The following is a 115343-nucleotide window of genomic DNA, read 5'->3' on the forward strand; positions in this document are numbered from 1 at the left end:
AGTTAATGTAATGACAGGTGTTTACACCGGTCGTTCTCCAAAAGACAAATTCTTCGTAAAAGATGATACAACAAAAGACACTATTTGGTGGACATCAGACGAATACAAAAACGATAACAAGCCTGTTACTCCTGAAGCTTGGAAAACTATCAAAAAATTGGCAACAGATGAATTAAGTGGTAAACGTCTATTTGTTGTTGATGCATTCTGTGGTGCAAATGAAAGTTCACGCTTAAAATTACGTTTTGTAATGGAAGTTGCTTGGCAGGCTCACTTTGTAACCAATATGTTCATTCGTCCAACTAAAGAAGAGTTAGCAAACTTCGGTGAACCTGATTTTGTTATTATGAACGCATCTAAAGCGAAAGTAGAAAACTACAAAGAATTAGGTTTAAATTCTGAAACTGCAGTTGTATTCAACTTGACTGAAAAAGTACAAGTTATTTTGAATACTTGGTATGGTGGTGAAATGAAGAAAGGTATGTTCTCTTATATGAACTACTTGCTTCCATTAAGAGGAATGGCGTCAATGCACTGTTCCGCAAACACCAGCAAAGATGGTAAAGAAACAGCTATCTTCTTCGGTTTATCAGGAACAGGTAAAACTACATTATCAACTGATCCGAACCGCTTATTAATCGGTGATGATGAACACGGTTGGGATGATGATGGTATCTTTAACTTTGAAGGTGGTTGCTATGCTAAAGTTATTAACCTTTCTAAAGAAAATGAGCCTGATATTTATAATGCAATCCGTCGCGATGCATTGTTAGAAAACGTCACTGTTGATGCAAACGGTAAAATTGATTTCGCAGATAAGAGCGTAACAGAAAATACTCGTGTTTCTTATCCAATTTATCATATTGAAAATATTGTTAAACCAGTTTCAAAAGCTGGCCCGGCAAATAAAGTAATCTTTTTGTCAGCTGATGCATTCGGTGTATTGCCGCCGGTATCTATCTTAACTCCTGAACAAACTAAATACTACTTCTTGTCAGGCTTTACTGCAAAATTAGCTGGTACAGAACGTGGTGTTACAGAACCAACCCCTACATTCTCTGCTTGTTTCGGTGCTGCATTCTTAAGTTTACACCCAACTAAATATGCAGAAGAGTTAGTGAAGAAAATGGAAGCTAATGGTGCGAAAGCATACTTGGTTAATACAGGTTGGAACGGTTCTGGTAAACGTATCTCTATTAAAGATACTCGTGGTATTATTAATGCAATTCTTGATGGTTCTATTGATAAAGCGCCAACAAAAACAATCCCAGTGTTCAACTTTGAAGTTCCAACTGAATTACCTGGTGTAAACCCTGCAATCTTGGATCCTCGTGATACTTATGCAGAAAAAGGTGAATGGGAAAAACGTGCTGATGATTTAGCAGATCGTTTCACTAAGAACTTTGTGAAATATACTGGTAATGAAGCAGGTAAAGCACTTGTTGCAGCTGGTCCAAAAAAATAATTTAATTAAATGATGAAATAAGGAAAACACCTTGCCATAATGGTAAGGTGTTTTTTTATGAAAGTATTTTAGTACAGGAGGAGATCAAATGCGCCGAGTTAGAAGAAGTTCACTTAAAAATTTCAAAACATTAAGAATTCGTCGCTTGATGTTATTAAAGCGAATTCAAAAACGTAAACAATATATTCAAGCTCGTCATAGAATTCGTTTCTTGAAGGAACAAGAGTAATTTTATACTGTTTTTAGTTTAGTCTTAACTGGAGCGATAAAGCCATTGATAGCCAATACTAATAATGCGCTCCAGATAAGTCCATAACTAATATAGGCTTCTGCCGGCATTACGGTTCCTAAGATTGTTATCGAAAGAATAAATAAAAGTGAAGGCTCAATATAACTCAATAAGCCGAATAACTTCATTGGCAAAATAGCACTGGAACGAATATTAAATGTCATAGATAAGGCACTTACAGCACCTAATAATGGCAGTAATAACCAATAACGAGGTTCAGAATATATTAATTGCCAAATATCTTGTTGAGGCAATAAGTAGAGCAATGCGAAAGGTGCGATAAAGGTTAAATCAAAAGTAAGACCGAGCAACGCAGGAATATTAAGAATTCTTCTTGAGAGATAATAAGGAGGATAAAGCAAAACTACCCATAATGTTGTCCAAGAAAAGGCGTGAGTATGGTAAAGCTGATTTAAAATTCCGCAGACAGCAAGTATTAAGGCAAGTAGTTGCAATTTCGTCAGTTGTTCTTTCCAAATTAATTTTCCGAAAAAAACCATCATTAATGGAAATAAGAAGTAACCCATTGCAACATTTAATCCTTCCCCGTTAATCGGAGCCCACATAAATAAGCATAGCTGGCTTGCCAAAATAGCAGTACCTATTAACATAATTACCCAGTTTTTGAATGAGGAACCAAGTTTTTGCAAAATAAATGGTAAGATTTCTTTCCGATTTGAACTTAAAAGTGTTAATAACCAGAAGCCGAAAAAAGTAACAACAATACGCAAGGCAAAGATAGAGACACCGGAAAGTGGCTGCATTGCATAGCTGAATAAAAACAAGGAGCTAAATAGGATTTGAGATAAAATGCAAAGCATAATTCCGATAATTAATGGGTTCATTAACATCTCCTTAGTGATTAGTTGTTATACGACAACTGTTCTCAAATTTAGCAATTTATCAAGCAAATTTAAAGATGAAAGAGTTGGAAAGACTGATACGATTTGTATGTGTTATTATCAATTCTTCTTTAAATCAAACTAAAAATCTTAATATAACAAAAAGGATTACCTCAAAGAGATAATCCTTTTTCATCAAAAACTCTACTGAAATTATTGGTTGCTTTGAACGTAATCGATAGCAGATTGAACCGTAGTAATTTTTTCAGCTTCTTCATCAGGAATTTCGATATCAAATTCTTCTTCTAAAGCCATTACTAATTCAACAGTATCTAAAGAATCAGCACCTAAATCTTCAACAAAAGATGCTTCTGGTTTCACTTCTTCTTCTTTAACGCCTAATTGTTCAACAATAATTTTTTTTACGCGTTCTTCAATACTCATTTGTTAATTCCCTATTTATTTGTTCTGCAAAAGGAGAAATTGTATGCATAATAAATTAAGTTGCAACTGCTAAATTAAAGGTCTAACTTTACCTCTAACAAGAAGGTCAAAATCTGTATGCATACATTGACCAAAGTTACATACTCAATGGCAATTCTAACATTAAGCGAACTTGATTGCTATGCTTTTTGTTTAACCTAATATATCGTATTGCCGGAATATGTTTTGCTGTTACAAAAGTATAACAGCAGGTTAATTCATATACATACCACCGTTTACATGTAATGTTTCGCCGGTAATATAACTCGCATCATCAGAAGCTAAGAAAGCAACTGCTTTAGCAATATCCTTCGGATCACCTAAACGACCTGCTGGCACTTGTGCTAATGTTATAGCTTTTTGTTCTTCAGTAAGCGCATCTGTCATATCGGTGGCAATAAAACCTGGTGCTACGACATTCACTGTAATGCCACGAGAGGCAACTTCTTTTGCCAATGCTTTAGAAAAACCGATAATGCCGGCTTTAGCCGCACAATAATTGGCTTGTCCCGGGTTCCCCATTGAAGCAACAACAGAACCGATACTAATAATGCGTCCGAAGCGTTTTTTCATCATACTGCGTAAAACAGCTTTTGAAAGATGGAAAACGGAACTTAAATTAGTTTGCAAAATAATATCCCAATCTTCTTCTTTCATTCGCATCATTAGATTATCACGGGTAATGCCAGCATTATTGACGAGAACATCTATCTCGCCGAACTGTTGCTTAACTTGATCTAATAATGCGTTGATAGATTCTAAAGAGGTAACATTTAATACCAATCCTTTCCCATTCTTGCCTAAATAGTCGGAAATAGCGTCAGCACCTTTTTCACTGGTTGCGGTACCAATAACGGTAAACCCTTTGCTGACTAACTCTTCAGCTATTGCTTTCCCGATTCCTCGGCTAGCGCCTGTTACTAAAGCGATTTTCTGCATAATTTCTCCTTTCATTTTTTATGCATTTTTTAAGTTTTCCACTTCGGTAAGGGAAGTAGTATCATTGACGGCATAGGATTGAATATTGGCACTAATACGTTTATTTAATCCAGTAAGAACTTTATTTGGTCCGATTTCAAATGCAATTTCAATACCTTGCTGATCCATTTTTTCTACGGTTTCAGTCCAACGTACAGGATTATAAAGTTGGCGTACCAATGCGTGACGAATTGCACTAGGATCATTTTCTGCTTTTACATCAACATTATTAATCACGGCAATTTGAGGCTGCTTAAATGAGATAGATTCCAATGCTACAGCTAATTGATCTGCTGCTGGCTTCATTAATGCACAGTGTGAAGGTACACTTACCGCTAACGGTAATGCTCGTTTAGCTCCAGTTTCTTTGCATAAAGTTGCTGCACGTTCAACAGCAGCTTTATTGCCTGCAATCACTACTTGTCCCGGAGAATTAAAATTCACAGCGGAAACTACTTCTCCCTCAGCGGCTTGTTGGCAAGCAGAAATAATTTTTTCATTATCTAAACCGATAATGGCATACATTGCTCCAGTTCCTTCAGGCACAGCTTGTTGCATCAATTTACCGCGTAATTGCACTAATTTGATCGCATCTTGAAAATCAATCACTCCAGCGCAAACTAAAGCAGAATATTCTCCTAAACTGTGTCCTGCCATTACTGTGGGTTGTAAATCCGGATATTGTTGTTGCCATACACGGAAAATAGCGACTGAGGCAGCTAATAGTGCCGGCTGAGTCTGCCACGTTTTATTCAGTTCTTCAGCTGGGCCTTGCTGTACTAATTCCCAAAGATCGTAATCTAACACCTCTGAAGCTTGTTTAAATGTTTCTTCCACTACCGGATATTGTGTAGCCAATTCGGCTAACATTCCTACAGATTGAGAACCCTGTCCAGGGAAAACCATTGCAAATTTTTTCATTTAATAACCTTTTTGTAATTATAAAAACTTAATAACGGACTAATGCAGAACCCCAAGTCCAGCCACCACCGAATGCTTCTAATAATAATAGTTGTCCTCGCTTGATACGACCATCGCGAATCGCTTCGTCTAGTGCTGTTGGCACAGTTGCGGCACTAGTATTAGCATAGCGATCAAGCGTTATCACAACTTGAGACATATCCATATCTAATTTTTTTGCGGTAGCGCTAATAATGCGTAAATTGGCTTGATGAGGAACCAACCAATCAATATCTTTCTTATCAAGATGATGAGAACTTAGTGTTTCTTCAACTACATTGGATAGTTGGCTTACTGCTAATTTGAATGTGGCATTACCTTGCATAGAGATATAACCGGATTTTTCATCGTGATGTTGAGTTTGTGATAAGGTTAACATTCCATCCATATCAGAGGAAGCGTGTAGATGGGTTGAGATAACGCCTTCATTTTCACTTGCTTCCAAAATAACGGCACCAGCACCATCCCCAAACAGGACGACAGTGCTGCGATCAGTTTCATCGAGATGACGAGAATTTAAATCTGCACCGATAACTAAAGCTTTTTTTACCTGATTATTACGCATAAACTGATCTGCTATGCTTAATGAGTAAATAAAACCAGTGCAAGCTGCCGCAACATCGAAAGCAATAGCATCTTTAATGCCGAGAATACCTTGGATCTGGCAAGCCGCACTTGGGTATGAGTGTGAGTTTGTAGTTGTTCCTACTACGATCAGATCAATCTCTTGTGGATCAATATTTGCTGTTTGTAATGCCTGCTTTGCTGCATTTGCCCCCATAGTAGCAACGGTTTCGTCTTCTGCTGCAATACGGCGTTCTTTGATACCGGAACGAGTTGTGATCCATTCATCAGAAGTGTCAACCATTTTTTCTAAATCAGCATTTGTTCTAATTTTTTGCGGAAGGTAACTACCTGTCGCTAATATTCTGCTATACATAGTTATCTCATTTTATTGTTTGAAAAGTGGCATAATCATAATGTGTTACACCAATATATTTTTAATCAAAAACCGGTTCACAATTTACAAGAAAATTGAGTGAATTAGCAATAAACAGGCTTCGTGATCTTGATAATATAATTACTTTACACATTCAATATCAGTATAAGTTAATACGCTATTGCTGCGATTTTTGCCCCAACGAAACCTTGCTTGATAATGATGCTGTTTATCTGCTATCCTCGATGTTCCTGCACTTAAACTATCTGATTAAAATCGTTGGAAATATTATCGCACTTTTATAGATAATCAAAAGTTTTGTTAACGTTTAATGTAATTCGTTGAGTATTTTTTCCGGAATATTTTTGTTTACTTGGGTAATAGCGTGTTTAATTGCTGTAGCAAAAGCATTACTGTTTGAACTTCCGTGACTTTTTACAATAACAGACTGTAAGCCTAATAATGACGCACCGCTATGTTTATCTGGGTTGAAAGATTGTAATTGCTGATATTTTTCTTTCAGCATATGGCGAAGAATCTGTTTAAACCAACTTGCACACCATATTGGATGAGTGGATTGATTCTGTTTCAATAGCTGAATAATATTTTTAGCCGTACCTTCCAGTGTTTTCAAGGCAATGTTACCGTTAAACCCATCTGATACGATCACATCAGCATAGTGGTTAAGCAGCTGATCACCCTCAATAAAACCGATGTAATTAATGTTAATGTCTTTCTCAAGCAAAGTAGCTGCTTCACGAATTGCAGGCAAGCCTTTGATTGCCTCAATGCCTATATTTAGCAATGAAACGCGTGGATAAACCAGATCCAACATATTTTCTGCAAAAATTGCCCCCATTCTGGCAAATTGATATAGCTGTTCGGCATTGGTTTCAATATTGGCACCCAAATCCAACATCACACTATGACGACCGTTCATTGTTGGCAACAATGAAACCAAAGCCGGACGTTGGATTCCCGGAATAGGTTGAATCAAAATCTTTGATAACCCCATTAATGCACCGGTATTACCGGCACTAACGCAAGCAGCAGCACTATTTTTTTGCACGGCTTCGATTGCCAACCGCAGTGAAGTGCCTTTGCTATAGCGTAATGCTTGAGTAATGGAGGTGTCTGAAAAAATTTGACGATCGCAATGATGAACAATAATACGTTGTGAAAGCGATTTATCAATTTGAGGAAGATATTGTTGGATGGCGTTATGATCACCAAAAAACAAAAAACGAAGCGTTGGATGTTTTTCCAACACTTGAATTGCGGCTGGGACAGTGATACGGGGACCAAAGTCCCCGCCCATCATATCTAACGCAATGGTTAGACTCAATGTATTACCTTTAGACGAAAATTATTTGATTTTACGACCACGGTAATAACCATCAGCAGTAACGTGATGGCGTAAATGAGTCGCACCAGTTTCTTTATCGATAGAAACCGCAGCAGTAGTTAACGCATCGTGAGAACGACGCATATCACGTCTTGAACGAGATTTTTTATTCTGTTGAACAGCCATTGGCTATACTCCTAACTATTTTTGCTTCTTTAAACTAGCTAACACAGCGAACGGGTTCGGTTTCTTTGCCAACTCTTCAGGCAATTCACCAAAAACCTGTTCGTCCTCGGACACTTCACAGTGTTCTGGTTCATGCATTGGAACCAACGGAAGTGAAAGGAGAAGTTCATCCTCAATCACTGCCAATAAATCTATTTCCCCAAAATCGTTTAGTTCGATTGGTTCATAAATTTCAGGTAACACATCAGCCTGATCCAAATTAGACACTGGACTGTAACTAAAAGTGCAAGATAAATGATAAGGAAACGGTTGTCCGCAGCGTTGACATATCAACATTACATCAACCTCCGCTTTGCCCTGCATTACAACTAATTTTTGCGGATCAATTGTAAAGCTTAACTCCGCCTCAACATCACTCAGCACTTGATTAACCGCTTCCGCCAAACGCACGAGCTGATTACGAGAATAATAACCCTCATAATTCAAACGTCTTTGTGCAGATTTAACCGGATCAACGGTTAAGGGTAGTTTTACCTTTTTCATAGGGTGCAAATATTAACGTTAGATACAACAATAGTCAAAGGAAATACAGATTTTTTCTTAGTTTTTGTGATTAAAAGCTATATATTCAAGTTGAAAAAATAAACATCTTTGCTTGAAAATTGCAGAATAGACCCAAATTGTTATAATCCGTTATTTACCGAATAACGGAGTTATATTTATTTTCTATTTAAGAGGGAAACAAATTGAACAAGACGATCAGCTACTTTGATAAATTAAAAGTCGCCTTTCATTATTTATTGCCGCAGTTGGCGATAACACGTGCTGCCGGCTGGTTAGCAGAAAAACAATGGGGAGCGGTGACACATACGATAATTCGTCTTTTTGTTAAAAAATATCGTATTAATATGGATGAAGCGCAGTTTTCCGATGCTAAAGATTATGCTTCATTTAATCAATTTTTTATTCGCCCGCTAAAAGAAGGTGCAAGACCGATCAATCAAGATCCGAAAGCGTTATGTTTGCCGGCGGACGGAAGAGTGAGCCAACTTGGCAAGATCGAGCAGGATCGTCTTATTCAAGCGAAAGGGCACTATTTTAGCTTAACCGATCTATTGGCAGGTGATGACAAAATGAGTGAATTGTTCAAAAATGGACAATTTATCACCACCTATCTTTCACCACGAGATTATCACCGCGTGCATATGCCGTGTACAGGCACATTACGCCAAATGATTTATGTGCCGGGTGAGCTTTATTCTGTGAATCCATTTTTAGCGGAACATATTCCGCATCTGTTTTCACGCAATGAACGCGTTATTTGCCTTTTTGATACTGAATTCGGTCCGATGGTGCAAATTTTAGTCGGTGCAACCATTACCGCAAGTATCAGCACGGTTTGGGCAGGTGTTATCAATCCACCGCGTCCGGGAGAGATTAAATCTTGGTCTTATCCGGAAAAAGGGGAAAGCGGCGCCGTTACTTTGGAAAAAGGCGCAGAGATGGGGGCATTTCGCTTGGGATCAACTGTTATTAATTTGTTCGCGCCGGATCAAGTAGAATTAGCGCAATATTTACATCAAGATACTGCCGTAAAAGTCGGTGAGTTGCTTGCACGAAAAGTAGAATAATCATTTACCACAACAATAAAGGAAACATTATGTCGAAACAATTTTTTGATCAAGTCAGTTTAGAAAGCGTAGAGGCAAAAGGCAGCTACGGTATCGGTTTGCAAATCGGACAACAATTAATTTCAAGTCAGTTAGATATTGATGAAGTTGCTGTAGCGAAAGGGATTTTTGATGCATTAAATCAAAATGAAGCAGCATTAGATCAACAACAAATCACCTCTGCATTGCAAGAACTTCATCAACGTGTTGAAGAAAAACAAAAAGTGTTATTCAAAGAAATTGAAGAAGCAGGTAAAACATTCCTCGCTGAAAATCGCCAACATCCGGATGTTGTTGAAACAGAAAGCGGTTTGCAATATCAAATTTTAACCAAAGGTGAAGGTAAAATTCCGGCAAAAACTGATAAAGTGCGTGTTCATTATACAGGTTCATTAATTGATGGCACAGTTTTCGATAGCTCAGTACAACGTGGACAACCGGCAGAATTCCCGGTAAACGGTGTTATCGCAGGCTGGATCGAAGCATTAAGTATGATGCCTGTCGGTTCAAAATGGCGTTTGGTTATTCCTCACCACCTTGCTTACGGCGAACGTGGTGCAGGTGCTTCAATTCCACCATTTAGTACCTTGGTGTTTGAAGTTGAGTTATTGGATGTGCTTTAATTAATTTAGCTCTATCAAAAAAGCTACACTTGAGGGTGTAGCTTTTCTATTCTATTAATCTATTTCGTTATTCATATTTTATTCCAACACCTTCCCCTTCAATTCAGGAATCAGGAATAACGTGGCGAGCATATCGATAAAATAGATTAATGCTAAGAAAGCGATAGCGAATTTAAATGAGTAGGCGGCAACCAAGGCACCGACTACCACCGGACCGAAGCCGCCGACGGCACGCCCCAAGTTGAAAAGTACGTTTTGTGCAGTTGCACGTGCTTTGGTTGGATAAGCTTCAGACATCAATGCGCCGTATCCGCCCATCATTCCGTTCACGAACATTCCTAAAAATGCACCGACGATTAACATTAATTCCGGTGTGGTGAGTTGGGAATAAAGTACAACGCTGATAATGGCACCAAGCTGGAATAATAGAAAGCTTGGCTTGCGTCCGATACGATCTGCTAATTGTCCGAATAACCAAATGCCGAACATCATTCCAAGAATGGTAGCGGCTGTCCATAAGCCGGATTTTGTTAAACTAAAACCGAGTTGTTTGGAAAGGTAATTTGGCAACCAGATCATAATGCCGTAATAGCCGAAATTCTGAACGGAAGTCAGTACAACCACGCCTAAACTTACCTTAGTGGTCGCTTTGTCTTTAATTAATTGCTTGAATGATGTGAATAAAGAGGTTTGTGTTTGTGAGTTTTGTTTTTGTACAAAAATTTCCGGTTCGTGCAGGTGTGAACGTAAATACCACGCCACAAAAGCAGGGATGATGCCGACTAAAAACATTCCGCGCCAACCGATATGCGGCAGCAATGCCGGCGTTAATAAAGCTGCTGCCAATACGCCGATTTGCCAACCTAATGCAACATAGGCGGAAGCTCTGGCACGATGACGAGCCGGCCACGCTTCTGCTGCCAATGCCATCCCGATACCGAACTCACCACCTAAACCAATGCCGGGAATAGTACGATAAATCAATAAATCCCAATAACCTTGTGCAAAGGCACATAGACCGGTAAAAACTGCAAATAACACGATTGTCCACGTTAAAACTCGAATACGTCCATAGCGGTCACTCAATGCACCGAAAATAATACCACCAGCGACAGCGCCAATAAGTGTCCAAGTGACTAATGAACCGGCTTGTGCTGGAGTGAGAAGTAGATCGGAGGAAATAGCGGTGAGCATAAAGCCCAAAATAAGAAGATCAAAACCGTCCATAGCATAACCGACGGCAGAACCAAGCAAGGCTTTCCAGCCATAGGCATCAACTTTTTGTATCATAAATCGTCCTTTTGTTGCTCACTGGCAACATCATTAAAACTAGAATAATAGCTTCCTGCCTCACAGGGCAAAAATTGCCTAATTTTAGGATTATTTGAGGTGCGATTCAATGGTTAGTGCTAAATAATATAGTGAAAAATAGAGTACGATGTTTTTAGAAACATCGTACTTTTTTAATTAGGCTTTAATGCGGTTACTTAAACCGACATAAATGCAGAAGATAAATCCGATGATCACCACATACGGTGTAAATTGGCTGACACCGGCACCGGAAGCCGCAAGGGAGAAATTGTGAGCAGCTGCAGCACCGAGTAACATTCCGAGAATGAACAGAGCTGAATCATTATCACCTTCGCCGATATGTACCAACTGTTTACCCGGGCAACCGCCGCCTAAGGATAAACAGAGACCACATAATGCCATTGCAAGGAAATTCCAAATAACATCATTATGTGCAATTGGTTGTTTATCAAAACCAAGATGGAATTGCCCCAGAATTACATTGGTAATAACCGTGAAGAGAATAAGCGCCAAAACGCCGTTTAATAAATGACTGTCGCGGAACAGAATAAAATTGCGGAATGCGCCGACAGAACAGAAACGGGATTTTTGCATTACGATGCCGATAATGACACCGCCACCAAGTGATAACCAAAGATTGGCGTGTTGGGCGGCTGGACCTTTTTCAGAGAAGAAAATAGGAAGATTCTTGCCAAATTTAAATTCAGTGATTAAGAAAATAAACAAGGCGACAACAAATAGGATTGGAATAATAGCAGAAGATTTGCTTTGTTCGCTAACTTTGCCTAAAGAGAATCCTCGATTAGCAAAGAAAATCCCACCAACAATACCTGCAATAAGTCCGGCAATGCCGGCAACTGCGGTTAAATCGCCGCCGCCTAAACGTAGAAATGCTCGCCACGGACAGCCTAGGAAAATCAATGCACCAAGCATAGCGAAAAAACCGAGCAAAATTCGAGTGATTGGTGCGGAGCTAGCTCGAGGTTTGAACTCTTTGGCAAAAAATGCACTGATTAGCGCACCGAAAACCAAGCCGATAAGTTCCGGACGGATATATTGAAGAGGAGCGGAACGATGAAGCCCTAAAGCACCGGATGTATCTCGTAAGAAACAAGCAGCGCAGAACCCCATATTGCCGGGATTGCCTTCATAGGTTAGAAGTGGAGCAATGATACCAAGTGCAGCACCTGCAACCACAGGCCAAGTGAAAATTTTCATAATTAGACCCTTGTGATATCAGAAAAATGGACGTTATTTTGGGGAGGACAAAACAGTTGTCGAGATCAAAATAACTAAAATTAAATTTTAATTGTCTTAACTAAGGTTAAAGACGCAAGAATTATAAGGGAATTAGGTAATGGGTAAAGCGTGGGAATTAAAAAATTTGAAGTGCGTCAAAGAAAATTTAACTAGGAGAAACATAACCTTATCCTTTCGGACAAGGTTATGCTCCAGATGATTATTTTTTCCAATTTTTCAAGGCATCAGCAAAGGCGTTGCCCATTGTTGAAACAGATGGTGAATGACGGCGTTTTGCAGTTGATTGGGTTATACTGCTTTTATGCGTTGTATGAGAACGGTTTGTTTGCTCATCTAAACGCATTGTCAAAGCAATACGTTTGCGATCTACGTCAATCTCCAATACTTTAACTTTAACAATATCGCCAGTTTTTACTACATTATGCGGATCTTCAACGAATTTATCACTTAAAGAAGAAATATGCACTAAGCCGTCTTGATGGACGCCAATATCTACGAATGCCCCAAAATTGGTAACATTGGTAACAGTTCCTTCCAAAATCATTCCCGGTTTAAGATCGCTGATTTGCTCAACACCTTCCAAGAAAGTCGCAGTTTTGAACTCGCCACGAGGATCACGTCCCGGCTTTTCCAATTCTTTTAAAATATCGGTTACAGTTGGTAAACCAAAGCGCTCATCAGTGAATTGTGTCGCACTTAATTGATGTAATACAGAGGAGTTACCCATTAATTCTCCTAAAGATGAATTTGTTGCTTGTAAAATTTTCTCAACGATAGGGTAGGCTTCTGGATGAACGCTAGAAGCATCAAGCGGATTATTCCCATCGATAATGCGCATAAATCCAGCACATTGCTCAAAGGCTTTCGGCCCTAGACGAGGCACTTTCTTTAATTGTTCTCGATTGGAAAAACGTCCGTTTTCATCACGATAATTAATAATATTTTGTGCTAATGTTTTGCTCATTCCCGCAACTCGTGCTAGTAGTGGGGAAGAAGCAGTATTGAGATCAACACCAACAGCATTCACACAATCCTCTACAACAGCATCAAGTTTACGGGCCAATTGTGTTTGATTAACATCGTGTTGATATTGACCGACACCAATCGCTTTTGGTTCAATTTTTACTAATTCAGCTAACGGATCTTGTAAACGGCGAGCGATTGAAACTGCTCCGCGTAAAGAGACATCAAGTTGAGGAAATTCTTGTGCAGCGAATTCAGAGGCGGAATAGACAGAAGCACCGGCTTCACTGACAATCACTTTTTGTGCTTTCCAATCTGGTTTTGCTTTTAATAATGTTTCAACAAAACGTTCTGTTTCTCGAGAAGCAGTTCCATTACCGATAGCAATCAATTCAACATTATATTTTTTACCAAGCTGATAAAGCGATGCTGCTGCTTGGCTCTCTTGTCCTGTATGTGGATAAATCGCAGAGGTATCTAACAATTTCCCGGTATTATCAATTACAGCCACTTTTACACCGGTTCGTAAACCGGGATCCAACCCCATTGTAGTTTTCGCACCTGCGGGAGCAGCCATTAATAGAGCGGATAAGTTCTTTGCAAAAACATTAATTGCTTCTTCTTCAGCACGCTCACGTAGAGCAGACATTAATTCAGTTTCCAAATGAAGTGCAACTTTAATTTTCCACGTCCAAGCAATAACCTGTTGTCGCCAACTATCAGCAGGCTGTCCGTTAAACTGAACATTTAAATGGGTACGAATAATGTCTTCGCAGTAACTATAATTACTCTCTTCCTGCATCGGATCAGCATTCAACGATAAAGTTAGAATGCCTTCGTTGCGACCACGCAACATAGCCAATGCACGATGAGAAGGCACATTTTTCAATAATTCACGATGATCAAAATAATCTTGGAATTTCTCACCTTCTTTTTCTTTTCCAGTAATAACTGTTGATACCAACTCTGCATTATTACTGAGATAATGACGTACTTTTGCTAACAGTTGTGCATCCTCTGCAAAACGTTCCATTAAAATATATCTAGCCCCGTCCAAAGCTGATTTCACATCAGTAATGCCTTTAGTGTCATCAATGTATTTTTCCGCCTCGTTTTCAGGATGATATTGTGGTTCATTCCATAATAATTCTGCCAAGGGTTCAAGCCCTGCTTCAATTGCAATTTGCCCACGAGTGCGGCGTTTAGGTTTATAAGGAAGATAAAGATCTTCTAATTCAGTTTTACTTTGCGTCTGTTCGATAGCTTGGCGTAAGTCATCAGTTAATTTCCCCTGTTCTTCAATAGATTTAAGAATAGTTTGACGACGGTCGTCCAGCTCACGTAAATAAGTTAAACGGCTTTCAAAATGGCGTAATTGGGTGTCATCCAAGCCACCGGTTACCTCTTTACGATAACGCGCAATAAAAGGAATGGTGTTGCCCTCATCCAATAAATTGATGGCGGCAAGAATTTGTCTGCTTTGAACATTCAGCTCATCCGCAATAATTTGGCTAATAGTTTGGTTTAACATCACTTTTTCATTCTTTAGTAAAAAATCACCGCCCAATTATAGGCGGTGATGGTTGGAAATGGGAAGAGGATAAGCATATTTATGTTTCAATTCATAGAAGAATACATAACGTATTGCTCTATGAATTATTTTGGTTTGGAAGGGGTTATACCTCTCCCATATTAAATACATTCTCCTTGCAGCAAAAGTTGATGATTTAATTATTAAAAATATTTTGATTAACTTTGCATTTATCCTATATTTAAACTCGACAGCGATCGCATCACCAAATCCACATCTTTATTTTCCAGCTCGTGAATAATGTGCAGATAGGTTTTTTGTGTGGTAGTGATGCTGGCGTGTCCTAGCCGTCTTGCCACACTGGCGATAGAAACGCCGGCAAAAAGTAGTAGTGAAGCGTGGGTGTGGCGTAATCCGTGTACCGTAATAATCGGAATCGCTGCTTTTTTACAATAACGTGCAATAAGATCATTAATTGTAGAGTTATAAACTTTTTCGTAGTTAGGCAGAAAAATCGGAATATTTTCCGGACAATGGCGAATTAATTGTGCAAATTGAATGATGGTTTGCCAATCCAACTGAACCTTGCGAATGGAAGAGCGATTTTTAGTGGGTAAAAATCCACCTTCATTTTTATAATCCCAAGTTTTATTTATTGTCAGTGTTTGCCGTGCAAAATCAAAATCTTTTGGCGTAACCGCAAGAGCCTCAGAAAAACGTAATCCAGTTTTAGCAATTAACAAAATAAGCCAATCAAAACTGAGTTTTTCATTTAAATTAAGCTGATGGATCAGGGTTTGTAGTTCGTATTGGCTTAAATATTTAGGCTTTTTCTCACGCGGGATTTTACCTTTAATAATCGCCTTACGGGTAGGATCCCGAATAATTAGCCCCTCATCTACAGCATCTAAAATAGCCCCTTTGATTTGATGGTGAAAATCCATCACGGTTTGGCGTTCGTGGTTGTTGGCGTAGTCATTGAGCAGTTGTTGATAGCTAATGCGGTTGAGATCGCACAGCCGTAATTTGGGAGCGAGGCGAATCAACCAAGTGTGGCTCATTTGGTATTTAGCGAGTGTTACGGGGCGGATCGCACCTTCTTTATAAATACTGATCCAACGTTTGAAATAGCGGTGAAAAAGTTCTTGATTAGTTAATTGCATAATGATGTCCTCTCTATTATTGGGTTAAAAGTTATACAACACAATTTAAGAACGCTCTGTTGATGAGTTACATTTTGCAAGAATTTTGTATTATTTTTATTATATTTTTCTAATAACTTACGCTTATGAAGAGTAATCAGCCGATCTAGCTGTCTGAAAAGCGCGCCGATTTTTTGTTGTTCGGGGAGGGAGGGATGAATAATAGGAATTTCTTCAATTTCACCTTTATTGATTTTTTTAGGAAATGCAACGTGTAGCGTTCTTTTCCAAAGTTCTTTTTGAATTAGTTCACTTTCTATTAATGGCTTTAGATATTCAGATAAAACTAATTTAGACTTTAGTAAAGCTAGACTTACATAATAAGCAAGTCTTTGATTTGTATTGACTATATTAATTGTTCCTATATCACCTATTCTTGTCATTAAAACATCACCGCGAGTAGGATATGTTTTAAACTCTCTCTTAAAGTCATCTTCTGATATAAACTTATCAGAAATCATAGTTTCAATATTTTCAACACTTAAAAACATTATCCCTGACTTTTTATAATTAGGTGTTTGGTGTGTTCCATCATAAATTTCCGCCACCGCCCCCAGCTTGCACTTTTTTTAGCATAACAGACTTAATTCAAAAAAATTTCCAACTGCTGGTGTATCTTAACGTATTCAACCAATCGTAAATGATCGAAGTGGTCTTCAGCTTCATATGTTACGAAGATGCTAGCTAGCAACACGCTGGTATTTGCAAATATCAAGACAACTTTGTGGGTGAGTAGGATATAGTGATTTCAGTAAGTGAGTCTGGGCAACTTTGACACGATTCATAGAAAATAAAAGTCCGATCTTTGATCGGACTCAGACCGCTATCTTGCGGATAGCGGTTAAAAGGAGGGATTTATGTATTATTGTTTAGCTTCCATTTTTCCATCAACAAAGTTGATTTCAATAGTCTTATCTGGCAATAGTTCACCTGATAAGATTTGTTGGGCAAGTGGATTTTCTACAAGATTTTGGATTGTCCGTTTTAATGGTCTTGCGCCATATATTGGGTCATAACCAACTTGACCTAAGTAATCTAGTGCCTGTTCACTAAAATGTAATAAATAACCACGTTCTTTCATACGGTTGATTAAACGTTGCAACTGAATTGATGCAATCGCACGAATATTTTCTTTAGCAAGTGGGTGGAATACCACAGTTTCATCAATACGATTAATAAATTCTGGGCGGAAGTGTTGTCCAACCACAGACATTACCAATTCTTTCATTTCGCCATAACTAAGATCACCAGCCTGAGATTGAATTAAATCTGAACCCAAGTTGGAAGTCATAATTACCACAGTGTTGCGAAAATCAACTGTACGACCTTGACCATCAGTTAAACGTCCGTCATCAAGTACCTGCAATAAAATATTGAAGACATCACGGTGTGCTTTTTCCACTTCATCAAGTAAAACGACAGAATATGGACGACGACGAACCGCTTCGGTTAAGTAACCGCCTTCTTCGTAACCAACATATCCTGGAGGTGCACCGACCAAACGAGAAACGGAATGTTTTTCCATAAATTCCGACATATCAATTCTCACCATTGCATCTTCACTGTCGAATAGGAAATTTGCCAATGTTTTACACAATTCGGTTTTACCAACACCGGTAGGCCCTAAGAATAGGAATGAACCAATTGGACGATTTGGATCGGATAATCCAGCACGACTACGACGAATAGCGTTTGCTACTGCCTCAACTGCTTCGTTCTGTCCAATAACGCGTTTATGTAACTCATCTTCCATTCTCAATAATTTTTCTTTTTCACCTTCCATCATTTTAGCAACAGGAATACCGGTCGCACGAGAAAGCACTTCAGCGATTTCTTCATCGGTAACACGATAACGCAATAGACTCATTTCTTTGCCTTCTGCATTTTCAGCCTGTTCTAATTGTTTTTCCAACGCTGGAATGGTGCTGTATTTCAATTCAGACATTTTCGCAATATCACCAGCACGGTATGCCTGTTCCATTTTGGTTTTGGCATTATCTAATTCAGCTTTGATATGTTGTGCGCCGGAAAGTGCAGCTTTTTCGCTCTTCCAAACTTCTTCAAGTTCAGAATACTCTTTCTCTTTTTCTGCCAACTCTTTTTCTAACATTTCGAGGCGTTTACGACTGGCATCGTCTTCTTCTTTTTGTAACGCTTGTTGTTCAAGTTTTAATTGAATAATACGGCGTTCCAATTTATCTAATGGTTGCGGTTTTGAATCGATTTCCATACGAATGCTTGAAGCCGCTTCATCAATTAAGTCAATCGCTTTATCCGGAAGCTGACGATCCGAGATATAACGATGAGAAAGTGTTGCAGCCGCTACAATCGCCGGGTCAGTAATTTGTACGTGGTGGTGAATTTCATAACGTTCTTTCAAACCACGCAAAATTGCAATAGTATCTTCCACGCTTGGTTCATCGACTAATACTTTTTGGAAACGGCGTTCTAATGCTGCATCTTTTTCAATATATTGACGATATTCATCCAATGTTGTTGCACCGACACAGTGTAATTCACCACGTGCTAATGATGGTTTTAACAAGTTGCCAGCATCCATTGCGCCGTCTGTTTTACCAGCACCGACCATAGTGTGAATTTCATCAATAAATAGGATAATTCGACCTTCTTCTTTTGCGATTTCATTTAGTACTGCTTTTAAGCGTTCCTCAAATTCACCACGATATTTTGCACCAGCAATTAATGCTCCCATATCCAAAGAGAGTACACGTTTATGTCGTAATCCTTCAGGTACTTCCCCATTAACGATACGTTGTGCCAATCCTTCAACGATAGCAGTCTTACCAACCCCTGGTTCACCGATTAACACCGGATTGTTTTTGGTACGACGTTGCAACACTTGGATGGTACGGCGGATTTCATCATCACGACCGATAACCGGATCCAATTTACCACTTTCCGCTCTTGCAGTTAAATCAATAGTATATTTTTGTAATGCCTGACGGGTTTCTTCCGCACCAGCATCGTTTACATTCTCTCCACCACGCATTTTATCAATACTCTTTAATAAATTTTGTCGGGTTAAACCACTTTTCTTTAATATATCACTTAGTTTGTCGGAGCTTTCCAAAGCTGCTAATACAAAAAGTTCGGATGAGATAAATTTATCATTGCGTTGCTGTGCAAATTTATCGCATAGATTCAGCATTCTGCTCAATGCAGGAGAAACTTGTACATCACCACCGTTACCAGAAACTTGTGGTAAACGCTCAATCTCTTGGCTAATTGCTTGGCGTAATTGAGCAGCATTAACGCCGGAAGCAGTAAGCAACGGCGCAACGGAACCACCCTCTTGATTCAATAATGCGCTCATTAAATGCACCGGCTCAATATATTGCTGATCTTTGCCTAACACTAAAGATTGTGCTTCAGCCAATGCTTGTTGGAATTTGGTTGTTAATTTTTCAAAATTCATATAATCCTCCTAGACGACGTTTCGTCATTCACGGGTGATAAAATGGGTACGTTTTAAATTGTTTCAAGAGGAAAATAAAAAAATATATGCAAAAAATTGAATATAAAAGAAAGCACATTATTATTGTTGAAAAAGATAGGGGATAGATTAATATCATTCACTTTTTAACAAGAATGAAAAGGTGATAATGGAACAGCAACAAAAACAACAACTTCGACACCTTAATCTTCAAGTAAACCGTAAATTAACACAATGTTTGTTATTGGCTGAAAGCCACTTTAATTGTAGCTTTGTGCGACCGAATATTAGTTATAAATTGCGTGGCGTAAAAGCAGGCGTGGCTTATTTACAGCAGTGGGAAATCCGTTTAAATCCGATTTTATTATTGGAAAATGGCCAACGTTTTATTGAGCAAGTTGTGCCACACGAATTGGCGCATTTATTGGTTTATCAACAATTTGGAAGAGTGAAACCGCACGGTAGGGAGTGGCAGGATGTGATGCAAAATGTGTTTGGTGTACCAGCAGAAACCAGACATCAATTTGAGATAAAAAGTGTTCAGGGGCAAACTTTTCCTTACCAATGTGCTTGTCAAACGCACCATTTGACGGCACGCCGTCATCAAAAAATTCAGCAGCAAGGCATACAATATTTTTGTAAAAAGTGCAAAAAGCAGTTACACTTCGTTACTCTTTCTTAACTGTTATTATTGGTTGTCGTGGCAGTGGAAGAGAGAGCAACTGAAACATCAAATGGAGGCAAAAATGAAAAAATTATTGGTGGTAGCACTGGGTGCGTTAGCATTAGCTTCAACTGCACAAGCAGAGTGGTATGTACAAGGTAATTTGGGTTATTCCAAAATTAAAACATCCGGCTTAGAAGATGGGGAGCTTAATAAAAGTAAAGTGACTCCTAGCGTGGCAGTGGGCTATAAATTGGGGGATATCCGTTTAGCGGTGGATTATACTTACTATGGTAATGTCGATGATCATCGTAGACTTTACGATGAAGATGGATATACCGAGAGTAAGGATGAGTTAAAGATTCGCGGTGTCGGTGTTTCTGCATTATATGATATTGACTTGCAGTCTAATATCAAGCCTTATGTTGGGATTCGTTTATCTAGCAATAAAATTAAAATGAAATCGTCTGATACCGGAGTATATAAACGGAATGATGGCACAATTTTTAATGCATTAGAGAAAGAAAAAGATGTGACAGAAACCTCTACAAAATTCGGTTATGGTGCGTTAGTCGGCGCTTCTTATGATTTAATGCCGAATTTAGCATTGGATGTTGCGGCGGAATATAATATTCTTGGCAAATTTGATGATGTAAAAGTGAAACAATATGGTGTAAAAGCCGGTTTACGCTACACTTTCTAATCTGATTTTTTAATGTCTTTAAATGCGATCTTGATAGATCGCATTTTTTATACCTCCAAACCTTGAAAAATCGGTTTTTATACCTATTTTTTGCCATCGTAAGCAATTTTAATGAAAAGATATTTTTGTCTTTTTTGATTAATGAGGAAAAAAATATGAGTACTAATCAAGAAACGAGAGGTTTTCAATCAGAAGTAAAACAACTTCTGCAATTAATGATCCATTCACTTTATTCCAATAAAGAGATTTTTTTGCGTGAATTAATTTCTAATGCATCGGATGCGGCGGATAAATTACGTTTTAAAGCACTTTCCGCTCCAGAGCTTTATGAAGGTGATGGTGATCTAAAAGTGCGTATCAGCGTGGATGCTGATAAAGGTACGTTAACCATCAGTGATAACGGCATCGGAATGACGCGTGAACAAGCAATTGAACATTTGGGTACAATTGCTAAATCAGGTACAAAAGAGTTTTTATCCGCATTAGGGGCGGAACAAGCGAAAGACAGTCAATTAATTGGACAGTTCGGGGTTGGTTTTTATTCTGCATTTATTGTTGCTGATAAAGTAACCGTGAAAACACGTGCTGCTGGTGAAAGTGCAGACAAAGGTGTACTTTGGGAATCGGCTGGTGAAGGTGAGTTTACAATTGCCGATATTGAGAAGAAGGATCGGGGTACAGAGATTACCTTACATTTGCGTGAAGATGAAAAAGAGTTTTTGAATGAGTGGCGTTTACGCGAAATCATTGGAAAATATTCTGATCATATTGGTTTACCAGTAGAAATTTTAACAAAAGAATATGATGATGAAGGTAAAGAAACAGGTGTTAAATGGGAAAAAATCAATAAAGCCCAAGCACTTTGGACACGTTCAAAATCTGAAATCAGTGATGATGAATATAAAGAATTTTATAAACATTTAAGTCACGATTTTGCTGATCCGATGCTATGGGCACATAATAAAGTTGAGGGAAAACAAGAGTATACTAGTTTGCTTTATTTGCCGGCGAAAGCGCCTTGGGATCTCTTTAATCGTGAACAAAAACACGGCTTGAAACTGTATGTACAACGTGTCTTTATTATGGATGATGCGGAACAGTTTATGCCGAATTATTTGCGGTTTATCAAAGGGTTAATTGATTCCAATGATTTGCCGTTAAATGTATCGCGAGAAATTTTGCAAGATAATAAAGTAACCGCAGCATTGCGTAAAGCATTAACCAAGCGTGCGTTAGGAATGTTGGAAAAATTGGCGAAAGATGAGGATAAAAGCAAATATCAACAGTTTTGGCAAGAATTTGGTTTAGTCTTGAAAGAAGGTCCGGCAGAAGATCCGGCAAATAAAGAAGAGATTGCGAAGTTGTTGCGTTTTGCTTCAACACATAATGATAGCAGTGAACAGACAGTGTCGTTAACTGACTATGTTGCACGAATGAAAGAGGGGCAAAAAGCAATTTATTACATTACGGCTGACAGCTATACCGTAGCGAAAAACAGTCCACACTTGGAGATCTTTAATAAGAAAGGCATTGAAGTGTTGTTGCTTTCCGATCGCATTGATGAATGGATGTTAAGCTATTTAACTGAATTTGATGGTAAACCGCTACAAACCATTACTAAATCAGATTTAGATTTAGGTGATTTAGCAGATAAAGAAGAAAGTAAGCAAAAAGAAGAAGAACAAACTTTTGCTTCTTTTATTGAACGCGTGAAAAAATTGTTAGGAGATCGAGTAAAAGACGTACGTTTAACTCACCGTTTGAGCGAAACACCGGCGATTGTATCGACCGATAATGATCAAATGACAACACAAATGGCGAAATTATTTGCCGCTGCTGGGCAAAAAATGCCGGAAGTGAAATATACATTTGAGCTTAATCCGGAACATCATTTAGTGAAAAAAGTGGCAGATATTGCAGATGAGCAGCAATTTGCTGAGTGGATTGAGTTATTGTTGGATCAAGCTATGTTAGCGGAACGCGGTACGTTGGATAATCCAACCGCATTTATTAAACGTATTAATCATCTTTTAAGCTAAAGATGAGTCATTTATTACCACAAAATCCGGCATTTGCCGGATTTTTTCTTGCTCGGAATGTTGGATTTTGTTCATAGAATGATTCTTTTATCGAAAATCAATTAAGCCTTTTTCACAAAAAGAGAAAACCTGGTTTTTGCCAATAATTAAATGATCCAATACTCTGACATCAATCAGTTTGCACGCCTGTTGGATCTGTTCGGTAACAGCAATATCTTCTTTACTGGGCGTAGTAATGCCAGAAGGATGATTATGAGCCAAAATAATGGCAGCAGCATTATATTTTAAGGCTGATTTAATAATTTCTCGTGGATGTACTTGTGTACTGTTAATGGTTCCTTGGAATAAGGTTTCCTGTTCAATTAAATAATGTTGATTGTCTAGAAAAAGAACCATAAAAAGCTCCCTTTGTTGATTGGATAATTCTGTCTGCATATAAAGTTTGGCAAACTCGATATTATTGAACAGGGGTTGTTGTTTTATTTCTTGTGTCAGATAGCGTTTCGTCATTTCAATACAAGCTTGTAACTGAATGTATTGTGTTATACCTAGCCCTTTGACTTCACAGAAATTTTCTTTTGAAGCAGCTAATAATTCTCGTAGAGATCCGAAATGATGTAGGCTGTTTTCAGCCAATGTCATAACTGAACAGTTTTTAAAACCGGTGCGTAAAAAAATAGCTAATAATTCTTGATCGCTTAATTTATCGGCGCCTTGTTGTAAAAGTTTTTCACGTGGCATTAACCTTGTCATTGCTTGTATCTCATTTATTGCAAATAGTGTTATTTTAATCATTCGTATATTGATAATTGTGACAAGATTCCATTTTTACGATCAGGATCGGAAAATATAAAATTTTTTCAGTGAAAATAGGCGGTGCTTAATTTGGCAGGGTGACAAATATTCAGTAAAATGATGTATCTTTCATTTTGATGTTCTAAGGCGTTCAATTAATGAATTCATCTCTTCAACATAAACGAATTTTACTTGGCATTACCGGAGGTATTGCAGCATATAAAGCTATTGAGTTGATTCGTTTATTGCGTAAACAGGGGGCGGAAGTTCGTGTAGTATTGACCGATGCCGCTACTCATTTTGTTTCTCCACTGACATTACAAGCGATTTCTACTAATCCAGTGTCACATTCATTGTTTGATCCGCAAGCAGAATTAGCGATGGGGCATATTGAACTGGCAAAATGGGCAGATTATGTTGTGATTGCTCCAGCAACGGCGGATTTTATTGCTCGTTTTAATTTGGGGTTAGCAAATGATCTGTTAACAACGCTCTGTTTAGCGACCGCAGTACCAATTGCGATTGCACCTGCAATGAATCAACAGATGTATGCACAAGCAGTTCTTCAACAACATTTGCATAGTTTACGGCAGCGTGGTGTGTTGATTATTGGACCGGACAGTGGTGTGCAGGCGTGTGGCGATGTTGGTGCAGGCAGAATGTCTGAACCACAGGAAATTGTTGAGGTGTTGGCACAGCAGTTTTTCACTGAGCAACCGTTGCAAGGGATCAAAGTGGCGATTACCGCCGGCCCAACTCAAGAGCCGATTGATCCGGTGCGTTATATTTCCAATTATAGTTCTGGGAAAATGGGGTATGCGATTGCTGAAGCTTTTGCCAAACAAGGTGCGGAAGTGACATTAATCAGTGGGCCAGTGAATTTGGCTGCACCGAATGGCGTGAATGTAGTTTGGATAAAAACAGCGGTAGAAATGTGGCAGAAATCAATGCAGGCAGCAGTGTTGAATGATATTTTTATTGGTTGTGCAGCTGTTGCGGATTATCGTGTAGCTGAAATTGCTACGCAAAAAATTAAAAAATCGGGCGAAGAATTGACACTAAAATTGGTGAAAAATCCAGATATTATTGCTGATGTTGGTCATCTTAAACAGCAACGTCCATTTACGGTTGGTTTTGCCGCAGAAACGCAAGATGTTGAAAATTATGCAAAAGATAAATTGGTGCGTAAAAATTTAGATTTAATTTGTGCTAATGATGTTTCAATCGCTGGGCAAGGTTTTAGCAGTGATAATAATGCATTGCAACTTTTCTGGCGACAAGGTAGTTTATCGTTGTCGCTAGCCCATAAAAGCGAATTGGCACAACAGCTAGTACAACATATTATTCAACTTTATCAAGCAGAGAAGAAAAATAATGAAGAAAATTGATGTTAAGATTCTTGATAGCCGTTTGGGCAATGAATTTCCGTTACCGACTTATGCTACTGAAGGATCTGCTGGTCTTGATTTACGAGCTTTGGCTCAAGAAAAAATTGTGTTACAACCTGGTGAAACACAGTTAATTCCGACCGGATTGTCCATTTATATTGGAGATCCAAATTTAGCGGCGGTGATTTTACCTCGTTCCGGATTAGGACATAAGCACGGCATTGTATTGGGGAATTTGGTTGGGTTAATTGACTCAGATTACCAAGGGCCGTTAATGATCTCTGCGTGGAATCGGAGTCAACAACCTTTTACGATAGAAGTTGGAGATCGTATTGCACAGCTTGTGTTTGTGCCTGTTGTACAAGCTGAATTTAACATTGTGACTGATTTTGAGCAGACAGAAAGAGGCAGCGGTGGATTTGGTCATACAGGAAAATAAACCGAAGAAAAAGGTTGAAAAACGTTCTATAGAAGCACGTCGCCAGCAAGTATTAGCGATTGTGACGCATTTACTGCATTCAGATCAAGGAATGGAACGGATTACTACGGCAAAATTAGCAGAAGCGGTTGGTGTATCGGAAGCGGCGTTATATCGTTATTTTCCGAGCAAAACAAAAATTTTTGAAGCATTGATTGAACAGATTGAAACAGTACTGTTACAGAGAATTACACAATCAATGAAAATGCAGACGGATACTAAATTACGAGTACACGATATTTTGCAAATGGTGTTGACCTTTGCTCAGAAAAATCCGGGATTAACTCGGATTTTAACTGGGCATGCATTGATGTTTGAAGATAAATCGTTGCAAATGCGAGTGGCGACTTTTTTTGATCGTTTAGAATTGCAATTAGTTAATGTATTACAAATGCGAAAATTGCGTGAGGGCAGAGGTTTTAAAATGGATGAACGTGCTATTGCCGGTTATTTGGTATTATTATGTGAGGGGCAATTTATGCGTTATGTGCGTTCTAACTTTAGGCATTTGTCAAGTCAGGATTTTGAAACGCAGTGGAAGTTAGTTGAATCGATTTTTGATTAATTATGATTATTCCTTGGCAACAATTAAGTGAAACGGCACTGCATAATATTACGCAGAGTTTTATTTTACGTGAAGGTACGGATTATGGCGCAAGAGAGTTGACGCTAGCAGAAAAAGAAGCTCGTTTGCTAAAACAGATTAAGTCGGGGGAAGTGGTGATTGTTTGGTCTGAACTGCATCAAACGCTTGATTTGAAATTGAAACGGGAATTTTTAACACAGCATAAATGAAATATGCTATAACATTATAATTTTGTCATTTTAGTAATTTGTATAGGTGTTGGTGGCAGTATGGATATGAAAGAAGAAATAGAAGTACAACAAGAAGAAACAACAACGGATCCTACGTTGGAGTGGTTTTTATCACATTGTCATATTCATAAATATCCAGCGAAAAGCACCTTAATTAATGCTGGTGAAAAAGCTGAAACGCTCTATTATTTAATTAAAGGTTCTATTGCGGTTTCAGTAAAAGATGATGAAGGCAAAGAGATGATTTTGTCTTATTTGAGTCAAGGGGATTTTTTTGGTGAGCTTGGACTATTTGAAGATGTAAAAGTGCGTAGTGCGTGGGTTAAAGCGAAAACAACCTGCGAAGTGGCTGAAATTTCTTATAAAAAGTTTCGTCAACTGATTCAGGTTAATCCTGAAATTTTGATGTATTTGACCTCGCAATTAGCACGTCGTTTGCAAAACACTTCAAAGCAGGTGAGTAATTTGGCTTTTCTTGATGTTACTGGTCGTATCGCACAAACATTATTGCATTTAGCGAGAATGCCGGATGCAATGACACATCCGGAAGGGATGCAGATTAAAATTACTCGCCAGGAAATTGGGCAAATGGTTGGTTGTTCTCGTGAAACGGTAGGTAGAATTTTAAAAATGCTGGAAGACCAAGGCTTGATTTCTGCACATGGTAAAACTATTGTTGTTTATGGAACTAGATAAGTTTTATAAGGCGAAAGAAAATGAAAAAAGATGAAATTGGGCATAATTTTTTAGCTCGTTTAGGCAAAACGCGTTTACGTCCGGGTGGTAAAAAAGGGACAGATTGGCTAATTGCAAACGGTGATTTCAATAAAGATAAAAAAGTGTTGGAGGTCGCCTGCAATATGGGGACGACAGCAATAGGTATAGCTGAGCGGTTCGGTTGTCATATTGAAGGTGTGGATTTGGATGAGCAGGCGTTAGCAAAGGCACAGAAGAATATTAGTGAAGCAAAATTGGATGATTTAATTCACGTACAGCGTGCCAATGCAATGAAATTGCCGTTTGCAGATAATTCATTCGATATTGTAATTAATGAAGCAATGTTAACAATGTTGCCGTTAGAAGCAAAACGTAAAGCGGTAACGGAATATTTCCGAGTATTAAAACCGGGTGGTTTTTTATTAACTCACGATGTAATGTTGTTGGAACATAATGAAGAGCAAATTTTAGCAACTTTACGTGAGGTGATTAATATTAGTATCACACCATTAACCAAAGAAGGGTGGAAAGATTTGTTTAAACAGGTAGGTTTCAGTAATGTTGATACCTATTCTGGCGAGATGACATTGTTATCACCTAAAGGAATGCTCTATGACGAAGGTGTACTGGGAACATTAAAACTTGTGCGGAATGCGTTGCGTTCTGAAAATCGAGAAACTTTTAAGAAAATGTTCAGTTTTTTTAATGATCCACAAAACAAAATGCACTTTATTGCAGTTTGTAGTCAAAAATAACAAAGTAATGGGTAGATCAAAATCTCCCCATTTTTATGTAATTATTTTTTATTTAAGTTTAACACTTCAACCAGATTTTTACTTTTCATTCGCCATTGCACATTAATGCCCCAAAGCGTCATTCCATATATCCGTTCGGGAAGTTGTTTGCGTTGATATGCCGGACGTGGATCTTGTTGTAAAACCTCTTGGATTAATGGCAATAGATCGGGGTAAATGACACTAAATACAGTTAATTGCTGTTGAGCTAAAGAAGTAAATTCAACTTGTAATTGGGGAGTTGGCTTTTGTTGGGCAAAGCCAGAATCAGCATCAGGTTGGCTATCAGCATAGGCAATATAAGGCTTAATATCAAAAATCGGTGTGCCATTAACTAAATCAACACTGCCTAAATGTAATAAAATGTGTTGTGCGTGAATCTCAACTCGCTCCAATTTTACTTTGGATAAACCAAGCGAATTTGGGCGATGTGTTGATCGAGAAGCAAAAACACCAATGCGTTCATTACCACCTAAGCGAGGTGGACGTACAGTTGGTGACCATTTATCAGTGGTAATGCGATCAAATTGGAAAATCAACCATAAATGTGAAAATTGCTCAATGCCACGAACAGCTTCCGGCACATTATAAGGAGGAAGTAATTGCAAAATACCTTTACCGTGCGGTGCTAGTTCAGGTTGTCTTGGAACAGAAAATTTTTCACTATAGGGCGTATAAATAGTAGCAATTGGTTGTAAGGTAATACTCATATTTGTGTTATGCCAATAAATAAGTAGTTACAATTAAAGGAATTCAGGTAAAATTACCAACTTGTTTAAGAAATAAGAGATGATTATAAAATAAATTTAGAGAAATAATGGAATCAAATAAATGCAAAATGTGGTTTGAAACCGCAAGACCGAAAACGTTGCCATTGGCAATCGCTTCAATTGTTACTGGATCGGCATTGGCATATTACTATCATCAATTTGATGCTACTATTGCTTTATTGGCATTGATTACTGCAACTTTATTGCAGATTGTGTCCAATTTTGCCAATGATTATGGCGATCATATAAAAGGTTCAGATACCGTAGAACGAATTGGACCATTACGTGGAATTCAACAAGGAGCAATTACATTTTCCCAATTGCGGTTAGGATTAATTCTAGTCACATTTGCCAGTATGATTTCCGGTGTGGCATTGATTGCAGTAGCTTGCCAAACGTGGAATGATGTGTTGGCATTTATAGTGTTGGGTATTTTGGCGATTATTGCTTCCATTACTTATACCGTTGGTAAAAAACCTTATGGTTATATGGGATTAGGTGATGTATCTGTCTTCATCTTCTTTGGATTACTCGGTGTGTGCGGTACTTTTTATTTGCAATCACATCTTTTAAATTGGGCAATGATATTGCCGGCAATGATGTCTGGACTTTTAGCTGTTGCTGTTTTAAATATCAATAACTTACGAGATGTTGAGCAAGATAGAAAATCTGGGAAAAATACCCTAATTGTGAGAATCGGTGCTGTTGCGGGGCGTTATTATCATATTAGTCTGATTTTTTTGGCTGCATTGTTTGCATTGCTGTTTGCACTTTATCATTTTCAACACTGGTATAGTTTTATGTTTATTTTAGTGTTCCCACTATTAGCTAAACACGCTGTTTTTGTGATGAATCATCAAGATGCTCTGCAATTACGTCCAATGCTTGCACAAATGGCTAAATTAGCACTATTATTTAATATTATTTTTAGTTTAGGACTTTGTTTGGGATAATCCCGGTTCATTTTGAAAAAAGGAAAATGCGATGAGAATTGACACATCAGAACTTTGCGATATTTACTTGGATCAAGTTGATGTTGTAGACCCGATTTTTTCTAGCTTTGGAGGCGTTTCAGCTTTTTCAGGAAAAATTACAACCATTAAATGCTTTGAAAGTAATGGTTTAATCGCTGAGATGTTGGAAGAAGAGGGGCAGGGACGAGTGTTATTAATCGATGGTGGTGGTGCGGTACGTCGAGCGTTGATTGATGCTGAATTGGCTCAATTAGCCGCAGATAACGGCTGGGAAGGTATTATTGTTTATGGTGCAGTACGTCAAATTGACCAGTTGGAAAACATCAATATCGGTATTCAGGCATTGGCTCCTATTCCGGTTTCTGCAGATGAGCAGACGAGTGGTGAAGTGGATGTTCCTGTCAACTTTGGTGGTGTTTCTTTCTTACCGGAAGATTTCGTATATGCAGATTTAACCGGCATTATTCTTTCTCCGGAGCAATTAGATCTCTCTGAAGCAGAATAATCCAATTTCGATTTTTATTTTGTCAAAAAAGCCTTATCTATGATCTGCACCCCTAAAGTTGGACTTATTATCCAACAACATACAGAGGTGCAGATTTTTTATGACTAAATATAACCAAACATTTAAACAACAAGTGGTAGATTTCTACTTTCAACACGAGGAAAGCCTTTCTTTAACCTGTCGTACATTTACCGTGTCTAAACGCACATTAAGGCGTTGGATTGCCCAATATCAACATTCAGGTATAAATGGCTTAGCCGTGCTGCATACCAAACGAACCTATACTCCAGAGTTTAAATATCACGTCATACAAACGATTCAAAACAGAGACATGACAGCTGACCAAGCCTGTTTACAGTTTGGAATTGCTAATTCGGGTGCTATTAGCCAATGGTTGAAAAACTTTCAACAATGCGGTATAGAAGGATTACACCCAAAACCCAAAGGACGACCTGCGATGAAAAAAACACGCTATGCCAAAATGCCACCGCCACCGAAAACAGAAGAAGAACGCTTACGCTTAAGAATTCTAGAATTAGAAACGGAGAATGCCTACCTAAAAAAGTGTCAGCAATTAGACCGAGAAAAAATGAGGAAAAAGCCAACGCCGTCCAAGAATTAAGAGCAGACTATCCGTTAGACTTACTGTTACGGTATGCCGATTTAGCCAGAAGTACTTTCTTTTATCATTTACATGGTAAAGATAAGACTAGGGATAACAACGCTTCATTATGTGCCCAAATTCTTGCTATCAAACAACAGAATCCACATTATGGCTATCGCCGAGTCACCAAACAATTAGGCGAGGGGATCAACCATAAACGGGTACAACGATTAATCCAAGTGATGGGATTGCAGGTAAAAGGGAAAAGACAACGTAAATATTATTCTTATCGTGGGGAAGTGGGTAACATCGCCCCGAATCACTTACAACGAGACTTCCACGCCACCGTTCCGCACCAGAAATGGTTGACCGATATTACTGAGTTTAAGGTGAAGGGCGATAAACTCTATTTTTCCCCGATATTGGATTGCTATAACAATGAATTGATTGCTTATCAATGTAGTCGTCATCCAGATGGTAGATTAGTAAAACAGATGGTGTTACAAGCAATTGCTCGGTTAGCTGAGGGGGACTCCCCGATATTACATTCAGACCAAGGTATTCAGTATCAAATGGCAAGTTATCAACAGTTATTAGCTGAGCACAATATTGTGCAGAGTATGTCAAGGAAAGGCAATTGTTTAGATAATGCCGCGATGGAGAGTTTCTTTGGGCGGATGAAAGTGGAATGTTTTTATGGCAAAACTTTCGACAGCATTGAAGAACTTGAATCTGTTATCAAAGAATATGTTCGTTATTACAATGAGGAAAGAATACAATTAAAATTAAATGGACTGAGCCCTGTTCAATACAGAATTCAGTCCTTAAAATAACAGTCTAACTTTTCGGAGTCAGATCATTGGATAGGGCTTTTCTTTAGATTTTAGACTCAATGTAAGGAAAAACTATGCTCAACATAACGCATTTGGATCATTTGGTTTTAACCGTTAAAGATATTGATGTTTCAGTGGCGTTTTATCAAAAATTGGGAATGAAAAAGCAGATATTTTTAGGAGGAAGGGTAGCGTTACAATTTGGACAACAAAAATTAATTTACATCAATTAGGAAAAGAATTTGAGCCAAAGGCTAAGCACGTGCAAGCTGGAAGTGCGGATCTTTGTTTTATTGTATCTGAACCGTTAGAACAAGTGCTGAGTTATTTAAAAGAGCAGAATTTAAGCATCGAAGCTGGTATTGTGGAGCGTACAGGTGCGGTTGGAAAAATTCATTCTGTTTATTTGCGTGATCCTGATGGTAATTTAATTGAGTTGTCAAATTATCAAGAGAATATAGAGAAATAATGCCTACGGAAAGTAGGCATTTTGAGATTATTCGCTAACTTCTTTAATCTTCAATGGTGGATGTGTGATACGAGTTACTAGTAACTGGTCTATTTTATAGTGGTCAATATCGACAACTTCAAATTTAAATCCTTCAAATTCGACTGCATCCGCCGGACGAGGAATTTTTCTTAAACGATACATCATAAATCCAGCGATGGTTTCGTAATTTTCCCATTCAGGAAAATCAATATTAATGGATAAAGCGTGTTTTACATTCTCAATTGGCGTTGATCCTTCAATTAACCACGAGTTTTCATCACGTTTAATGATTTGTTGATCCTGCTCAATAGGAGCAACCCAGTCTCCCATTACCGTCATCATAATATCTGATAATGTAATAACTCCGACGACTAATGCATATTCGTTCATTACTACAGCAAATTTCTCTTTAGTTGCACGGAAACGGTCTAATAGTTCTGATAAAGTTAAGGTATCTGGAATGATCAAAACATTGCGAATAGTTGATTCATTAAGTTGGATCATTGATTGATTATTTAAAATTTTTACCAAAATATCTTTAGTATCGACATAACCAATGACTTGATCAATATTTTCGTTACAAACCAAAAATTTGGAATATGGATAATCAGCAATTTTTTGACGAATACTTTGTTCAGATTCTTTTAAGGTGAAATAGACCACATTTTCTCGAGTGGTCATACTGGACGGCACTGTACGCTCTTCCAACTCAAACACATTTTCAATGAAATGATGTTCCTGCTGTTGTAATACTCCTGCCTGTGCTCTTGCATCTACAACCGCAGAAATATCATCGAAAGTGATGTTATCTTCACGGTTAATATTCATTTTGAAAAGACGAAAAATAGTATTAGCAATAGAATTGATGATCCAAGTAAAAGGCTTACAGATCAGAATAAAAATATTGATTGGGTGAATCAATGTCACTGCAATTTTTTCTGGTGCAATCATTGCCATACGTTTAGGCATTAAATCGGCAAAGATGATAAAGAGAGAAGTTACCAATGAAAATGATAAGGTAAATCCGATTGTTTCCGCCCATTCTCCCTGATAAAACTCTTCAACTAAGCTGACAAAATAGGGGCGAAATGCAGACTCCCCTAAGATACCTCCTAAAATAGCAACCGCATTTAAACCAATTTGTGAGGCGGCAAAAAAATCAGCTGAATTTTCTTGTAAAAACAATACTTTATTTGCTCGTTCATCGCCACTTTCCGCAATAAGCTTTAATTTGATTTTGCGAGCACCGGCAATCGAAATTTCTGAAATGGAAAGAAAACTTGAAGCGGCAATTAAAGCAACAATAACAATAAGATTTTGAAAAATAGTCACAAAACACCTATCAACAGTTAAATATTTACTTACCAAAACCAAGCTATTGTACTAGAAAAAGATAGAGATCGGCTAATTTCATCAATTTTATTTATCAAAAGAATAAAGAATATCGTTAAGCAAAGTGGTTATTTTAAGCAGTAAAAGAAATACACCATATTGGGTAATTGTTTTTGCTATCAGTAAATCTTACCATTTCAGTCGGATATTACCTTTATGACCTCTGAGGAGAGATTTATGACAGCAGCGTCTCAACAAAATTATTTTTCTGATTCAGATGTGCAAAAATGGTGTACGGCAGATTATCACGAAGTGATTGCTTTTGTGGAAAACGGTTATCACCAACGTCATCGTCAACAGTTGCCGGAGTTAATTAAATTGGCGCAAACCGTTGAACAGGTTCACGCCGACAGTCCGAATTGCCCGGCAGGCAGTTCGTCTATTTTAGATAAAATTTATCAAGATCTTGATATGCATATGCGGAAAGAAGAGCAGATTCTGTTTCAAATGATTAAAGCTGGTCAATATGCAATGGCAAGAATGCCGATTCAAGTAATGTTGGCGGAACACGATGAAGCGGAAGAAGATGTGAGAACATTATTAACTTTAACGCGTAATTTAACGCTTCCTAAGGGAGCTTGTGGCACTTGGCAAGCGCTTTACAGCGGTATTGAGAAATTTATTGCCGATCTTCACGAGCATATTTATTTCGAAAATGAGATTTTCTTCCCAAGAGTATGTAGTGAAAAATAAAAAGAAACCTGTTTCTATAAAGAAACAGGTTTTTTATGATTTAGAGTAGATTTTTACGCCGTAATTCTTTAGTAATTCGGATTGCAGTTTCGGTTTCACAACCTGTGTACTCTGCAATTTCACGGTTTGTCCAATTATATTCAGGGAAGTTTTCATTAAGAAAACAGATGCTATCAATAATTCTATCTAAACTTTTTAGATAAGCACTTTTTGCTAGCCTACTCTCAGCATCTCTTAGTTCATTTGCCAGTATTTGAAATAGCATATGGACAGTATGGGGATTTTCTAAAAAAAAGTTATCTAAATCTTGAGGTGTAATCCTAATAATTTCAGATTTTTTTAAGATCCTTGCACTACAGTGATATGTACCATCGCCAAAGAGCGTTCTAAAACCGAAATAATCGCCTTGTTTATAAATTCTAACTAAGCTTTCTTTGCCGTTCTCTAGCATGTGATATAGACCAACTAACCCTTTTTCAACAAAATAAAATTCGTGTGATGAATCGCCTTGAAGATAAAGTACTGTGCCTTTTGGTACTGTATGTAAAGGGGTACATTGACAACACTTCAAGTCATAAGGAGATAATATTTGATTCATTGTGTGTTCTATGCCTATAGTCATTAATAACGAGTGATGCAGCGCCTTTTATACCAGCAGAATCAAGTAATTGACAGTGTTTTATTTGGATTTTCTCTAAAGATGTAGATAATGCATAACGAGTTAGATATATTTTTACTTTTTGTATGATTAAATCTGCTGATTTAGAAACGCCTCCAGCTAAAATCACAAGTTCTGGATCAACTGTATTTAACAATACACCCAATCCGTAAGCTAAATATTTGCAGAAGTTTTCTATTACTTCAATCGCAATTTCATCATTTTTATTGTAAAAATCAAATATATGGCTGACTTCTAAGTCAGATAAGTGATGATAGAATTGTTCACTCAACATTCCTACTTTCTTTTCAAGTATCAGTCTTTTAGTTTCTCTAAGAATTCCGGTGGCAGAGGCATAAGTTTCAAGACATCCGGTTAAACCACAACCACATTTTAATCCTTTTTCATTAACCACAATATGACCAAACTCACCGGCACAACCATTTACTCCAGATAAGATTTTTTGATCAATAATGATACCGGCGGACAACCCCGTACCAATAGATATGACAATAATATTATTAAAGCCCCGACCACTACCGAATAATAATTCTCCTAAAGCGATATTATTCACGTCTTTTTCGACTTTCACGAATTTTTGAGAAATATCTTCCATTAATTGTTTAGCGTTAAAGTTATCTCCCCAAGAGAAGTTTGAGGCGCGCGAGATAATTGCCTGATTTACGACTAAACCGGGAATGCCTAAACCTATACCGAGTAGCTGATCAGTAGAGATATTCAATGCATTTGCCATATCTTGTACTGTCTGCCAAATACGAGCAAATGTTTGTTGTGCACCTTGTATGGATAGTGTTTTGATAGAGCGTTCAATGAGGATATTACAATGATTATCCACAATACCGATTTTAGTATTAGTGCCTCCAATATCAATACCAACATAATATTCCATAAGATGATTCTGTTTCATAAAGTTTTTCTACTATGTGAGAAAGTTAATAATGATTTGAGTATAAAAAGCAATGGAGCCAAATAATTATGATAATTATCATAAACTTATTGTGAGATACTTCACAAATTTTTATAGGGTATTATATTGTGAATGGTTATATATTTATAACTTATCAATATGATGATGATCATAAAGTTATTGTGTAAAGCTCATTCATAATAAAGAAAAATTATTAGGATGGAATATGACTTTACCGATTATTATTACATTAGTCGTATGTGGATTTTTGTCTAATCTGATGTCTGCCTTATTTGGAATTGGCGGCGGCGTTTTGATGGTACCAGTGTTGCATACGATGTTCCCAGAGATGCCTTTGCAGATGGTTGCGGCGACTTCTTTAACGATTGTAATGGGAACTTCAGTGATCAATTTAATCTATTTTATTAAACAAAAAATTCAGATTGATAAAAAAAAGATGATTTTTTGGTCATTGGCTATGATTGTAGGGGTGCAGCTTGGCTTCTACCTTAGTTTTGATGTGTCAGATTTCGTCATTGTGACTATTTTTGTTGTAACTTTAGTGTTATTAGCACTTAAAACCCTGTTGGATATAAAAGGAGACAGAAAAAAACGTGAGCAAAGTAACGATACATTGCCAGGTATTTTAGCTTGCTTTTTAGGTGGGGGAATAGCAGGTATCACAGGTATTGGCGGTGGATCTATTATGTCGCCTTTGATTGCTCAATTGCCAAGTATCAATATTAGACAAATCGCAGTATATACAAATTATATGATGGTAATTGGAGGTATTGGTAATTTGTATGGCTATTTATCTAAATCGCCAGGTATTATTATCCCTCATTCATGGCAAGTTGGTTATGTGAATTTTAGTATTGTTGTAATTGTTGTGCTTAGCTCATTTGTAATGAGTTTCTTCTCTATGAAAATTCGAGGTAAATTGAAGCCTGAATTATCCCAAAAGTTATTAGGTTTAACTCTACTTCTTATCGCATCATATATGTTATTGTTACAACTCATTTAAATTTATTATGTTATTTGAGAGCTTTAATTTTATGTCGAAACAGAAAAAAATTTATTTCCATATGATGGCGAAACCCAGTAGTTTTCATTGCAATATTAAATGTGAATATTGCTTTTATTTACAAAAAGAACAGGTGTTTACGCGTCATATCAATTCAATGACGGAACAGACATTGGAAAATTACATTAAAAATTATATTGATTCATTTCCAGGTGAACGAATTGATTTTATGTGGCAAGGCGGTGAGCCAACTTTATTGGGATTAGATTTTTTTAGGAAAGTGGTTAGCCTACAATCAAAATTTGCTGGAACTAAACAAATTAGCAATAGTTTTCAAACTAACGGGATGGCTTTAAATCGGCAATGGTGCGAATTCTTTAAAGATAATAAATTTTTAATTGGGATCTCGGTTGATGGACTAGAGGAGGTGCATAATAAATATCGCATTTCTATCAATGGGCAACCTACTTTTGCTCGCGTAAAGCACGCTATTGAATTATTAAAAGCATATCAAGTTGATTTTAATACGTTAACTGTTGTAAATGATCGTAATTGGAATAAAGGAAAGGAAACCTATCAAGCATTAAAAGCATTGGGCTCGACTTTTATGCAATTTATTCCTATTGTGGAAGTTGCTAATTATTCAGCACAACGACAAGATTTTAATCCAGGTAAAAACTATCGAATGACACCATTTTCTGTTCCTGCAGAAGGATATGGGCAATTTTTATTGGATGTATTTAATGAATGGATCAAAGAGGATATAGGTCATATTTTTATTAATATGTTTGATGATTTATTAGGTCAATGGTTAGGATTTCCATCAAGAAGTTGTGTTCATCAGGAAACCTGTGGTAGAGCGATGATATTAGAGTCAAATGGTGATGTTTATAGTTGTGATCATTTTGTTTACCCCGCCTATAAAATAGGCAATGTGAATCATCAATCATTAACTCATATCGTTAATTCACCTAAACAGATAAGATTTGGTAACGCTAAATTGGAAACGTTAACAAAACAATGTCAGAAATGTGAGGTGCGGCATTTTTGTTATGGTGGATGTCCGAAACATCGTATTGTTTCTTTGAAAGGAGAACAATTTAAACAAAATTATTTATGTCCTTCATACCACTTCTTTTTCCGTCATAGTGCTCCAATAATGTCACGTATTCGGGATATTATTCGACAAGGTAGAAGTACAAGAGAGATAATGAGTATGTTATCTCGTTAACCGAAATAAAAAACAGAAAATTGTTACATAAATATATTACTTATAAAATTTACTTTTAGAATTTGTGATCTTTCTCACATATTAACTATGATTATTATCATAACTAATAAAAATAAAAACTTCTATTCTTGTATATGAATATGTATATTTTGGAAAGGATAGGAGGCAATATGTTATTAACAATATTGAGTTTTTTATTAGTGACAGGGGGAGTGGCACTTATTTCTTGGTTAAAAACTAGACACGATGATTTGTCAACCTCTAAAGGTTATTTCCTTGCTGGAAGGGGATTAAGTGGCTTTATCATTGGCTGTTCTATGATATTAACTTCATTATCTACAGAACAAATTATAGGTGTGAATGCCAATTCCTATATTGGTAATTTCTCAATTATAGCTTGGACAGTACCTACAGTAATTCCATTATGCTTTTTAGCAGTATATTTGTTACCGAAGTATATTAGAAACGGATATACTACTATTCCGGAGTTTTTTGAAAACCGTTTTGATAGACAGACACGTTTAATTATGTCTGGTCTTTTTTTAGTTTTCTATCTTTTTATTGTTATTCCAACAGCTCTTTATACTGGGGCTATTGCATTTAATAAAATATTTAATTTGGAAGCGGCTTTTAATATTAGTTATGGAGAATCTATTGTTTATACCATAATTGCTATTGGGGTTGTTGGAGCTGCATATGCGATATTTGGTGGATTAAAAGCTGTGGCAGTTTCAGACACAATTAATGCTATTATTCTTGTGATTGGTGCTATTTTGGTTCCTATTTTTGCCTTGATTTATTTAGGAAATGGTAGTTTTATGGAAGGGGTGCATATTATTGGCACCACTCATGTAGAGAAGTTTAATGCAATAGGCAGTGCGACAGATGCCGTACCTTGGCCGACAATTTTTACCGGTATTATGTTAGTTCACTTCTTTTATTGGACAACCAATCAAGCAATAGTACAAAGAGCATTAGGGGCTAAAGATTTAAAAGCAGGGCAGAAAGGAATATTAATTGCAGCCTTATTTTTATTACTGTTACCAATAATTTTAAATTTACCAGGACTGCTTAGTTTCCACATTATTGGTGAAGGTTTGAATCCAATTGATTTATCTTACCCGGAATTAGTCAACCGAGTATTGCCAACTGTATTACAAGGTTTCTTTGTTGCAGCATTATTCGGTGCTATTTTAAGTACATTTAATTCATTCTTAAATTCAGCAGCAACAATTTATTGTAAGGATTTATTACCTTCAATTAGCAAAAAAACATTTAGTGATTCAGAATTGATTACATATGCGAAAAAAGTTTCAGCATTTATGGCGATTATTACAATTATTATTGGTCCATTATTAATGTTTGGCACAGATGGTATTTTCTTAATTACTAAACGTTTTGCTGGTTTTGTGAATATTCCTATTGTTGCTTTATTTGCAGTAGGATTATTTAATAAAACTGTTTCAGGCTTGGCAGCAAGAATTGCGTTGCTTCTCCATGTTATTTTATATTTCTTAATCGTATGGGTATTTAATGTAAAAATTAATTTCGTCTATGTGATGGCTGCACTATTTGTCTTTGATGTTGCTGTGATGTTGTTTTTAGGTATATTCTTAAGAAGAAAAACACCTTATCAAGATAATTCTGAAAATAAAAGTAATGTTGACCTAAGTAATTGGGAATATGTCAATGTTACCGTGGCATCGCTCATTTTAGGATTGATAACACTTTATGCACTATTATCTCCTATTGGACTAGCTTCTATGAATGGTAAACCATTATGGATTATTGGAGGATATTTGATTCTTCAAGTTGTCTTATTTATGGTGGTAGGAAAGAATAAACAGAAGGCTAAATATGCGTAATATAATTTATATTTTATTAGATCAAGTAAGAAAGGATATGCTAGGTCCTTATGGGCATAGCATTGTTAAAACGCCTAATATAGATAAATTGGCGAAAGAGGGAATTTGTTTTGATAATGCTTTTACGCCTGCATCTGTATGTGGACCAGCAAGAACCTCTTTATTCACAGGATTAATGCCTTCTTCTCACGGCATTATTAGAAATGGTGAAAAAGGTGGTAGCGGTGAAGTGGATGTTAATCAACCTAATATTACTCATCTTGAAGGGTACAATAGTTATGTGGTTGGGAAATGGCATGTAGGCACAAAATCAGTACCTGCTGATTATGGTATTAAAGGGCATAATTTTGATGGTTATGGATACCCAGGTAGTCGAGTTTACAAAAATCTTGTTTTTGATCAGCCACCTACTCATTCTAATCGTTATCAATCATGGCTAATGGAAAAAGGATTTGATATTCCAGAAGTTAGTCGGGCCTATTTTGGTGATAATCCACATTTACGAGTTCAAGAATTATGTGGTTTATTATCGGGTTCTAAAGAACAAACTATTCCATATTTTCTGCTTGATGAAACAAAGCGTTATATTCAAGAGTCTTTGGATGAGGGAAAGCCATTCTTTACTTGGATAAATTTCTGGGGGCCTCACACGCCTTGCATTGTTCCTGAACCCTATTATTCTATGTATGATCCAAAAGATGTGATATTGGATAAAAGTTTTTTTAAGCCGCTAGAAGGGAAGCCTGGGCATTATAGAACTATTTCTAAAATGTGGGGAATGTGGGAAGCAAGTGAAGCACATTGGAAAGAGGTCATCACAAAATTCTGGGGTTATATTACATTGATTGATGATGCAATAGGCGAATTGTTTAAATTTTTAAAAGAAAAAGGATTATATGAAGAAAGCTTTATTGTAATAACGGCAGACCATGGTGATGCAATGGGACATCATCGAATGATTGAGAAAGGGGAGTTTATGTTTGATAGTACTTATAATATTCCTTTAATTATTAAAGACCCATTATCCGATCGAATTAATCAACGAGATGATAATTTAGTCTACCTGCATGATTTAACTTCGACGGTATATGATGTTGCCAATCAGCCTATACCTACCGAATTTGAAGGTGCCAGTTTATTACCAATAATAAGGCAACATAAAAATAATAATCGGAAAGGCTTATTAGCACAGTTAGCCGGACATTTTGTTTATTTTGAACAGCGAATGTGGCGGCGTAAAGATTATAAATTAGTTTTTAATGCCAGCGATGTTTGTGAACTATATGATATCGTCAGAGATCCTGAGGAAATGGAAAATCTCTTTTATGACAAGCGTTATACTTCAGTGAAGAAAGAGATGCTGGAAGAAATGTGGCTTGAGATGAAAAAAATCAACGATCCACTAGAAAATTGGGTTTATCGCATTATTCAGGAAATTTAAGCTCTCTTTTAGTTATAGTTAGAAAAAACTGCACCATCGTGTGCAGTTTTTTATTATGCAATAGAACTATTGGATTAAAACCATTGTCAAAGCGTGGCAGATTTATTTAGATTAGGGAATTTTTATTTTATGCAGAAAATAGCATTGTCAATGCGATCGTCCACCTTAATGGCTTTGGTTGCACTCTATTTTACACTGATCTTAAATTATGCATTTTATGCAAAAGTGCTTTCAATCCATCCTTTTACCGGTGCGGCAGGGGATTACTTCTTATTAACTGTACCTTTCTTTGTCTTTTTTGTGTTGAATGCGGTATTTCAAATTTTGGCACTACCATTATTGCATAAAGTGCTTATACCAGCGTTGTTGATCATCAGTGCAGCGATTGGTTATAGCGAAGTTTTTCTAGATGTCTATTTTACAACCGATATGTTGGAAAATGTTTTGCAGACCAACTTTGCCGAAAGTTCTCGAATGATGACATTGCCTTATATTGCTTGGATTATCGGCTTTGGCGTTGTGCCGGCATTATTATATTTATTGGTGAAGGTTGATTATCGTGTTTGGTATAAAGAAATTGCTTATCGCATTGGTTTAATTTTGCTTTCAGCAGTTGTGATTGTTGGTATTGCAAAAGTCTTCTATCAGGATTACGCAGGATTTGTGCGAAATAACAAGAGTGTGCCGGCATTAATTGTACCTTCTAATTTTATTAGTGCTGGTATTAATGAGATTAAACGAATTCGTGAAGCTAATATGCCGTATACACAATTAGGTTTGGATGCAGCACAGGAAAAACCGGATGACTATCGTCACTTTACAGTATTGGTTGTTGGTGAAACTACTCGAGCACAAAATTGGGGGTTAAATGGCTATCAACCACAAACTACACCATTGTTGGCGGCTCGAGGAAAACAGATAATTAATTTTAGAAATGTTTCCAGTTGTGGTACAGCGACCGCACTTTCAGTGCCTTGTATGTTTTCGGGTATGGGAAGAGATGGTTATGATGCAGTTAAGGCATCTCATCAAGATAATATTTTGGATGTGTTGCAGCGTGCTGGTGTAGAAGTGATCTGGTTAGATAATGACAGCGGTTGTAAGGGAGTATGTGAACGTGTTCTGAATAAAGATATTACGGCAACCAATGATCCTCAGTATTGTAAGGATGGTGAATGTTTGGACAATATTTTATTATCGTATATTGATGATGTAATTAAAAAAACGCATAAAGACACAGTGCTAGTTTTGCATACAATTGGTAGTCACGGACCAACTTATTATGAGCGTTATTCCGAACAGTACCGCCGTTTTACACCGACTTGCGATACTAATGAAATTCAGAAGTGTAGCAATGAACAATTAGTGAATACTTATAATAATGGCATTTTATATATTGATCAGTTTTTAGATAATGTAATTAAGAAAATGGAATCTCATCCAGAACTGGAAGCTGCTGTTTATTATTTATCAGATCACGGAGAATCATTAGGTGAAAATGGTGTTTATTTACACGGCACTCCTTATGCTATTGCACCAGAACAGCAAACCCGAATTCCAATGATAATGTGGTTCTCAGATCGCTTTAGACAGAATGAAAATATTGATTTCGATTGTTTAGAACGAAATGCTCAGCAACGATCTTATTCACACGATAATTTATACAGTACCTTATTTGGTTTAATGGATATGAACCCGAATACTTCGGTATATAAAAAGGAATTGGATATTATTACACAGTGTAAAAAACAGTAACTTCAATAGATGGATGTGAATAATAGAGTAAGAGAAAACAGAGGGCGATACAAAGCCCTCTGTTTATTTTTGCTGATTGAAAATGAGTTAATTTTCGCTAAGAAAACCACCACTTTGATGTTTCCATAATTTAGCGTAAAGTCCATTTTGAGCCAATAACTCACTGTGAGTTCCCTGTTCAACAATATGACCTTTATCCAACACAATGAGACGATCCATTGCTGCAATCGTGGAAAGACGGTGTGCAATAGCAATAACGGTTTTATTTTCCATCATTTTATCTAAACTTTCTTGAATGGCGGCTTCAACTTCGGAATCCAATGCGCTAGTAGCTTCATCCAATAATAAAATTGGTGCATCTTTTAACATTACACGAGCGATGGCAATGCGTTGACGTTGCCCTCCGGAAAGCTTAACACCTCGTTCACCAACGTGAGCGTCATAACCGTGGCGACCTTGTGCATCACTTAAAGTTGGAATAAACCCAGCTGCTTCGGCACGTTCCGCCGCTGAGATCATTTCTTCTTCACTGGCATCGGGTCTTCCATAGATAATATTTTCACGCACGGAACGGTGTAACAATGAGGTGTCTTGTGTTACTAAGCCGATCTGACTACGTAAACTTTCTTGGCGGACATTGCAAATATTCTGCCCATCAATAGTGATATTGCCTTGATCTGCTTCATAAAAACGTAATAACAAGTTTACGATAGTGGATTTACCAGCACCGGAACGACCAATTAAACCTACTTTTTCTCCCGGTTTAATGGTGAGATTAAAATCTGTTAGCAACGGTTTATCTGCTTCATAAGAGAAGTTAATGTGTTCAAATTTAATTTCTCCTTTATGTACGACTAGATCAGTTGCATTGATTTTATCAACTATCGTATGCGGTTTGGATAGTGTGTGCATACCGTCATTCACAGTACCGATGTTTTCAAAAAGACGAGCTGCTTCCCACATAATCCAACGAGAAAGATTGTTCACTCTCAATGCCATTGCGATAGCAGTAGCAATAGCACCGACCCCAGTGCTGCCTCTGCTCCATAGCCATAAACCTAAAAAACCAGTGCTGAGTGTTAATAGAATATTGGTTAAATAGGTGAGCGTTTCTAAAGAGGTTGCTAATCGCATTTGTGCGTGAACAGTTACCATAAATTCTTGCATTGAGCGTTTAGCATAACTAGCTTCTCGTAAACCGTGAGAAAAGAGTTTGACTGTAGTAATATTGGCGTAAGCATCAGTTATACGACCGGTCATTAAAGAACGGGCATCGGCTTGACGTTCTGCTGTGTATGCCAATTTTGGGATAAAAATTTTCAGAATTATGATAAACAGTACTAACCATATAATAAATGGTAGTACAAACCAACCGTCCAATGCGATTAGTACTGCACCGGAAGTAATGAAATAGACGATAACATAGGTCATCACATCAGAAATCGTCAAAACCGTATCTCGTACAGCCAGTGCTGTTTGCATTACTTTTGCTGAAACACGTCCAGCAAATTCATCCTGATAAAAACCTAAACTTTGTCCTAGCATTAAACGGTGAAAATTCCAACGTAACCGCATTGGAAAAACGCCTTGTAAAGTTTGCAGATGGATATTGGCGGCAATGAATGACCAAAGAATACTGAACAGCATTAAAGCCGCCATTGCGATTAATTGCCACTGTTTTTGGTGCCATAATTGTTGTGGTGAATATTGTGATAACCAATCCACTAATACCCCCATAAACTGAAATAAAATGGCTTCCATTGCACCGATACCGATGACCATAATGGTGAGTAATAAAATCCAACCGCGCATTCCTTCGGTACAGGACCAAATAAATTTAATTAATCCGTGTTTCGGTACTTCAGGCATTTCATCCGGATAAGGATTAAGCCGATGTTCAAACCAGCTATAAATACGATTTAATAACATAGTACGTTAATGATCCTCTTGTTTTTCTTGTCGTTTTATTTGATCCCAAATTAAATCCATTTCTGCTAAAGATACTTGTTCCAGTTGGCGACCAGAGTCAAGAATACGTTGTTCAACTTGACGGAAACGGCGTTCAAATTTCAAATTTGCTTTGCGTAAAGCCTCTTCTGGATTAAGTTTTAAATGTCTAGCAACATTGACGGTAGCAAAGAGTAGATCACCTATCTCCTCTTCTATTTCCTGAGGATTTTGAGGTTGTTTTAAGATCTCATCTCTAACTTCCTGTAACTCTTCTTCAACTTTTTGTATTGTTGGTTCCAATTCTGACCAATCAAAACCTACTTTTGCACAACGCTTTTGCAATTTAGCAGCACGAAGTAAAGAAGGGAGTGCTATCGGCACATTATCCAAAATGGAATATTGTGCTTTTTTATAACGTTCCTGCTGTTTGATATTCTCCCAATTTTTCAGTACTTCCTCGCTATTATCTGCTTTTATTTCACCGAAAACGTGTGGATGACGCCGGATAATTTTATCGGTAATGCCGTCAATCACATCATTGAGCGTAAATGTTCCCTCTTCTTGAGCTAATTGGCTTAAAAATACGACTTGCATCAATAAATCGCCAAGTTCTTCTTTTAATTCTTTTCGATCATCTTGATTAATGGCTTCGACAACCTCATATGCTTCTTCAAGGATATGAGGTGGCATTGTTTGATAGGTTTGTTCTAGATCCCAAGGGCAACCTCCGTTCGGATCGCGTAATTTAGCGATAATCTTGGCAAATTTTTCTAATTTTGTTGTCATTTAATACTCCATTTTAGAATTAATTTGTATTGAATTTTTAATAGCGTGATCAACCGCAAATTTTTCACTTAATTTTAATGTTAGTATAACATCATAGCTTATTCGATTAGCTGATTATAAATGGAGGAATCATTATGTATAAGCACGTTCTTGTCGCAGTAGACCTTTCTGAAGAAAGTAATGTTTTACTAGCTAAAGCTGTTCAAGTAGCTAAAAACAATGGAGCTAAACTTTCTATTATTCACGTAGATGTTAATTTTTCCGACCTCTATACCGGGTTAATCGATGTAAATATGTCTTCTATGCAAGATCGTATTTCCGATGAGACTCACGATGCCCTTGTTGAATTGGCAAAACAAGCAGGTTATCCGGTTACCGAAACATTATGTGGTAATGGCGATCTTGGTACAGTGTTGGCTGATGCCGTAAGCAAATATGATGTTGATATTCTTATTGTCGGACATCACCAGGATTTCTGGAGTAAATTAATGTCCTCAACTCGTCAAGTAATGAACAATATCAATGTTGATATGTTGGTTGTTCCTTTGAAAGATGACGAATAGTGAATTATAGCTTGAAAAAACCTCTGCGTCTGTTGATTGCAGAGGTTTTTTATCTTTTTGATAGTTAATAGTGTGGTGGTGGTGTTTCTTCTGTCTGAGTTGCGATATTGGATGGTTGCACATCTTTTAGTTTTTGTGCGAGATAACGAAGCTGTAATTGCATTTTATCGATGATGAATTGTTGTTCAATCAATGCTTGGTTAAGTTGTTCAATAGTGTTTTCTTGAAAAGCGACTTTTGTTTCTAGTTCATCCATTCTTTCTATTAAATCATCAAATTGGTTCATTAATTGCCTCTTGAGTAACCTACTTTGTATTGTTGAATTGAATAGTTATGCCAAATTCTGAATAAAGTATAGGGAAAATTAATAATTTCGTTTAAATTTTAAATATATATTGTATATTTTCTTAAATCATTTTAATCTATTCAATAAAATTTTTATGGAAGTAAAAATCTATTATTTTCTTATGGAGAACAAATAATTATGCGATCTATTCAAAAACTTGCTTTTCTTTCTGGTTTTGTGTTGTTAGCAATAAGTAGCCATAGTTTTGCAGAAGATTCTCAATTAAAAGATAAAAAGTTTATTGAACAATCTTCTTATGCTATAGGCGTATTTTTAGGTAAAAATATTCAACAATCTTTAGATGGGCAAAAATCTTTGATTGAATATGATAATAATAAAATTTTGGATGGTGTACGCGATACATTAATGGGAAAAACAACGCTTTCAGATGAAGTTCTACAAAAGCAGTTACAGGAATTGGATGCGCAATTAACAAAAGCTACTCAGGTAGAGCTTGAAAAAGTTGCAAAAGAGAATGAAGAAAAGGGCAAAGTTTATCGCGAAAAATATGCGAAAGAAAATGGAGCAAAACAAACTAAAAGCGGGATTCTTTATCGTATAGAAAAAATGGGTGAAGGTGTTTCACCAACGGAAAATGATACCGTGAAAGTGAATTATCGTGGAAAATTGATTGATGGTACTGAATTTGATAGTTCATATAAACGTAACCAACCAATTGAGTTCCAGTTGGGACAGCTTATTCCAGGTTGGGTTGAAGGAATTGGTTTAATCAAAAAAGGCGGTAAAATTCAATTGGTATTGCCACCGAATTTAGCTTATGGTGATCAGCAAACCGGTCAGATTCCACCAAATTCAACATTGATTTTTGATATTGAATTATTAGATGTGAAATCAAATAGTAAGTAATTTTAGTGATTAAAAACAAAGTAAATAAGAAACGGACAGTAATGTCCGTTCTTAGTTTAAGAATCAGCGATCAGAAGTATTAATGTACAGAATGGAAGGCAATAGCAATGAATTTAGATGATGATATTTTTTTACAGGAACAACAACCATTTAGTAAAGAAGATCATAATATTATTCAATCTTATATTCCTGTAGTGGAAGGCATTGCGGCATTAATCGGCGGACATTGTGAGATAGTGCTTCATTCTTTAGAGAATTTGAAACATTCTGCCATTTGTATCGCTAATGGACACAATACTAATCGTAAAGTTGGTTCTCCGTTAACTGATTTGGCACTGCGATCATTACATCAAATGAAAACGGATAGTGTCTCTAAACCTTATTTTACGCGAGCTAAAACTAATGGTTTGATGAAATCAATTAGTATTGCTATTCGAAACCCTCAGCAACGTATTATCGGTTTATTGTGTATTAATATTAATTTGAGCGTACCGGTAGCGGAATTTGTACAAGGATTTATGCCGACACACGAACAGGAAGAAAGTTCTTCGGAAGTTAATTTTGCTTCATCAGTGGAAGAGTTAGTAGCGCAAACGGTTGAACAGACAATTGAAGATGTTACTAATGATCGTAATGTGTCGAACAATAATAAAAATAAACAGATCGTTCATTCATTATTTGAGAAAGGAATTTTTGATATAAAAGACGCTATTAATCAGGTGGCGGAAAGGTTAGAAATTTCTCGCCATACAGTTTATTTATACATTCGTCAGATTAAGCAGGATGAATTAAAATAATGCGTTATCTACTCTCTGTTACACAACCAGTTTATGGTTCACAAGCAAGTTATCTTGCCTATCAGTTTGCACAAGCATTACTTAATGCCGGACATATTATTGATCAGGTTTTTTTTTCTCAATCGGGAGTAACAAATGGTAATTTGTTTGTTTACCCAGCTAATGACGAAATAAATTTAGTCAAGCAGTGGCAACAGTTATCGAAAAAACATCAATTTGCATTAAATCTATGTATCGCCGCATCACAACGTCGAGGTATTGTTGATGAAGCCTGTTCGTCAGATGGAACACAAAATAATTTGGCAGAAGGGTTTGTTCTTACCGGATTGGGGGAATTCAGCCAAGCAGTTTTAACCGTTGATCGAGTTATTACTTTTTAAAAAAATTAACATATGAAAGTTGCATTTATTTTTACCCATCCTCCTTATGGAAGCAGTAAAGTAAGAGAAGGTCTTGATGCTCTATTGGCAATGTCTGCTTATTGTGATGAAAAAGAAATCGGAGTGTTTTTTTGGCGTGATGGCATATTATCTTTATTAAAACAGCAACAAGCGGATGCTATTTTACAAAAAGACACGGCAGCAATGAGTAAATTATTAATGTTATATGAAATTGAACAATGCTTTGTCTGTGAAGAAGATTTGCAACATTATCAATGTTCAAAAGAAGCGTTATCTTTACCTGTTGTCGTATTAGATAATGAAAATTTTTTTAAACGACTGTATCAAGCAGAAAAAATTTTAACATTTTAAGGAATGCTATGCTTTATACCTTTGCCAATCGCGAATATGATATTCAATGGTTACAGCAAATTTTCCAACAATTAACCCCATGTGATGTGATTTTATTATGGCAGGATGGCGTATTGTTACCATTGAAGTATCCAATATTATTTAATCAATTAACACAGTATTTCTTATTGGAAAATGATGTAATGGCGCGAGGTATTTCCTCTGTTTTGAGTAAAATAGCTACAAATGCAAAATGTATCGATTTATCTCAAACTGTGCAGATCACTGAGGATTATTACCCTCAAATTAATCTCTAAATTCTAATTGTACAAAATCTTGACATAGTTATCGTTAAAGAATAGAATTCATCGTCCATTCTTCTATGGAATGGGGTTAATTTAACATTCAATAGTGAATAATTTTATTTAAACTGGAGCTTTTTAATGGCAACTATCAACCAATTAGTACGCAAACCGCGTGTGAAAAAGGTTGTAAAAAGCAACGTTCCTGCATTAGAGGCTTGCCCGCAGAAACGTGGCGTGTGTACTCGTGTGTACACAACTACACCTAAAAAACCGAATTCAGCATTACGTAAAGTATGCCGTATTCGTTTAACTAATGGTTATGAAGTAACTTCCTACATTGGTGGTGAAGGTCATAACTTACAAGAACACTCCGTTGTATTAATTCGTGGCGGTCGTGTTAAAGACTTACCAGGTGTGCGTTACCACACCGTACGCGGCGCATTAGACTGTGCAGGCGTAAAAGATCGTAAACAAGGTCGTTCTAAATACGGCGTGAAACGCCCTAAAGCTTAATGGTTCTCCGTTAAGTAAGGCCAAACGTTTAATTTAGAACATAGATAGCATACAAGACTCCAGAAATAGAGTTTTGGATAACCTGAAGATTTAATATACGGAGAAAAAACCATGCCACGTCGTCGTGTGATTGGTCAACGCAAGATTCTTCCAGATCCAAAGTTCGGATCAGAATTACTTGCAAAATTTATTAATGTTTTAATGGTAGATGGTAAAAAATCTATCGCTGAAAAAATTGTTTATACTGCTCTAGATACATTAGCACAAAGAACTGGTAAAGAACATTTAGAAGCGTTTGAAGCAGCATTGGAAAATGTTCGTCCTACTGTAGAGGTTAAATCTCGCCGTGTTGGTGGTTCTACTTATCAGGTACCAGTAGAAGTTCGTCCGGTTCGTCGTAATGCATTAGGTATGCGTTGGATTGTAGAAGCAGCTCGTAAACGTGGAGACAAATCTATGGCATTACGTCTTGCTAACGAGTTGTCAGATGCAGTTGAAAATAAAGGCGCTGCAGTGAAGAAACGTGAAGACGTTCATCGAATGGCAGAAGCCAATAAAGCATTTGCACATTACCGTTGGTAATTTCATTTATTATGCGGCAAGCCTTGTTAAGGCTTGCTGGTTTAACTTTTTTTAAGCCTAGCGAGAGGAAATAATCGTGGCACGTACTACTCCTATTGAGCGCTATCGTAATATCGGTATTAGTGCTCACATCGACGCAGGTAAAACAACTACCACAGAACGTATTCTTTTCTATACCGGTGTAAGTCATAAGATCGGTGAGGTGCACGATGGTGCGGCTACCATGGACTGGATGGAGCAAGAACAAGAACGTGGTATTACAATTACTTCTGCGGCAACAACTTGCTTCTGGCAAGGTATGTCAAAACAATTCCCACAACACCGTATCAATATTATCGATACTCCGGGACACGTCGACTTTACTATCGAAGTAGAACGTTCAATGCGTGTTCTTGACGGTGCGGTAATGGTTTACTGTGCGGTAGGTGGTGTTCAACCTCAATCAGAAACCGTATGGCGTCAAGCAAATAAGTACGGCGTTCCTCGTATTGCGTTCGTAAATAAAATGGACCGTACAGGTGCAAACTTCTTACGTGTTGTTGAACAAATCAAAACCCGTTTAGGTGGAACTGCTGTGCCAATCCAATTACCAATTGGTGCGGAAGATAACTTTAAAGGTGTTATTGACCTTCTTAAAATGAAAGCGATCAACTGGAATGAAGCTGATCAGGGTATGACTTTCACCTATGAAGATATTCCAGCTGATTTAAAAGACTTAGCGGATGAATGGCACCAAAACTTGATTGAATCAGCAGCAGAAGCTTCTGAAGAATTAATGGAAAAATACCTTGGCGGTGAAGAACTAACTGAAGAAGAAGTTAGAGCAGCATTACGTCAACGTGTATTAGCGAATGAAATCATTCTTATCACTTGCGGTTCTGCATTTAAGAACAAAGGTGTACAAGCAATGTTGGATGCTGTTATTGATTATTTACCAGCTCCTACTGATGTACCAGCAATTAAAGGTATTAATCTTGATGATACCGAAGGTGAGCGTCATGCGAGTGATGATGAACCATTCTCAGCACTAGCATTTAAGATTGCAACAGATCCATTTGTAGGTAACTTAACATTCTTCCGTGTTTACTCAGGTGTAGTAAATTCAGGCGATACTGTGATGAACTCAGTAAAACAAAAGCGTGAACGTTTTGGTCGTATTGTTCAAATGCACGCTAATAAACGTGAAGAAATCAAAGAAGTCCGTGCAGGTGATATTGCAGCCGCAATTGGTCTGAAGGAAGTTACAACTGGTGATACATTATGTGATCCAGATAATCCGATTATCCTTGAACGTATGGAATTCCCAGAGCCAGTTATTTCTGTTGCAGTAGAACCAAAAACTAAAGCTGACCAAGAGAAAATGGGCTTGGCATTAGGTCGTTTAGCACAAGAAGACCCATCATTCCGTGTTCATACAGATGAAGAATCGGGTCAAACTATTATTTCCGGTATGGGTGAATTACACTTGGATATTATTGTTGACCGTATGCGTCGTGAATTCAAAGTGGAAGCAAATATCGGTAAACCACAAGTTGCTTATCGTGAAACCATTCGTACTCGTGTCAACGATGTTGAAGGTAAACACGCAAAACAATCTGGTGGTCGCGGTCAATATGGTCATGTTGTTATCGACTTGTATCCATTGGATCCAGAAGGGCCAGGATACGAATTTGTTAACGAAATCAAAGGTGGTGTTATTCCTGGTGAATATATTCCAGCTGTTGATAAAGGTATTCAGGAACAACTTAAAGCTGGTCCGTTAGCAGGATATCCAGTAGTTGATATCGGTGTTCGCTTACATTTCGGTTCTTACCATGATGTGGACTCATCAGAATTGGCATTTAAATTAGCAGCATCAATTGCGTTTAAAGCAGCGTTTGCTAAAGCAAATCCAGTATTACTTGAGCCAATTATGAAAGTAGAAGTAGAAACTCCTGCGGAATATGTAGGGGATGTTATTGGTGACTTAAGCCGTCGCCGTGCTCTTGTAAATGGTCAAGAAAGTAATGAATTTGTTACTAAGATTAATGCAGAAGTACCATTATCAGAAATGTTTGGTTATGCAACAGATCTTCGTTCACAAACTCAAGGTCGTGCTTCTTACTCAATGGAACCATTGAAATATGCTGAAGCACCAGCTAGCGTAGCAACTGCAGTAATTGAAGCTCGCAAAGCAAAATAATTGTAACAACTGCAACCCATTAATGGGTTGCAGATTTTAATTAAAAAAGGAAATTATCGTGTCTAAAGAAAAATTTGAACGTACAAAACCGCACGTAAACGTGGGTACAATCGGCCACGTTGACCATGGTAAAACAACTTTAACCGCAGCCATCACAACCGTATTAGCAAAACACTACGGTGGTGCAGCTCGTGCATTTGACCAAATAGATAATGCGCCAGAAGAAAAAGCGCGTGGTATCACCATCAACACCTCACACGTTGAATACGATACTCCAACTCGTCACTATGCACACGTTGACTGTCCGGGACACGCCGACTATGTAAAAAATATGATTACCGGTGCGGCGCAAATGGACGGAGCGATTCTAGTAGTAGCAGCGACAGACGGTCCAATGCCACAAACTCGTGAACACATCTTATTAGGACGCCAAGTAGGTGTACCATACATCATCGTATTCTTAAACAAATGCGATATGGTAGATGACGAAGAGTTATTAGAATTAGTAGAAATGGAAGTTCGTGAACTTCTATCACAATATGATTTCCCAGGTGATGATACTCCAATCGTACGTGGTTCAGCATTAAAAGCCTTAGAAGGTGATGCCGCGTGGGAAGAAAAAATTCTTGAATTAGCAAACTACTTGGATACATACATTCCTGAACCGGAACGTGCAGTAGACCAACCGTTCTTGTTACCAATTGAAGACGTATTCTCAATTTCAGGTCGTGGTACTGTAGTAACAGGACGTGTAGAACGCGGTGTTATTCGTACAGGTGAAGAAGTAGAAATCGTAGGTATCAAAGAAACTACGAAAACGACTGTAACTGGTGTAGAAATGTTCCGTAAATTACTTGACGAAGGTCGTGCAGGTGAAAACATCGGTGCATTATTACGTGGTACAAAACGTGAAGAAATCGAACGTGGTCAAGTATTAGCAAAACCGGGTTCAATCACTCCACACACAGATTTTGAATCAGAAGTTTACGTATTATCAAAAGAAGAAGGTGGACGTCACACACCATTCTTCAAAGGTTATCGTCCACAGTTCTATTTCCGTACAACTGACGTAACTGGAACAATCGAGTTACCGGAAGGCGTAGAAATGGTAATGCCAGGAGATAACGTGAAGATGACAGTAAGCTTAATCCACCCGATTGCGATGGATCAAGGTTTACGTTTTGCGATCCGTGAAGGTGGCCGTACAGTAGGTGCCGGCGTGGTAGCGAAAATCATCAAATAATTAGATTTGACAATAGAGAGTAATTTGAAACCCGTCTTCTAGGCGGGTTTTTTTATTAAGAAAATTAAGGATATAACGCCATATTATATTGGTTTATTTTGTTTTAGAATTGCATACTATTTAGGTTATATTACTTATTAAGATAACAATTTTTATCAATTATAAAGTTAAATTAATAGAATTACTGATGAAATTAAATCAACAACAGCAACAGGCCGTAACAACTATTGACACTCCTTGTCTTGTTCTTGCTGGGGCAGGTTCAGGGAAAACACGAGTTATCATTAATAAAATTGCTTATTTGATAGAACATTGTAACTATTCCCCCACTAAAATTGCTGCGGTTACTTTTACTAATAAGGCAGCACGAGAAATGAAAGAGCGTGTGGCGCATTCTATTGGTATGAAAAAGAGTAAAGGATTAACGGTTTGTACGTTTCATACATTAGGCTTTGATTTTGTCAAAAAAGAACATCAGGCTTTATCTTTTAAGTCAAGCATTACTTTATTTGATGAACACGATCAGTTGGCACTACTAAAAGAGTTGACCAAAATTTCCTTGCAAGCGGATAAAGACAAATTAAATCAATTAGTTAATTATATTTCTTTATGTAAAAATAATTTGATCTTGCCGAATGAGGCGATGAAATTAGCTAAAAATGAAGTTGAACATCTATTTGCATCATATTATCAGCAATATATGGCGCAAATTCAGGCTTTGAATGCAGTAGATTTTGATGATTTGATTATGTTACCAACGTTGGTGTTGCGTACTAATGATACGATTAGAGAAAAATGGCAAGAAAAGATTCAATATTTATTAGTTGATGAGTATCAGGATACTAATACTAGCCAGTATGAATTGATCAAATTGCTTGTTGGTAAAGCGGCAAAATTTACAGTGGTTGGTGATGATGATCAATCTATTTATTCTTGGAGAGGTGCTAATCCGGAAAATATTGTTCGTTTGAGGGACGATTTTCCGACATTGTCAGTGATTAAATTAGAACAAAATTATCGTTCTACACAACGTATTTTACATTGTGCCAATATATTAATTGATAATAATGATCATATTTTTTCTAAGCGATTGTTTTCTAATTTAGGAACTGGGAATTTATTGCAAGTTATTGAAGCGCAAAATGAAGAACACGAGGCAGAACGTGTTGTGGCGGAGTTGATGTCTCACCGGTTTTTAAATAAAACAGCTTATCGAGATTATGCAATTTTATATAGAGGGAATCATCAATCACGTTTGTTAGAAAAAACCTTAATGCAAAATAGAATTCCTTATAAAATTTCAGGAGGGACATCTTTTTTCTCGCGTGTTGAAATTAAGGATATTATGGCGTATTTGCGACTGTTGGTAAATCAAGATGATGATGCGGCCTTTATTCGTATTATCAATACGCCAAGACGAGAAATTGGATCAGCAACCTTAGAAAAATTAGGACTGTTAGCAAAAGAGAAACATTGTTCGTTATTTGAAGCAATTTTTGATTTTGAGTTATTGCAACGAGTAACAGCAAAAGCTTATACAGCATTGCAAGATTTTGCGGAATGGGTGGTCAAGGCTTCAGATGAAGTAGTGAGAGGAGAGGCGCAAGAAGCAATTAAAGCAATGTTCTCCCATATTCAATATGAAAATTATCTTTATGAACAGGCTTCAAATCCCAAAGTTGCAGAGATACAAACTAAAAATGTAGCAACTTTATTGCAATGGGTTGATAGTATGCTGCAAGGAGATGAATTTAACGAGCCACTAACTTTATCACAGGCAGTATTACGTTTAACCCTACGTGATATGATGGAGCGTAGCGAGAATGAGGAAGAAGGGGATCAAGTACAATTGATGACATTACACGCTTCTAAAGGTTTAGAGTTTCCTTATGTCTATTTAATTGGAATGGAAGAAGGGATCTTACCTCATCAAAATTCAATTGATGATGATAATATTGAAGAAGAACGTCGTCTCGCTTATGTTGGAATTACTCGAGCACAAAAAGAGTTAACCTTTTCTTGTTGTAAAAGACGCAAACAGATGGGAGAGCTAGTAAAAATGGAGCCTAGCCGATTTTTATTAGAGTTACCACAAGATTATTTGCAATGGGAAAGAGATAAAGCACCATTAACAGAAGTTGAGAAAAAACAAAAGCAACAGGCAGGTTTTGCACGATTGAAAGCTTTGTTAGAGGATTAAATATAGGTATTGAGTTGGTTATAAATTAGATATTTTGATGATAATCTACGCAACCAATCCTAAAATAGAGCTCATTTGAAAAAAAGCGTTGACTTATTTTTTAAAATCCATATTATAGCGACTCAACCGAATGAGGTGAGATGGCCGAGAGGCTGAAGGCGCACCCCTGCTAAGGGTGTATAGGGGAAACTCTATCGAGGGTTCGAATCCCTCTCTCACCGCCATTTATTCGACGCATCCGTAGCTCAGCTGGATAGAGTACTCGGCTACGAACCGAGCGGTCAGAGGTTCGAATCCTCTCGGATGCGCCATTTACTCGCTACTCTAGAGTAATTAAAGAATGAGTGTTATAATCGGCAAATCAAAAATTATCTGCGCACCCGTAGCTCAGCTGGATAGAGTACTCGGCTACGAACCGAGCGGTCAAAGGTTCGAATCCTTTCGGGTGCGCCATTTCATTTCTTAATTTCAAATGTTTCATATCATTTCTAATTGAAAAATTTTTCTTCATAGCAGTTTCTTTTAATTCAAAAATGCCTTTATCCAAAGAACTATTTATTTTTAATTTTTTATTGACATTAATTCCTATTTACAATAAGTTATCCAAAAATATGCAATTTATTCTCATTTATATTTTAAGGGGTAATTTATGTTCCAATTGAAAAAATTAGTGCTTGCTACATTGATTTCATCAACCGTTTTATTTTCTCAAGCAGCTGTTGCAGCGCCAGTGGATTTATCACAAGAAACTAAGCAATATCAGACATTTGTCATAGAACAAATTGATGAATTGGTTAAAGGTACAGAGCAATTTGTAGCTGCTTTAAAAACAGGTAAGGTTGAAGAGGCGAAAAAACTGTATCCATTAGTCAGAATGTATTACGAGCGTTCAGAACCTATCGCTGAAAGTTTTGGTGATTTAGATCCACGCATTGATGCACGTGAAGCAGATTTGGAAGAAAATCAAATTTGGAGTGGTTTCCATAAAATTGAAAAGATTTTATGGACAGAAAATACCACTAAAGGAACAGAACAAATTGCCGATCAATTATTAAATGATGTCAAAGAGTTGCGTGCTAAAGTGCCGACTGTAGAAGTTACCGGCGATTTAATGGTTCAAGGCGCAGTTGATTTATTAAATGAGGTCTCTACCAGCAAGATTACTGGCGAAGAAGAAATTTTCTCACATACCGATCTTTATGATTTTAAAGCTAATGTTGAAGGTGCAGAAAAAATTTATCAAATTTTGAGAGCAAAATTAGCTCAGAAGGATGAAAAGTTGGTAAAAGAGTTGGATAAACAGTTTGCGAATGTAAATGCCTTATTAGATAAATACAGAGTTGGTGAAAATGGCTATAAAGCCTATACCGAGTTGTCTAAACAGGATACGCGTGAATTAGCTGAAGCTGTGAATAAACTTGGCGAACCGCTTGCACATATGGGTGTCATTCTTGATGAAAGTAATTAATTTTAACTAATTTTTTCTTAACCACTGCGTTAATCTGCAGTGGTTTTTCCTTTTTGAAGGGGGAGCAAATGAAAAGCAATGATTTAACAGTACAACGACCAACAAATAATCTACGCCGTCAATTTTTAAAAAGATCAGGTTTAATGCTTGGTGGCAGTTTAATCGGTTCGGGATTAAGTATGAGTGTAGCGGCAGATGATAATCATTCTGTCGCTGAAAAACACTGTCTTTCTGATATTACTTACCCATTTTATGGAGAACACCAACAAGGAATCATTACACCACAACAGACTTATGTCTATTTTTTGGTGTTGGATTTAGCAACCGAAAGTCTTGATGAAGTAAGAGAAGTATTCAAAACTTGGACAACCTATGCAGCACGTCTAACGCAAGGCAAAAATGTAAAAGAATATGCTAAAAATCATTTTGTACCGCCGGCGGATACCGGAGAAGCGGATGATCTTTCTGCGTATGGTTTGACGCTTACTTTCGGAGTTTCACCATCATTTTTGCAGAAGTTAGGCTTGCAGGATAAAGCGCCGAAAGCGTTGAAAGATCTGCCGTTATTTCCACGCGATCAGCTGAAAGAGGAGTTTAGTGGCGGTGATATTTGTATTCAATCTTGTGCCAATGATGCACAAGTGGCTTTTCACGCTGTGCGTCAATTAGTCAGAGTGGCTCGCTCTAATGTAACGATGAAATGGAGTCAAGCAGGTTTTATTTCGGCGGATAAACCAACCGATACCCCTCGTAACTTGTTTGGTTTTAAAGATGGTACGGCTAATGCTAATACCGTTAAAGATCTCAATGGGCAAGTGTGGATAGATCAGCCTGACTGGTTGAAAGGGGGGAGTTATTTGATTGTGCGTAAGATTGTGATGCATTTAGAGACTTGGGATAGAACCAGTTATAAAGAACAAGAACGTACTTTTGGTCGTCACCGTATTTCAGGTGCGCCGATTGGCGAAAAAGAGGAATTTGCACCATTGGATCTGGATAAACTTAATCATCACGGTAAACCAATGATTCCGGACGATTCACATTCTGCATTGGCTCATAAAACCGGAAAACAGATGTTACGTCGAGCTTATTCTTATTCAGATGGCATTAATCCTCGTACCGGACAGTTTGACAGTGGTCTGCTTTTTATTTGCTATCAAAAAGATCCGGAACAGTTCATTACTATCCAAAATGCATTAGGTAATGTTGATCGTTTGAATGAATATATTACACATATCGGTAGTGGGCTATTTGCTTGTTTTGGTGGCGTGAAAGAAGGTGAATTTATTGGGCAAGCACTGTTAGGAGCTTAAATAAAATGAAAATAAGAGGAGTCATAAAATATCTGTGGCTGTTTTTTAGTTTAATTTTTTTCTGCTCTCTACCGGCAACAGCTGAACAAAAGATAAATCTTAGCCCGTTATTTATCCAACTTTCTGATGCAATGAGTGCAGTGAAAGAAAATAATACATTGCAAGCAAAGCAAGATTTAAATGCGATTCAAGAGCAATTTATTGCGATTGAACAACATAACTCTTCAGCAGGCAAAAATGTATTGTTGAGTCTGTCTGATGCATTGAATAACACCGATATTGAGCATTTAAATCAGCTTTCAGTCGCCTTATTAGCATTTGATAAAGAGCAACATCCTTTAGATATTGCTCAACAAAAGCAACGCTTTAAAAAACGGATTGTGCCAGCATTTGAACATTGGCAACAAGTGGTGACAGAAAATAAATTGTCGCCGGATATTGAACAGTTAAAGCAACAGTATCGCCTATTTAATGGTATTTGGACTAAAAATGAGCGTTTAGTGCGTGATGTTGATATGGTGTATTACGGCAAAATTGAAACGGCGTTGGCGCTATTACGTGTGGCGATAGAAACCGAACCGTTGGATTATCAACGGATTGAAAGTAATACTGCAAAAATTGCGACTCAATTTGATGATTTTGTCAGTGGCAAAAAAGCGGAAGCAGTTATCACCAACTATCAATTAAATGATGGTATTAATCTGTTGCGAGAGGGATTACAAGCCTTTGAACAGCAAGATAATGCAACGGCGCAGGGAAAATTAACCACCTTTATTGAGATTTGGCCGAGTATTGAAGGGGAGGTCAGCACCAGAAATGGTTCGTTATATAGTAAGGTGGAGAGCCAAGTGCCGGTGATTTTGGCTAAAGGCAGTGAAGCTAAATATCAAACGGAGTTAAAGCAGATTATTACGCAACTGGCTGAAATTAATCCTTCTGCTGGTTACAGTGCTATAGATGCAATGCTGATTTTATTACGTGAAGGTTTGGAAGCACTATTGGTGGTAATGGCATTAGTAAGTGCGTTACGTGTTGCCAATCGTCCTCAAGGTTATAAATGGGTTTGGAGTGGTGTGATAAGCGGTTTAGTGCTTAGCCTAGTGGCGGCTTTTGCCTTACACCGACTATTCCCAAGTGCCAGCTCGGGAACAAACCGAGAAATTATTGAAGGGGCAGTCGGTATTGTTGCTGTTTTGATGATTTTAACTATCGGTGCGTGGCTACATAGCAAATCATCGTTAAATGCGTGGCAGGCATATATTAAAAAACATATGAACAAAGCACTGACGACAGGCAGTTTTATCTCGTTATTTGCATTGAGTTTTCTGTCAGTATTCAGAGAAGGTGCGGAAACCATTTTGTTCTATGTCGGTATTTTGCCGAATATCAGCACAGAATCTTTTGCCTTTGGAGTTGGTATGGCGGTGATTTTATTGGCGATATTGGCGGTGGTGATTTTAAAAAGTTCAGTTAAATTGCCTGTGCCGACAATGTTCAAGATTTTAACTTGGGTATTGTATATTTTAGGTTTCAAGATTCTGGGTGTCAGCGTTCATGCGTTACAACTTACAGCGGTTTTACCGATAACGATTATTGATATTTTACCAAATATTGAATGGCTAGGATTTTATGCCACATCACAAACTATCATTGCACAATTAGTTTATATCGCATTGATTTTATTGTTGCAAAGATGGTTAAAACGACAGAATGTTTGATCCGTTTTTAAATAATGTCAGGGGAAGATTGTAATGATTTTCCCCTTTTCTTTTTTAGAATCATTGAGTTTCAGCTACAATGCGAATTAAAAAATTGTGGGATAAGTGGGATAAGAAAATGTTTACCGTCTATTACGCCAATCAGCTTGAAAATCAAAAACATCTGTTAGTTCGATTATTGGAAGTGCAACCATTACAGGATCCATTTGCCGAAAATGTGATTTTGGTGCAAAGCCCTGGAATGGCGCAATGGTTACAACTTCAGTTAGCAGAACATTTTTCTATCGCAGCTAATTTTGCTTTTCCAATGCCGTCATCATTTATTTGGAAATTGTATAAACAGAATATTGCAGAGATCAATGAACAAAACCCATTTAATAAATCGGCTATGGTTTGGCGTTTGATGCGTATTATTCCGTCATTATTACATTTACCGGCGTTTTCGCGTTTGAATGATTATTTAGGTGGTACACCTGAGCAAAATAAATTGTTTCATTTAGCAGAAAAAATTGCTGATCTTTTTGACCAATATTTGGTTTATCGCCCGGAGTGGATTAATCAATGGCAAACAGCAGATTGGAAACAGATGACGACAAGTTTTGTTCAACAATTATCGCCTCGCTTTAAGCCTATTGCGGATAATATTATGAATGATATTGGTTGGCAGGTGCTGTTATGGCAGGCATTGGTGGCGGATATTCAACAGCATTATCCTGAACAGCAGATATGGCATCGAGCCAATCTATATCAAACTTTTTTGGAGCAATTACAGCAAGGATATTGTCCGAAAAATTTGCCAACACGTATTATTGTGTTTGGTATTTCAGCAATGCCACCAATGTTTTTGTCCATTTTGTCTGCATTGAGTCAACATATTGATGTCCATCTCTTTTTTAATAGCCCAAGTCGTTATTATTGGGGGGATTTGATTGATCACCGTTATCTAGAAAAATTAAGGCAAAAAATTCAATTAGATAGCAAAGAAATTCAAACACCTTATGACGAAACTTTAGCCGTAGGAAATCCATTATTAGCATCGTGGGGTAAATTAGGACGGGATTTTCTTTATCAATTAACTCAGCTGGAACTAAATGATATTGAGGTGTATAACGCACCTGAAGGTGGACAACTGTTGCAACAGCTACAACGACAAATTCTAGATTTAACGTCAACAGAATCTACCAAATTGCAGTATCAAGAGGGCGATAATTCAATAACACTGCACGTATGCCATAGCCCAATGCGTGAAGTGGAAGTGCTACGTGATAATCTGCTGGCAATGTTTGAGCAAGATCCGACATTGACACCAAAAGATATTGTGGTGATGGTGGCGGACATTGATCGCTATACACCTTATATTCAGGCGGTTTTTTCGCAATATCAAGAAGAGGATAAACGTTATATCCCGTTTTCTATTTCGGATAGAAAGGTGACGGAAAGTGATGTGTTGATAGCAACTTTCTTACAACTGTTTACACTAAAAGAATCGCGTTTTTCCAGCGATATTGTGCTCTCGATATTAGATGTGCCGGCAATTCGTCAACGTTTTGAGATAGATTTGAATGAATTGCAGACTATTCGAGATTGGGTAGTGCAATCCGGCATTCGTTTTGGTTTGGACAAGTATGATCAGGAGCTGGTACCGAATTATAATGCTTGGCAAAATGGTATTGAGAGAATATTATTGGGTTATGCGTTTAAGAGTGAATCCGGTATTTGGCAAGATGCTATCGGCTTTGATTATAGTGAGGGATTACAAGGAAAATTAGCTGGGAAGTTGGCTCATTTCTTTCAAGCTTTACAACAGTGGCAACAAAAAGTAAGCAATAATTTAATGGCAGAGGAGTGGAGAACAGAGATTCTTCAATTAATAGATACTTTATTTGACACTACTGAACAGCCAATGGTTATTGCATTGTTGAAGCAAACTGTTCATCAAGTGATTGATATTATTAATGAAACAGATTATCCACAGACTATTGAAGCGGAAATTATTGGTGAATTATTACAACAAAAACTCAATGAACAGGATAACAGTCTGCATTTCCTTTTAGGCAAACTGAATTTTTGTACTTTATTACCAATGCGAGCTATTCCGTTTAAGGTGATTTGCTTGTTAGGAATGAATGATGTTGATTTTCCACGACAATTGCCAAGCAACAGCTTTGATCTTATGCAGTATCAAACACAAAAAGGGGATCGTTCACGGCGAGAAGATGATTGTTATCTCTTTTTGGAAGCGCTATTGTCAGCACGGCAAAAACTCTATATCAGTTATGTTGGTTACTCAATTGTGGATAATACAGAATATGAACCCTCTGTGTTAGTTAATCAGTTATGGGATTATATTGCTGATCATTTATCACATTCGGATGATCTGGCTAACTTACGATTTAGCTATCCAATGACGGTATTCAGTGAGAATAATTTTTTAGCACCTCACTTTTCCTATGCGCAAGAATGGCTACCAATAGCACGATCACAGCAGCAAAGACAGCATCAAATGATAGAGTTTGATCAGATGTTATTACAAAAAGAGAACAGTAGTCATCAAATCACAATTGAGATCGATGAATTGCAACAATTTGTTATTGCGCCAATTAAATATTTTTTTGAACAACGCTTGGGGGTTTATCTAAATGAAAATGAACAAGAGCGAGTTGAAAGTGAAGTGTTTGAATTGACACCACTTATGCAATATCAATTGAAACAACGTCTATTCCAAAACGAACCAAAAAATGGAACATTAGAATTTGAAAAAGCAAAACGAGAGGGAATATTACCACGAGCAGAATTTGCTTTTTTGCAACAAGCGGAATTAGAAGAAAGCTGTCGTCTATTGTGGCAGGAAACGGAACAGTATCGCCAACAACCAGCAGATTCTGTAATGGTAGATTTAACGTTTGAGCTTGATGAGCAAGAGGTTAGATTGCAAGGTCAGATTGACAATAATTACCAGCAGCAGTATGTCGATTGGCGCATTGGTAAAATTCGTGATCAGGATGTTCTCAAATTATGGCTGAATCACCTTATTTTATCAGCGATGGGGCAGGCAACAGACAGTCGATTTATTGGCATAAATAAAGGCAATATAGAGACAACGACTTTTTCTGCTATCGATCAAAACAAGGCAATGGCACAAGTTGCGATTTATTTACAGGATTTCTTGCAGGCACAAGGGCAAATCTGTATTTTGCCGACAACAGACTTCCAGCAATATCAAAAGTTGTTTGCAGAGGAAAACAGTGGAGAAGAACAGTTATATCGCCAATTAATGAAACAGCAGAGCGGCAATGAGTTTGATAAATCTCAACCATATTGGCATCGGTTATTGGTTCAGACTAAAAATTTGGATTATACAGCCATTAAGCAACGTTTTACTGATTGGTTTGCACAAATGTTGGAACAACTTGAAGATAATGCAACATCATAGCAAGTTGCGGCTGTAAAATGACGCATAAAAAAGCACCGCGATGATTGCTCACAGCGGTGTCTTTTTATACAAAAAATTGATTAAGCAACAATAATACGTTTCATATCTTTCATATAACCACGTAATTTTTGTCCTACTTTTTCAATAGGATGATTGCGGATTGCTTCGTTCACATCACGCAAAGTAATATTATCAATTTCAACAGTTGGGGTTGGTTCGCCCAAATCACCTTTTTGTAATTGAGGAACTAATTTTTCACGCATAATTGGTGTTGCCGCATTTGCGAATAAATAGTTACCATATTCTGCGGTGTCTGAAATGACCACGTTCATTTCGTATAAACGTTTACGCGCTATAGTGTTAGCGATTAACGGCAATTCGTGAAGAGATTCGTAGTAAGCAGACTCTTCAATGATACCACTTGAAACCATAGTATCGAATGCCAATTCCACGCCGGCTTTTGCCATTGCAATCATTAACACACCATTATCGAAGTATTCTTGCTCTTTGATTTTGCCTTCATATTTAGGCGCATTTTCAAAGGCGGATTTACCGGTTTCTTCACGCCAGGTCAATAATTTTTTATCGCCGTTTGCCCAATCTTCCATCATCACACGAGAGAATTCACCACTGATAATATCATCCATATGTTTTTGGAATAATGGGGTAAGCATTGCTTTAATCTGTTCTGAAAGTTCAAATGCACGCAATTTTGCACTGTTGGATAGACGATCCATCATTAAAGTGATACCGCCAAGTTTTAATGCTTCAGTGATGGTTTCCCAACCGAATTGAACTAATTGTGCTGCATAGGCAGGATCTTTACCATCAGCTACCAATTTGTCATAACAAATTAATGAGCCGGCTTGTAACATACCGCAAAGGATGGTTTGTTCGCCCATTAAGTCGGATTTTACTTCAGCAACAAATGAAGATTCCAATACGCCGGCACGATGACCACCGGTTGCCGCTGCCCAAGCTTTAGCAATTGCCATACCTTCGCCTTTAGGATCATTTTCAGGGTGAACAGCGATCAAAGTCGGAACACCGAAACCGCGCTTATACTCTTCACGCACTTCAGTACCTGGACATTTAGGTGCAACCATCACCACAGTAATATCTGGACGAATTTGTTCACCGACCTCAACAATATTTAAACCGTGTGAATAACCCAAAGCAGATCCTTGTTTCATTAGTGGCATTACTGCTTGAACAACATTGCTGTGTTGTTTATCCGGAGTTAAGTTAATTACCAAATCCGCTTGTGGAATTAATTCTTCATAACTACCGACAACAAAACCATTTTCTGACGCACGCTGGAATGAAGCGCGTTTTTCGGCAATCGCCTCTTTACGTAACGCATAGCTAATATCCAAACCGGAATCGCGCATATTTAAACCTTGGTTTAAGCCTTGTGCCCCACAACCTACGATAACGATTTTTTTACCTTTAAGAAAGTTGGCTTCATCGGCGAATTCGCTGCGATCCATAAAACGGCAGCGACCTAATTGATCTAATTTTTGACGTAAATTCAAAGTATTGAAGTAGTTTGCCATAATTGCTCCTGAATAAGGGGTTTACTAGTAATGAATAAATTCAGTATACGTCTTTTTTTTATTGCGTAAATTGATATTATTAAAATTAGTGATTGCAAATATTGAAATTATTGTAACTTTTAATTTAAATTTGGAATGAAATATGGATTTGCAACAAATCAAATTATTCTTACATCTTTGTGAAAGTAAAAATTTTGCCAGAACTGCCGCAGTGAATTACCTCAGTCCTTCGACACTTTCCCGACAAATTCAACGTTTAGAACAGGAAATCGGTAAACCATTGTTTTGGCGAGATAATCGTTCAGTGGAATTAACGCCGATTGGGGAACGTTTTCGCCAATTTGCGGAAAAAACACAGCAGGATTGGCGGATTTTTCTACAAAATATTCAACCGGATAATCACGATCTCTCAGGAGAAATTCGTTTGTTTTGTTCCGTTACTGCAAGTTACAGCCATTTACCGGAAATTTTGACGCAATTTCGTCAACAATATCCGAAAGTAGAAATTCAACTTACAACTGGAGATCCGGCATTAGCCGTACAACAGGTGCAGAGTCGACAGGCAGATTTAGCGATAGCTGGAGAGCCGGAACAGTTGCCGGAGAATCTCATTTTTCATCAAATAGATTCATTACCATTTTCGTTAATTGCGCCCAAGGTAGCTTGTGTTGCCAATCAATTATTACAACAAACACCTATTCCGTGGCAGGAGATTCCATTTATTGTGCCGGCTGAAGGACCTGCTAGAAAGAAAATTGAGCAATGGTTTCAGCAAAAAGGAATAAAACATCCGAAAATTTATGCCACTGTTGCCGGACACGAGGGAATTGTGCCGATGGTGGCAATGGGATTTGGTTTAGCTTTGCTGCCTGATGTAGTTATTGCTCATAATCTGATGAATACTCAGATTACCTATCTTAATATTGAACCGGAAATTGCTCGTTTATCTTTAGGTATTTGTGTTAATCGAAAAAATTTACAAAATCCAGTGGTGAATGCCTTTTGGCAAAGTTTGATAAAATAAAGAAAGGTCTACTTTAATCGTAAACCTTTCTTATATTAAGAACTTATATGAAGGTCAGCTTTTGATGAAGATGTTTTTATATTTATCAAAAATGACAGCAATAATTAAGATTAAACCGCGGATAACATATTGTGAAAATGGAGAGACATTAAGTAGGTTCATCGCATTTTCTACAGTGCCTAAAATAAGAACACCAGCGACTAAATATGAAACTTTTGCAATTCCGCCATTTAATGAAACTCCACCTAGGACACAAGCAGAAATAGCGGTTAACTCAAAACCAATGGATGTCATAGGTTGTCCACTCGTCATACGTGCAGCGAGTACTACTCCGGCTATCGCAGCCATCAAACCAGAGATAGTAAAGATAATAATTTTATATTTAGTGACATTAATTCCTGCTAATCTAGCAGCTTCTTCATTACCACCAATGGCAAGAACATTTCGACCAAATAAAGTTTTATTTAATATAATAGAGAAAATAATAAATGCAATAACAGTTAGCCAAATAGGAACAGGAATACCTAAAATATTAGTGTTACCGAGTGCAAAGAAACTTTCTTCTTTAATTCCGACAGCAATACCATCGGAGATAATATATCCAAAACCGCGTGCAATTTGCATAGTGGCAAGTGTAGTAATAAAGGCATTAATATTAAGTTTTGCAACAATAAAACCATTGATTAAACCAAAGATAATTCCCATGCCGATACCTGCTATGCAACCAATTAGGACATTTCCAGTTGCATTGATGATAACGGCACAAACAACGCCGGAACAAGCAATAACAGAAGCAACAGATAAGTCAAATGCACCAGCTGCTAGACAAAGCATCATTCCACAACCAACTAAACCGCTCATAGATATTGCTAATCCTAAACCTTTCATATTAACGAAAGAGGAAAAATTAGGGATAAATAATACACAAATAATAAAAATAATAGCAAAAATAGAGAGCATTCCAAATCTATCCCAAAAACGAGATAAGTTAAAACTACGAGAATTGGAGCGCATAATAGTTTTGGTAGTCATAAATTCTTCTCCTCAAAAAATACTTAGTTTTGATTTAGCATTGCATATCTGAGTGCAGCTTCTTCACTGAATTGTTCTCTAGATAATTCACCAGTTATTGCTCCTCCTTTCATAATTAATAATCGATCGGATAATCCTAATATTTCAGGCAAATCACTAGAAATAATGATGACACAGACGCCTTTATTAGCAAGTTCATAGATGAATTGGTAGATTTCTGATTTAGCACCAATATCAATCCCTCTTGTTGGCTCGTCTAAAATAATCACTTTTGTGTTGAGAGATAGCCAGCGCCCTAAAATTACTTTTTGTTGGTTACCGCCAGATAAATTACCGATAAGTTGATATTCTGAAGGTGTTTTGATGCGTAATGCTGCAATCTGTTTTTTTGCATTGCTATCTTCCCACTCTTCTTGAATGAAAATATTTAAACTTAGATGATTAGGTCTTGCACTGACGTTAATATTTTCCTTGACAGAAAGAATTGGCACAATTCCACAAGCTTTACGATCTTCTGGGCAATATGTAATCCCGTAATTGATAGCATGTTGAGGACTATTGATATTTAATTTTTTATTTTCAAAAAAGATTTCTCCTTTTTGTTTTGGATCTACTCCAAAAATTAGTCGACATAGTTCAGTACGCCCAGCTCCAACTAGACCAAACAATCCTAGAATCTCCCCTTTTTGGACAGAAAAAGAAATTTCTGAAGAGAGTTTTTCTCCTTTAATCTGCTTAACAGCCAATCCAGTACCTTGATATTGGCGAGGAGAATAATGGTAAATATCGTTAATATTCCTACCAACCATAAGACTGACTAATTTTTCATTAGTTAGTTGATGTATATCATATTCTGTTTTGACATGGGTTCCATCTTTAAAAATGGTAATGGCATCACATAATGAGAAAATTTCTTCCATTCTGTGAGAAACATACAAAATAATACAGCCATTATCACGAAGTTCTCTAATTACTTTGAATAAGTTTTGTATTTCTCTATTTGATAAACTACTGGTCGGCTCATCAAAAGCAATAATTTGTGCTTTTCTGCTTAATGCTTTTGCTATTTCCACCATTTGTCTTTGCCCAATAGATAATTCTTTTAGTGGAGTATCTGGTGGAATAGTTTCGCCTAAGCGTTGTAAGATTTGTTTTGCATTATAGTTTAAAGTTTTTTTATCAACACAACCATTTCTTATAGGAAATTGTCCTAAATAAATATTTTCAGCTACGGTAAGTTCGGGAATAAGATTTAACTCTTGATAGATAATTGCAATTCTATTTTTTAAAGCTCTAGCAGTATTATTATTTATGATTGGAATATTATTTAGTCTTAATTCACCTTCATCAGGTTGATATAAACCACTTAATATTTTTAGTAAAGTTGATTTCCCGGCTCCATTTTCTCCCATGAGTGCATGTATGCTTCCTGCTTTTACATCAAACGTAATATTAGATAAAGCTTTTACTCCAGGAAATATTTTGCTTATTTTATGAAAAGTCAATAGATTGATTTTGTCATTCATACTTCCTCCTAATACTCTATTCTCATTTTTTGAGAATAGAGATTAATTATTAAAACTATAAGCCTTTTTTAGCTAATTCTTCTTTGTAGTTTTTACGAGTAAGTAAAACGGTATTTGCTACTTCTAAATAAGTTGGGTTAGGAGCTTCTCCTTTTGTAATCCATTTATAAAGTAATTCTGCTGTATGGTATCCATGTACATCAGGGCTTGGTAAAAGCGAACCAAAGAAACCTGTAGGTTTTGTCTTTGCTAATTCATTTTTGGCATCAGTTCCGTTAATACCGATAGCTATGACATTATCGGCAGAGAAACCTTGTCCTTCTGTTGCTCGGACGCCCCCTAATACAGTGTTATCGTTCATTCCTACAATTAACCATTTTTTTACTTCAGGGTGCTGGACTAGAAGAGAATTAGCAGCATCTAATGCACCGGGAATATCATTGGTTTTAGTTGGAACACGATAAATTTTTTCTGCTGGGAAACCTAATTTTGTTAGGGATTCGATAGACCCATGTACACGACGTCGAGCAGTATCCAGTTCGTCTGCGGTGATTGCCATAACAGCGGTTTCTGTAATATCCCATTTCCTATTTTGCATTTCTTTATAGAGTTCTTCGCCTTGTCTACGACCAATATCCGTTGCTGCCATCATTACTAAAGGAACATCGGTCATAGGTTCTCCCTTAGCATTTAAAAATTGATCATCTACCGTTATGACTTTTAGATCATAACTTTTAGCTTTAGCCATAATTGCAGAACCGAGTTTTGGATCAGGAGTACAAATTACAAATCCTTTAGCACCGGAAGCTGCAATAGTATCAATTGCATTTAAAGTTTTTTCGCCGTCAGGAACAGCGATTTTGATGACTTCAAAACCATAATCTTTGCCGGCTTTATCTGCAAAAGTCCATTCTGTTTGGAACCAAGGTTCTTCAGGTTGTTTAACTAAAAAACCAATTTTAATTTTTTCATCATCACTTTTACCAAAAAGTGTTGCTGAAGTATTTATTGAAATTGATAAACCACCTAAAATTAAACTAGATGCCAATAAGCTTTTTAAAAAAGTTCTTTTTTTCATGATATTTTCCTCACTATGATCAAATAATGCTCTTAGTTTTTCATAAAAAATATAAAATTTTAAGTGAGCTAGATCACAAAAAAATTTTATGACAAAAATGTCCATATGTTTAGCCATTAAATTAATCATCCCAGATTTCAATTTATTTTTATTTAAATTAATAAAAAATTAATAGCATTAAATTCCATATTAATAACAGAAATATATATGGAAAAAATAAAGAGAAATTTCCATTATTTTGTCTGTATTAATAGCTTAATAGGACTACAAAAATGGAAAAAAATAAATATGTAATGGGATTGGACTTTGGTTCAGATTCTATTAGAGCTTTAATCGTTGATGTTGTTAATGGAAAGGAATTAAGTAGTGGTGTTTGTTATTATCCTAGATGGATGGAAGGAAAATATTCTGATGCTAGAATATCTCAATTTCGTCATCATCCACAAGATTATATTGATGCGATGACATCTGCCATTAGACAAGCTTTATTATCTGTAAGTACAGATGTTGTAGATAATATTATTGGAATTGGTGTTGACGCAACGGGTTCTACACCAGCGCCCGTTGATGAGAACGGGATAGTTTTAGCATTAAAACCGGAATTCGCTGATAACCCAAATGCGATGTTTATTTTATGGAAAGACCATACCGCAATTGATAAAGCAGAAAAGATTAATCAATTAGCTCATTCAGGAGAATTTATAGACTACACGCAATATGTGGGGGGAGTTTATTCTTCGGAATGGTATTGGGCTAAAATAGCACATATCAGCGAACAAGATTCTGCTGTCGCAAAATCAGCATATACATGGGTAGAATTGGCTGATTGGATTCCTGCATTATTAACTGGGACAGTCGCACCTTCAAAGATAAAAAGAGGGATTTGTGCAGCTGGTCATAAAGCATTATGGCATTCTGACTGGGATGGATTACCAAGTGAAGAATTTTTAAATGCAATCTCACCAACATTAAAATCATTACGATCACATTATTCATTACAAATTTATACATCAGATCAAGAAGCTGGTAAGTTAGATCAAATATGGGCAGACAACTTAGGTTTACCAGTAGGTATTAGCGTTGCTGTTGGAGCATTTGATTGTCATATGGGAGCAGTAGGTGCTGGAGCGAGAGAAAATGATCTTGTTAAAGTAATAGGAACATCAACTTGCGATATCCTAATGGTTAAAAAAGAAGAAGTTGCTGATAAATTGATTGAAGGTATTTGTGGACAGGTAAATGGTAGCGCATTACCTGAGTTTGTTGCTTTAGAAGCCGGACAATCAGCGTTTGGTGATGTCTATGCTTGGTATCAACGGTTACTGAGCTGGCCATTACAATTAGGAATAGAAAAATACCCAGAACTTAAATCTCAATTACAAGAACTTTCCTCTTCATTATTGCCATCTCTTTCTCAATTACTTGATCAACATTCAGATAGTAATGTTCTGGCATTGGATTGGTTTAATGGTCGTAGAACTCCTTTTGCTAATCAGCACCTTAAAGGAGCTGTTGTAAATATGAATCTAGGGACGACAGCGATAGATATTTTTCGTTGTTTAGTTGAGTCTACGGCATTTGGGGCAAGGGCAATTAATGACTGTTTTTTTGATCAAGGAATGAAGATTAAACGCATTATTGCAATTGGCGGCATTTCTAAGAAATCAGCTGAGATTATGCAGTTATGTAGTGATGTGATGGAAACAGAAATTGCTGTAGTTGAGTCAGACCAATGTTGTGCATTAGGGGCAGCTATTTTTGCTGCATTAGCGGCAGGAGCTTATACCAATAGTGTAGATGCTCAACAAGCAATGGCAAGTCGGTTTATCAAGATATATCAGCCAAATGAGAAAAGAAGCCATTATTATCGGGAAAGATATGAACAATATTTAATGTTCGGTAACTATATGGAAGAAATCATTATGGCAACCACAGCTCAAAATAGTAAATAGGAAAAGATTATGGATGTTAATCATTATGAAATGGCTTTGTTAAAAGAGCAAGTTTATCAAGCAAATATGGCATTACCTAAATATAAGCTGATTACTTTTACTTGGGGGAATGTTTCGGGTATTACAGAGGATCGACAATTTGTTGTGATTAAACCTAGTGGTGTAGATTACGATAAATTAACCGTAGAGAGTATGGTAGTTGTTGATTTGGCAGGAAATATAATAGAAGGAAACTTATGTCCATCATCAGATACTTTGACACATATAGAGCTTTATCAACGATATCCAAGTATCAAAGGGATTGTGCATACACATTCTTCTTATGCCGTTGTTTGGGCTCAAGCTAAACAAGCAATTCCTGCCTTAGGAACAACCCATGCAGATTATTTTTATGGCGATATTCCATGTACTCGTTCATTAACTCAACAGGAAATTGAAGAGGCATATGAGAAAAATACGGGGAAAGTTATTATTGAAACAATTCAGCAACGAGATCCACTTACTATTCCTGGAATAGTAGTAAGTGAACATGGGCCATTTGCATGGGGAAACTCACCAAATAATGCTGTACATAATGCTGTTGTTTTAGAAGAAGTTGCAAAAATGGCATTGTTTAGCAAGTTATTAAATTCTGAATTAACCAGAATTGATCAACATATCTTAGATAAACATTATTTCAGAAAACATGGTAGTAATGCTTATTATGGACAAAAATAATAGAAAGTATAAAAGGTGACAATTATGCAAAAAATTTATCAACAACAATTATGGTTTATTACTGGTTCACAAACACTATATGGTGAAGAAGTTTTAGCTACGGTAGATAAAGATAGCCAAGAAATTGTGGCTAATTTTAATCAAAGTCAACAAATTTCAATGCCAATTGTTTATAAAGGAACTGCAAAAAGTCCAACAGAAATCTATCGCTTTTGTTTAGAAGCGAATAATGATGAGAATTGCGTTGGTATTATTTTATGGATGCATACTTTTTCTCCAGCCAAAATGTGGATAAAAGGATTAAAAATTTTGAATAAACCTTTTGTACATTTACATACTCAATTTAATGCTGAGCTTCCGTGGCAAACAATAGATATGGATTTTATGAACACAAATCAAAGCGCACATGGAGACAGGGAATTTGGTTTTATTTGTTCTCGCTTAGGTATTAATCGCAAAGTCATTGTTGGACATTGGGGTAATAAAAAAGTACACGTTGCTTTGGATCAATGGGGGCGTGCAGCAATTGGTTGGGATGAAGCTCAACACTTAAAAGTTGCTCGATTCGGTGATAATATGCGACAAGTTGCTGTAACAGAAGGTAATAAAGTTTCGGCTCAAATCCAATTTGGATTTGAAGTAAATGCTTATAGTGTAGGATCATTAGCTAAAGCTATCGATGCAGTTAGTGAGGAAGATGTAGAAAGTTTGATTAAAGAATATTGTGAACAGTACGAAGTTGCTGAAGGTATTCTTACTACACCAGAATTGCGCCAAGTTTTACAGAAAGAGGCACGATTAGAAATTGGGTTGGAACGTTTCTTAACAGAAAAAGGTTGCAAGGCCTTTACTAATAATTTTGAAGATTTGATTGGATTAACGAATCTTCCTGGATTAGCAACACAGCGTCTTATGGCAAAAGGATATGGGTTTGGTGGCGAAGGAGATTGGAAAACTGCCGCAATGACAAGGATTGTAAAAGTGATGACACAAGGTTTTTCCGGTGGAACATCCTTCATGGAAGATTATACTTATCATTTCTCAAAAGAAGATCAAGTACTTGGTGCTCATATGCTAGAAGTGTGTCCATCTATTACTGATGCACGACCTCGCCTTGAAATCCATCTTCATACCATTGGTTGTAAATGTAATGTAGCTCGGCTTGTTTTTACTGGAAAAGCTGGAAAAGCAATAAATCTATCATTGATCGATTTAGGTGATCGTTTCCGTTTTGTGAGTAATCATCTTGAAACAGTGACCCCACCAGAAGATATGCCAAATCTTCCTGTTGCTAGAGCATTATGGAAACCATTACCTAATTTAGAAGTTTCTGGTGAAGCTTGGATTTATGCTGGCGGGGCACATCATTCAACTTATTCTCAAGCAGTCACTCAAGAAATGCTAAATAATTTTGCTGATATTGCGAATGTTGAAATAGTTGTTATTGATGAAAACACGGAAATTAGGACGTTTAAACAACGTTTAAATTAAATCACAAGATTCGTTTTTCTATATAAGACAAGGCATTTATCAGCTTGATTGCTGATAAATGCATTTTTATCTCAATATAAGACTGATCAAGAGGACTGATCTATTATGCAAAATAAGAATCCTTTATTACCAGGATATAAATTTGATTTACACATTGTGGCAGGATTAACTCCTATTCATCAAGGTGAAATATTGGATTTTGTTATAGATCGACCAAATGGTATGAAAGGATATATATTAAATTTAACTACGGCAGGTAAAGGATATATTTATTCAGGGAAAGAATATCTTACTGTAGAAAAAGGGGACTTGATTTTATTTCCGCCACATATTATTCATCATTACCAAAGACATCCAGATAATGAATGTTGGTATCATAGATGGATTTATTTTAGACCAAGAGGTTTTTGGAAAGATTTTTTACAATGGGAAAAATGTATAGACGGGATTTTTATAACTAACTATGTTGATGAACAAACATATAAGATACTAGAGGATTTATTTATTCATATAGAGGAGCAAAGCAAATTAAGTCAATCATATACGATGGAATTAGCGGAAAATTATTTGGAGCAACTCTTAATTCGTTGTAAACAATTACAGCCTGCAAGTTATTCTAGAAAAATAGATCCTAGAATTTTACAAGCAATTAATTATATGATGGATGATATTAGGAAAGATTATAGTATTAATGAAATTGCAGCCCATGTGTATTTATCACCTTCTAGGCTTATACATCTATTTAGTCAAGAAGTAGGGATGTCTATTTTAAAATGGAGAGATGATCAACGTATTAATTATGCTAAGCAATTACTTTTTACAACGAATGATCCAATTAGTTCTATATCTCGTAATGTTGGATTTACTGATCCTCTTTATTTTTCTAGGGTTTTTAAGAAGAAAGTTGGCGTAAGTCCAAAAGTATTCCGAGAAAGTTTTATGGAAAGATAGGATAAAAAGTAGTTATGCATTAGGTTAGATGATTCACAACGGACTCTCAATCAACAGTGCCTCGTGAATAGAGATAATTGCCAGTGTGATATAGGAGCGAATCATTTTTTCCCAGCGAATGACTTTTACTTGTTCAAGTAATGAATCTTGAGTAGGTTTTGGTGGCGGATCTTTAATAAAAAGAGAATCTTTAATGCAGTTGAGTTGCTGTACAAAATCTAACAGCAAAGGATCGCTGAAAGAGAGCTCTTGGGTTTGGTTGTTGATAATCTCTTTAAGTTTTAGAAATTGTTCAATATCTTCAAAAATGTCTTTAGAGATCACGCCTAAACCTAACAACACTTTTAAACGGATTTTAAAGTCAAATAAAGGACCTGAATGCTCGAATAGCGATTCGATCACAGATTCAACAACGAAATCCGTTTTGCGGAAAACTTTGTTGATAAGTTGATCCAATGCTTCTTCAAAAACAGTTACCGCTGCAATGATTAATCCTCGTGCGCTGGTAACTTCATTTAGTTTTTCCTCGATCATTTAAGTCCTTTAATATCATCAAGAAATTATTTTTTCAATGATGCGTAATTTTGTGCAATTTCCTCAAAAATTGCTTGGTCATTTAATCCGGTATATTGTTCTAATGTTTTAGTAATCCCTTGATCGGCAATAGATTTTTGTAATTCTACTGCTTGCGGATCATTAGCGTTAGTGTAGCACAATGCGGCAGCAATTGCTTTGCATAACATTGGGTGAGGAAGTTGATATTCCAAGGTGCCACGTAACGGTTTGATTAAACGATCGTTATAGCCGAGTTTGCGGATAGGTTCGCGGCCAACACGATCTACATCATCGGTAAGATACGGATTAGCAAAACGTTTTAGAATTTTTTCAATATAAGCGGCGTGGGCAGCCGGATCGAATTGATAACGCTTGATTAATACCGTACCACTTTCTTGCATTACAGCTTTAACTTGTTGTTTGATATTTTCATCATCAATTGATTGCTTAACGAATTGGTATCCGGCAAGTTTGCCTAAATAAGCAGTAACGGCGTGACCAGTATTCAGTGTGAACAATTTTCGTTCAATAAATGCCATTAAATTATCGGTACATTCCATACCTGCGATATTCGGAATATCACCTTTAAATTGCGTTTCATCCACAATCCATTCACTGAATTCTTCAACAGTAACCTGTAGCGGATCTTCGCTGTTTGCTTCAACAGGTGGCACAATTCTATCCACAGCAGAATCAACAAAGCCAACATATTTGTCAATAAGTTGTTGTTCTGATTCGGAAAGGTGAGAATAAACGTGTTCTTTTAAAGCACTGGTTCCTCGAACCATATTTTCACAAGCAATAATATTTAATGGTTGATGATTACCATTTTGAATGCGTTGTAGTAAACCTTGAGCCAAAGATTTAGCAATAATTTTTAATACGCCAGCACCGATAGCAGTCGTGATTAGATCAACTTGTTGAATTTTTTCAAAAAGCTGTTGTTGATTAGCTGAATTAATCCCGTCCACATTTTTTACAATTTCAATTTTGTTTTGACCGTCTCCTACTACTTTGACTGAGTAGAATTTTTGTTGGTTAAGTTGATTAATAACGGTTTCGTTAATATCAGCAAAAGTGACATAAATACCAGCATCAGCAAGTAATTTACCGATAAAACCGCGTCCGATATTGCCGGCGCCAAAATGTAATGCTTTCATTATAAATCTCCTAAATAAAAAGAACGTAGTGATATCACTACGTCCTTACAGCCTATTAACCTTTGAGTAATGCTAACACTTTTTCTACATCATCTGTAGTTGTTAAAGTCTTGATTGCTTCTTCACTATCCAAGGCGTTGGTAATTGCGGTAACCACTTGAATGTGTTCATTGTTGCGAGCAGCAATACCGATAACTAATTTGGCAATACCATCCTCTTCATCGGTGAAACGCACGCCATCTGGATATTGACAGAATACGATACCGGTTTTTAATACAGCATCTTTTGCTTCAATAGTACCGTGTGGTACGGCAACACCTTCACCGAGATAGGTGGAAACAAGTTTTTCACGTTCCAACATTGCATCAACATAACTTGGTTGTACAAAACCGCCTTTTACTAATTGTTCACCAGCAAAACGGATTGCCTCTTCTTTATTAGCAGCTTTCAATCCAAGGAAAACTTGATTTGGTGCTAATGTAAAGTGGGCGTGCGTTTCTACAGTTTCCGCTTGTTTTGTACTTTGTTGACCGACTTCCGCTTTCAATTCGTTGACTAAATGGTCATAGAATTTATTATCCAAGAAGTTAGTGAGTGATAAGTGCATTGCAGTTGGTACTTGCTGTTTTGCGCGTAAAGTTAAATCTTGGTGAGTGATAACTAAACGTGCATTATCAGGTAAATCATTGATGGCACAGTTCGCTACTTCAATATCTAAACCGGCATCTTTAACTTTTTTACGCAACATACTTGCACCCATTGCGCTTGAACCCATACCAGCATCGCAGGACACAAAGATTTTTTTCAATCCGTTGTAGTTAATTTCAACGTGGTTGACATTAGTAGTTTGACCTGATTTTAAATTCTTCATTTGTTGCGTTGCTTCTTCCAAAGAACCTTCGCCTTTTTGAAGTTTTAAGAAGAAAGAGGCAATAACGAAAGAGACCGCACAAGCAATTAATACTGAAAGAATTACACCGAACATTGATGATTTAGGGGTCATAAGCAATACAGCGAAAATAGAACCTGGTGAAGCGGGTGCAACTAAGCCTGAATGAGTTAATGTAAGTGTGAATACACCTGACATACCGCCGGCAATCACGGCAAGTAATAAACGTGGATTCATTAACACATATGGGAAATAAATTTCGTGAATTCCACCAAAGAAGTGAATGATGGCTGCACCACTGGCGGTTTGTTTGGCAGAACCTTTACCGAATAACATATAAGCAAGTAACACACCTAAGCCCGGACCAGGATTTGCTTCAATTAAGAAGAATACAGATTGTCCAAATTCTTGTGATTGTTGAATACCTAGCGGTGAGAAAATACCGTGGTTGATGGCATTATTTAAGAATAAAATTTTTGCCGGTTCAACGAAAAGCGAAGTAAGTGGCAGTAAATCAGCATTAACAAGTACGTCAACACCGGCAGCTAATGCTGTGGAAAGTGCTTTAACGGATGGACCGATTGCAAGGAATGCGATAAGTGCGAGAATCATCCCGATAATACCGGCAGAGAAGTTGTTGACCAACATCTCAAAACCGCTTTTAATTTTACCGTCTACCCATCTATCAAATTTTTTGATGGCATAACCACCGAGTGGACCGGCAATCATTGCACCAAGGAACATTGGAATATCTGAACCAACGATAACCCCCATTGTAGTAATGGCGCCAACTACAGCACCACGATCACCCCCGACTAAACGGCCACCAGTATAACCGATGAGCAATGGTAGCAAATAAGTGATCATTGGGCCAACAAGTTTGCCTAATGTTTCATTTGGCAGCCAACCTGTTGGGATAAATAATGCGGTAATAAATCCCCAAGCGATAAAAGCACCGATATTCGGCATTACCATATTGGAGAGAAAACGACCGAAGTTTTGTATGCGTAATTTTGTCTGTGCAGAAACCATAGTTTTAATCCTCAATAATGTAGAAGAAATTTCGAACAGAAAAATAGCATATTGAACAAAAAAGCGGAAATTTTTGATTTCAAAAATGTGACGAACTTCAAATAAAATTTTTTATGAAAAAAAATAAAGTGTGATATGCGTCACAAAATTTAAAATATAAAATATTTTTTGTGATATATATCACATTTTTTTCTGTATAAAAATGATGAAAAAAAGTATGGGATAAAAGTTATTTTTTACTTGGTAAAATGACCTATTTTCGCCTAATTTTATCGATATAATGTGCTTACTAAGGAAAAGAAGCAGTTCATAAAATAAAGAATTAGAATAATATGGTCACATATCAAAATGAACTAAAACAAAATATTGGGGAAAGCTATATTGTATTATTAAATATGTAAATATTTGAAAAATAAAAAGATCGGTTTTACGACCGATCTTTTTAAATAAGAATTTAGTTATTCATCCAAGAAACTACGCAACGTTTCAGAACGACTAGGATGGCGCAATTTACGTAAGGCTTTCGCTTCAATCTGACGAATACGTTCACGAGTAACATCAAATTGTTTACCTACTTCTTCCAAAGTGTGATCCGTATTCATATCAATACCAAAACGCATTCTAAGCACTTTAGCTTCACGTGGCGTTAAACCTTCCAAAACTTCGTGAGTTGCCACCTTTAAGCTTTGTGCGGTTGCTGAATCCAGAGGCAATTCTAAAGTATTGTCTTCAATAAAATCACCTAAATGTGAATCATCGTCATCACCGATAGGGGTTTCCATTGAAATAGGTTCTTTAGCAATTTTCAATACTTTTCTGATTTTGTCTTCAGGCATTCCCATTCGTTCAGCTAACTCTTCCGGAGAAGCTTCACGCCCCATTTCTTGTAACATTTGGCGAGAAATTCGATTTAATTTATTAATCGTTTCGATCATATGTACCGGAATGCGGATAGTACGAGCTTGATCAGCTATTGAGCGCGTAATCGCTTGACGAATCCACCAAGTTGCATATGTAGAGAATTTATAACCACGACGATATTCAAATTTATCTACCGCTTTCATCAAACCGATATTACCTTCCTGAATTAAATCAAGGAATTGCAATCCACGGTTGGTATATTTTTTGGCAATGGAAATTACTAAACGCAAGTTAGCCTCGACCATCTCTTTCTTAGCCCGACGAGCTTTGAGTTCGCCTTGAGAAATTTTCTCACCGATTTGGCGGATTTGTGTAATGGTTAATCCACTTTCCTGTTCAATGGTTTTCAATAATTGAATTGCTTGGCGGATACCAACTTCGTAATCCTTTAATTTTTCAGACCAATTTTTGCCAGCAGCTAATGCTTTTTCAATCCAAGCATCATTTGTTTCGTGACCGATAAAAGCTTTTTGGAAAGTGCCTTTCGGCATTTTGGCATATTCAACGGCTAAACGTTGGATTTGGCGTTCTTGAGTACGAATACGCTTCATCATATCTCGCATTGATAATACTAAAATATCGAATTGTTTCGGTACTAATCGGAATTGTTGAAAAATTTCTGAAAGAGCATTAATTTGATCTTTTGCTTTTTTATTTCCACGACCGTGTTTATCAATTGCAGCGACAGTTTTGTGATGTTGCTCTTTTAATGCAGCAAATTTTTCACGTGCCATTTCAGGATCGATGCTGTTATCTGAATCATTGTCGGCACTGTTGTTGGATTCGCTATCACTGTCTTCGTCATCATCGCTTTCATCGAGATCATCGCTGGAAATATTGTTATCGTCTTCTCCTTCTCCGGAATCATCACTCATAAATTTTGAGTAATCTTCGGTATCTGCTGCATTTGGATCGACAAAACCGGTAATAAGATCGGAAAGACGAACTTCACCTTTTTCAACAAGATCATATTGCGCTAATAAATGATCCAGAGCTTGTGGATATTCCGCAACTGCACATTGAACTTCGTTAATTCCTTCTTCAATACGTTTTGCAATATCAATTTCGCCTTCTCGGGTTAGCAATTCTACGCTACCCATTTCTCGCATATACATACGCACTGGGTCGGTAGTTCTACCAATTTCAGATTCTACACTAGAAAGAACCTGTGTAGCTTCTTCTACAGCATCTTCATCGGTAACATTTTCGTTTAGCATAAGATCATCGGCATCTGGAGCTGATTCAAGCACTTGAATCCCCATATCGTTGATCATTTGAATGATGTCTTCTATTTGATCGGCATCAACGAGGTCTTCCGGTAAACTATCATTAACCTCTGCGTAGGTGAGGTAACCTTGTTCTTTGCCCTGTGCAATTAATTGTTTTAACTGAGATTGTGGATTTTGATCCATATTTTGACATCCAATAATTGTTGATTAGCAGAAATCATTCTTCATAATTGTTATGAAGAATAGACCGGAACTAGCAAGTTTCGACTGTTTGCTAGTAGTTCTATCAGTTCTTTTTTTTCATCGAGCGATAAAGAATCTGTACGATCTTTCGCTTTTAACGTTTCAATACGTTTTTCCATTACTTTGGAATGCAAGTGTTTTAGATTACCATAAAAAGTAGCTTCGATGTTATCATCTTTTATTAAATGATCCCACATTGCTAATTTTTCAAGGATTTTCTGTTCTTTTTTTCCACGCCAAAATTCCAGCAGCTGACCGGTTGTAATGCCGCTTTTGTTGGCACAAATCTGATAAATTTCAAGGAATAATGCCAACCCAGGCATATTTAAGTCATACAACACTTGTGGATTGCTTAATAAGATACGTGTGACTTGCGTATCGGCAAGTTCTGGATTTTGTATTAGTAATGCAATAAGTAACCGCATTGGTGTAGATTGTAGCCGTTCTTCTTTCTCTTTTGCTTTATGCTCTGAAATAAGTGCAGGTAGCATTTTTTCAAGTTGCATACTGTCCATAATACCGAGCTTTTGTCCTAAAGTATTGCGTAGATAAAGACGTAATGTTTCACCAGGAATTTGGTTAATTAATGGTACAGCTAATGCAGCCAATTTACTGCGACCATCTTTGCTACTTAAATCCACTTGTGATAGTAGATGTTGAAATAAGAATTCACTCATTGTCTGAGCATTATTGAGAAAATTTTCGAATTGTTCTTTACCGATTTGGCGAATAAACGTATCAGGATCTTCATTATCTGGCAAAAAGATAAATTTAAGCTGTCTACCATCATAAAGGTGAGGTAAGGCATTTTCTAATGCTCTCCATGCAGCGCTTTTACCGGCATTGTCGCCATCATAACAACAGATAATTTGTTCAGTAGCACGGAATGCGATCTGAATTTGTTCTCCAGTAGTTGCAGTTCCCAGTGAAGCAACTGCATTAGTAACGCCGAATTGAGCTAATGCAACCACATCCATATATCCTTCTACAACAAGCAAATATTCTGGATTATCATTTTGTTGTAATGCTTCATATAACCCATATAATTCGTTTCCCTTATGGTATGTTGCCATTTCTGGTGAATTTAAATATTTAGGTTTTTCATCTCCTAAAACTCTACCGCCGAAAGCGATGGTTCTGCCTCGACGATCTCGGATTGGAAACATAATTCGTTGGCGGAAGCGGTCATAAAAGTTACCGTAATCAGATTTTGTAACCATACCGGTGTCCACTAGTTTTTGACGGTCTTCTGATGTTTTACCGAAGCTATTTAAAACGGAATTAGTATTGGTTGAGAAACCGATGGCAAAGCGTTGAATAATTTCAGTTGATAATCCTCGTTGTTGAAGATAAGCCTGTGCTGGCAGAGATTGAAGCAGTTGCTGTTGATAAAATTGAGTTATATCGTGCATTAACTGATGTAAATCACGTTTACTTCTATAATTGGCACTATTGTTGGGATTATATTTACTATTAGTCTCTTCCCTTGGAACTTCTACCCCTTGTAATGATGCTAGCTCTTCAATAGCTTCAACAAAATCCATCTTGTCATATTCCATTAAAAAGGTAATGACATTTCCGTGAGCACCGCAACCGAAACAGTGGTAAAACTGTTTTTTAGGACTAACGGAAAAAGAAGGTGTTTTTTCATTATGGAATGGACAGCAGGCTTGGTAATTTTGCCCTGCTTTTTTGAGTTTTACTCGAGAGTTAATAATATCAACGATGTTGGTACGTGCTAAGAGTTCATCAATAAAAGTGCGTGGAATCAGTCCTTTCATTTTCGACACTCCTCATATGGCAAAGGGATTTGCTGTTACAGCGTTGCAATAATTATGGGCTATAAAATAAAGAACAACCGTGTTTCAACAAGAAACACGGTTTAAAATATAATTCGTTTAAAGCTAAATCAAAGAATGAATTAATATAAACGAGTATGACGTGCGTTTTCACGTGCTAATTTTTTAGCGTGACGTTTTGCAGCAGATGCTTTTTCGCGTTTACGAATAGTAGTTGGTTTTTCGTAGAATTCACGGCTACGAACTTCTGCTAAGATTCCTGCTTTTTCGCAAGAACGTTTGAAACGACGTAATGCAACGTCAAATGATTCATTTTCACGAACTTTAATTACAGGCATGAGCCAATCACCTCAATGAAATTTATACATATTTGTGGTTATACAAGATAACCTTTACTCAATAAAGGTCGCAATTTTAATCTATTTCCATACGAAAAGTAAAGCGCTTATTTCGTGATTAGCAACCGACAAACTAGAGAAATTAATGAAAAAAGCGTAAAATGCCGGCAATTTTTTTGAAAGGTATAACGAAGAAAGATAGATGAAAGTTTTAGGAATAGAAAGCTCCTGCGATGAGACTGGGGTCGCTATTTATGATGAAGAGAAAGGATTAATCGCCAACCAGCTCTATACTCAAATCAGTTTACACGCCGATTATGGCGGAGTTGTGCCGGAATTGGCTTCGCGAGATCATATTCGGAAAACAGCACCTTTAATTCAGGCAGCGTTGCAAGAAGCAAATTTGCAGCCTGAAGATATTGATGGTGTAGCCTATACAACAGGACCAGGGTTGGCTGGTGCGTTGTTAGTGGGGGCAATGATTGCTCGCTCTTTGGCTTATGCTTGGAATGTGCCGGCATTAGGTGTTCATCATATGGAGGGACATTTGCTCGCACCGATGTTGGAAGAGCGAGTTCCTGATTTTCCTTTTTTGGCATTGTTGGTGTCAGGAGGGCATACACAGTTAATTCAAGTCAACGGTATTGGTGATTATCAATTATTGGGGGAATCAATAGATGATGCTGCAGGTGAAGCATTTGATAAAACAGCTAAATTGCTTGGTTTGGATTATCCGGGGGGAGCAGCATTGTCACGATTGGCGGAACAAGGCAACCCTAATCGTTTTATATTTCCACGACCGATGACGGATCGTCCGGGGCTTGATTTTAGTTTCTCTGGGTTGAAAACGTTTGCTGCAAATACTGTAGCTCAATATCCGCAAGATCAACAAACACGTTGTGATATTGCTTATGCATTCCAAGCAGCTGTAGTGGATACATTGGCAATTAAGTGTCAACGCGCCTTGACTCAAACCGGTTTGAAACGTCTGGTTATTGCTGGTGGTGTGAGTGCAAATAAACAGTTGCGTCAACGTTTAGCTGAATTAATGGAAAAATTAGGTGGGGAAGTGTTTTATCCAGCTCCTCAATTTTGCACCGATAATGGCGCAATGATCGCTTATGCTGGTTTTTTACGCTTAAAAGCAGGCGAGCAGACCGGTTTGGCGGTTGAAGTGCGTCCTCGTTGGAAAATGAGTGATTTAGCGAAGATTGTTAGCTAAATTAATCAAGATGATGGGCGGTTACAGCCCATCATTATATTAAATATTAAAAATTACTCCTTTAACTGAAACTCTCCAATAATTCTTGTTGCGTCAACCAATCATTTTCGACCTGTTCGAGCTTTTTCTTTAATTCTGCCTGATCCGCTAATAATGTTGTTAATTTTTCTTTATTTTCAGTAAGATAAAGGTCGTTATCCGATAATTTAGTTTCTATTTGCGCCAGTGTTGTTGAATATTGCAGCATACTTTTTTCAAGCTGTTGAAGTGCTTTTCTAATCGGGGCGGTTTTTTCGCGTAATTCCGCTTCACGCCGCTTTTGTTCTTTTCGTTGAAGAAATTCATTTTCCTTATTAGTCTCGGAAGTAACCATTTGCTGATTAGCGTCCGATTCCAATGTTAAAAGCCATTTTTGATAATCTTCCAAATCGCCGTCAAACGCCTCAACTTTTTTATCGTGTACCAAATAGAACTCACTGACGGTATTGCGTAACAAATGGCGATCGTGCGATACCACCACTAATGAGCCTTCGTAATCCATTAATGCCTCAGTAAGTGCTTGACGCATATCCAAATCTAAATGGTTGGTCGGTTCATCAAGCAATAATAAATTTGGTCGTTGCCACACAATTAATGCTAAAACCAAACGTGCTTTTTCACCACCGGAAAAGGAAGCGATTGTTTGTTTGACTTTATCACCGTGAAAAGCAAAACCACCGAGATAATCCCTCAATTCCTGTTCTGTTTTAGTCGGTGACAGACGTTGTAAGTGCCATAAAGGACTCTCTTCAGCGCGCAAAATATCGAGTTGATGTTGGGCGAAATAGCCAAGTTGAATGCCTTTTGCCAATTGAACAATACCTGATTGGGGTAAAAGTTCTCCAGCTAATAATTTAATTAGCGTTGATTTTCCTGCACCGTTTTTGCCTAATAAACCAATGCGTGAGCCAGGAACTAAATTAAGTTTAATGTGTTGTAAAACCAAATTTTCTCCATAGCCAGCACTTACTTTTTCCATTGATAACAATGGATTAGGCAGATATTCTGGTTGTGGAAAATGGAATGAAAATGGGTTATCGATATGTGCTGGTGCGATTTTTTCCATTCGTTCCAGTGCTTTAATTCGGCTTTGTGCCTGTTTCGCTTTGGTGGCTTTTGCTTTAAAGCGATCAATAAATTTTTGCAGATGCGCAATTTTTTGTTGCTGTTGCTGGTAGAGTGCATTCTGTTGAGCAAGTTTTGAAGCTCGCATTATTTCAAAATTTGAATAATTTCCTGTATATTCAAATAGTTGGTGTTGTTCTATATGGATAACTTTATTTATGATCGGATCGAGAAAATCGCGATCGTGAGAAATTAAAACTAATGTGCCTGAATAACTTTTCAGCCAACTTTCCAGCCAAATAACGGCATCTAAATCCAAATGGTTGGTCGGTTCATCAAGTAGGAGTAAATCTGAACGGCAAAGCAGCGCTTGAGCCAAATTCAGACGCATTCGCCAACCACCGGAAAATGATTTTACCGGCAGACTGAGCTGTGATTCTTCAAAACCTAAGCCGTGTAATAATGTAGAGGCACGAGATTGAATTGTCCAAGCATCAATAGCATCCAGTTGAGAATGAATAGCGGCAATGCGATAACCGTCATTTTGCTGATTGGCAATGGCTAATTGTTGTTGTAATTGTGTATATTCACGATCACCTTTAATGGTATAATCCAAAGCAGAAATTTCCAATGCCGGCGTTTCTTGATTAACCCAGCTGATTTGCCAGCCGTTCGGATAGGTGACATCGCCTTGTTCGGGGAATAATTCGCCTTTGATCAGTGAAAATAGCGAAGATTTCCCACACCCATTTTTGCCGACAAGTCCGACTTTCTGACCTGGTGTGATGGTGGCATTGGCGTTTTCTAATAATGTTGTAATTCCGCGTTTAAGGGTTAAATTTGTAAAAATTAACATTTTTCGATATGCTCTTGATAAATTTATGATTTTTCAGTTTAGGATGGACAAATGTTTGATTCTTTTTTAGTACAATTTGTTGTTTTATGGGCCGTCATCGATCCTATCGGCTCAGTTCCTGTATATCTTACCAAAACTATCGGGCTTTCGGTGACAGATCGAAAGAAAATAGCAAGAAATGCAGTACTTATTTCCACTGGAATTTTATTTTTCTTTTTAGTTACCGGTCAATTTTTATTGGAAGCAATGCAAATCCCTTTAACTGCATTTCAGGTTGCTGGCGGTTTAGTGTTATTACTTTTTGCTTTAACAATGGTATTTAGCGAAGGAAAAGCAGAACAGGAAATGCGTTTGTCTTCAAATATCAATGAATTAGCGGTTTATCCATTGGCAGTGCCGTCCATTGCTTCGCCCGGTGCAATGATGGCGATTGTGTTATTGACCGATAACCATCGTTTCAGTTTTGCGGATCAGATTGTAACGGCAGCCATTATGGCGTTAGTGCTGTTGATTACCTATTTATTATTGATAGCCGCAAATAGGATTCAACGTCTAATCGGTACTACCGGTGCTGCGATTATTAGTCGCGTGATGGGCTTGATTTTGGCGGCAATTGCGGTCAACCATATTTTAAGTGGCATTAAAGCCTTTTTTATTGAAGTGATTCCAACTGTTACGTAATTGTTAAAAAATAAAGCAAAAAAGAGACGTTTTATTGATAAAGGTGATAAGATAACGTTCTTTGCAAGGATAGAGAAATTTTTATGCCATTAGGAAATTTATATATTGTATCTGCGCCGAGTGGTGCAGGGAAATCTTCATTAATTTCTGCGCTATTGCAACAACAGCCAAGCTATGAAATGCAGGTTTCTATTTCGCATACTACGCGCCAACCACGTCCCAATGAGGAACAAGGAAAACATTATTATTTTGTTGATCATAAAGAGTTTAAGCGATTAATTGAGGAAGATGCTTTCTTAGAATATGCTGAAGTATTTGGAAATTATTATGGAACTTCGTTGCCGATGATTGAACGTTCATTAAGACAAGGGATTGATGTTTTTTTGGATATTGATTGGCAAGGCGCTCAGCAGGTGAGAAAAAAAGTACCGGCGGCAAAAAGTATTTTTATCCTACCACCATCACTGCAAGAATTAGAACGAAGATTGATTGGTCGTGGTCAGGATTCGAATGAAGTGATTGCTGCAAGAATGAAAAAAGCGATCAGTGAGATCAGTCATTATGATGAATATGATTATTTAATTATTAATGATGATTTTGATCAGGCATTGAGTGAGATTAAGGTGATTTTAAAAGCAGAAAAATTGCGGGTTGAGCGACAAGTTCAACGTCATCAATTATTAATTTCACAATTACTGGCGAAATCGGAACAGCTTTAGTATTATACGTAACCTTTTTATTGGTTGAATAGTAAACAATTTAGTTTTGGAGAAAAATATGGCACGCGTAACCGTACAAGATGCAGTAGAAAAAATCGGAAACCGTTTTGATTTAATTTTAACCGCCGCTCGTCGTGCGAGAGAGTTGCAACTTCACGTCCGTGAACCGTTGGTTCCAGAAGAAAATGATAAACCGACCGTTATTGCATTGCGTGAAATTGAAAAAGGATTGATCAATAACGATATTATGGATGCTCAAGAACGTCACGATGCATTAGAACAAGAACACGCTGAATTACAAGCGGTGTCTTTGTTAGCAGACGTGGAATAATCACTATTTTAAAGCCATTTCCGAAGAACGAGTTATGTATTTATTTGAGAGTTTACATACGATAATTAAAAGTTATTTACCCGATGATCAAATTGAGTTGGTTAAACGTGCATTTGTGATTGCTCGTGATGCCCACGAAGGGCAAACTCGTTCCAGCGGCGAACCTTATATTACTCATCCGGTTGCAGTGGCTTCCATTATTGCCGAAATGAGATTGGATCACGAAGCAGTAATGGCGGCACTATTGCACGATGTGATTGAAGATACGCCTTATACAGAAGAAGAATTAACCGCAGAGTTTGGTAAAAGCGTGGCGGAAATTGTTGAGGGGGTATCTAAATTAGATAAATTAAAATTTAGAACTCGCAAAGAGGCGGAAGCTGAAAACTTTCGTAAAATGATTTTAGCAATGACGCAGGATATTCGTGTCATTCTCATCAAATTGGCAGACCGAACCCATAATATGCGTACACTCGGGGCATTGCGTCCGGATAAACGCCGCCGTATTGCTAAGGAAACATTGGAAATTTATAGTCCGTTAGCACACCGTTTAGGCATTGAACATATTAAGAATGAATTAGAAGACTTAGGTTTTGAGGCATTACATCCTCATCGTTATCAAGTATTGCAAAAAGTTATTCAAAATGCGCGCGGTAATCGTAAAGAGATGATTCAACGTATTACCGATGAAATTAAGGGGCGTTTGGATGATGTCGGGATTCCTGCTCGCGTGTTCGGACGCGAAAAACATCTCTATTCCATTTATCAAAAAATGAAAATGAAAGAACAGCGTTTTCATTCGATTATGGATATTTATGCCTTTCGCGCCGTTGTTTCGGATGTGGACACCTGTTATCGCGTGTTAGGACAAATGCACAGTTTGTATAAACCGCGTCCGGGTCGTGTTAAAGATTACATTGCTGTGCCGAAAGCGAACGGCTATCAATCGTTGCATACCTCAATGATCGGACCGCACGGGGTGCCGGTTGAAGTGCAGATTCGTACTGAAGATATGGATCAGATGGCGGAAATGGGGGTAGCGGCGCATTGGATTTATAAACAAGGCGGTAAGAATGATAGTACCACCGTGCAAATTCGAGCGCAGCGTTGGTTGCAAAGTTTGATCGAATTGCAACAAAGCGCCGGCAATTCATTTGAATTTATTGAGAATGTGAAGTCGGATCTTTTCCCTGATGAAATTTATGTTTTCACTCCTAAAGGTCGTATTGTGGAATTGCCGGCAGGCGCAACGCCGGTTGATTTTGCTTATGCGGTGCATACCGATATTGGTCAAACCTGTATCGGTGCAAGAGTCGATCGCCAACCTTACGCACTTTCTCAAGCACTGCAGTCCGGTCAAACTGTAGAAATTATTACCGCACCTTCTGCACGTCCTAGTGCAACTTGGTTAAATTTTGTAGTAACGGCAAAAGCACGCTCAAAAATTCGTCAAACATTGAAATCTTTGCGCCGTGATGAAGCGATTATGCTCGGAAAAAGGCAATTATTCCACGCATTATCACCAACGAAACTGGAAGATATTGACAGCAATAATATTTCAGCATTGTTGGCAGAATTAAAATTGAACAGCTTGGATGATTTATTGGCGGAAATCGGTTTAGGCAATCAAATCAGTGTAGTTATTGCTCATCGTTTATTAGGTGAGAAATTAGAAATTGATACTGACGGCGATTTGAGCAATAACACTTATAAAGAGACCGAGAGCGGAGTTTTAATTAAAGGTGTCGATGGTTTGTTGATTAACTTCGCAAAATGTTGCCATCCAATTCCGGGTGATCCGATTGTGGCTTATGTTAGTCCGGGTAAAGGATTGGTGATTCATCACGAATATTGCGCCAATATCAGACATCGTGAAGAAAATGCGGATCACTATATGCCGGTAGAGTGGGAAAAGAGCGAAAACAGCGTTGAGTTTGAAGCGGAATTACGCATTGAAATGTTAAATCAACACGGTGCTTTTGCGAATTTAACTTCAGTGATTACTTCTGCCGGTAGCAATATTCAAAGTATCTGGACAGAAGAACGAGATGGGCGCGTTTATCAGGTCTTTGTTGTACTGACAGCGAAAGATAAAACGCACTTGGCTGCAATTATTCGAAAAATCAGCGCAGTATCCGGTGTTGTTGAAGTTTTCCGTAACATTAATGAATAATGCAAGCAGAAACGTTACTTGATCATTTGCCTCTTACTGTTCTTTCCGGTGTTGGCGTGGCAATGTCGGAAAGATTATCTCGTTTAGGAATCCGTTCCGTTCAAGATCTCTTATTCCATTTTCCACTGCGTTACGAAGATCGCACTCACATTACTCCAATCATTGATTTGCGTCCGGATAGTTATGCCACGATCGAGGGCATTGTGCAGACGTGTGAAGTTCAGTTTGGTCGCCGACCGATGTTAACGGTTTCCCTTTCTGACGGCTCATCAAAAATTATGTTGCGTTTTTTTAATTTTAATGCCGGAATGAAGAACAGTTTTTCGAGTGGAGCCAGAGTAAAGGCATTCGGGGAAATTCGACGTGGACGATTTATGGCAGAAATGCACCATCCGGAATATCGTATCATTCACCATAATGAGCCTTTGACCTTAGATGAAAACCTCACGCCGATTTACCCTTCAACGGAAGGACTAAAACAAGCATCTTGGCGAAAATTGACGGATCAAGCATTGGCATTATTGGATAAAGCCACTATTAAAGAGCTGCTTCCCACAGAATTTAACCCTAGTGGCTATGATTTGAAAAGTGCAGTGCAGTTTTTACATCGACCGCCGGCGGGTACCCTATCTGAAATGTTGGAAAAAGGGGAACATCCGGCACAACAGCGTTTAGCATTTGAAGAGCTGTTAGCACATAACTTAGCAATGCAAAAAAGTAAGCAAGATGCACAACAGAACTCAGCGATTGCGTTACGTTATCATAGCAATATCAAGCAACAATTCTTGGCAACGTTGCCATTTACCCCAACAAAAGCACAATTACGAGTAGTAGAAGAGATTGAGCAGGATCTGCAACGATCTCAACCGATGATGCGTTTAATTCAAGGCGATGTTGGTTCCGGAAAAACGTTAGTGGCATTATTGGCTTCTTTAGTGGCGTTGGATAATCAGCAACAGGTGGCGATTATGGCTCCAACGGAAATTCTTGCAGAACAGCATTTGCATAATTTTTCTCATTGGCTGGAACCGTTTGGCATTAAGGTCGGTTGGTTGGCAGGTAAGGTAAAAGGCAAAAAACGACAGCAGTCATTGGCACAGATTCAATGTGGTGAAACGCAAGTGGTTATTGGCACGCACGCTTTATTTCAGGAGCAAGTGGAGTTTCATTCGTTAGCGTTGGTGATCATTGATGAACAGCACCGTTTCGGCGTTGAACAACGGTTATTGTTGCGTGAAAAAGGCGCAAAGAATGGATTGTATCCGCATCAACTGATTATGACGGCAACGCCAATTCCTCGTACCTTAGCAATGACGGTATATGCTGATTTAGATATTTCCGTTATTGATGAGTTACCACCCGGCAGAACGCCGATAAAAACTGTAGCGATTGCGGAAGATCGACGAGATGAATTGGTTCAGCGCGTGTTTCACGCTTGTACTGTGGATAAACGGCAAGTTTATTGGGTTTGTACATTAATTGATGAGTCTGAAGTGTTGGAGGCGCAAGCAGCCGAAGCATTGGCGGAGGATTTGCGTAAAGCATTACCAATGCTTAAAATCGGTTTGGTTCACGGTAGAATGAAACCGCAGGAAAAACAGGATGTAATGGCTATTTTTAAGGCCGGTGAAATTGATGTGTTGGTGGCAACCACTGTCATTGAAGTTGGTGTAGATGTGCCTAATGCCAGTTTGATGATTATTGAAAATGCAGAAAGGCTGGGATTATCACAACTTCATCAATTGCGCGGACGCGTTGGTCGAGGGAATGTTGAATCTTTTTGTGTACTGCTTTATAAAACACCTTTAGGCAAAATTTCACGACAGCGTTTAGATATTATGCGTAGTAGCAATGATGGGTTTGCTATTGCGGAAAAAGATTTAGAAATTAGAGGTCCAGGAGAAGTATTGGGGGTTAAACAAACAGGTGTTGCAGAGTTTAAAGTGGCTAATTTAGTGCGCAACAGACGATTATTACCAGCAGTGCAACGGTGTGCAAATCAGTTAATGCAAATAAGTTCGCCCAATATAGAACAGTTAATCCAACGATGGTTGGATCAAAAGATAGAATATTCCAATGCATAATTATTCTTTATATCGTCAATACTTACGAGAAATGCAATGGCAATCTGATTTTTCAGAATTAAAGCCAATGCATCGAAATTGGCTATCGCTACAAAATTCATTAACAGCAGCATTAAAACAGAAATGTAATGAATTCAAGGTGTTACCTCTGTTTGAAGGTTGGATTATGACCGAACAAGAGGAGCAGACCGGATTTCATTGTGATGATGATCAATGTTGGTTGAGAGAAGTTGTGTTAAGTGGAGATGGGCAAGAATGGATTTTTGCGAGAACATTTATCCCGAAACGTACTTTCGCATTTTATAGTGAGGAAATTTTCCGATTAGGGGAAATGCCATTGGGAGCTTGGCTATTTCAACAAAATGTACAGCGGACTGAAATAAAATGGGGAGAGAATCATCAGCATTATGCTCGTTGTTCAACATTGAGTTTACAACAACAACTCTTTTTTGTGAGTGAACTTTTCCTAAAAGATTTTTGGCGAAAACTTAAACATCCTAATGTTTAAGAGAAATCTGTTTATTGGTTGAATCAGTCTATTTTATGGCGGATAATTCTTCCATTTCCTTTCAAATGTCATTTGTCGCGAAGTTATTTTGATAAAATTAATTAAAGCACAACAAATCACAAACTTATAAAAATTATCTAAATTATGACAAAAAATCCAACAATTCTATTTTTTGATTCCGGTGTCGGCGGATTAAGTGTCTACCGTGAAGTGAAAGCATTATTACCCAATTATCATTATCTTTATTGCTTGGATAATGCTTGTTTTCCCTATTCAGAAAAACCGGGAAAACTGCTGGAACAACGATGTGTTGAAATTTGCCAAAAAATTGCCACAAACCAACAAATCGACTTGATTGTTATTGCTTGTAATACTGCCAGCACAATAGTTTTGCCGGCAATGAGAGCAGCTTTTAATTGTCCAATTGTAGGCACTGTTCCGGCAATTAAACCGGCAGCAGAAAAAACGCAAACGAAAGTGATAGGTTTACTGGCAACAAAAGGTACGATTACACGCCCTTATGTAGATGATTTAATTCAACAATATGCAAAAAATTGTGAGGTAAAACGTTTAGGTTCAACCGAACTGGTTGAAATAGCGGAGCAGAAATTGCACGGTAAGAAAATTGATCATCTTGCCATTATGAGAGCGGTTGCCGAATGGCGTTATGAATATGAAATGGATACGGTGGTGTTGGGTTGCACTCATTTCCCTTTATTAAAAGCGGAATTGAAGGCCTGCCTACCACAAGTTTCTTTCTTTATTGATTCCGGAAAGGCGATAGCGCGTCGAGTACAATCGTTACTTCCATCACAGACAACGACCAGTAATGATAAGCAAATGGCTTATTGCACAGCACCTTTCGATGATGCTAATGATGTCAAAAAAATGTTTTGTGATTGGGGGTTTAAACAATTGGAGATTTTGAAATAAAGTAATTCAAGATTATTTTTGAGCGATAATGCTTCAAAATAGATAAAAAATAACCAAAGAGTTAAAAAATTAAAAAAATCTGCAAAAAAGACTTGCACAAGGTTTTGAAATGCCTATAATACGCCTCCGCAACGACGCTGAAGTGTGAAGTTAAAAAGAAAGCGTCGTTTTTTGTTCTTTAAAAAAACTATCAGACAATCTGTGTGGGCATTCGTAGATAACAAATTGAGTGACTCAATAGAATTCAGGGATTGGTTAAGCAATAAAGCGTAAAGTTATCGTGATATTGTAGACTAACCCAAAAGAAATTATCTTGAATGCTGAAGAAATCAATTCAAAACGATAAGTCAGTGATTTAAGAGCGAGATTAAATTGAAGAGTTTGATCATGGCTCAGATTGAACGCTGGCGGCAGGCTTAACACATGCAAGTCGAACGGTAACGGGTTGAAAGCTTGCTTTCAATGCTGACGAGTGGCGGACGGGTGAGTAAGGCTTGGGGATCTGGCTTTTGGAGGGGGATAACCATTGGAAACGATGGCTAATACCGCATAGAATCGAGAGATGAAAGGGGTGGGAAACCACTTGCCAAGGGATGAACCCAAGTGAGATTAGGTAGTTGGTGGGGTAAAGGCCTACCAAGCCGACGATCTCTAGCTGGTCTGAGAGGATGGCCAGCCACACTGGGACTGAGACACGGCCCAGACTCCTACGGGAGGCAGCAGTGGGGAATATTGCGCAATGGGGGGAACCCTGACGCAGCCATGCCGCGTGAATGAAGAAGGCCTTCGGGTTGTAAAGTTCTTTCGGTGGTGAGGAAGGTTGGCGTGTTAATAGCACGTTAATTTGACGTTAGCCACAGAAGAAGCACCGGCTAACTCCGTGCCAGCAGCCGCGGTAATACGGAGGGTGCGAGCGTTAATCGGAATAACTGGGCGTAAAGGGCACGCAGGCGGGACGTTAAGTGAGATGTGAAAGCCCCGGGCTTAACCTGGGAACAGCATTTCATACTGTCGTTCTAGAGTACTCTAGGGAGGGGTAGAATTCCACGTGTAGCGGTGAAATGCGTAGAGATGTGGAGGAATACCGAAGGCGAAGGCAGCCCCTTGGGAAGATACTGACGCTCATGTGCGAAAGCGTGGGGAGCAAACAGGATTAGATACCCTGGTAGTCCACGCTGTAAACGCTGTCGATTTGGGGGTTGTACGAAAGGTATGGCTCTCGAAGCAAACGTGATAAATCGACCGCCTGGGGAGTACGGCCGCAAGGTTAAAACTCAAATGAATTGACGGGGGCCCGCACAAGCGGTGGAGCATGTGGTTTAATTCGATGCAACGCGAAGAACCTTACCTACTCTTGACATCCTGAGGAGAAGCTAGAGATAGTTTTGTGCTTTCGAGAACTTAGAGACAGGTGCTGCATGGCTGTCGTCAGCTCGTGTTGTGAAATGTTGGGTTAAGTCCCGCAACGAGCGCAACCCTTATTCTTTGTTACCAGCGGGTAAAGCCGGGGACTCAAAGGAGACTGCCAGTGACAAGCTGGAGGAAGGTGGGGATGACGTCAAGTCATCATGGCCCTTACGAGTAGGGCTACACACGTGCTACAATGGTGCATACAGAGGGAGGCGAAGTAGCGATACGGAGCGAAACTCAGAAAGTGCATCGTAGTCCGGATTGGAGTCTGCAACTCGACTCCATGAAGTCGGAATCGCTAGTAATCGCGAATCAGAATGTCGCGGTGAATACGTTCCCGGGCCTTGTACACACCGCCCGTCACACCATGGGAGTGGGTTGTACCAGAAGTAGATAGCTTAACCTTAGGGAGGGCGTTTACCACGGTATGATTCATGACTGGGGTGAAGTCGTAACAAGGTAACCGTAGGGGAACCTGCGGTTGGATCACCTCCTTACAGAAAGGGTACTTGAGGTGTTAGCTAGGCGTGCTCACACAGATTGTTTGATAGGGAAGAAGACACACCTACGATGGGTCTGTAGCTCAGGTGGTTAGAGCGCACCCCTGATAAGGGTGAGGTCGGTGGTTCAAGTCCACTCAGACCCACCATGAGCGAAGGTTTATGGGCGTAGGGAAGTACGACGAGGGGATATAGCTCAGCTGGGAGAGCGCCTGCTTTGCACGCAGGAGGTCAGCGGTTCGATCCCGCTTATCTCCACCAAGTCGGACGGATGAACGACACGTGATTTATTATCATTTTGACGGTCGGTCTATTAAAAGATGAATAGGCTATAAGATGTCAGAGAAGGATATCGGAGGAAGATATCAGAGAAAAGAGTGATAATAAATGACGTAAGTCGAATTGTTCTTTAAAAAACGAGACACAAGCTGAAAACTGAGAAAACTCAAAAGAGCAAGACCGAGAGGTGGCGCACAAGCGCGAGAATCCTTGAGGTTGTATAGTTAAGTGACTAAGCGTACACGGTGGATGCCTTGGCAATCAGAGGCGAAGAAGGACGTGCTAATCTGCGAAAAGCGTGGGGGAGCTGATAAGGAGCGCAAATCCCACGATGTCCGAATGGGGAAACCCGATAGATGAAGAATCTATCATTGTTGTCTGAATTCATAGGGCAACAAGGCAAACCGGGAGAACTGAAACATCTAAGTACCCCGAGGAAAAGAAATCAACCGAGATTCTGCGAGTAGCGGCGAGCGAAAGCGGAGGAGCCAGCGAGTGATAGCATAAGTTTTAGGAGAATTGTCTGGGAAGGCAAGCGAGAGAGGGTGACAGCCCCGTATCCGAAAAGACGGATGTGGTACTAAGCACGCGAGAAGTAGGGCGGGACACGAGGAATCCTGTTTGAAGAAGGGGGGACCATCCTCCAAGGCTAAATACTCCTGATTGACCGATAGTGGACCAGTACCGTGAGGGAAAGGCGAAAAGAACCCCGGGAGGGGAGTGAAAGAGAACCTGAAACCGTGTACGTACAAGCAGTGGGAGCCCGAAAGGGTGACTGCGTACCTTTTGTATAATGGGTCAGCGACTTATATTTTGTAGCGAGGTTAACCGGATAGGGGAGCCGAAGGGAAACCGAGTCTTAACTGGGCAGTTAGTTGCAAGATATAGACCCGAAACCCGGTGATCTAGCCATGGGCAGGAAGAAGGTTGGGTAACACTAACTGGAGGGCCGAACCGACTACTGTTGAAAAAGTAGCGGATGACCTGTGGCTGGGGGTGAAAGGCCAATCAAACCGGGAGATAGCTGGTTCTCCCCGAAATCTATTTAGGTAGAGCCTTATATGAATACCTTCGGGGGTAGAGCACTGTTTCGGCTAGGGGTCCATCCCGGATTACCAACCCGATGCAAACTGCGAATACCGAAGAGTAATGTATAGGAGACACACGGCGGGTGCTAACGTTCGTCGTGGAGAGGGAAACAACCCAGACCGCCAGCTAAGGTCCCAAAGTCTATATTAAGTGGGAAACGAAGTGGAAAGGCTTAGACAGCTAGGATGTTGGCTTAGAAGCAGCCACCATTTAAAGAAAGCGTAATAGCTCACTAGTCGAGTCGGTCTGCGCGGAAGATGTAACGGGGCTAAAATATAGCACCGAAGCTGCGGCATCAAGAGAAATCTTGTTGGGTAGGGGAGCGTTGTGTAAGCTGAAGAAGGTGGTTCGAGAGGGCTGCTGGAGGTATCACAAGTGCGAATGCTGACATAAGTAACGATAAAGCGGGTGAAAGGCCCGCTCGCCGGAAGACCAAGGTTTCCTGTCCAACGTTAATCGGGGCAGGGTGAGTCGGCCCCTAAGGCGAGGCTGAGAAGCGTAGTCGATGGGAAATGGGTTAATATTCCCATACTTGGATAAACTGCGATGTGGGGACGGAGCAGGTTAGGTTAGCGTACGGATGGAAGAGTACGTTTAAGTTAGTAGGTGGGTGAGTTAGGCAAATCCGGCTCACCATTAACACTGAGAGATGATGACGAGGCACCAAGGTGCTGAAGTAACTGATACCCAACTTCCAGGAAAAGCCACTAAGCGAAAGGTTTATCTAAACCGTACTGGAAACCGACACAGGTGGTCAGGTAGAGAATACTAAGGCGCTTGAGAGAACTCGGGTGAAGGAACTAGGCAAAATAGCACCGTAACTTCGGGAGAAGGTGCGCTGGCGTAGTGTGAAGTTCTTCGCGAATGGAGCATGAACCAGTCGAAGCGACGAGCTGGCTGCAACTGTTTAATAAAAACACAGCACTCTGCAAACACGAAAGTGGACGTATAGGGTGTGATGCCTGCCCGGTGCTGGAAGGTTAATTGATGGTGTCATCGAAAGAGAAGCACCTGATCGAAGCCCCAGTAAACGGCGGCCGTAACTATAACGGTCCTAAGGTAGCGAAATTCCTTGTCGGGTAAGTTCCGACCTGCACGAATGGCATAATGATGGCCAGGCTGTCTCCACCCGAGACTCAGTGAAATTGAAATCGCCGTGAAGATGCGGTGTACCCGCGGCTAGACGGAAAGACCCCGTGAACCTTTACTATAGCTTGACACTGAACCTTGAATTTTAATGTGTAGGATAGGTGGGAGACTGCGAAGCGGTAACGCCAGTTATCGTGGAGTCGTTGTTGAAATACCACCCTTTAACGTTTGATGTTCTAACGAAGCGCTCGGGACGAGTGTTCGGACAGTGTCTGGTGGGTAGTTTGACTGGGGCGGTCTCCTCCCAAAGCGTAACGGAGGAGCACGAAGGTTGGCTAATGACGGTCGGACATCGTCAGGTTAGTGCAATGGTAGAAGCCAGCTTAACTGCGAGACGGACAAGTCGAGCAGGTACGAAAGTAGGTCATAGTGATCCGGTGGTTCTGAATGGAAGGGCCATCGCTCAACGGATAAAAGGTACTCCGGGGATAACAGGCTGATACCGCCCAAGAGTTCATATCGACGGCGGTGTTTGGCACCTCGATGTCGGCTCATCACATCCTGGGGCTGAAGTAGGTCCCAAGGGTATGGCTGTTCGCCATTTAAAGTGGTACGCGAGCTGGGTTTAGAACGTCGTGAGACAGTTCGGTCCCTATCTGCCGTGGGCGTTGGAGAATTGAGGGGGGTTGCTCCTAGTACGAGAGGACCGGAGTGAACGCATCACTGGTGTTCCAGTTGTTTCGCCAGAGGCATTGCTGGGTAGCTAAATGCGGAAGAGATAAGTGCTGAAAGCATCTAAGCACGAAACTTGCCCCGAGATGAGTTCTCCCTGACTTAAAGTCAGTAAGGGTTGTTTAAGACTAAGACGTAGATAGGCTGGGTGTGTAAGCGGTGTGAGCCGTTGAGCTAACCAGTACTAATTGCCCGAGGGGCTTAACTATACAACGCTGAAGGGTTTTTGCGGAGAGTGGAGGCTGAAGAGAAGCGGAAGCGAGGAAAGGCAAGAACGCAGAGCGAGGGAAGAGAGCGAAGAGAGAAGGAAGTAGACAGCTTGTGTTAAGTTGGGAGAAGGCCGGAAAGGTTAAAGAAAGAACAAGAAGAAAGAGAAGATAGAGAATAAGCAGATACACTGTGGAAAGCAAGAGCAAGAGCAGCAGAAAGTAGGAAAAAGCAGTGTATAGACAGGATAATCCTGGCGGCGAGAATGCAATAGCACCACCTGACCCCATGCCGAACTCAGAAGTGAAATGTTGTCATGCCGATGGTAGTGTGGGGATTCCCCATGTGAGAGTAGGTCACTGCCAGGTTATAAATTAAAGGAAGGAACGCTAACCGAGAGGTTAGCGTTTTTTTTCGCTTTAATGGGAGTGAGCCACTAAATTAGCAGTCCTCAATAGGTGGTAAACTATCACAAAAAGAGGACACTAAAATGAGAAGAACATTTAGCCCAAATTACAAAGTCACCGCAGTAAAATGAGTCACTGAGCAAGGTTATTCCGTTGCCAAAGCCTGTTTAGAATTAGGGATAGGCGAAACGGCCTTACGGCGTTGGATAAAACAACTCCAAGCAGAAGAACAAGGCTATGTCTTACCAGGAACGAAGCCACTGTCGCCAAACGGATAAGAGAGCTTGAACAACGTATTAAAATTCTTGAAGAGGATAAAGAAATCCTAAAAAAGGCTACCGCGATTTTCATGTCACTCGAGCGCAACGCTACCAAGCGGTAAAGACATTAAAATCGTATGGAATAAAGCGTGTTTGTGCGTTATTTGCGCTTTCAGAACGGACGTATTATGCGCAGAGAAAGCGCCAAACTAAGCGCAATAAACATTTAGGTTTGGCGGTAGAGATAAAGGCGTTATTTGATGAAAGTCGAGGTTCAGCAGGAAAGTGAACTTTAAAGGCGAGACTTAAAAGTAAGGGGCTTGAGGTAGGATTAGCCTTAATTCGAAACCTGATGAAACAACAGGGATTAGTCAGTAAACAGCCACGAAAGCGTTGGCGTCCAGGCACCTCAGAGAAAGCGTCGACATTGTTTAATAATGTATTAAATCGGCAATTTAGCCCCCTTCAGAGACAACGGTGTTATGTGGTGATACTACTTATCTTAAAGTGCAGGGGGGAATGGCATTATTTAGCGATAGTGATGAATTTAGCACAACGTCAAGTCGTGGGTTGGCGATTGCAGAAACAGCATGATGCAATGTTAGTGGTTGATGCATTAAATCATACAATGCTAACAACGGAAAGAACGGAGAGGATGTTATTTCACTCAGAGTAAGGCAGTATTTATGGAAGTGAGGCATTTATCCAATGTGTAAAACGGCACGGTTTGATACAAAGTATGAGTCGTCGAGGGAATTGTTGGGATAATGCGCCGATGGAGCGTTGGTTTAGAAGTTTTAAATATGAATGGATGTTAAAAGACGGTTATTCTTCATTAGAAGAAGCTAAGGAAGATATTAAGCGTTATGTGTTTTACTATAACAGAGTGAGACCGCATAGCTATAATCAAGGATTACCGCCAATTTTAGCGAAAAAAAACTATCAAGGACTGCTAATTTAGTGGATCACTACATTCAAAATTTTTAGTTCCCTTTCGTTACACTTAGGGGTATCAGTTATATCACAATAAATAGAATATAAATCAAAAACTTATATAAAGCTTCAGATAAAAAAATACCTCGTAGTAACGAGGTATTTTTATCTAACCTAATAGTTAAATTAGAACTGAATTGCTAAATTCACATTACCAGAAACAGAGTTAAACCCTTTCGCAAAAGTCGATTGTACTCCAGTACTCAATGCAATATTTTTGCTAATTTGATATTTTGCTCCCACATTAAGTTCACCAATTACGCGTGATACATCACAATCATCTAATGTAAACCGATATTGTGGATAATTCACAAAACCTGCACGTAAATAATTACCTCGATATGTCATATCATACCCCACAGCCGCTTTCGTTTGTAAACTTAATCTGTCATTGACTTGGAAATCACCTTTTATACCTGCTTTTACTATAAAGGCTTCTGTACTTTGTTTATCTACTGCAAAATCAAAATCTTTTGCTCCTTTCTCTATATAATCTTCGACTTCAACTCGTTGATAATCTAATGTCAAGAATGGCGTTACTTTCGTTTGAGGATTAATTTGGAATTCTCTATTTAATGTGATACCAGTTCGAAAATGATTCGCTTTCATTTCACTTTCCGCTGTCCGCTCTAAGAAAGTTAACCGACGTTTTCCATCTAAATAAGATTGACCAACTCCTGCATAAAAATCAATATCCCATTGTGGGGTTAAGACAGTATTACCATATACACCAACCTGCCAAGTATCCGCTTTTAAGTTATGATTAGCTGATGAATCATAACTATCTGCATCAGTTTTAATATAACCTGCTGTTAAACCTAATTTGGTATTCTCAGTGACGCAACGTTCATTACCTACTGCAATACCATAATGGTTAGCTTGATAGCCTGACAATCCAAATGATCCATCTCGCTCATTCCATTCACCTAACACTTTTGCCCACACTTGATTCTCATCAGTATCCACTAAACAACGTCCTGTCGGTATTGCTTTTGTTAAAGTATCGGTTGCTTCTATTATGACTCGACTGGTACGAATACCAAGTAATGGCTGAAGTTGTTCTACCGCTTTAACCACCTCTTTTTCACTGGTTAATTTTATTAAACCAAAAGCAATATCATTGTCTGCTGATGCTTTAATTTTATCTAAGCTAACTGCTACTGGAACTAAGCAATCATCACACGCTTGTTTCACCAGATGTTCAATTAAGCCTGGCTTCGGTTCAGGAGTAGGATTTGGAGTTGGGTTAGGTTCTGGGGTTGGGTTAGGTTCCGGAGTTGGCTCAGGTTCTGATACAGGAGTAGCTTTAACATTTAAATGCATCGCTTGTGGGTCATATATCGCAGTAAAATCAAATAATATACTATTATCTTCTATTTTCGGATTAAAACGTCCTTTCAGCACCCCATCAGTACTTAACACATTTAAGAAAGTATCATCACCACCTTGCAGCTTATCGGCATACACATAAAGTTTACTACCATCATCAATCACAATATCCTTGGCACTATGTAATTGGCTGTAATCGCTATGACTATTAACATCGACTTGATAAGTGCCTTTTATCGTTAACGAATCAACCAGTTGTTTACCTCCAGCCTGGGAATACAAAGTACCATTTGGATTAACTACTATATCGGTATGCACAATGGTATTTGGTGCTAATGCAATTTTACCTTCATTAATGGAAAATGCTGGGCTTGCCGGAATAGTGATGTCTTGAAAGGTATTAGGAATATAATCTGTGTATTCTCTATATTCCTCTTCATGACCAGTAATAATCCCTTCAGCTAAGGTCCCCGAAAGGGTCCAGGTACCTGAACCATTTTTCTCAATCGTATCAAAAGCAAAGAATTTTTTACCTGGTGTGAGCTCTATAATGCTGTAATCTGAAGCTCTTATCTTTAAATCTTTTTCATTTATACCAAATTCGCTCAGATTTAAAGACAAGTCATTATCTCCATTCAAGCTCAATGTATTGGTATTTCGTAGAATATATCCCCACTTAAAAGGCTCATAATTATAACAAGCTGCAGATGCTACCAATCCTTGAATATTATTAGGGTCAGTTGCCAAATCTAATACATTCCGAATTAAAGGTGGTGTTAGATCTCTATCATTAGAATTATGCACATAATAACTATACACCTTAAGATCACCAAACCCAATTGCCACAAATTGCTTGGTATCTTCTATTGGAATAATTTTGGTATTTCCTGATATCATTACTCGCGTATTAAATCGCTGATAACGATCAGCCTCTCCAACAAAAATCCCCATATATTTCCCTTTTATAATTGTATCAGAGACCGTAAGACTACGAGTATTAATCAACTCAATACTAGAACTATCATATCCTCCCCTTAATCCCCCTGTTAGGTTAGCCCCCAATATTGTAATATCGCCAGCACTCTGAGTCGTAATAGCTGCATCTCTCGATGTTATGGTTCCTCCTTTAACAACCAGAGAGGAAAAATAATTTTTGCCACGAATTCGAAAATTATTTATATAAATCCCATTCCCATAAGTAGAATCAATAATCAAATCTCGAATAGTTAACAAGCCAATTTTATATGCACTAATCACTCCTTGGTAGGAATAAGACTTATTGGAGATTTTTCCTTGAGAGGGGCTACTTCCTTGTAAGGTAACATTTTGATCTTTGCCAACATTAATAATAAGCTCCCCATTTCCGTAGTCGCACCTTTCAGATACGGTATAAATTCCTGCTGTTGTAATTTCTTTTTGACAAGCAAAATTCTCCGCCCAGGTAGGAAAAGATATTGTTCCTAAAATAGCAACAACGAAAACATTAAAGACAAATTTATAAGGATATAGAAGAGGAGGGGGGGATAAATTGAGTGTTTATCACAGCTTTTACTGTGCTGGTTTTACTCTTTGTTCTGGTATTTTCAGAAGCACACTGCCATAACCACTGAACAGCATTCCAAACTAAACGATAGATATGCTTCATAAGAAGTTCCTTATCACGAAATAATTATTTAAAGAAATAACGGCCCACATCACTGCTACAGAAAAAAATTATTAAAAATAACTCTTTATTAATATATGCTTATTTTTATTTTTTGTCAGTTTATTTTATAGAAACATTAGTCTTTTTGTAGTGGTAGACTAATTTTGCAGTCCTCAATAGGTGGTAAACTATCACAAAAAGAGGACACTAAAATGAGAAGAACATTTAGCCCAAATTACAAAGTCACCGCAGTAAAATTAGTCACCGAACAAGGTTATTCCGTTGCCCAAGCTTGTTTAGAATTAGGGATAGGTGAAACGGCCTTAGGTGCGGTAGCTTGTTTTTTTCATTGACATACGTTTCCAGTTCAGCGGTTTCCACAGACGAAAAGAGTAAGATGGCTTTAATGCAACTGTGGTGTGATGAAAAAATTAAATACCTGTTAATAAATGTATCAACAGGTATTTAACATTATAATATTACCGACTAGTACACCCAATATTTTGTTGAATTTTGCAATTCCAGATTAAGTCTTATTAAGACACAAAGTTACCTCCTGAATTTCATTGATTCTTCAGATAAATTCGCATTTTTTAGTGCGAAATTGAGTTCCTGTAATAGTTGTAATCGCTCCTCATACGTAATAAGTGAATAATATCTGTGCTGCAATGCGCCAATGAGTTTCCAAAATAGATCTAGATGGACATTACCAATCAATTTTCTGATCCGAATATAAGTTTCTATCGCTCCTATCTGTCTTAGTGTGCGGACATTTTTTATATCAACACGATTCAATAACAACTCGTGTTTGAAATTAAGGTTTGGTAGATCCTTAATACGAGATTGGCGTTTTTTCTTAGTTTGCTGTTTTTTCTGTTTGACTTGTTCTATAGAAAGTAATATCAATGAACGATATTTTTGCTTATCTTCAGTAATTTCTTTAGGTAGATAGAAATACATATTTGAAGGTGATGTATATGGATAGGGAACACCTCCAAGTTGAATGATAAGTTTTGCTAATTCTCCAACAGCTCGAATATAAACAACATTATTTCTATAGATAGCAAACATATGAGAATCTTTGAAAATGCCATAGCCGTTAAATAGACTCTTTATTACGACCGTCCCAACTAACTCTCCCATAATTCTAGATACTTCGTCAGTGTTTCTTCCTGTATACGTTTGCAGAATCATAATAATTCACCTATAGTTGATGTAATTTAAACAAAAATTGCACTATCGGTAACGATTGCATAGAAAATATATCAATAAAAATTTTTATTTAGAAACGTTTTTATGATAAAAAAATGGATTATGTGAGGTTGATCGATAAACTGAAAAAAACTTGCATTTTTTATAACACTTTTGCCGTTATGTGAATAATAATGATATAAAATGTAAGTTTTTTTAACATTTGATGTTTGTAAATGCATCGTGTTCTGCTATACGGAAACATAAAAGAGATTAGAACAATGAAAGGAAACCATAATATGCAATGTCCTTGCCAATCTGGATTTGAATATCAAGACTGTTGTCAGCCATTACATCTATATCAAAAAAAAGCAGCAACTGCAGAACAATTAATGCGTTCCCGCTATTCGGCATTTGTATTGGCAGAGATTGATTATATTGTAAAGACGACAGCACCAGTACAGCAATCACTACTAAATAGCAAAGCGTTACATCAATGGGCGTTAAATACCCAATGGGATGGCTTGGAGATCGTGAAGGTCGTACCGGAAATGGATAATCATCACGCACTGGTTGAATTTAAAGCTTTTTTTCTGCACCAAAAGAAACGAATGACACATCACGAATTATCTGTTTTTGTGCGGATTGCGCAACAATGGTATTTTTTAGATCCGACAGTTGCCACTAAATGGGGATTAAAAGAGCCCTGTTTCTGTCATTCAGGAAGAAAATTTAAACAGTGTTGTGCTAAATATTTGTAAATAATCGTATCCTTAAATTCTTAGTTATTATCGTTGTATGTACTATACGCTTCCATCAATTCTTTTCCTTGTTTACCTCAAAGTAAAAAAACAACGGAATAGACGGAATTTCGCTATAATAGCCTGTAAAAATTGGAGAAAGGTCGAAGTTCAATCATTAAAGAGGTGTAAATAATGATGCAGGCTATTCACAAACAGGATCAAGGATATTGGTTATTAACGCAAGGATCGGCAATTTATTTGCAGCAGGGAGAGTTGCCTTATGGAGAGGCAGCATTATATGGAGTAGAAGGGTTATTTGGTTGTGTAATTGGTGAATATCACCAACACCCATTATGGTTGGTGGAAGAGATTCCTAATGATGAGCAACGCGAGTATGTATCGTTGCGTTCACAGCTTTATCGTAAAGAAGAGGAATTTAATCTATTAAATCGAGGTGTGGCGTTGAATTATTTCTTTAAAACACACCGTTATTGTGGAAAATGTGGCGAGAAAACCTATTTGACAACTGGTGAATTTGCTGTGGAATGTCCTAAATGTGGCTATCGTCATTATCCGGTGATTTGCCCTTCAATTATTGTTTCTATTAGAAGAGGAAAAGAGATTTTATTGGCAAATCATCAACGCCATATCGGCGGAATTTACACCACATTGGCAGGCTTTGTCGAAGAGGGGGAAGCATTGGAGCAAACTGTTGAGCGAGAGATTTTCGAAGAAGTTGGTTTAAAAGTAAAGAATATTCGTTATTTTGGTAGTCAACCTTGGGCATTTCCAAATTCATTAATGGTTGGTTTTTTGGCTGATTATGACAGTGGTGAGATTCGTTTACAGAATAGTGAAATTCACGATGCAAAATGGTTTCGTTATGATGATGAGCTTCCTCTATTGCCGGAGGAGGGGACAATTGCACGCAAATTGATTAAAACAACATTGGCACTTTGTGCAGAGGATTAATAATTTATGACCCAATTAAAAAATGATCGTTATTTACGCGCTTTATTACGGCAACCGGTTGATATGACACCGGTTTGGATGATGCGTCAAGCAGGGCGTTATTTGCCAGAATATAAGGCGACGCGGGCGAAAGCCGGTGATTTTATGTCATTATGTCGTAATGCAGAGTTGGCGTGTGAAGTAACCTTGCAACCATTGCGTAGATATGATCTCGATGCAGCAATTCTATTTTCTGATATTTTAACCATTCCAGATGCAATGGGATTAGGTTTGAGTTTTGGTGCAGGAGAAGGGCCTAAATTTGCAAAACCAATTAATTGTAAAGAGGATATAGATCAATTACCGATTCCCGATCCGGAGCAGGAGTTGGGCTATGTGATGAATGCGGTAAGAACAATTCGTCGTGAATTGAATGGTGAAGTGCCATTAATTGGTTTTTCAGGTAGTCCGTGGACATTAGCGACTTATATGGTAGAAGGCGGATCAAGCAAAGCGTTTACCAAGATTAAGAAAATGCTCTATAGCGAACCAGCATTGTTACACGCTTTATTGGATAAATTAGCAGATAGTGTGATTTTATATCTTAATGCACAGATTAAAGCAGGCGCGCAGGCAGTAATGGTCTTTGATACGTGGGGTGGTGTGTTAGCTCACCAACAATATCGTGAATTTTCATTGCGTTATATGGAAAAAATTGTTAAGGGTTTGATTAGGGAATCTGAAGGGCGGATTGTACCGGTTACTTTATTTACTAAAGGTGGTGGTTTGTGGTTGGAAGCAATCGCAGATACCGGATGTGATGCAATAGGTTTGGATTGGACGATTGATATTGCGCAAGCAAAAGAGCGTGTTGGTGATAAGGTAGCGTTGCAGGGAAATATGGATCCTAGTGTTTTATATGCGCCAGCAGAACGTATTGAACAGGAAGTTAAAGCCATTTTAGCTGGATATGGTAAAGGTTATGGACACGTCTTTAATTTAGGACACGGCATTCACCAAGATGTGCCAGTTGAAAGTCCTAAAGTGTTTGTTGATGCGATTCATCGTTTTTCAAAAGTGTATAAGACAGCCTAAGAGGTAGATATGAGGAACCCGATTCAAAAACGTTTGGCAAATTTGGAAAGTTGGCAACAGTGTGTTTTTATGGCCTGTTTGTGTGAACGAATGTATCCTAATTTTGTGATGTTTTGCAATATTACCGAACAACCGCAGCAGGCAAAGGTTTACCATAATATTATGAACCTTGTTTGGGAACATTTAACTATTAAAAATGCAAATATTAATTTTGAACACCAGTTGGAGAAGTTTGAGCAAGTTATCCCGAATATTAATGACTACGATTTTTTCGGTATTGTTCCGGCGGTGGATGCTTGTGAAGCATTATCTAATTTGTTACATGCGCTAATTGGTGGAGAAAGTTTAGAGCAAGCAATAAGAATTAGTTTGTTATCTTTGCAAACCATTGTGTCATTATTGGAAACGGAAGAGAATCGCCATTTTAGTGATGATGAATTGAAAAATAATGAGTTAATTATTGATGAGTTAGATATTCAATGGGCGATTTATCGTACACTCAATGAACTGGAAAAACGTGATATTGAGGTGATTAACGGTTTGAAAAATGAGATCCGTGCCACAAAAATGAGTAATATCGGAGTTGAATTAAGCAATTAATGTGACTTTTTTCTAATTTTAGTAATAAATCTCTTTTAATATGATTAAAGTTAGATTAATCTGTTTACTCAAGACAAGGCTTGAGCTGGGGTGGATCAAGGGATATTCACCAACGAGGCTATCTCGGCTTTTTCAAAAAATTGAAAGAGAATCTATTCAATTTCTAAACCACAGTAAAATATAGAGGGTAATATTTATGAACAAAACTGAATTAGTTGACGTAATTGCAGAAAAAACTAAGTTAAGCAAAAAGGATTCTAAAGCAGCATTAGAAGCTGCCTTAGAAGCAATTACTGAAAGCCTTAAAGCAGGTGATGCAGTACAATTAATTGGTTTCGGTACATTTAAGGTTAACCAACGTCAAGAACGTACAGGACGTAACCCACAAACCGGTAAAGAAATCAAAATCCCAGCAACTAAAGTGCCTGCATTTGTTTCCGGTAAAGCTTTAAAAGATGCTGTAAAATAATTTTGGTGAAAAAAGTCGCTATTTTTTATAATAGCGGCTTTTTTAATGGCTAAAAATAGGCTTTTATTGCCTGTTGAGTAAATAGTTGTTTATCTTCCCAGCGTAACATCGTTAATCTATTGCCCCAAACACAACCGGTATCTAATGCATAAATATTTTTAGGCGTTGGATAATCAACAAGGCTTGCCCAGTGACCGAATAAGATTGCTATTTGCTGATATAGTGGATTTTCTAATTCAAACCAAGGTTTTAATGGGGCTGGTGATTCATTTGGCGGTAATTTACACTCAAATTCTAAGCGATTATCCGGATAGCAGTAACGCATACGCGTAAAAACATTAATGCTGTAACGTAAACGTTCAATGCCGGTTAAGTCTTTAGACCAGAGATCAGGTGAGTTTTGATACATTTCACGTAATAATTGTAGATAATCGCCCTGTTGCAACACCTGTTCAACTTCCGCAGCACACTGTTTCGCCGTTGCCAAATTCCATTGTGGACAGATACCGGCGTGAGTAATGACGAAACCAAGATCGGAACGATCAATCAGCAAAGGCTGGTGACGCAGCCAATCAATCAAGTCTTTAAAATCCGATGCTGAAAAAATAGCATCAACGTGATCTTTTGCTTTAATTTTTTTAATGCCGAAAGCGGTAGAAAGCAAGTGAAGATCGTGATTTCCTAATACGGTTTGTGCTGATTTGTCTAATGATTTGACAAAACGTAGACATTCGAGAGATTTATCGCCACGAGCAACTAGATCACCGACAAGATAGAGTTTATCCTGTATTGGATTAAAATTGACTTGTTGTAATAGAAGCTGTAGCTCATCAAAACAACCTTGTAGATCGCCAACAATATAGGTCGCCATAAATTTTTCCCTTTATAGTGTAATGATTAAGTAAGCGAGGTAGATAAAATATGTTGCTAGTAGAATTACTCCTTCACTTCTGGATATTTTTTTACCTGTTGCTGCAAATAGCCAGAGTAATAACATACTAATAATCAACATTGCAAAATCAAGATAAGATATATCTCCGACAGCAAGTGGAAATATGCTTGAACAAGCGCCCATTACAAAGAAAATATTGAAAATATTGCTACCGACAACATTGCCAATCGCAAGATCTGAACTGCCTTTTTTGGCAGCAAAAATAGAAGTTGCCAATTCAGGAAGTGAAGTACCACCTGCAACAATAGTTAAACCGATAACAGCATCACTAACGCCAAAGTTTTGTGCGATCTGAATTGCTCCAGAAACAAAGAGATCTCCACCAATAATTAACACTGCTAAACCGATGAACAGATAGAATATTATTTTTATTGAAGAGTGCGGTGTTATCTCATCTATTTCATTCTCTTCGGTTGTATCCTGTCTTGCATTGGCAAAGGTGTAGCTTAAGAAAATAGTAAAAAACAGTAATAAAATTAAGCCATCACCACGAGAAATAAAGTCAATAGATTGATTATTCAATAGGCGATCAAAACAGAGAAAAATAAAAGCCAAGGAAGCCAATAGAGCAAAAGGAATCTCTTTTTTTACTGAACCAGCTTTGATCATAATAGGTGATGCTAGGGCACTGGCGCCAACAATGACTAATGTATTAAATAAATTGCTACCGATAATGTTACCGACAGATACACCGGAATTGCCTTTTAATGCTCCCCAGAAGCTAGTAATGAACTCTGGTAGTGAAGTGCCAAAAGCAACAATAGTTAAACCGATAATCAATTCATTAATTTGGAAACGGCGAGCAACGGCAATTGCGCCGTCAGTAAAGCGGTCTGCTCCCCAAAGAATGCTGACAATACCAATGAGTAACGTAATATATTCCATTATTATGCCTCATCCTTATTTGTTGAAAGTGGGGGATTATCAGCAAGCCAATTAGCTAAGCGAGTATAATCTGCAATAGTAAGGTTTTCAGCACGATCGGTCAGTTTAATACCTAATTCTGTAAGTTGTTCAGCTGTAAAGAGATCCATCAATGAATTTCTTAAAGTTTTACGGCGTTGATTAAAGGCTTGGGTACAAACGCGGTTTAACCAGTAAAGATCTTTTACTGGATGAGGCAATACTTTATGGGGAACTAAGCGTACAACGGCGGAATCTACTTTGGGAGCAGGTTTGAAAGCTGATGGCGGAACTTCCAATACAGGAATAACTTGGCAGAAATATTGAGCCATAATGGTTAAGCGACCGTATGCTTTACTATTTGGGCCTGCACATAAACGGTTTACCACCTCTTTTTGTAACATAAAGTGCATATCCCGAATCACATTGTGATATTGGAAAAGATGAAACATCAATGGTGTTGAAATGTTATAAGGCAAATTGCCGAAAATTCGTAATGGTTTGTCAGCCTGTTGTGCTAACTGCTGAAAGTTAAAACGCATTACATCTTGTTCAATAACATTCAACTTTTGATGTAAAAATGGATGATGGCGTAATCTTTCTGCTAAATCTCGATCCAATTCTATCACCGTTAAATGTTCAATTTGTTCAGCAACTGGTTCAGTTAATGCACCGAGTCCTGGCCCTATTTCTACTAAAAAATCATCTTGTTGAGGATTGATTGCCGTAACAATACTCTGAATGATTTGATCATCGTGTAAAAAATTTTGTCCGAATCGTTTTCGTGCGGTATGTCCTAAATGTGTTTTTGAATTCATTAAAATCTCCTTAGTACTTGAAATTTTTCTGCTTTAGGTGACAGAATGTATTTATATTGTTGTTTTAGCAATATCTTTTCTAGAAAAAATAACCGCACACAGAGTGTACGGTCGCTATTATAACTAAATTGCTTAATGTTGAATAATGAGCAATTACTTTTGTAAAATCTTAATATCAGCTGATTTTCTCAAAGTTTTTACCCAATCTTTAGAGGCTTCCATTGCTTGTTGATTAACTACTTGCTGATAGGCCTTTTGCATATAGGCTTCTTTGGTTTTATCCCCTTCACGTTTATCAACAACTTCTAGAATATGCCAACCATATTGGGTTTTAAACGGCTGAGAGATCACACCTTTTTTACTATTTTTTATCATTGCTTGAAATTCCGGATCATATACTTCAGGGAAATTCCAACCTAAACTCCCTCCGTTAGCTCCGGAAAGGTAATCTTTGGAGTAAGATTTTGCTGCAGCGGCAAAAGTGGTTTTACCTGCGATAATATCACTACGCAAATCAGATAATTGTTTTTTGGCTTGAGCATCATTTAATAGAGGATTTGTCTTTATAAGGATATGGCTGACAAGATATTGTGGAGATTTTACAGTCTGCAATGTACCTTTTTGCTTTGCTTCATTGTACATCTGCATACCCAATTTTTCTATTTGTTCACGTGAAACAGAGATACTTTCGTTTATTGCTTTATTACGAACTTCTCCCATAATAATTTGGTGGGCAATCTGTTGACGGAACTTTGCTTCACCGATTCCTTGATAATCTAATACGTCAAGGAATTGACCATAAGTTAATCCATTCTCATTGGCAATTTGATGCATAATTTGTTGAATTTGTTGTTGAGATACATTGATGTTAGCACCTTTGATTGCTTTTTGTACCAACATATCATCAATGATGTCATTCAAGGCAGCGGCACGATTGGCTTCAGTATTGGTACGTTTACCCAAAGCCTGTTTAACTTGACTACTTAATATCGGCGTACCGTCAACGGTCGCTACAACTTTTTCTACGGCATAGCTTGTTGATGCTAATGATAAACAGCCTGTTAAAAGTAAAAATTTGATCCATTTTGTTTTCATAACCTATTGTCCTATTTGCTATATTTTGTACTGTGTTCCGTTTCACATTAGATGACTAGATAAAAAGATCTTAATCATTTCTTAATAAATCTACTTGATAGCAGCCATCATATTTCATTGTTTTCACTTGTATCTGTTCCTGTCTTGAAGTAGGGATATTTTTACCAACATAATCGGCACGAATAGGCAGTTCACGATGCCCTCTATCAACAAAAATTACCAGTTCGATTTTTGCTGCTCTGCCGAAATCAATTAATGCATCCAGTGCAGCACGAATGGTTCGACCAGTGAATAATACATCATCCACTAAGATAACTTTTTTATTTTGAATATTGATTGCTTCCGAAGAGCCGTGATACACCGGAGATTCACTGGATTCCGCATATTGTAAATCATCACGATAAAAAGTGATGTCCAGTTCCATATAAGGCAAGGTTATGCCGGTCAGCTGTGCAATTTTCTGCCGTAAAAGATCAGCAATTTCCGCTCCTCTACGGCGAATACCCACAATGATTAAATCATCCAATGTTTGGTGTTTTTCAATAATTTCATGGGAGATACGTGAGATCGTACGAATAAACTGGTTTTCATCGATAATCACTTTTTCCATAAATAAAGTAACCTTCTAATTTAGGATAAAACGGGATTAAAAATAACATAAAATCACAGTTAACGCACATTGAAAACGTATTTTTCAGAAAAATTAGGTTTTGTCGAAATGACAAAACCTAATAGCAAGATTAGATAGCCCAATGACCAGCATAGAATATCACTAAAATGATAGCAATAATGACTGTACCAAGGTTGAGTTTACGCCACTCACCGGCGATAATTCTCCCGATGACTAAAGAAGCAAATCCTAGCATAATGCCGGTAACGATATTGGCGGTTAAGACGATAAATACCGCACAGATTAAACCACTCATTGCAGCGACAAAATCATTGAAATCCAATTTAGCAACATTGCTCAACATTAATAGACCAACATACATCAATGCTGGTGCCGTGGCATAACCGGGTACTAGAGCAGCCAGTGGTTGGAAGAATAACATTAATAAGAATAATAAACCGACAACAATTGCAGTAATACCAGTTTTACCTCCGGCAGCAGTGCCGGCAGCTGATTCAATATAAACGGCAGCAGGTGCGGTGCCGAACAGACCAGAGAATAAACTACTCAAGGAGTCTGAGGTTAAGGCTTTGCCTCCGTTAATGATTTGCCCATCCTTATCCAATAAATTAGCTTGCCCTGCTACTGCTCGAATAGTTCCAGTAGCATCAAAAACAGCTGTCATCACTAAGGCGAACACAGCTGGTAATACCATTGGTTGTAATGCACCGGCGATATCTAATTGTAGAAAATGTGAGGTTTCACCGAAAGATGGTAATTTAAAAACTTGACCGGCAAATTTAACATTAGGATCGAAAATTAAACCGATAATCGTGATGGCGATAATAACTAACAGAATACCACCTTTTACTTTTAAACGCTCTAAACCGATAATGGCGGCAAGACCGATCAAAGCCATCATTACTGGGAAAGAGGTGAAATCACCTAATTTAACTGGTAAGCCAGCATTGTTAGCGACAACTAAACCTACACCGTTCGCAGCAATCAAAAGTAAGAATAAACCGATTCCAATACCGGCACCGTGAGCGATACTAGCAGGCAGATTACGTAAAATCCAAGCACGAATACCGGTGGCGGAAATCAATGTAAAGATAACCCCCATTAAAAAAACAGCACCCAATGCCACCGGAATGCTTACTTGTTGTCCAAGTACTAAGCTAAAAGCGGTAAAGGCAGTTAATGAGATTGCCACGCCAATAGCCATCGGTGCATTTGCCCAAAAGCCAATAAGGATAGAACCTAAACCTGTTACTAAACAGGTAGCAATAAAGACGGATTCAGCGGAAAAACCAGCGTTGCTTAACATTCCCGGCACAACAATAACAGAATAAACCATTGCTAAGAATGTTGTTAGCCCGGCAATAATTTCTTGGCGTAAAGAACTTTTGCGGGCGGAGAGTTCAAAACGCTGTTCAAGCATATTAGACATTGAAATACCTTAAATTAGGATAAAAGGGAAATGTAGGAAAAGAATTTTACCTGAGTCAGCAACAATCTACTATTAAAAAATGCAAACGTTTGCGTTTTTTTTGAAAATAAAACGCCTTACCTCTTTAAAGTAAGTCAGGTAAGGCGTTATTGATTTTAGCTCTGTAATGAGTAGATATTTAGGTGATCAAGTTTGTTTAAACCGTTTGCCAAAGCGGTTGCACCATTCATTGTGGTTAATACCATCACTTTATGTTGTAAGGCACTACGACGAATAGAGTGACTATCTGCAACAGATTCAGGTTTGCCGTCAACTGTGTTGATAACCAGTGCTATTTCTCCATTCTTGATTGCATCAACGATGTGA

At 37.9% G+C, this 115343-nt stretch carries 101 protein-coding genes, 5 tRNA genes, 3 rRNA genes and 3 pseudogenes (2 of these 112 running past the window's edge); 69 read left to right on the forward strand and 43 right to left on the reverse strand.

What is annotated here, in order from left to right; all coding sequences use genetic code 11:
• Together pckA and ACXPAV_RS11680 are read left to right on the forward strand one after the other, a co-directional pair.
• Window positions 1–1465: the 3' portion of a phosphoenolpyruvate carboxykinase (ATP) gene (gene pckA / locus ACXPAV_RS11675; RefSeq protein WP_039133458.1), read on the forward strand. The gene continues 149 nt to the left of window position 1, outside the view; only the last 1465 of its 1614 coding nucleotides appear in the window; the start codon falls outside the window, past its left edge; the stop codon is at window positions 1463–1465.
• An 88-nt stretch (window positions 1466–1553) separates the two neighbouring features.
• Window positions 1554–1694 carry a hypothetical protein gene (locus ACXPAV_RS11680; protein WP_021461129.1) on the forward strand — a complete coding sequence of 47 codons (141 nt, stop codon included), beginning with the start codon at window positions 1554–1556 and terminating at the stop codon, window positions 1692–1694.
• Window positions 1695–1696: 2 nt separating this feature from the next.
• Here the strand turns inward: ACXPAV_RS11680 and rarD are convergent, their stop codons facing one another.
• From rarD to yceD, 8 genes are all read right to left on the reverse strand, one after another.
• Window positions 1697–2599: an EamA family transporter RarD gene (gene rarD / locus ACXPAV_RS11685; protein ID WP_065231414.1), complete on the reverse strand. Its 903-nt coding sequence runs from the start codon at window positions 2597–2599 to the stop codon at window positions 1697–1699.
• Window positions 2600–2809: 210 nt separating this feature from the next.
• Window positions 2810–3040 carry an acyl carrier protein gene (gene acpP / locus ACXPAV_RS11690; protein ID WP_013745789.1) on the reverse strand — a complete coding sequence of 77 codons (231 nt, stop codon included), beginning with the start codon at window positions 3038–3040 and terminating at the stop codon, window positions 2810–2812.
• Window positions 3041–3292: 252 nt separating this feature from the next.
• On the reverse strand, window positions 3293–4021 hold the full coding sequence (gene fabG / locus ACXPAV_RS11695) for a 3-oxoacyl-ACP reductase FabG (protein ID WP_152968758.1): 729 nt from the start codon (window positions 4019–4021) through the stop codon (window positions 3293–3295).
• Window positions 4022–4036: 15 nt separating this feature from the next.
• On the reverse strand, window positions 4037–4978 hold the full coding sequence (gene fabD, locus ACXPAV_RS11700) for an ACP S-malonyltransferase (protein WP_458003573.1): 942 nt from the start codon (window positions 4976–4978) through the stop codon (window positions 4037–4039).
• Window positions 4979–5006: 28 nt separating this feature from the next.
• A complete protein-coding gene (locus ACXPAV_RS11705) occupies window positions 5007–5957 on the reverse strand; it encodes a beta-ketoacyl-ACP synthase III (protein WP_065231415.1) in 951 nt (316 codons plus the stop codon).
• A 328-nt stretch (window positions 5958–6285) separates the two neighbouring features.
• Window positions 6286–7278, reverse strand: coding sequence for a phosphate acyltransferase PlsX (plsX, locus tag ACXPAV_RS11710; RefSeq protein WP_458004436.1), 993 nt, complete (start codon window positions 7276–7278; stop codon window positions 6286–6288).
• Between the two features lie 45 nt (window positions 7279–7323).
• Window positions 7324–7488, reverse strand: coding sequence for a 50S ribosomal protein L32 (gene rpmF, locus ACXPAV_RS11715; RefSeq protein ID WP_013745784.1), 165 nt, complete (start codon window positions 7486–7488; stop codon window positions 7324–7326).
• 15 nt (window positions 7489–7503) lie between these two features.
• On the reverse strand, window positions 7504–8031 hold the full coding sequence (yceD, locus tag ACXPAV_RS11720) for a 23S rRNA accumulation protein YceD (RefSeq protein WP_039133444.1): 528 nt from the start codon (window positions 8029–8031) through the stop codon (window positions 7504–7506).
• Between the two features lie 203 nt (window positions 8032–8234).
• Between yceD and asd the strand changes: the two genes are divergently transcribed.
• Window positions 8235–9119, forward strand: a complete 885-nt coding sequence (gene asd / locus ACXPAV_RS11725) for an archaetidylserine decarboxylase (RefSeq protein WP_458003574.1) — start codon at window positions 8235–8237, stop codon at window positions 9117–9119.
• A 29-nt stretch (window positions 9120–9148) separates the two neighbouring features.
• On the forward strand, window positions 9149–9781 hold the full coding sequence (locus tag ACXPAV_RS11730) for an FKBP-type peptidyl-prolyl cis-trans isomerase (protein WP_458003575.1): 633 nt from the start codon (window positions 9149–9151) through the stop codon (window positions 9779–9781).
• Between the two features lie 78 nt (window positions 9782–9859).
• Here ACXPAV_RS11730 and ACXPAV_RS11735 read toward each other — a convergent pair whose 3' ends face one another.
• The 6 genes and pseudogenes from ACXPAV_RS11735 to clpB all read right to left on the reverse strand — a co-directional run bounded on the left by ACXPAV_RS11735 (window position 9860) and on the right by clpB (window position 19484).
• Window positions 9860–11071 carry an MFS transporter gene (locus tag ACXPAV_RS11735; protein WP_458003576.1) on the reverse strand — a complete coding sequence of 404 codons (1212 nt, stop codon included), beginning with the start codon at window positions 11069–11071 and terminating at the stop codon, window positions 9860–9862.
• Window positions 11072–11248: 177 nt separating this feature from the next.
• Window positions 11249–12310 carry a YedE family putative selenium transporter gene (yedE, locus tag ACXPAV_RS11740; RefSeq protein ID WP_458003577.1) on the reverse strand — a complete coding sequence of 354 codons (1062 nt, stop codon included), beginning with the start codon at window positions 12308–12310 and terminating at the stop codon, window positions 11249–11251.
• Window positions 12311–12676: 366 nt separating this feature from the next.
• Window positions 12677–14846 (reverse strand): annotated as a pseudogene (locus ACXPAV_RS11745) (Tex family protein); the annotation flags it as partial.
• Window positions 14847–15076: 230 nt separating this feature from the next.
• Window positions 15077–16009, reverse strand: a complete 933-nt coding sequence (locus ACXPAV_RS11750; RefSeq protein WP_285098222.1) for a site-specific integrase — start codon at window positions 16007–16009, stop codon at window positions 15077–15079.
• Window positions 16000–16596, reverse strand: a complete 597-nt coding sequence (locus ACXPAV_RS11755) for a restriction endonuclease subunit S (protein WP_458003578.1) — start codon at window positions 16594–16596, stop codon at window positions 16000–16002. Before ACXPAV_RS11755 ends, ACXPAV_RS11750 begins: the two co-directional genes overlap by 10 nt.
• A gap of 314 nt (window positions 16597–16910) precedes the next feature.
• A complete protein-coding gene (gene clpB / locus ACXPAV_RS11760; RefSeq protein ID WP_458003579.1) occupies window positions 16911–19484 on the reverse strand; it encodes an ATP-dependent chaperone ClpB in 2574 nt (857 codons plus the stop codon).
• A 187-nt stretch (window positions 19485–19671) separates the two neighbouring features.
• Between clpB and ACXPAV_RS11765 the strand changes: the two genes are divergently transcribed.
• The 3 genes from ACXPAV_RS11765 to htpG all read left to right on the forward strand — a co-directional run bounded on the left by ACXPAV_RS11765 (window position 19672) and on the right by htpG (window position 22908).
• Window positions 19672–20184 (forward strand): SprT family zinc-dependent metalloprotease, encoded by a 513-nt coding sequence (locus ACXPAV_RS11765; RefSeq protein WP_458003580.1) that lies wholly within the window; start codon window positions 19672–19674, stop codon window positions 20182–20184.
• 64 nt (window positions 20185–20248) lie between these two features.
• On the forward strand, window positions 20249–20869 hold the full coding sequence (locus ACXPAV_RS11770; protein WP_458003581.1) for an opacity family porin: 621 nt from the start codon (window positions 20249–20251) through the stop codon (window positions 20867–20869).
• Between the two features lie 155 nt (window positions 20870–21024).
• The gene (htpG, locus tag ACXPAV_RS11775; RefSeq protein WP_458003582.1) at window positions 21025–22908 is read left to right on the forward strand and encodes a molecular chaperone HtpG; all 1884 of its coding nucleotides are present in this window, start codon (window positions 21025–21027) and stop codon (window positions 22906–22908) included.
• Between the two features lie 87 nt (window positions 22909–22995).
• Here htpG and radC read toward each other — a convergent pair whose 3' ends face one another.
• Entirely contained in the window at window positions 22996–23703 is a 708-nt protein-coding gene (gene radC, locus ACXPAV_RS11780) for a RadC family protein (protein ID WP_458003583.1), read from the reverse strand.
• Between the two features lie 158 nt (window positions 23704–23861).
• Here radC and coaBC point away from each other — a divergent pair, with 158 nt between their 5' ends.
• From coaBC to ACXPAV_RS11810, 6 genes are read left to right on the forward strand one after another with little or no spacing between them, the layout of a single operon-like run.
• A complete protein-coding gene (gene coaBC / locus ACXPAV_RS11785; protein ID WP_458003584.1) occupies window positions 23862–25091 on the forward strand; it encodes a bifunctional phosphopantothenoylcysteine decarboxylase/phosphopantothenate--cysteine ligase CoaBC in 1230 nt (409 codons plus the stop codon).
• The gene (dut, locus tag ACXPAV_RS11790; RefSeq protein ID WP_458003585.1) at window positions 25078–25530 is read left to right on the forward strand and encodes a dUTP diphosphatase; all 453 of its coding nucleotides are present in this window, start codon (window positions 25078–25080) and stop codon (window positions 25528–25530) included. Before coaBC ends, dut begins: the two co-directional genes overlap by 14 nt.
• The gene (gene slmA / locus ACXPAV_RS11795) at window positions 25505–26134 is read left to right on the forward strand and encodes a nucleoid occlusion factor SlmA (protein WP_039133408.1); all 630 of its coding nucleotides are present in this window, start codon (window positions 25505–25507) and stop codon (window positions 26132–26134) included. Before dut ends, slmA begins: the two co-directional genes overlap by 26 nt.
• A gap of 2 nt (window positions 26135–26136) precedes the next feature.
• Complete coding sequence (locus tag ACXPAV_RS11800) at window positions 26137–26364, forward strand: YheU family protein (protein WP_039133405.1); 228 nt, start codon at window positions 26137–26139, stop codon at window positions 26362–26364.
• Between the two features lie 60 nt (window positions 26365–26424).
• On the forward strand, window positions 26425–27081 hold the full coding sequence (gene crp, locus ACXPAV_RS11805) for a cAMP-activated global transcriptional regulator CRP (RefSeq protein ID WP_156106928.1): 657 nt from the start codon (window positions 26425–26427) through the stop codon (window positions 27079–27081).
• Between the two features lie 20 nt (window positions 27082–27101).
• Entirely contained in the window at window positions 27102–27857 is a 756-nt protein-coding gene (locus tag ACXPAV_RS11810) for a class I SAM-dependent methyltransferase (RefSeq protein ID WP_039133402.1), read from the forward strand.
• 41 nt (window positions 27858–27898) lie between these two features.
• On the opposite strand, the gene tsaA is transcribed toward ACXPAV_RS11810, so the two are convergent.
• The gene (gene tsaA / locus ACXPAV_RS11815) at window positions 27899–28606 is read right to left on the reverse strand and encodes a tRNA (N6-threonylcarbamoyladenosine(37)-N6)-methyltransferase TrmO (protein ID WP_458003586.1); all 708 of its coding nucleotides are present in this window, start codon (window positions 28604–28606) and stop codon (window positions 27899–27901) included.
• A 107-nt stretch (window positions 28607–28713) separates the two neighbouring features.
• Between tsaA and ACXPAV_RS11820 the strand changes: the two genes are divergently transcribed.
• The 6 genes and pseudogenes from ACXPAV_RS11820 (at window position 28714) to ACXPAV_RS11845 (ending at window position 32051) form a co-directional block, all read left to right on the forward strand.
• Window positions 28714–29619 carry a 1,4-dihydroxy-2-naphthoate polyprenyltransferase gene (locus ACXPAV_RS11820; RefSeq protein ID WP_458003587.1) on the forward strand — a complete coding sequence of 302 codons (906 nt, stop codon included), beginning with the start codon at window positions 28714–28716 and terminating at the stop codon, window positions 29617–29619.
• 31 nt (window positions 29620–29650) lie between these two features.
• Window positions 29651–30145, forward strand: coding sequence for a ribonuclease E activity regulator RraA (gene rraA / locus ACXPAV_RS11825; RefSeq protein WP_039173454.1), 495 nt, complete (start codon window positions 29651–29653; stop codon window positions 30143–30145).
• A gap of 100 nt (window positions 30146–30245) precedes the next feature.
• Window positions 30246–30539, forward strand: a pseudogene (locus ACXPAV_RS11830) (helix-turn-helix domain-containing protein); the annotation flags it as partial.
• Window positions 30540–30556: 17 nt separating this feature from the next.
• Window positions 30557–31582, forward strand: coding sequence for an IS3 family transposase (locus tag ACXPAV_RS11835; protein WP_458004437.1), 1026 nt, complete (start codon window positions 30557–30559; stop codon window positions 31580–31582).
• Between the two features lie 74 nt (window positions 31583–31656).
• Window positions 31657–31815: a VOC family protein gene (locus tag ACXPAV_RS11840; protein WP_458003588.1), complete on the forward strand. Its 159-nt coding sequence runs from the start codon at window positions 31657–31659 to the stop codon at window positions 31813–31815.
• Between the two features lie 29 nt (window positions 31816–31844).
• Complete coding sequence (locus ACXPAV_RS11845) at window positions 31845–32051, forward strand: hypothetical protein (protein ID WP_458003589.1); 207 nt, start codon at window positions 31845–31847, stop codon at window positions 32049–32051.
• A 27-nt stretch (window positions 32052–32078) separates the two neighbouring features.
• Here ACXPAV_RS11845 and ACXPAV_RS11850 read toward each other — a convergent pair whose 3' ends face one another.
• Window positions 32079–33404: a hemolysin family protein gene (locus tag ACXPAV_RS11850; RefSeq protein WP_458003590.1), complete on the reverse strand. Its 1326-nt coding sequence runs from the start codon at window positions 33402–33404 to the stop codon at window positions 32079–32081.
• Window positions 33405–33641: 237 nt separating this feature from the next.
• On the opposite strand from ACXPAV_RS11850, the gene ACXPAV_RS11855 reads away from it, so the two are divergent.
• Entirely contained in the window at window positions 33642–34157 is a 516-nt protein-coding gene (locus ACXPAV_RS11855) for a hemerythrin domain-containing protein (RefSeq protein WP_065231433.1), read from the forward strand.
• 40 nt (window positions 34158–34197) lie between these two features.
• Here the strand turns inward: ACXPAV_RS11855 and ACXPAV_RS11860 are convergent, their stop codons facing one another.
• Together ACXPAV_RS11860 and ACXPAV_RS11865 are read right to left on the reverse strand one after the other, a co-directional pair.
• Window positions 34198–34755: a Crp/Fnr family transcriptional regulator gene (locus ACXPAV_RS11860; RefSeq protein ID WP_013745747.1), complete on the reverse strand. Its 558-nt coding sequence runs from the start codon at window positions 34753–34755 to the stop codon at window positions 34198–34200.
• Window positions 34730–35743, reverse strand: coding sequence for an ROK family protein (locus ACXPAV_RS11865; RefSeq protein WP_458003591.1), 1014 nt, complete (start codon window positions 35741–35743; stop codon window positions 34730–34732). Before ACXPAV_RS11865 ends, ACXPAV_RS11860 begins: the two co-directional genes overlap by 26 nt.
• Window positions 35744–35969: 226 nt before the next feature.
• Here ACXPAV_RS11865 and ACXPAV_RS11870 point away from each other — a divergent pair, with 226 nt between their 5' ends.
• The 5 genes from ACXPAV_RS11870 to ACXPAV_RS11890 all read left to right on the forward strand — a co-directional run bounded on the left by ACXPAV_RS11870 (window position 35970) and on the right by ACXPAV_RS11890 (window position 43059).
• Window positions 35970–36767 (forward strand): sulfite exporter TauE/SafE family protein, encoded by a 798-nt coding sequence (locus tag ACXPAV_RS11870; RefSeq protein ID WP_039133377.1) that lies wholly within the window; start codon window positions 35970–35972, stop codon window positions 36765–36767.
• A gap of 31 nt (window positions 36768–36798) precedes the next feature.
• A complete protein-coding gene (locus ACXPAV_RS11875) occupies window positions 36799–37998 on the forward strand; it encodes an anaerobic sulfatase maturase (RefSeq protein WP_039133374.1) in 1200 nt (399 codons plus the stop codon).
• Window positions 37999–38168: 170 nt separating this feature from the next.
• A complete protein-coding gene (locus ACXPAV_RS11880; protein WP_458003592.1) occupies window positions 38169–39863 on the forward strand; it encodes a solute:sodium symporter family transporter in 1695 nt (564 codons plus the stop codon).
• Window positions 39856–41304 (forward strand): sulfatase-like hydrolase/transferase, encoded by a 1449-nt coding sequence (locus tag ACXPAV_RS11885; RefSeq protein WP_039133366.1) that lies wholly within the window; start codon window positions 39856–39858, stop codon window positions 41302–41304. The genes ACXPAV_RS11880 and ACXPAV_RS11885 overlap by 8 nt, the downstream gene beginning before the upstream one ends.
• 129 nt (window positions 41305–41433) lie before the next feature.
• Window positions 41434–43059, forward strand: coding sequence for a phosphoethanolamine transferase (locus tag ACXPAV_RS11890; protein WP_458003593.1), 1626 nt, complete (start codon window positions 41434–41436; stop codon window positions 43057–43059).
• Between the two features lie 87 nt (window positions 43060–43146).
• Here the strand turns inward: ACXPAV_RS11890 and ACXPAV_RS11895 are convergent, their stop codons facing one another.
• Window positions 43147–44988 (reverse strand): ABC transporter ATP-binding protein, encoded by a 1842-nt coding sequence (locus ACXPAV_RS11895; protein WP_458003594.1) that lies wholly within the window; start codon window positions 44986–44988, stop codon window positions 43147–43149.
• Window positions 44989–44994: 6 nt separating this feature from the next.
• Window positions 44995–45795, reverse strand: a complete 801-nt coding sequence (gene mazG, locus ACXPAV_RS11900; RefSeq protein WP_458003595.1) for a nucleoside triphosphate pyrophosphohydrolase — start codon at window positions 45793–45795, stop codon at window positions 44995–44997.
• Window positions 45796–45929: 134 nt separating this feature from the next.
• On the opposite strand from mazG, the gene uspA reads away from it, so the two are divergent.
• Window positions 45930–46358 carry a universal stress protein UspA gene (gene uspA / locus ACXPAV_RS11905; RefSeq protein ID WP_039087649.1) on the forward strand — a complete coding sequence of 143 codons (429 nt, stop codon included), beginning with the start codon at window positions 45930–45932 and terminating at the stop codon, window positions 46356–46358.
• A gap of 64 nt (window positions 46359–46422) precedes the next feature.
• On the opposite strand, the gene ACXPAV_RS11910 is transcribed toward uspA, so the two are convergent.
• On the reverse strand, window positions 46423–46644 hold the full coding sequence (locus ACXPAV_RS11910) for a SlyX family protein (protein WP_039133355.1): 222 nt from the start codon (window positions 46642–46644) through the stop codon (window positions 46423–46425).
• A gap of 198 nt (window positions 46645–46842) precedes the next feature.
• Between ACXPAV_RS11910 and fkpA the strand changes: the two genes are divergently transcribed.
• From fkpA to recC, 17 genes are all read left to right on the forward strand, one after another.
• Window positions 46843–47571 (forward strand): FKBP-type peptidyl-prolyl cis-trans isomerase, encoded by a 729-nt coding sequence (gene fkpA / locus ACXPAV_RS11915; protein WP_458003596.1) that lies wholly within the window; start codon window positions 46843–46845, stop codon window positions 47569–47571.
• 107 nt (window positions 47572–47678) lie between these two features.
• On the forward strand, window positions 47679–48368 hold the full coding sequence (locus ACXPAV_RS11920; RefSeq protein ID WP_039133349.1) for a helix-turn-helix transcriptional regulator: 690 nt from the start codon (window positions 47679–47681) through the stop codon (window positions 48366–48368).
• Window positions 48368–48748, forward strand: coding sequence for a sulfurtransferase complex subunit TusD (gene tusD / locus ACXPAV_RS11925; protein ID WP_039133346.1), 381 nt, complete (start codon window positions 48368–48370; stop codon window positions 48746–48748). Before ACXPAV_RS11920 ends, tusD begins: the two co-directional genes overlap by 1 nt.
• Before the next feature lie 12 nt (window positions 48749–48760).
• Entirely contained in the window at window positions 48761–49120 is a 360-nt protein-coding gene (gene tusC / locus ACXPAV_RS11930) for a sulfurtransferase complex subunit TusC (RefSeq protein ID WP_039133343.1), read from the forward strand.
• An 8-nt stretch (window positions 49121–49128) separates the two neighbouring features.
• On the forward strand, window positions 49129–49416 hold the full coding sequence (locus tag ACXPAV_RS11935; protein WP_039133340.1) for a DsrH/TusB family sulfur relay protein: 288 nt from the start codon (window positions 49129–49131) through the stop codon (window positions 49414–49416).
• 126 nt (window positions 49417–49542) lie between these two features.
• The gene (gene rpsL, locus ACXPAV_RS11940; RefSeq protein ID WP_013745731.1) at window positions 49543–49917 is read left to right on the forward strand and encodes a 30S ribosomal protein S12; all 375 of its coding nucleotides are present in this window, start codon (window positions 49543–49545) and stop codon (window positions 49915–49917) included.
• A 111-nt stretch (window positions 49918–50028) separates the two neighbouring features.
• Window positions 50029–50499: a 30S ribosomal protein S7 gene (gene rpsG / locus ACXPAV_RS11945; RefSeq protein ID WP_039133337.1), complete on the forward strand. Its 471-nt coding sequence runs from the start codon at window positions 50029–50031 to the stop codon at window positions 50497–50499.
• A 76-nt stretch (window positions 50500–50575) separates the two neighbouring features.
• The gene (gene fusA / locus ACXPAV_RS11950; RefSeq protein WP_039133333.1) at window positions 50576–52681 is read left to right on the forward strand and encodes an elongation factor G; all 2106 of its coding nucleotides are present in this window, start codon (window positions 50576–50578) and stop codon (window positions 52679–52681) included.
• Between the two features lie 58 nt (window positions 52682–52739).
• Window positions 52740–53924, forward strand: a complete 1185-nt coding sequence (gene tuf / locus ACXPAV_RS11955; RefSeq protein WP_065231733.1) for an elongation factor Tu — start codon at window positions 52740–52742, stop codon at window positions 53922–53924.
• Between the two features lie 187 nt (window positions 53925–54111).
• Complete coding sequence (gene rep, locus ACXPAV_RS11960; RefSeq protein WP_458003597.1) at window positions 54112–56124, forward strand: DNA helicase Rep; 2013 nt, start codon at window positions 54112–54114, stop codon at window positions 56122–56124.
• A 134-nt stretch (window positions 56125–56258) separates the two neighbouring features.
• A tRNA-Ser gene (locus ACXPAV_RS11965) sits at window positions 56259–56348 on the forward strand.
• 10 nt (window positions 56349–56358) lie between these two features.
• A tRNA-Arg gene (locus ACXPAV_RS11970) sits at window positions 56359–56435 on the forward strand.
• 65 nt (window positions 56436–56500) lie between these two features.
• Window positions 56501–56577 (forward strand) — tRNA-Arg (locus ACXPAV_RS11975).
• 196 nt (window positions 56578–56773) lie between these two features.
• Window positions 56774–57592 carry an iron uptake system protein EfeO gene (efeO, locus tag ACXPAV_RS11980; RefSeq protein ID WP_039150053.1) on the forward strand — a complete coding sequence of 273 codons (819 nt, stop codon included), beginning with the start codon at window positions 56774–56776 and terminating at the stop codon, window positions 57590–57592.
• 68 nt (window positions 57593–57660) lie between these two features.
• On the forward strand, window positions 57661–58905 hold the full coding sequence (gene efeB, locus ACXPAV_RS11985) for an iron uptake transporter deferrochelatase/peroxidase subunit (protein ID WP_458003598.1): 1245 nt from the start codon (window positions 57661–57663) through the stop codon (window positions 58903–58905).
• A 5-nt stretch (window positions 58906–58910) separates the two neighbouring features.
• A complete protein-coding gene (locus ACXPAV_RS11990; RefSeq protein ID WP_458003599.1) occupies window positions 58911–60623 on the forward strand; it encodes an FTR1 family iron permease in 1713 nt (570 codons plus the stop codon).
• Window positions 60624–60702: 79 nt separating this feature from the next.
• Window positions 60703–64056: an exodeoxyribonuclease V subunit gamma gene (gene recC, locus ACXPAV_RS11995; RefSeq protein ID WP_458003600.1), complete on the forward strand. Its 3354-nt coding sequence runs from the start codon at window positions 60703–60705 to the stop codon at window positions 64054–64056.
• An 80-nt stretch (window positions 64057–64136) separates the two neighbouring features.
• Here the strand turns inward: recC and ilvC are convergent, their stop codons facing one another.
• A complete protein-coding gene (gene ilvC, locus ACXPAV_RS12000) occupies window positions 64137–65612 on the reverse strand; it encodes a ketol-acid reductoisomerase (protein WP_039082575.1) in 1476 nt (491 codons plus the stop codon).
• A gap of 142 nt (window positions 65613–65754) precedes the next feature.
• Here ilvC and ilvY point away from each other — a divergent pair, with 142 nt between their 5' ends.
• Window positions 65755–66636: an HTH-type transcriptional activator IlvY gene (gene ilvY / locus ACXPAV_RS12005; RefSeq protein ID WP_458003601.1), complete on the forward strand. Its 882-nt coding sequence runs from the start codon at window positions 65755–65757 to the stop codon at window positions 66634–66636.
• Between the two features lie 54 nt (window positions 66637–66690).
• On the opposite strand, the gene araH is transcribed toward ilvY, so the two are convergent.
• Genes araH through ACXPAV_RS12020 form a run of 3 tightly spaced genes read right to left on the reverse strand, consistent with a single transcriptional unit; the run spans window position 66691 to window position 70389 of the window.
• The gene (araH, locus tag ACXPAV_RS12010) at window positions 66691–67668 is read right to left on the reverse strand and encodes an L-arabinose ABC transporter permease AraH (protein ID WP_039174608.1); all 978 of its coding nucleotides are present in this window, start codon (window positions 67666–67668) and stop codon (window positions 66691–66693) included.
• A 23-nt stretch (window positions 67669–67691) separates the two neighbouring features.
• Entirely contained in the window at window positions 67692–69194 is a 1503-nt protein-coding gene (araG, locus tag ACXPAV_RS12015; RefSeq protein WP_039174606.1) for an L-arabinose ABC transporter ATP-binding protein AraG, read from the reverse strand.
• Between the two features lie 55 nt (window positions 69195–69249).
• Window positions 69250–70389: an arabinose ABC transporter substrate-binding protein gene (locus ACXPAV_RS12020; protein ID WP_458003602.1), complete on the reverse strand. Its 1140-nt coding sequence runs from the start codon at window positions 70387–70389 to the stop codon at window positions 69250–69252.
• Window positions 70390–70544: 155 nt separating this feature from the next.
• Between ACXPAV_RS12020 and ACXPAV_RS12025 the strand changes: the two genes are divergently transcribed.
• From ACXPAV_RS12025 to araC, 4 genes are all read left to right on the forward strand, one after another.
• Entirely contained in the window at window positions 70545–72224 is a 1680-nt protein-coding gene (locus ACXPAV_RS12025; protein ID WP_039174602.1) for a ribulokinase, read from the forward strand.
• A 9-nt stretch (window positions 72225–72233) separates the two neighbouring features.
• Window positions 72234–72941, forward strand: coding sequence for an L-ribulose-5-phosphate 4-epimerase (locus ACXPAV_RS12030; RefSeq protein WP_458003603.1), 708 nt, complete (start codon window positions 72234–72236; stop codon window positions 72939–72941).
• A gap of 24 nt (window positions 72942–72965) precedes the next feature.
• Window positions 72966–74432 carry an L-arabinose isomerase gene (gene araA, locus ACXPAV_RS12035; protein ID WP_039174601.1) on the forward strand — a complete coding sequence of 489 codons (1467 nt, stop codon included), beginning with the start codon at window positions 72966–72968 and terminating at the stop codon, window positions 74430–74432.
• A gap of 105 nt (window positions 74433–74537) precedes the next feature.
• A complete protein-coding gene (gene araC, locus ACXPAV_RS12040) occupies window positions 74538–75383 on the forward strand; it encodes an arabinose operon transcriptional regulator AraC (protein ID WP_458003604.1) in 846 nt (281 codons plus the stop codon).
• Between the two features lie 33 nt (window positions 75384–75416).
• Here the strand turns inward: araC and ACXPAV_RS12045 are convergent, their stop codons facing one another.
• The 6 genes from ACXPAV_RS12045 to rpsU all read right to left on the reverse strand — a co-directional run bounded on the left by ACXPAV_RS12045 (window position 75417) and on the right by rpsU (window position 83549).
• On the reverse strand, window positions 75417–75917 hold the full coding sequence (locus ACXPAV_RS12045) for an MltR family transcriptional regulator (protein ID WP_458003605.1): 501 nt from the start codon (window positions 75915–75917) through the stop codon (window positions 75417–75419).
• 26 nt (window positions 75918–75943) lie between these two features.
• Window positions 75944–77098, reverse strand: a complete 1155-nt coding sequence (locus tag ACXPAV_RS12050; RefSeq protein ID WP_458003606.1) for a mannitol-1-phosphate 5-dehydrogenase — start codon at window positions 77096–77098, stop codon at window positions 75944–75946.
• Between the two features lie 55 nt (window positions 77099–77153).
• Window positions 77154–79019, reverse strand: coding sequence for a PTS mannitol transporter subunit IICBA (locus ACXPAV_RS12055; protein WP_458003607.1), 1866 nt, complete (start codon window positions 79017–79019; stop codon window positions 77154–77156).
• 458 nt (window positions 79020–79477) lie between these two features.
• Entirely contained in the window at window positions 79478–81352 is a 1875-nt protein-coding gene (gene rpoD / locus ACXPAV_RS12060) for an RNA polymerase sigma factor RpoD (protein WP_458003608.1), read from the reverse strand.
• 50 nt (window positions 81353–81402) lie between these two features.
• Window positions 81403–83193, reverse strand: coding sequence for a DNA primase (gene dnaG / locus ACXPAV_RS12065; protein ID WP_039174486.1), 1791 nt, complete (start codon window positions 83191–83193; stop codon window positions 81403–81405).
• 140 nt (window positions 83194–83333) lie between these two features.
• Window positions 83334–83549, reverse strand: a complete 216-nt coding sequence (gene rpsU / locus ACXPAV_RS12070) for a 30S ribosomal protein S21 (RefSeq protein ID WP_013745715.1) — start codon at window positions 83547–83549, stop codon at window positions 83334–83336.
• Window positions 83550–83751: 202 nt separating this feature from the next.
• Between rpsU and tsaD the strand changes: the two genes are divergently transcribed.
• The gene (gene tsaD, locus ACXPAV_RS12075; protein ID WP_039174488.1) at window positions 83752–84771 is read left to right on the forward strand and encodes a tRNA (adenosine(37)-N6)-threonylcarbamoyltransferase complex transferase subunit TsaD; all 1020 of its coding nucleotides are present in this window, start codon (window positions 83752–83754) and stop codon (window positions 84769–84771) included.
• 61 nt (window positions 84772–84832) lie between these two features.
• Here the strand turns inward: tsaD and ACXPAV_RS12080 are convergent, their stop codons facing one another.
• Complete coding sequence (locus ACXPAV_RS12080) at window positions 84833–86731, reverse strand: ABC transporter ATP-binding protein (RefSeq protein ID WP_039174490.1); 1899 nt, start codon at window positions 86729–86731, stop codon at window positions 84833–84835.
• A 51-nt stretch (window positions 86732–86782) separates the two neighbouring features.
• On the opposite strand from ACXPAV_RS12080, the gene ACXPAV_RS12085 reads away from it, so the two are divergent.
• From ACXPAV_RS12085 to ACXPAV_RS12150, 14 genes and pseudogenes are all read left to right on the forward strand, one after another.
• Window positions 86783–87412 carry a MarC family protein gene (locus ACXPAV_RS12085; RefSeq protein ID WP_039145424.1) on the forward strand — a complete coding sequence of 210 codons (630 nt, stop codon included), beginning with the start codon at window positions 86783–86785 and terminating at the stop codon, window positions 87410–87412.
• Between the two features lie 83 nt (window positions 87413–87495).
• Window positions 87496–88131 carry a guanylate kinase gene (gmk, locus tag ACXPAV_RS12090; RefSeq protein WP_039145427.1) on the forward strand — a complete coding sequence of 212 codons (636 nt, stop codon included), beginning with the start codon at window positions 87496–87498 and terminating at the stop codon, window positions 88129–88131.
• Window positions 88132–88189: 58 nt separating this feature from the next.
• A complete protein-coding gene (rpoZ, locus tag ACXPAV_RS12095) occupies window positions 88190–88462 on the forward strand; it encodes a DNA-directed RNA polymerase subunit omega (RefSeq protein WP_013745710.1) in 273 nt (90 codons plus the stop codon).
• 34 nt (window positions 88463–88496) lie between these two features.
• Window positions 88497–90635 (forward strand): bifunctional GTP diphosphokinase/guanosine-3',5'-bis pyrophosphate 3'-pyrophosphohydrolase, encoded by a 2139-nt coding sequence (gene spoT / locus ACXPAV_RS12100; protein WP_458003609.1) that lies wholly within the window; start codon window positions 88497–88499, stop codon window positions 90633–90635.
• The gene (recG, locus tag ACXPAV_RS12105) at window positions 90635–92719 is read left to right on the forward strand and encodes an ATP-dependent DNA helicase RecG (protein ID WP_458003610.1); all 2085 of its coding nucleotides are present in this window, start codon (window positions 90635–90637) and stop codon (window positions 92717–92719) included. The genes spoT and recG overlap by 1 nt, the downstream gene beginning before the upstream one ends.
• The gene (locus tag ACXPAV_RS12110; protein WP_458003611.1) at window positions 92712–93227 is read left to right on the forward strand and encodes a chorismate--pyruvate lyase family protein; all 516 of its coding nucleotides are present in this window, start codon (window positions 92712–92714) and stop codon (window positions 93225–93227) included. The genes recG and ACXPAV_RS12110 overlap by 8 nt, the downstream gene beginning before the upstream one ends.
• Window positions 93228–93371: 144 nt before the next feature.
• The gene (murI, locus tag ACXPAV_RS12115) at window positions 93372–94160 is read left to right on the forward strand and encodes a glutamate racemase (protein WP_039160186.1); all 789 of its coding nucleotides are present in this window, start codon (window positions 93372–93374) and stop codon (window positions 94158–94160) included.
• Between the two features lie 369 nt (window positions 94161–94529).
• Window positions 94530–96067, forward strand: a 16S ribosomal RNA gene (locus ACXPAV_RS12120).
• A 75-nt stretch (window positions 96068–96142) separates the two neighbouring features.
• A tRNA-Ile gene (locus ACXPAV_RS12125) sits at window positions 96143–96219 on the forward strand.
• 36 nt (window positions 96220–96255) lie between these two features.
• Window positions 96256–96331 (forward strand) — tRNA-Ala (locus tag ACXPAV_RS12130).
• A gap of 240 nt (window positions 96332–96571) precedes the next feature.
• Window positions 96572–99468, forward strand: a 23S ribosomal RNA gene (locus tag ACXPAV_RS12135).
• Between the two features lie 250 nt (window positions 99469–99718).
• Window positions 99719–99834: ribosomal RNA gene (rrf, locus tag ACXPAV_RS12140) — 5S ribosomal RNA — on the forward strand.
• Together the 16S, 23S and 5S rRNA genes with 2 tRNA genes alongside form the textbook arrangement of a ribosomal RNA operon.
• Before the next feature lie 185 nt (window positions 99835–100019).
• Window positions 100020–100151: pseudogene (locus tag ACXPAV_RS12145) on the forward strand (transposase); the annotation flags it as partial.
• Between the two features lie 721 nt (window positions 100152–100872).
• Entirely contained in the window at window positions 100873–101094 is a 222-nt protein-coding gene (locus ACXPAV_RS12150) for an integrase core domain-containing protein (protein ID WP_458003612.1), read from the forward strand.
• Window positions 101095–101252: 158 nt separating this feature from the next.
• On the opposite strand, the gene ACXPAV_RS12155 is transcribed toward ACXPAV_RS12150, so the two are convergent.
• The gene (locus tag ACXPAV_RS12155; RefSeq protein ID WP_458003613.1) at window positions 101253–103712 is read right to left on the reverse strand and encodes an autotransporter outer membrane beta-barrel domain-containing protein; all 2460 of its coding nucleotides are present in this window, start codon (window positions 103710–103712) and stop codon (window positions 101253–101255) included.
• Window positions 103713–103950: 238 nt separating this feature from the next.
• Window positions 103951–104100 carry an ESPR domain-containing protein gene (locus ACXPAV_RS12160; protein WP_458003614.1) on the reverse strand — a complete coding sequence of 50 codons (150 nt, stop codon included), beginning with the start codon at window positions 104098–104100 and terminating at the stop codon, window positions 103951–103953.
• 212 nt (window positions 104101–104312) lie between these two features.
• Between ACXPAV_RS12160 and ACXPAV_RS12165 the strand changes: the two genes are divergently transcribed.
• A complete protein-coding gene (locus tag ACXPAV_RS12165; RefSeq protein ID WP_458003615.1) occupies window positions 104313–104453 on the forward strand; it encodes a transposase in 141 nt (46 codons plus the stop codon).
• Between the two features lie 196 nt (window positions 104454–104649).
• On the opposite strand, the gene ACXPAV_RS12170 is transcribed toward ACXPAV_RS12165, so the two are convergent.
• Window positions 104650–105294, reverse strand: coding sequence for a TfoX/Sxy family DNA transformation protein (locus ACXPAV_RS12170; protein ID WP_039135111.1), 645 nt, complete (start codon window positions 105292–105294; stop codon window positions 104650–104652).
• A 278-nt stretch (window positions 105295–105572) separates the two neighbouring features.
• Here ACXPAV_RS12170 and ACXPAV_RS12175 point away from each other — a divergent pair, with 278 nt between their 5' ends.
• The 5 genes from ACXPAV_RS12175 (at window position 105573) to hupA (ending at window position 109149) form a co-directional block, all read left to right on the forward strand.
• Complete coding sequence (locus ACXPAV_RS12175; RefSeq protein ID WP_039135113.1) at window positions 105573–106052, forward strand: YchJ family protein; 480 nt, start codon at window positions 105573–105575, stop codon at window positions 106050–106052.
• Between the two features lie 177 nt (window positions 106053–106229).
• Window positions 106230–107006 (forward strand): NAD(+) diphosphatase, encoded by a 777-nt coding sequence (nudC, locus tag ACXPAV_RS12180; protein ID WP_197494820.1) that lies wholly within the window; start codon window positions 106230–106232, stop codon window positions 107004–107006.
• Window positions 107007–107012: 6 nt separating this feature from the next.
• Complete coding sequence (gene hemE, locus ACXPAV_RS12185; protein ID WP_039135117.1) at window positions 107013–108080, forward strand: uroporphyrinogen decarboxylase; 1068 nt, start codon at window positions 107013–107015, stop codon at window positions 108078–108080.
• Between the two features lie 9 nt (window positions 108081–108089).
• A complete protein-coding gene (locus ACXPAV_RS12190; protein ID WP_039135120.1) occupies window positions 108090–108680 on the forward strand; it encodes a YjaG family protein in 591 nt (196 codons plus the stop codon).
• 196 nt (window positions 108681–108876) lie between these two features.
• Entirely contained in the window at window positions 108877–109149 is a 273-nt protein-coding gene (gene hupA, locus ACXPAV_RS12195) for a nucleoid-associated protein HU-alpha (protein WP_013745698.1), read from the forward strand.
• Window positions 109150–109198: 49 nt separating this feature from the next.
• On the opposite strand, the gene apaH is transcribed toward hupA, so the two are convergent.
• The 7 genes from apaH to carB form a co-directional block, all read right to left on the reverse strand.
• Window positions 109199–110020, reverse strand: coding sequence for a bis(5'-nucleosyl)-tetraphosphatase (symmetrical) ApaH (gene apaH / locus ACXPAV_RS12200; RefSeq protein ID WP_065233393.1), 822 nt, complete (start codon window positions 110018–110020; stop codon window positions 109199–109201).
• A 12-nt stretch (window positions 110021–110032) separates the two neighbouring features.
• Window positions 110033–110986 carry a calcium/sodium antiporter gene (locus ACXPAV_RS12205; protein ID WP_065233392.1) on the reverse strand — a complete coding sequence of 318 codons (954 nt, stop codon included), beginning with the start codon at window positions 110984–110986 and terminating at the stop codon, window positions 110033–110035.
• Between the two features lie 2 nt (window positions 110987–110988).
• Complete coding sequence (gene rsmA / locus ACXPAV_RS12210; RefSeq protein ID WP_458003616.1) at window positions 110989–111822, reverse strand: 16S rRNA (adenine(1518)-N(6)/adenine(1519)-N(6))-dimethyltransferase RsmA; 834 nt, start codon at window positions 111820–111822, stop codon at window positions 110989–110991.
• A gap of 153 nt (window positions 111823–111975) precedes the next feature.
• On the reverse strand, window positions 111976–112917 hold the full coding sequence (locus ACXPAV_RS12215) for a peptidylprolyl isomerase (protein ID WP_065231631.1): 942 nt from the start codon (window positions 112915–112917) through the stop codon (window positions 111976–111978).
• A gap of 70 nt (window positions 112918–112987) precedes the next feature.
• A complete protein-coding gene (gene pyrR, locus ACXPAV_RS12220) occupies window positions 112988–113527 on the reverse strand; it encodes a bifunctional pyr operon transcriptional regulator/uracil phosphoribosyltransferase PyrR (RefSeq protein ID WP_458003617.1) in 540 nt (179 codons plus the stop codon).
• 130 nt (window positions 113528–113657) lie between these two features.
• A complete protein-coding gene (locus tag ACXPAV_RS12225; protein WP_458003618.1) occupies window positions 113658–114977 on the reverse strand; it encodes an NCS2 family permease in 1320 nt (439 codons plus the stop codon).
• Window positions 114978–115132: 155 nt separating this feature from the next.
• Window positions 115133–115343, reverse strand: the end of a protein-coding gene (gene carB, locus ACXPAV_RS12230; protein ID WP_458003619.1) for a carbamoyl-phosphate synthase large subunit. It continues 2978 nt past the right edge of the window; the window shows 211 of its 3189 coding nt (coding positions 2979–3189); the start codon falls outside the window, past its right edge — the gene reads right to left on this strand; its stop codon occupies window positions 115133–115135.

The sequence above is a fragment of the Gallibacterium sp. ZY190522 genome (genome assembly GCF_054166015.1).

Bases quoted from the DNA above. Each gene is read 5' to 3' on its own strand.
- crp (WP_156106928.1), top strand. From the start codon at position 26,425: ATGGATATGAAAGAAGAAATAGAAGTACAACAAGAAGAAACAACAACG.
- ACXPAV_RS12205 (WP_065233392.1), bottom strand. From the start codon at position 110,986: ATGGAATATATTACGTTACTCATTGGTATTGTCAGCATTCTTTGGGGA.
- araC (WP_458003604.1), top strand. From the start codon at position 74,538: ATGCAAAATAAGAATCCTTTATTACCAGGATATAAATTTGATTTACAC.
- gmk (WP_039145427.1), top strand. From the start codon at position 87,496: ATGCCATTAGGAAATTTATATATTGTATCTGCGCCGAGTGGTGCAGGG.
- rarD (WP_065231414.1), bottom strand. From the start codon at position 2,599: ATGAACCCATTAATTATCGGAATTATGCTTTGCATTTTATCTCAAATC.
- araA (WP_039174601.1), top strand. From the start codon at position 72,966: ATGCAAAAAATTTATCAACAACAATTATGGTTTATTACTGGTTCACAA.
- efeB (WP_458003598.1), top strand. From the start codon at position 57,661: ATGAAAAGCAATGATTTAACAGTACAACGACCAACAAATAATCTACGC.
- rpoD (WP_458003608.1), bottom strand. From the start codon at position 81,352: ATGGATCAAAATCCACAATCTCAGTTAAAACAATTAATTGCACAGGGC.
- rsmA (WP_458003616.1), bottom strand. From the start codon at position 111,822: ATGAATTCAAAAACACATTTAGGACATACCGCACGAAAACGATTCGGA.
- ACXPAV_RS12030 (WP_458003603.1), top strand. From the start codon at position 72,234: ATGGATGTTAATCATTATGAAATGGCTTTGTTAAAAGAGCAAGTTTAT.
- ilvC (WP_039082575.1), bottom strand. From the start codon at position 65,612: ATGGCAAACTACTTCAATACTTTGAATTTACGTCAAAAATTAGATCAA.
- ACXPAV_RS12055 (WP_458003607.1), bottom strand. From the start codon at position 79,019: ATGGTTTCTGCACAGACAAAATTACGCATACAAAACTTCGGTCGTTTT.
- ACXPAV_RS11910 (WP_039133355.1), bottom strand. From the start codon at position 46,644: ATGAACCAATTTGATGATTTAATAGAAAGAATGGATGAACTAGAAACA.
- ACXPAV_RS11870 (WP_039133377.1), top strand. From the start codon at position 35,970: ATGACTTTACCGATTATTATTACATTAGTCGTATGTGGATTTTTGTCT.
- yceD (WP_039133444.1), bottom strand. From the start codon at position 8,031: ATGAAAAAGGTAAAACTACCCTTAACCGTTGATCCGGTTAAATCTGCA.
- pyrR (WP_458003617.1), bottom strand. From the start codon at position 113,527: ATGGAAAAAGTGATTATCGATGAAAACCAGTTTATTCGTACGATCTCA.
- dnaG (WP_039174486.1), bottom strand. From the start codon at position 83,193: ATGAAAGGACTGATTCCACGCACTTTTATTGATGAACTCTTAGCACGT.
- ACXPAV_RS11880 (WP_458003592.1), top strand. From the start codon at position 38,169: ATGTTATTAACAATATTGAGTTTTTTATTAGTGACAGGGGGAGTGGCA.
- ACXPAV_RS12165 (WP_458003615.1), top strand. From the start codon at position 104,313: ATGAGAAGAACATTTAGCCCAAATTACAAAGTCACCGCAGTAAAATTA.
- acpP (WP_013745789.1), bottom strand. From the start codon at position 3,040: ATGAGTATTGAAGAACGCGTAAAAAAAATTATTGTTGAACAATTAGGC.
- tusC (WP_039133343.1), top strand. From the start codon at position 48,761: ATGAAAGTTGCATTTATTTTTACCCATCCTCCTTATGGAAGCAGTAAA.
- ACXPAV_RS11865 (WP_458003591.1), bottom strand. From the start codon at position 35,743: ATGAAACAGAATCATCTTATGGAATATTATGTTGGTATTGATATTGGA.
- araG (WP_039174606.1), bottom strand. From the start codon at position 69,194: ATGAATGACAAAATCAATCTATTGACTTTTCATAAAATAAGCAAAATA.
- nudC (WP_197494820.1), top strand. From the start codon at position 106,230: ATGCAGGCTATTCACAAACAGGATCAAGGATATTGGTTATTAACGCAA.
- rpoZ (WP_013745710.1), top strand. From the start codon at position 88,190: ATGGCACGCGTAACCGTACAAGATGCAGTAGAAAAAATCGGAAACCGT.
- ACXPAV_RS11895 (WP_458003594.1), bottom strand. From the start codon at position 44,988: ATGTTATTAAATCGTATTTATAGCTGGTTTGAACATCGGCTTAATCCT.
- rraA (WP_039173454.1), top strand. From the start codon at position 29,651: ATGAGAATTGACACATCAGAACTTTGCGATATTTACTTGGATCAAGTT.
- ACXPAV_RS11890 (WP_458003593.1), top strand. From the start codon at position 41,434: ATGCAGAAAATAGCATTGTCAATGCGATCGTCCACCTTAATGGCTTTG.
- ACXPAV_RS12110 (WP_458003611.1), top strand. From the start codon at position 92,712: ATGCATAATTATTCTTTATATCGTCAATACTTACGAGAAATGCAATGG.
- hupA (WP_013745698.1), top strand. From the start codon at position 108,877: ATGAACAAAACTGAATTAGTTGACGTAATTGCAGAAAAAACTAAGTTA.
- ACXPAV_RS11920 (WP_039133349.1), top strand. From the start codon at position 47,679: ATGAATTTAGATGATGATATTTTTTTACAGGAACAACAACCATTTAGT.
- mazG (WP_458003595.1), bottom strand. From the start codon at position 45,795: ATGACAACAAAATTAGAAAAATTTGCCAAGATTATCGCTAAATTACGC.
- ACXPAV_RS11885 (WP_039133366.1), top strand. From the start codon at position 39,856: ATGCGTAATATAATTTATATTTTATTAGATCAAGTAAGAAAGGATATG.
- ACXPAV_RS12175 (WP_039135113.1), top strand. From the start codon at position 105,573: ATGAAAGGAAACCATAATATGCAATGTCCTTGCCAATCTGGATTTGAA.
- ACXPAV_RS11770 (WP_458003581.1), top strand. From the start codon at position 20,249: ATGAAAAAATTATTGGTGGTAGCACTGGGTGCGTTAGCATTAGCTTCA.
- ACXPAV_RS11820 (WP_458003587.1), top strand. From the start codon at position 28,714: ATGGAATCAAATAAATGCAAAATGTGGTTTGAAACCGCAAGACCGAAA.
- ACXPAV_RS12225 (WP_458003618.1), bottom strand. From the start codon at position 114,977: ATGTCTAATATGCTTGAACAGCGTTTTGAACTCTCCGCCCGCAAAAGT.
- ACXPAV_RS12020 (WP_458003602.1), bottom strand. From the start codon at position 70,389: ATGGCTAAACATATGGACATTTTTGTCATAAAATTTTTTTGTGATCTA.
- ACXPAV_RS12190 (WP_039135120.1), top strand. From the start codon at position 108,090: ATGAGGAACCCGATTCAAAAACGTTTGGCAAATTTGGAAAGTTGGCAA.
- ACXPAV_RS11810 (WP_039133402.1), top strand. From the start codon at position 27,102: ATGAAAAAAGATGAAATTGGGCATAATTTTTTAGCTCGTTTAGGCAAA.
- hemE (WP_039135117.1), top strand. From the start codon at position 107,013: ATGACCCAATTAAAAAATGATCGTTATTTACGCGCTTTATTACGGCAA.
- radC (WP_458003583.1), bottom strand. From the start codon at position 23,703: ATGATTAAAATAACACTATTTGCAATAAATGAGATACAAGCAATGACA.
- dut (WP_458003585.1), top strand. From the start codon at position 25,078: ATGAAGAAAATTGATGTTAAGATTCTTGATAGCCGTTTGGGCAATGAA.
- coaBC (WP_458003584.1), top strand. From the start codon at position 23,862: ATGAATTCATCTCTTCAACATAAACGAATTTTACTTGGCATTACCGGA.
- ACXPAV_RS11705 (WP_065231415.1), bottom strand. From the start codon at position 5,957: ATGTATAGCAGAATATTAGCGACAGGTAGTTACCTTCCGCAAAAAATT.
- uspA (WP_039087649.1), top strand. From the start codon at position 45,930: ATGTATAAGCACGTTCTTGTCGCAGTAGACCTTTCTGAAGAAAGTAAT.
- ACXPAV_RS11855 (WP_065231433.1), top strand. From the start codon at position 33,642: ATGACAGCAGCGTCTCAACAAAATTATTTTTCTGATTCAGATGTGCAA.
- spoT (WP_458003609.1), top strand. From the start codon at position 88,497: ATGTATTTATTTGAGAGTTTACATACGATAATTAAAAGTTATTTACCC.
- clpB (WP_458003579.1), bottom strand. From the start codon at position 19,484: ATGAATTTTGAAAAATTAACAACCAAATTCCAACAAGCATTGGCTGAA.
- ACXPAV_RS11730 (WP_458003575.1), top strand. From the start codon at position 9,149: ATGTCGAAACAATTTTTTGATCAAGTCAGTTTAGAAAGCGTAGAGGCA.
- yedE (WP_458003577.1), bottom strand. From the start codon at position 12,310: ATGAAAATTTTCACTTGGCCTGTGGTTGCAGGTGCTGCACTTGGTATC.
- tsaD (WP_039174488.1), top strand. From the start codon at position 83,752: ATGAAAGTTTTAGGAATAGAAAGCTCCTGCGATGAGACTGGGGTCGCT.
- ACXPAV_RS11765 (WP_458003580.1), top strand. From the start codon at position 19,672: ATGGAACAGCAACAAAAACAACAACTTCGACACCTTAATCTTCAAGTA.
- ACXPAV_RS11835 (WP_458004437.1), top strand. From the start codon at position 30,557: ATGCGGTATAGAAGGATTACACCCAAAACCCAAAGGACGACCTGCGAT.
- ACXPAV_RS12215 (WP_065231631.1), bottom strand. From the start codon at position 112,917: ATGAAAACAAAATGGATCAAATTTTTACTTTTAACAGGCTGTTTATCA.
- ACXPAV_RS11860 (WP_013745747.1), bottom strand. From the start codon at position 34,755: ATGAATCAAATATTATCTCCTTATGACTTGAAGTGTTGTCAATGTACC.
- ACXPAV_RS11800 (WP_039133405.1), top strand. From the start codon at position 26,137: ATGATTATTCCTTGGCAACAATTAAGTGAAACGGCACTGCATAATATT.
- fkpA (WP_458003596.1), top strand. From the start codon at position 46,843: ATGCGATCTATTCAAAAACTTGCTTTTCTTTCTGGTTTTGTGTTGTTA.
- tusD (WP_039133346.1), top strand. From the start codon at position 48,368: ATGCGTTATCTACTCTCTGTTACACAACCAGTTTATGGTTCACAAGCA.
- araH (WP_039174608.1), bottom strand. From the start codon at position 67,668: ATGACTACCAAAACTATTATGCGCTCCAATTCTCGTAGTTTTAACTTA.
- ACXPAV_RS11990 (WP_458003599.1), top strand. From the start codon at position 58,911: ATGAAAATAAGAGGAGTCATAAAATATCTGTGGCTGTTTTTTAGTTTA.
- htpG (WP_458003582.1), top strand. From the start codon at position 21,025: ATGAGTACTAATCAAGAAACGAGAGGTTTTCAATCAGAAGTAAAACAA.
- apaH (WP_065233393.1), bottom strand. From the start codon at position 110,020: ATGGCGACCTATATTGTTGGCGATCTACAAGGTTGTTTTGATGAGCTA.
- efeO (WP_039150053.1), top strand. From the start codon at position 56,774: ATGTTCCAATTGAAAAAATTAGTGCTTGCTACATTGATTTCATCAACC.
- recC (WP_458003600.1), top strand. From the start codon at position 60,703: ATGCGAATTAAAAAATTGTGGGATAAGTGGGATAAGAAAATGTTTACC.
- ACXPAV_RS11750 (WP_285098222.1), bottom strand. From the start codon at position 16,009: ATGCAATTAACTAATCAAGAACTTTTTCACCGCTATTTCAAACGTTGG.
- ACXPAV_RS12170 (WP_039135111.1), bottom strand. From the start codon at position 105,294: ATGATTCTGCAAACGTATACAGGAAGAAACACTGACGAAGTATCTAGA.
- rpsG (WP_039133337.1), top strand. From the start codon at position 50,029: ATGCCACGTCGTCGTGTGATTGGTCAACGCAAGATTCTTCCAGATCCA.
- ACXPAV_RS12050 (WP_458003606.1), bottom strand. From the start codon at position 77,098: ATGAAAGCATTACATTTTGGCGCCGGCAATATCGGACGCGGTTTTATC.
- ACXPAV_RS12045 (WP_458003605.1), bottom strand. From the start codon at position 75,917: ATGATCGAGGAAAAACTAAATGAAGTTACCAGCGCACGAGGATTAATC.
- fabD (WP_458003573.1), bottom strand. From the start codon at position 4,978: ATGAAAAAATTTGCAATGGTTTTCCCTGGACAGGGTTCTCAATCTGTA.
- plsX (WP_458004436.1), bottom strand. From the start codon at position 7,278: ATGATGGGCGGGGACTTTGGTCCCCGTATCACTGTCCCAGCCGCAATT.
- ACXPAV_RS12085 (WP_039145424.1), top strand. From the start codon at position 86,783: ATGTTTGATTCTTTTTTAGTACAATTTGTTGTTTTATGGGCCGTCATC.
- recG (WP_458003610.1), top strand. From the start codon at position 90,635: ATGCAAGCAGAAACGTTACTTGATCATTTGCCTCTTACTGTTCTTTCC.
- ACXPAV_RS12160 (WP_458003614.1), bottom strand. From the start codon at position 104,100: ATGAAGCATATCTATCGTTTAGTTTGGAATGCTGTTCAGTGGTTATGG.
- tsaA (WP_458003586.1), bottom strand. From the start codon at position 28,606: ATGAGTATTACCTTACAACCAATTGCTACTATTTATACGCCCTATAGT.
- ACXPAV_RS11735 (WP_458003576.1), bottom strand. From the start codon at position 11,071: ATGATACAAAAAGTTGATGCCTATGGCTGGAAAGCCTTGCTTGGTTCT.
- ACXPAV_RS11680 (WP_021461129.1), top strand. From the start codon at position 1,554: ATGCGCCGAGTTAGAAGAAGTTCACTTAAAAATTTCAAAACATTAAGA.
- ACXPAV_RS11840 (WP_458003588.1), top strand. From the start codon at position 31,657: ATGCTCAACATAACGCATTTGGATCATTTGGTTTTAACCGTTAAAGAT.
- murI (WP_039160186.1), top strand. From the start codon at position 93,372: ATGACAAAAAATCCAACAATTCTATTTTTTGATTCCGGTGTCGGCGGA.
- ACXPAV_RS11875 (WP_039133374.1), top strand. From the start codon at position 36,799: ATGTCGAAACAGAAAAAAATTTATTTCCATATGATGGCGAAACCCAGT.
- ACXPAV_RS12025 (WP_039174602.1), top strand. From the start codon at position 70,545: ATGGAAAAAAATAAATATGTAATGGGATTGGACTTTGGTTCAGATTCT.
- ilvY (WP_458003601.1), top strand. From the start codon at position 65,755: ATGGATTTGCAACAAATCAAATTATTCTTACATCTTTGTGAAAGTAAA.
- rpsU (WP_013745715.1), bottom strand. From the start codon at position 83,549: ATGCCTGTAATTAAAGTTCGTGAAAATGAATCATTTGACGTTGCATTA.
- ACXPAV_RS11935 (WP_039133340.1), top strand. From the start codon at position 49,129: ATGCTTTATACCTTTGCCAATCGCGAATATGATATTCAATGGTTACAG.
- ACXPAV_RS12150 (WP_458003612.1), top strand. From the start codon at position 100,873: ATGAGTCGTCGAGGGAATTGTTGGGATAATGCGCCGATGGAGCGTTGG.
- rpmF (WP_013745784.1), bottom strand. From the start codon at position 7,488: ATGGCTGTTCAACAGAATAAAAAATCTCGTTCAAGACGTGATATGCGT.
- rep (WP_458003597.1), top strand. From the start codon at position 54,112: ATGAAATTAAATCAACAACAGCAACAGGCCGTAACAACTATTGACACT.
- rpsL (WP_013745731.1), top strand. From the start codon at position 49,543: ATGGCAACTATCAACCAATTAGTACGCAAACCGCGTGTGAAAAAGGTT.
- ACXPAV_RS12080 (WP_039174490.1), bottom strand. From the start codon at position 86,731: ATGTTAATTTTTACAAATTTAACCCTTAAACGCGGAATTACAACATTA.